We start from the raw sequence: 115,343 nt of genomic DNA, 5'->3' as shown, positions 1-115,343 counted from the left end.
CGGCGCCGGTGGCGTACATGTGGTGCGCCCACACCGCGATCGACAGCGCCGCGATGCCCAGGGTCGCGTAGACCAGGGTGGTGTAACCGAAGATCGGCTTACGCGAGAAGACCGGGAAGATCTCGGACACGATGCCGAAGAACGGCAGCGCGATGATGTACACCTCGGGGTGGCCGAAGAACCAGAACAGGTGCTGGTAGAGCAGGATGCCGCCGGTGGCCGGATCGTAGATGTGGCCGCCGAGGTGGCGGTCATAGGCCAGGCCGAACAGCGCGGCGGTCAGCAGCGGGAAGGCGAGCAGTACAAGAACGCTGGTGACGGCGATGTTCCAGGTGAAGATCGGCATCCGGAACATGGTCATACCCGGTGCGCGCAGGCAGACGACGGTGGTCAGCATGTTGACACCACCGAGGATGGTGCCCAGACCGGAAACCGCGAGGCCCAGGATCCACAGGTCGGTGCCGACGCCCGGCGAGTGCAGGATGTCGGTCAGCGGCACGTACGCCGTCCAGCCGAAGTCCGCGGCGCCACCGGGGGTGATGAAGCCCGCGGTCGCCATGGTCGCGCCGAAGGCGTACAGCCAGTAGCTGAAGGCGTTCAGTCGCGGGAAGGCGACATCGGGGGCGCCGATCTGCAGCGGCAGGATGATGTTGGCGAAGCCGAACACGATCGCGGTCGCGTAGAACAGCAGCATGATCGTGCCGTGCATGGTGAACAGCTGGTTGAACTGCTCGGGCGAGAGGAACTGCAGGCCAGGACGGGCCAGCTCACCACGCATCAGCAGGGCCATCAGACCACCGATGAGGAAGAACGCCATCGAGGTGGTCAGGTACATGACACCGAGGACCTTGGGGTCAGTGGTGGTGACCATCTTGACGATGAACGAGCCCTTCGGCCCGGTCCGAGCCGGATACGGCCGAGTCGCTTCCAACTGAGGGACTGGCTTTGGCTCTACGGCAGTCACTGATCCTCCTGAAAGGTGCCTTTAGGTCGCTCCGCAGGCTCCGCTGCTCGCATCCGTCCCACTACCGGGAGCAGACGAGGAGTTCGCTTGCGCTCCTGAGATCGTAAACCGTGCTGCCGCAGCATTCCGCACGGGTCCTACTCAGCGTCGTATTTCCCCGTCCGGGCACCGTTGCCCGCGGATCCGGCGATCATGAAATCGGCACCGCCCGAGCCGACGCACTCGCGTGACCTGCGCGCAGTCACGACCGATGACTTTCCAGGGCGGCCGACGTCTCTATCGGTGACAGCGTTCCACCTGTGCTACCTCCAAGGAGACCGGTATGAGTACAGCATCGCGCAGCGATTCGATGAGCGGTGGTGGTCGGGCGACGGGCGGGCCCGCACCGAAGATCGGCGACCCCTGCTGGGTCGATATCTATACCTCCGATCCCGATCGGGCCATCGATTTCTACGGCCGATTGTTCGGCTGGACCGCCGAGCGCGCTGGTGAGGAGTTCGGCGGCTATATCACCTTCCACAAGGACGGCAAGGCCGTCGCGGGCGGCATGGGCAAGACGGCCGACAGTGTCGAAGGCCCTGATCAATGGACCGTCTACCTCGCCTCGCCCGACGCCAAGGCCACCGCCGACGCGGCCGTCGCACACGGCGGCACGATCGTCGTACCGCCGATGGATGTCGGCGAACTCGGCGCGATGGCCGTGCTCGGCGATGCCGGCGGCGCTGGCGTCGGGATTTGGCAAGCGGGCGAATTCGCCGGCTTCCAGACCATCGGCATCGTCTCGGGCGGCACGTGGAGCGACCATGCGGGCAGCCCGTCCTGGTTCGAACTGCACACTCGCGACTACGCGGGCGCCCTCGCCTTCTACCGCGAGGTCTTCGGCTGGAGCGACACCTTCACCATCTCCGACACCCCGGAGTTCCGCTACACCACCATTCACGCCACCACCCCGATGCTGGGCGGTGTGATGGACGCCTCCGCCTTCCTGCCCGAGGGCGTACCGGCGGGCTGGACCATCTACTTCGGCGCCGATGATGTCGACGCGGCGGTCGCCGAGGTCGTCGAACTGGGCGGCACCGTGCTGTCCCCGCCGCAGGATTCCCCCTATGGGCGATCGGCTCAGGTCGCCGACCCCACCGGTGCTCGCTTCAGCATCGGCGGCAACAGCAAATGAGCTAGGGCGACGACCGCGCGGAATCACCTCCCCAACAGTGGAATTCCGGATGGTCGCCGCCGCATGCCCGGAGGTAGCGGCCGTGCCGTGGTGGCCTCGCGTCCCGGGACCCGCGGCACCCGGTACCCTCACCCGCATGCCGGTGAGCGCCCTTGTTCGCACCCGAAACCGCACCGCTAGCGACTACTGCGCTGCCTCCCCCCGATACGGCACCGCCTGGAATCGCGCGGTCCGGCACCGGGGCACCGCGGTCGCCCTACTCTGCGCCGCGCTGCTCGTGGCGGGCTGCAGCCAGAAGGACGATGCCAGCTCGATCGTGCGCACCACGACGAATATCGCGGGTGCGGGCGTGGTCGGGCTCGACCGCGACACCTCGCAGGCGTGCCCGCTGCCGAGCGTGCCCGATCCGTCGAACGGCAAGACCCGCACCGTCACCCACGCCGCGGGTACCTCGGAGGTGCCCGCCGATCCGCAGCGGGTTGTGGTGCTGTCCACCTCGGCACTGGACGCCACCTGCGCGGTCGGCCTGTGGGAGCGCGTCGTCGGCGCGGTGCCGATCGACGGACCGCGCCCACAGCCGGTGTATCTCGGTTACGGCGTGCTGAAGATTCCCGCCGTCGGTTCGGCCGCACAACCCGATCTCGGCCAGATCGCCGCCCTACATCCCGATCTGATCATCGGCGATACCTCCGCTGGCGCAAACGGTTTCACCGCGCTGCAGGCCATCGCGCCCACCGTCCTCGCCGATTCCGCCAGCGGCTGGCAGACCGAATTCACCACGCTCGCAGCGGGTCTCGGCCGCCGCGGGGCCGCGGCCACCGCACTGGAGAACTACCGCGCCGAGGCCCGGGAAACGGGTAATGTGCTGGCCGCCAGCCAGAGTCAGGCCTCGGTGGTGCGCTTCACCGCGGACCAGATGCAGGTCCAGGGCAGTAATAGCTTCGCGGGCCAGGTTCTCGCCGATGTCGGCGTGCAGCGCCCGACCGCGCAGCGCGGCACCTCCTTCGACGTGACCGACAAAGACCTGATCAAGGTCGAGGGCGACATCATCTACGTCATCTTCGCTGGCGAGTCCGGCGAGCGGTACGGCAGGACGGTGCTGCGCGGCGATGCCTGGAAGGACCTCGGCGCCGCCGCCGATAAGCGGGTGTTCGCGGTGGATGACACCGTCTGGCACGGTGACGGCCTCACCGCGGCCCGGGCCCTGCTCGCCGATCTGCGCGGCAGCCTGAACGGGTTCGTCACCGACTGACGGTGTTGAATTTGCCGCGCCTGCGGCGCGGCGTGTTCGCGTCCCCCTTTTGTCTCGCGTCCGAGCCGTCGAGACTCGCGCCTACGGCGCACGCACTTCGACAACTCGGACGCCAGACAGGCCACGAACAGCCGCTCGTAAGACTCACTCCGTAGTCGTTGGCTTGATCGGTCCGATCGAGTGCACACACCTTGGGTGGGGATTCGCTCACCCTTGGAGTGCGCTGCTCAGCGCTTGGGTAGCTGTCGCCATCCCCTCCCGACAGCGAGATTAGAGAGGTACCGAGAGCACCTACCTGCGAGGGATACACAATGACAAGCACCCTGGTCGAATCGCCCGCCTACAACGTCATCCAGATGCAGCCGCGCCTGCGGAACGCGGCCGAGCTCGATCAGTCTGCGGTCTCCACCAACTCCGGGGCACTGGCCGACGTCGAGATGGATCGCTGGGCGAACCGGCTGGCCCGAGTGCTGATCGCCCGCGGCGCCGCCGTGAACACCCGGATCGCGCTGGCGATCGACCAGCAGATCGAAGCGGCGGTCGCCACATCCGCCGTGGTGAAGCTCGGCGCGACTCCGGTCGCGGTGGCCGAGGACGCGGTCCCCGGCTCCTACCTCGGTATCACCACCAAGGCCCGCCGTCCCGAGCTCAGCGATGCCATCGACTGGCTGATCCTGGACGACCGCTCGACGCTGCAGCGGTACCTGGTCAGCTCCGATGCGCCGATCACCGACGCCGATCGGCTGAACGTCCGGCAGTCCGCCTGACCTGCTATTCCGCCTGCGCGCCCGAACCGGTGAAGTTCGGGCGCGCTGCGGCGTGAACGACGGGCCGGGGGGCAATTGCGCAACGAAACCACGCTAGGGACCCGGGAACGCCGACGATCGAACACAGTGTGGTGAATACGCCTTCGGTCGGCCGGACACCGGTCCAAAATGAACTTGCTACTACCGCGACGGTCGGGACCAGCGGTGCACAACCGCGCCAGACGTCAGAACGCAGGTGTGCTCATGGAACAGCCATCATCCTCGAACGGAAGAAGAATAGGCACCGCACCGCCCGACAGCGCGTTTCCGCTGTCGGCAGCCCAGCGCGGCATCTGGTTCGCCCAGCACATCGCGGGCGATACGCCTATCTCGATCGCGCAGTACGTCGAACTGATCGGCGAACTCGATCTCGACGCGCTCGCCGCGGCCGCCCAGCAGACCGGGCGCGAATTCGGGACCGGATATGTCCGGCTGCTCGATGTCGAGGGTCAGCCGTACCAGTTCGTCGACACCGCCCTTGTCGACGCACCCACCATTATCGACCTGCGCGATCAGCCCGATCCGGAGGCGGCGGCGCATGCGTGGATGCGCGCCGAGTATTCCGCGCCGCTGGATCTGATGCGGGACCGGCTGGTCGCGGTGGCCATGCTGCGGCTGGCCGAGGACCGCTGGTTCTGGTATTCGCGCATGCACCACATCGTGCTGGACGGCATGGGCGCGCTCGCCCTGGTGCAGCGCACGGGCGAGATCTACAATGCCGCCATCGAGGGCCGCGAGGCGCCGCCCGCCAAGGCCGAACCACTGCAGAAGATCGTCGACGCCGATCTGGCCTACCGCGGCTCGGACCGATTCGACACCGACCGCGAGTACTGGCGCGAGCATCTGGCCGGGATGGCCGACCCGGTCAACCTGGCGGGTCGCGAGGCCGATGTCGACGCGCCGCCGAGCCGGGTCTCGGGCGCACTGCCGACCGCGACGGCCGAATTGCTCGATGCCGTGGCGAAGGCGGCGGGCTCGGGCGCCGCGCCGACCATCGTCGCCGCCTTCGGCGCCTATCTCGCCGCGATGACCGGTGCGCCCGAAGTAGTACTGAGCCTGCCGGTTTCGGGACGCACCACGGCGGCGCTGCGCCGCTCCGGCGGCATGGTCGCCAATGTCGTTCCGATGCGCCTGACGTTGTCACCCACCACCACGGTCGGAGACGTGATCCGGGCCACGCAAGGCGAGCTGACCGGGGCGCTGCGCAGGCAGCGGTACCGGCAGGAGGACATCGTCCGTGATCTCGGCTGGTCGATGGACGAGGCGTCGTCGTTCGGTCCGGCCGTCAATCTGATGATGGTGGACACCAGGATTCAGCTCGGCGCGGTCACCGGACGACTGCACGTGCTGACCTCCGGGTTGATCGATGACATCTTCGTCAACCTGTATCCGGGCGTGGGCGGCGAGAGCACCCACATCGATCTGCAGGGCAACGGAAACCTGTACAGCACAGAGGAACTGGCGGCACACCATGCCCGCTTCCTGATGTTCCTGCACGCGTTCCTGGCCGCCGGACCGGATGCGCAGCTGTCTACCGTCCACGTCGTCTCTCCACAGGAGCGGGATCGGCTGGTGCCCGCGCGCGGACCCGAGGCGGTCGCACCGCGCACCCTCCCCGAAATCATCGCGGCCGGTGCCGCACTCGACCCGGAGGCGGTGGCGCTGCGCAGCGGCGACATCAGCATGACCTACCGCCAGGTCGACGAGTACACCAACCGCCTGGCCCGCGTGCTGATCGCGGCGGGCGCCGGACCCGAACGTACCGTGGCGATTTCGATTCCACGCTCGGCCGAATCCGTCCTCGCCACGCTCGCGGTGGCGAAATCCGGTGCGGCATTCGTCCCCATCGACCCGACCTATCCCGCGGACCGGATCGAGCATATGGTCGGCGACAGCGGGGTCGTCGCGGGCCTGACCGTGCACCCGGCGCGAAAGTCCCTGCCGGACCGCGTGAATTGGCTGCTGCTCGACGATGACGCGACGGTTGAAAGCGTGGCAGCACAGGATTCGGCGGCGATCACCGATGCCGAACGCCGCGGGCCGCTGCACCTGGATCAGATCGCCTACATCATCTACACCTCCGGATCGACGGGACTGCCCAAGGGGGTGCTGGTATCGCATCGCGGCCTGGCGAATTTGGTCACCGGTTCCGGTGCCGGATTCGGTGTCACCGCCGATTCGGTAGTGGCACACGCGGTTTCGCCGAGTTTCGATATTTCCGTCGAGGAGATCCTGGTTACTCTCGCGGCGGGTGCGACGCTCGCCGTCGTGCCGCCGTCGGCGTATGCGGGCGAGGAGATGGCCGAAGTGCTGCGCACGCATCGGGTCACCCATCTCAATGTCACCCCGACGGTGGTGGGATCGCTGGACCCGGCGACGCTGCCGGATCTGCACACGATCGTCGTCGGTGGTGACGCGTGTCCGCCGGAGCTGGTCACCACCTGGTCCGGGCGGACGCTGTTGAACGGCTACGGGCCCACCGAAACCACGGTCACCGTCACCTTGAGCGGGCCATTGCGCCCCGGCGGACCGGTAACCATCGGCAGCATCGTTCAAGGTGTCACCGCCGTCGTGCTCGACCCGTGGCTGCGGCCGGTGGCCCGCGGCGCGGTCGGTGAGCTGTATCTGGCCGGCGCGGGCGTCGCGCGCGGCTATCACCAGCGCAATGGGCTGACCGCCAGCCGTTTCGTCGCCAACCCGTACGCGCCGGGTGAGCGGATGTACCGCACCGGCGATCTGGTGCGGTGGACCGCGGAGGACGAACTGGAGTATCAGGGCCGCAGCGACTTCCAGGTCAAGGTGCGCGGGTTCCGCATCGAACTGGGCGAGATCGATGCCGCGCTGCAACGGCAGCCCGATGTCGACTTCGCGCTCACCATCGGCGCCGAGACCCCCGCCGGAGCGACCGCGCTGGTGGCATACGTGCTCGGCAAGCCCGGCACCGAGCTCCACCCCGAGGCGCTGAAAGCCGCTGCCGGTGAGACGCTTCCGGCCTATATGGTCCCCTCGGTCATCATGGTGCTCGACAGCATTCCGCTGACACCGCTCGGCAAGGTGGACCGCAGGGCCCTACCCGCACCGGATTTCAGTGTCCGAGCCGTGGTGAGCCGGGCGCCGTCGACGCCGCGCGAAGCGGCACTGGCCGACCTGTTCGCCGATGTCCTCGGACTCGATACGGTCGGTGTCGACGATAGTTTCTTCGCACTCGGCGGTGACAGTATCGTCTCCATCCAGCTGGTATCGCGCGCGAAGGCCGCCGGGATCGGCTTCAGCGCACGAGATGTGTTCGAGCGCAAGACCGTTGCCGCGCTGGCCGCGATCGCGACCGACGTCAGCGCGCAGACGGTCACCGAACTGCCCGGCGGCGGGGTCGGCACCGTCGAGCTCACGCCGATCGTGCACGCCATGGTGGAGCAGGGCCCGACCTGGAGCCGCTTCGGTCAGGCCGTCCTGATCGGTCTCCCGGAGGGTTTCGGCCGCGACCAGCTCAGCGCCGCGGTCCAGGCGCTCGTCGACCATCACGATGTGCTTCGCTCCACCCTGCGGCGCACCGAGCACGGCTGGGAATGGGTTGTCGCCGACCGTGATTCGATAGCTGCCGATGACTTGATCGAGGTAGTCGCCGCCGATGCGGACGCCGACGACAGCTACGAGCGCGAATTGCAACAGGCGGCGGATCTGCTCGATCCCGAGGCGGGTGTCGTCGCGCGCTTCGTGCTGATCGAGCGGGCGGGGGCCGATCCACTGTGCTGGCTGGTGCTGCACCATCTGGTGACCGACGGCGTCTCCTGGCGAATCCTGCTGCCGGACCTGGCGATCGCGGCGGCCAGCGGCGCACTCGTGCCCGTCGGCACCTCCTTCCGGCGGTGGGCGCACGGTCAAGCGGAACAGGCGGCCGAGCGGGTGGCCGAACTGCCGCTATGGCAACAGATGCTGGCCACCCCGGATCCGGTCATCGGCTCGGCGGCACTGGATCCCGCGGTCGACGTCGTCGCCACTATGGGCCAGCACCGGACCACGGTCGACCCGGATATCGCCAACACCGTACTGGCCACGCTGCCCGACCAATTCCATTGCGGCGCAGACGATGTGCTGCTCACCGGACTCGCTCTCGCGGTGAGCCGCTGGCGCGATCGCAAAACCGCGCTGCTCACCCTGGAAGGCCACGGCCGCTCCGAGACACTCCTGCCCGGCGCCGATATCGCCCGCACGGTCGGCTGGTTCACCAGTATCTACCCGGTGGCCATCGATGTGACCGGTATCGATCTCGACGACGCGTTCGCCGGTGGCACCGCGGCGGGCACCGCGATCAAGACGATCAAGGAACAGCTGCGCGCGGTGCCGGATAAGGGCATCGGCTACGGCATGCTGCGCTATCAGCACCCGGAGTCCGCCGCCGCCCTCGCGGACACGCCGATCCCGCAGCTCAGCTTCAACTATCTCGGTCGTGCGCTCACCGGCGGGCACGCGGGGCCATGGCTGCCACAGCGTTTCGCGGCGACGCACAACGAGTCGGCGCCGCTGGCCGCGGTAGTCGATATCAATGCCGTGCTCACCGATGTCGGTCTGGAGGTCACCTGGGCCTACGCCTCGCGGCTGCTCGACGAGGCGGATGTCGGTCAACTCGCCGAGCTGTGGTCGCAGGCGCTGCGGGCGCTGGCGGCACACGCCAGCTCGCCGGGCGCGGGCGGACGCACCCCGTCCGACTTCGACCTGGTCCCGGTGCGGCAACAGCAGATCGAGAGCTGGGAGCGCGCCTATCCGAATCTCGCCGACGTCTGGCCGCTTTCGCCGCTGCAGTACGGTCTGCTCTTCCACGCGCTCTACGACACCGATACCGCCGACGGCTACACCGTCCAATCACTGCTCACGCTGGCGGGCACCGTCGATAGCGCCCGCTTGCGCAATGCGGCACAGGTCTTGCTGGAGCGGCACGAGAACCTGCGCGTCGCCTTCGCCGAAACCGACGACGGTCCGCGCCAGCTCGTTGTCGCCGATGCCGAAATCCGCTGGCACGATATCGATCTCACCGATATCGCCGACACCGACGAACGCGACCGCGAAGTCGACCGCCTGATCGCCCTCGATGCCCGCACCCGATTCGAACTCGACCGCCCACCGCTGATCCGATTCACCCTCATCCGGACCGGGGCCGATATCTATCGGCTGGTGATGACCAATCACCATCTGCTGCTGGACGGCTGGTCGACGCCGCTGTTGGTGCGCGAGTTGCTGACGCTCTACGTCACGAGGGGCGACACCTCCGTCCTGCCGCCCGCGCACTCGTACCGGGAATTCCTGAAGTGGCTCGATGAGCAGGACAACGAGGCCTCGCTCGCGGCCTGGACGCAATCGCTGGCCGGCGTGGATACCCCGACGCGCGCGGTCCCGTCGCTGGCCGGGATCGAATCGACCGAGGCCGGAATGATCTCGCGCGACCTGACCCGCGCCACGGTCGAGCGGCTGGAGACCACCGCGCGCGAATCCGGCGCGACGGTCAATACGATGGTGCAGGCCGCATGGGCAATGCTGCTGGCCATGTTGACCGGGCGCACGGATGTGGTGTTCGGCGGCACGGTGTCCGGTAGGCCACCGGAGCTGCCCGGTATCGAAGAGATGGTCGGGCTGTTCATCAATACGCTCCCGGTACGAGTCCAGCTCGATCCCGCGGAGAAGGTCGCCGACCTGCTGACCCGCGTCCAGGCCGAGCAGGCGCGTCTGCTGGACCACCAGCATGTGGGGCTGGCCGCCATCCACCGGGCCGTCGGCCTCGCCGAACTCTTCGACACGCTCACCGTATTCGAGTCGTACCCGATCGACCGGGAGGCGCTGTCGCAGGCGCTCGATATCGCGGGTATGCGGGTGCTCGATATCGAGGGCACCGACGCCACGCCCTACCCGCTGGGCCTCATGGTCATTCCGCTGCGCGGCGAAGACGGGCACGACACGCTGCAGATCAAACTGAAATTCATGGCCGACCAACTCGATATCACGGCGGCACGACCACTGCTGGATCGCTTCATCCGGTTACTGACCCAACTCGCCGACAACCCGAATGCCCTCGTCTCCCAGCTGCGATACTGCGACGACGCCGAACTGGCCACCCTGCTGCCGGTGCGCGGCGCGGAATCGGTTCCGCCGCAGACCCTGGCGGACATTCTGTCGGCGGGCGCGCGCATCGATCCAGATGCCATCGCGATCACCGCGGGCGATCTCAGCATGAGCTATGGCGAACTCGACGCCTGGTCCAACCGCTTCGCCCGGGTACTGCTCGGCCGCGGTGTCGGTCGGGAGATCTTCGTCATACTCGCACTCACCCGATCACTGGAATCCGTAGTGGCCGTCTGGGCGCTCGCCAAGTCCGGTGCGGCCTTCCTACCGCTGGATCCGAGCTATCCGGTGGAGCGGATCGAGCACATGCTCACCGATTCGAAGGCCCCGATCGGGGTGACGGTCACGGCGACCGGCGAGACGCTGCCCGGCACCATCGACTGGCTGCTGCTCGACGACCTGAACACGATCCGACGGGTCATGCTCGTCTCCGACGCACCCATCACCGATGAAGAGCGCGGCGGCCCCATCAATATCGACCAGACCGCCTACCTGATCTACACCTCGGGCTCCACCGGTAAGCCCAAGGCGGTCCTGGTCAGCCATCGTGGCCTCGCGAATATGGCCACCGCACAACAAGATGCCCTCGAACTCGATCCCTCGATAAGTTCGCTACAGGTCGCTTCGCCGAGTTTCGACGCATCGGTCATGGAGCTGCTGATGGCGCATTCGACGGGTGGCCGCCTGGTGGTATCGCCACCGGATGTCTACGGCGGCAGCGATCTCGAACATCTGCTGCGCACCGAGCGGATCACCCACGCCGTGATCACGCCGTCAGCGCTGGCCACCATGGAACCGACCGATCTGGCCGACCTGCGGGTGCTCGGGGTCGGCGGCGAGGCCGCCGCACCCGAACTGATCGACCGGTGGGCAGTCGGGCGGCGGATGGTGAACCTATACGGCCCCACCGAATTCAGCGTATGTGCGACCAGCCCTGCCGAACTGCTGCCGGGGAAACCGATCACCATCGGCGGCCCGATCCGCGGCGCGTCCAATTTGGTGCTCGATACCTGGTTGCGCCCGGTACCGGTGGGCATCGCGGGTGAGCTGTACCTGGCCGGTCCGGCGCTGGCACGTGGTTACTTCAATCGGTTCGAGATGACCGCGGCGCGCTTCATCGCGAATCCGTATGGCGCAGCTGGTGAAAGGATGTATCGCACCGGCGATATGGTCCGATGGGTCATCGGAGCCGACGACGCGCTCGAACTGGAGTACTTGGGCCGCAGCGACTTCCAGGTCAAGATCCGCGGGTTGCGCATCGAACTCGGCGAAATCGACGCCGTGCTCTCCCGTGACGAACAGGTCGAGTACGCGGTGACGATCGGCCAGCCGGGACCGGCCGGCGCGACCGTGCTGGTCTCCTATGTGCTGCCCACCGCGGGCACCGAATTGGACGCCGAGCGGCTGCGGGACCAGGTGGCGGCCGAGTTGCCCGGCTACATGGTGCCCAGCCATCTCGTCGTGCTCGACGAGATCCCGCTCACCCCGGTCGGCAAGCTGGATCGCAAAGCCCTTCCGGTGCCGGACTTCTCGGTCGCGCAACGACCGTACCTCGCCCCGCGTACACCCGTCGAACACGCCGTCGCCGGGGTATTCGGCGATGTACTCGGCAGCGAACAGGTGAGCGTCGATCAGTCGTTCTTCGAACTCGGCGGCAACTCGCTCAGCGCCACCAAGGTTGTCGCACGGATCAATTCGACCCTCGGCTCGACCATCGCGCTGCGCGATCTGTTCGACGCGCCCACCGTGGCGCAGCTGTCCGCGCGGGTGATCCCGGCCACCGACGGCAAACCGGGCCGGTTCACCCTCGCACCACGGATCAGGCCGGACCGAATTCCCCTGTCCCCGGCCCAACAACGCATGTGGGTGCTCAATCGGCTGGATCCGACCTCATCGGCCTACAACATCGCGGTCGCGCTGCGGCTCACCGGGAACCTGGATATCGATGCGATGCGCCGCGCGATGGCCGATGTGATCGGCAGGCACGAGAGCTTGCGCACGCTGTATCCCGTCGACACCGAGGGACCACGCCAGGTCGTCGTCGCCACCGAGGTGGCCGCACCGCCCATGCCGGTGCTCGATACCGAAGACGGCGCACCGCTGCGTGCTCGGATCAATGAGCTGGCCGGCACCGGATTCGATCTCGCCACCGAGCCGCCGGTACGGGTCGGGCTGTTCCGGATCGTCGATCCGAGTTATTCCGCCAGCGACGCGCTGAGGGCGGCGGAGCACTCCTCCGGCATCGCACCGGTCAGCTCGAGCCCGTCCGCTGGCGTCCCACCGGTGCGATCGGGTCCCTCGTCGGGCCTGGCTCCGGTGTCCTCGAGCTCCACCGCGACGGATGCCTTGGTCTCGGATGCCACCGGTGACGTGCCGGCCGATGTGCACGTCGTCGTGCTCGTCGTACACCACATCAGCGCCGATGGCGCCTCGATGGCGCCGCTGGCGGGCGATCTGGTCGCCGCGTACTCCGAGCGGGCCAGCGGGGCCGGGACCGCCCGGGTGCCGCTCGCGGTGCAATACGCCGACTTCGCCCTCTGGCATCGGGAACTGCTCGGCAGCGAATCGGATCCGGAATCGCTGGCGGCACGACAGATCCGCTTCTGGACCGACAGCCTCGCCGGTGCGCCGGATCTGCTGGAGCTGCCCGCCGACCGCCCGCGCCCGGCCGTGCAATCGATGCGCAGCGCCGACGTCGACTTCACCCTCGACGCGCCATTGCACAGCGCCATTGTCGAATTCGCGGCCGCGAACAATGTCAGCGTGTTCATGGTCGTACACGCCGCGCTCGCGGTGCTGCTGGCGCGGCTCGGCGGCACCGACGACGTGGTGATCGGAACGCCGGTCGCCGGTCGCGGCGAGGAAGCACTCGACGACCTCGTCGGCATGTTCGTCAATACGCTGGCGCTGCGCACCCCGGTCGATCCGGGGACCGGGTTCCGGCAGTTCCTCGCCACCGTGCGGGCCGCGGATCTGGATGCATTCGGCAATAGCGATGTGCCCTTCGAGCGACTTGTCCAGGTGCTCAACCCCACCCGATCGACCGCACACCACCCGATATTCCAGGTGTCGCTGTCACTGCAGAACTTCGTCGAACCGGTCCTGGAACTGCCCGGATTGCGGTTCGAGGTAGAGGATTTCGATCGCCGTGCGTCACAGTTCGACCTGACGCTCGATTTGCGTGAGCGTTTCGCCGCCGACGGCCCGGCCGGCGTCGACGGCGTAATGACGTATGCTACAGACCTTTTCGACGCGAGCACGATGGCGACCTTCGCCGCCCGCTGGCGTCGGGTACTCGCCGCGGTCGTCTCGGATATCGATGTGCGTCTGGCCGATATCGATATCCTCGACGAATCCGAACGCGCACAGCTGGTTCCGGTGCGCGGCCCGGAGACCGCGGGCACGACGACGCTGGCCGAGGCACTGGCCGCATCCGCGACGTCGTACCCGGACCGGCCCGCGGTCGTCGCCGACGGTCGAACGACGACCTACCGGGAGCTCGACGCCCGGTCGAACCAGCTGGCCCGACTGCTCCTCGAGGCGGACATCGGCCCGGAAACCGTAGTGGCACTCGGTCTCCCGCGCTCCGCGGAACTGCTCACCGGCCTGTGGGCCGCCGCGAAGGTCGGCGCGGCCTTCCTGCCGGTCGATCCGAAACATCCGGTAGACCGCATCGATCACATGCTCACGGATTCGGGTGCGCGGGTCGGGCTCACCCTCGCCGCCTACCGGCCACTGCTGCCCGACGGCACCGACTGGCTCGTCCTCGACGACAACGAACTCGGCGCACGCCAGCAGGCGGCAAGTGATGCCGCCCTGTCGCCGAATTCGATCCGACCCGACAATCCGGCCTGGATGATCTACACCTCGGGGTCGACCGGAACACCGAAGGGCGTCTCCGTCTCCCATCGCGGTATCGCCGATCTCATTGCCGCACAACGAGAATCACTCGGCGTCGACGCGAACTCCCGGATATTGCAGGTGGCCTCACCGAGTTTCGACGCATCGGTGTTCGAGGCGCTGATGGCCTTCGGGTCCGGTGGCGCGTCGGTGGTCGCACCGCCGGAGGTCTTCGGCGGCAGCGCGCTCGCCGAACTGATCGCCGCCGAACAAGTCACGCATATGGTGATCACGCCGTCGGCCTTGGCCACGATCGATCCGGCCGAGGTGTCGAGTGTGCGGATGCTCGCGGTGGCGGGCGAGGCGGTCGGCGCCGAACTCGTCGAGCGCTGGTGCATCGACCGGACCATGGTGAACCTGTACGGTCCGACCGAGTTCACCATCTGGGCGACGGGTTCCGCACCGTTGGTCGCGGACGCACCGGTCACCATCGGTGCGCCCATTCGCGGTGCCGCCGTACTGGTCCTCGACGACCGGCTGCGCCCGGTGCCCGTCGGCGTCGCGGGCGAGTTGTACCTCGCCGGACCCGCGCTGGCGCGCTGCTATCACGCCCGACCGAGCCTGACCGCGTCGCGGTTCATCGCCAACCCCTTCGGCGAACCCGGCGAACTCATGTACCGCACCGGCGACCTGGTGCGCTGGACGCGCACCACGGGGCAGGCCCTGGAGCTGGAGTACATCGGCCGCACCGACTTCCAGGTCAAGGTGCGCGGCCAGCGCATCGAACTGGGTGAGATCGATGCGGTGCTCGGCCGCGCGGACGGGGTCGACTTCGCCGTGACACTCGGCGTCCCCGGCCCGACCGGATCGACCGCGCTGGCGGCCTATCTCGTGCGCAAGCCCGGTGTCGAACTCGATATCGCGCAGGTGCGCGCGGTCGCCGCCGATGCACTGCCCGCGTATATGGTCCCCGCCGCCTTCGTCGTCCTGGACGCCATCCCGCTCAACGCCGTCGGCAAACTCGACCGAAAGGCCCTGCCGGAACCCGAATTCGTCGTCGAGGAGACCGAATACCGCGCCCCCTCGACCGCGACCGAGGAGATCCTGGCGCAGATCTACGCCGAACTCCTCGACCGCGACAAGGTCGGCGTCGATGATTCGTTCTTCGCGCTCGGCGGCGACAGCATTCTCGCGATCAAGCTGGTCTCCCGTGCGAAGCTGCGCGGCATCCGGTGCACGCCGCTGCAGGTCTTCGAGCATCGCACCGTGGCCGCGCTGGCCGCCGCCGTCGATGCCGCGGGGGCGGTCGTCCCGCTCGAGGAGCTGCCCGGCGGCGGTATCGGCGAACTGCCGCTCACCCCGAATGTGCGCTACTTGGTCGAGCGCGGCGGTAACTTCGACCGCTGTGCGCAGGTCACGGTGCTGGACCTTCCGGTCGGCATCGAGCGCAGCCAACTGGTCGCCACCATCACCGCCGTGGTCGACCGGCACGACATGCTGCGCGCGCGGCTGTGGCAGGCCGAGGACGGCTGGCAGCTACGGGTCGACCAGCCCGGATCGGTCGACGTCGACGCGCTGGTGCACCGCATCGAATTCGATGCCGCCGCCGACTCGCTCGATCTGCGCGAATACGCCGTGACCGAATTGGATGCCGCGGCAGACCGGCTCTCCCCGGCGAACGGCGTTGTGCTGCAATGTGTCTGGCTCGATCCAGTCGGCGACGCCGGAGCCAGGACGAAATCGGGGCGACTGCTCATCGTGGCGCACCGGATAGCCATCGACACCGCGTCGTGGCGAATTCTGGTGCAGGACTTGATCGCCGCATGGGCGCAGGTATCGGTCGGGAACAGCCCGGTGCTGGCCGAGACCGGTACATCGATGCGCCGGTGGTCGTACGCCCTCGTCGAGGACGCGCATACCGACCGCCGCATCGCCGAACTCGACCATTGGCACCGCGTGCTCACCGGTCCCGACCCGCTGGTCGGCGCCCGCGAACTCGATCCGGCGATCGATCGGGCGCACACACTGCGCACTGTCGAACTCGAGGTCTCCGATGTGGTGACGGAGGCGCTGCTCACCACCCTGCCTCGGCTCCTGCACGGCACTGGCACCGATACGCTGCTCGCCACACTGGCCCTGGCGCTGAATCGCTGGCGCGCACACCACAATGTCGACGCACCGACGGCCTTACTGCGCCTGGCGGCCGACGGCCGACCGGTGCGCGCGATTCCGGGCGCCGACCTGGGACGGACGCTGGGCTGGGCCGCCCCTACCTATCCGGTGCGGCTGGATCTGACCGAGATCGATATCGACGACGCCTGCGCCGGTGGTGCGGTCATGGGCGCGACGATGCGCGCGATCAAACATCAGCTGCTCGCGGTGCCGGACAATGGCATCGGATTCGGCGAACTGCGCTACCTCAACGACGCTGTGACAGAACAGTTTCCGTCCCGGACGTCGGCACGGATCGGCTTCGAATACCTGGGTCGGCGCTCGGCTGGCGACATTCCGGCCGGACTCGAAGGGCTCGGCTGGTCGCCCACCGACGAGTTCGGTGAGCTGCGCCCCGATGAGCATGCGGATGTCCCGGTCACGTCCGCGATCGATGTGACCGCCGTCGTCATCGACGATCGGTTGCACGCGAATCTCCGCTTCCCCGAAACACTCCTGGACCGAGCCGAGGTCGCCGAACTGGCGGCCCTGTGGTCCGATGTGCTCACCGCGGCCGCCCATTTCGCGCAGACCCCAGCGGCGCAGCAGGCCGCCGCGGACGAAACGGCCGCCTTGGCGGCACAGGCAGCCGCACGCGAAACCGCCACCGCGCCGGCCGGACTCGGCCTCGACGTACTGCTGCCGATCCGGCTCGGCGGCACCGATCCCGCCCTGTTCTGCATTCACTCCTCCTCCGGAATGTCGTGGAGCTACCTGGGGTTCGCCGAGAGGCTGCGACCGGGCCGCCCGATCTACGGCCTGCAAGCACCGGATCTCGGTGGCGAACCGTCGGCGCGCTCCATCGAGGAGGCCGCCGACCGCTACATTCGCGAAATCCGCGCCGTCCAACCGAGCGGGCCGTACCACCTGCTCGGCTGGTCCTTCGGCGGTCTCATCGCCCATGCGATGGCGGCGAAACTGCAGGCGGCGGGCGAAACCGTCGGCGTCGTGGCGCTATTGGACTCCGACCACGCCGATATCGATAGCGACACTATCGAACGGCTCTCGGCGGGCGCGTTCGTCAATACCTTCGGCTCGATCTTCGGCATCGACGACGTCCCCACCGAGGCGACCGCCCAGGAAGCGGCCGACCTCATCAAGGCTCGGCTGGGCATGGAGGTCATCGATGCCGAGATCATCGAGCGAATGGCCAATTCCTACAACGCATCCGCGCGGACCCGCACCGGATACCGCCGTCCGGTCTACGACGGCGACCTGCTCTATTTCAGCGCCACCGTCGATACCTCCGATATGGTCGGCCCCGACGGCTGGCGTCCCTATGCCACCGGCCGCGTCATCAACCACGATATCGACGTCACCCACAATGAGCTGACCTCACCACATGCGCTCGCGCTCATCGCACGCGTTCTCGACGACCAATTGACAGCCGCCACCACCGATTGAACTCCATATTCGAATCAACCGAACTATCGGCGATCGCCCGGAATTCGGATCAGTGCAGCCGTTTGCTACGACCGCCTGGCATCATTCGACGCCCACCGTGATCTGATGAACTGGAATACCAGGATCACGGGCAGGATGAATGCCTTGAAGACCAGGAAATAGGTGCCGCCCTTGAAGACGAAGGCCAGGTAGAAGCCGTATCCGAAGAAGAGGACGCCGACGATGGCGTCGAATGCGCGCATACCCGCGCTCTGCGTCTTGAAGTAACTCATGGCGATCAACGCGATTCCGCTGACCAGCAATAGAATCACATACCACGAGAACAACGGGTCGACACTGAAATCCAGGTTCACGGATATCCCCAATCATGTACGGAAACAACAGAGTTGGGTGATACCCCCGATGAGAACCCCCCGAACTGCGATGAAGAATGCCACAGCCGACGAATTCACGCAAACGATAGGCGGCTCCCCCGCTCACAGCGCACGCACAGCCAGGACCGATACCACCCCTAGGAGACTGGTGCTTTTCGTGCGGTGACATGCCTGTCTCGAGCAGAATGCTGGGGTGACGTTGGGGCGTGTGCCGAGTCAGGGTGATCTGCTGCGGTCGACGGTGGAGTTCTGCGCCGGCCGGGTGGGTGAAGACTCGATTTATGGTGTGCTGCACCGGGAATGCAGTCGGTTGTTCCCGGATGAGATGTTCGCCGATCTGTTCACCGATGTCGGACGGCGCAGCGTGCCGCCGATGATCGTGGCGGTGGTGATGGTGCTGCAGCGGCTCGAGGACTTGTCGGACCGGGAAGCGGTGGAACGCTTCGCGTTCGACGCCCGCTGGGAATATGCTGCTGGTGGCCTGGATTTCGACTATCCGGGGTTCGTGCACACGGTGCTGGTCGACATGCGGGCCCGGCTGGCCCGCTCGCAGCGGCCGAACAGCGTCTTCGACGTTGTGCTCGAGGTGGCGTATCAGGCGGGGCTGGTCGGCCGGCGGCGGGTGCTGGACTCGACTCTGCTGTATGACTCGGTGGCCACGATGGACACCATCACCCTGGTCCGGTCGGCGATCCGCGGCCTGCTCACCGTTGCCGGCACCGAGCTGACGGCGGCGATGCGGGCGCAGGTCAGCAGCGATGACGACTACGCCAGCGCGGCCAAACCCGGGATCGACTGGGACGACGAGACCGCCCGCGCCCAGCTGATCGATTCCCGCGCCCGCGACGGGATGGCGATGCTCGCGCTGTTGGACGGGCTCGAACTCGATGAGCGGGTCAGCAAGGCCGCGCAGTTGCTGGCCACTGTGCTCGGCCAGGACATCACCGAAGACGATGACGGCGTGTTCGCGATCGTGCGTGGCACCGCGGCCGACCGGGTGATCTCCACCGTCGAGCCCGAGACCCGCCACGGGCACAAGACCTCCGCTCGCGGGTTCGACGGCTACAAGGGCCACATCGCTATCGATCCCGACAGCGAGATCATCACCGCCACCGAGGTCACTCCCGGCAATGCCGGTGACGCCGACACCGCCGAGGCGCTGCTCACCGACATCCTGGCCTGCGAAGCCGAAGCAAGTTCCTGCGGGGCGGCGGTGTTCGGTGATTCCGCCTACGGGGCGGGAGAGTTGCTGAAACAGTTGGACGACAACGGAATTCGCAACCGAATCAAGGTGCAGCCGTCACCGTCGGTGAAAGGGCATTTCTCCAAAGACCGCTTCGCGGTCGACCTCGACCAACGGACGGTGACCTGCCCGGCCGGGGTCGCTGCTCCCATCGCCGCCCGCACCGGTCGCCACACCGGTGCCGCCTACTTCGGCGCCGCGTGCACCGACTGCCCGCTGCGCGCGCAGTGCACCACCGCAGCCGGTGGGCGCACGATCACTATCGGGGCCCACGAGAAATACCTGGCCACCGGCCGTGAGCGTCAACACGATAAGGCTTGGAAGGCCGAATACCGCGCCACCCGACCCAAGGTAGAACGCAAGATCGGGCATCTGATGCGCCGCCGCCACGGCGGACGTCGCGCCCGCGTCCGCGGGCAAGCCAAGATCGGTGCCGACTTCGGCCTGCTCGCCGCCGCGGTCAATCTCGCCCGCCTCGCCGTCCTCGGGATCGGCCACACCACCAGCGGCTGGACCGCCGCACGCGCCTGAGACCCACCCGTCCGTCCAGAATTCGTTCGTAGCCGATACCCGAATAGCAACGCGCACAACAGGACACCGACGATCACTGGCCCCATCGCCACCACCGGACCCACCCCATCGAACCGCACCAACCAGGCCACATCACTGCCGAAACAAGCCTGTTCGACACCAGCCACCTAGCCCCCGTCCATAGCGTCACCGTGAACAGCGCGATCTCGACTACGGAAGGACAATGCAGTGAGCGCACATCCCGCGCACCCCGGTGACGGCGAGGTACACGAACACGATCTCGGCCTCGCCCACGACTTGACGGTGATGTCGCGTCGCCGCGCCCTTTTCTTCGGCGCCGCGGGGACGGCGACGGTCACGGCGGGCTGCGCATCGGCGACGACCACCGGTCGCTGGCCGCATATCCATTTCGAGGTCTACGACTCGCTGACCACCGCCGTTGCCGGGCAGAACGCGCGGCTCACCACACAGATCGCACTGCCCCAGGACATCTGCGATACCGTCTACGCCGCCGACTCCGGATATGCGCAGAGCATCACCAATCTGTCCCAGATCTCGCTGTCCTCGGACAATGTCTTCGGTGACGGCTGGGATGCCGAATTGGCCACCGTCACCGGCACTCGGCCGCGGGCTTGAACGTTTCGATCACCGTCGGCGTCGCCGAGAAGTCACAGAACACCCATTCCGGCACCGGCGGCGGGACGCCACCGGCCCAGCGTGGACCGGTGTGGGCACGGGCGGACCACCTCCGCGAATCAAGTGAGCCGAGGACCAGGCCCCCGACCCGTACTCGAGGGATCGGGGTCGAAGCGAAATCTATTGCACTACTCCGGATCCGAGCTCGCGCGCCAGCGCCCAGATGATCAACACATCGATGGCGATGATCACCAGCGACCAGAACGGATACATCGGCGCGAACAGGAAGTTGTCCATCAGGCTGATCGAGGCCATCACGATACCTGCCCAATAACCCCAGGTCTTTCCGGTCACGATGCCGATGCCCGCGGTAATGATCAGCACAGCGATCACCAGATGGACCCATCCCCACACCGAGACGTTCACCTGGAAGACCTGGTCTTCGGTCAATACGAACAAGTCGCGCTTCGCGATCGCGGCGATGGCGGCCAGCAGATGCAGCACACCGGCGATCAGGATCAGAACGCCCGCGAAGATCGTCATGTCATTGAGCGCGGGTCCGGTCTTGGCCGGGCCGGGACTGGTCATAACACACACTCCTTTCGAAACGCGTGGTAATCAACCGCCACAAACTAACCCGCGACACGCCCGAAACGAGGGATCACCTCGGCGGGTCACTTGCTCAGACTGACCTCCGGTTCGGCAGCCGCGGCAATACGCGGCCGAGCCAGCGCACTCGGCCACCAGATCCGATCACCGATATCCAATGTCAGCGCGGTGACCAGGATCGAACGCACGATCACGGTATCGAGCAGCACGCCGACGGCGATGACAATGCCCATCTCGGCGAAGGTCACCACCGGCATGGTCGCGAACACCGCGAAGGTGCCGGCCAGCACCAGACCGGCCGAGGTGATCACCCCGCCGGTGGCGGCTAGGCCGATCAGTGCGCCCGCCTTGGTGCGATGCTTCGTCGCCTCCTCGTGCACCCGCGACATCAGGAAGATGTTGTAGTCGATGCCGAGCGCCACCAGGAAGACGAAGGTCAGCAGCGGCAGGCCGGCGTCGGCGCCCTTGAATCCGGCCAGATCGAAGATCCAGTGGCTGAGCCCGAGCGCGGCGAAGTAGGACAGCACCACCGTCGCGGTGAGCAGAAGCGGTGCCAGCACCGCGCGCAGCAGCACCATCAGGATCACCATCACGATGGCGAGCACAACCGGCACGATCACCTGATTGTCATGTGCCACAGCATGTCTGATATCGAGCACGACGGCGGTCTGGCCACCGACCCTGGCCTCGGGGTCCACCGCGTGCACGGCCGCGCGCACCCGGTCGATGGTCGCGTCGGCGGCACGACTGTCCGGCGGATCCGAGAGCGTGCCCTCCAGATAGACCAGATCATCCTTGGTGATCGGCCGCGACGGCGTGGTAATGCCCGGCGTCGATCCCAGCGCTGTTGCGACGGCGTCGGCACGCGCGGCGGAGGCGACGACCATTACCGGCTGACCGGTGCCCGCGTCGAAATGTCGTTCCAGCACTTCGGTTCCGGTGACCGCATCGGAGGCGCCGACGAACGCGTCCTTGTTCGCGATCCCGTTCGACTCCAACCCGGTGGCGCCGAACGCGAGGACGCCGAGTGCCAGTGCGGTGCCGATCCAGACCGTGCGCGGCCGCCGGGCGATCGCGAATCCGACACGCGCCCAGATACCGGACTCGGTCACGTTGACGGTGCCGAAATTCGGGTGGCGCGGCCAGAAGATCCACCGGCCGACGATCACCAGGAGCGCGGGCAGCAGCGTCAGCATTGCCAGCAGCGCGACCGCGATGCCGATGGCACACACCGGACCGATGCCCTTGGTCGAATTCATCTCCGCCACCAGCAGAGCCAGCATCGAGACCATTACGGTGCAACCACTCGCCAGTACCGCGGGCCCGGCCCGGTGCAGCGCGACCGCCATGGCCTCGTGCTTATCGGGATGGCGGCGCAGTTCCTCGCGATAGCGGGCCACCAGCAGCAGTGCATAGTCGGTGCCCGCGCCGAATACCAGCACGGTCAGGACGGCCTGGCTCTGCGCATTGACCGTCAATCCCAACTTGGTCGCGCCGAATACCGCGGCCTGCGAAATCGCCAGTGCGAACGCGACAGTGATCAGCGGCAATGCCCACAGCATCGGACCATAGGTGGCCACCAGGATGACGATGACGACCGCGGCGGCCGAGTACAGCAGCAATCCGTCGATGCCCTCGAACACCTTGCCGAATTCGGCGGCGTATCCGGCCGGTCCAGTGGCATAGAACGACAATCCGTCGGGGCGCTCGCCCGCCGCGTCATTGATGGCGGCGACCACGCTGGTCAGACGGCTCCAGCCGTCGGATCCGATCGAGATCGGCAGCAGAATCTCCAGTGCCTGACCGTCCTGCGACGGAATCGGGCCGAGCAGCTTATCGCCCACCACATGCTCGACCTGCCGGAACCGGGTGGCGTCGGCGCCGACCGTGAGCCGGTCGGCCTCGGTGATTCCGCTGGGGCGCTCGTACACCAGCACCACCGGAACCTGGTCGCTATTGCCGAATTTCTCGGCCAGCTTGTATGCCTGCGTGGATTCGGCGCTATCCGGCAGCCAGGTGACATTGTCGTTCTTCTGTGCGCCGGTGAGCTTTCCGGCGAAGGTGCCGAGCGCGAGCAGTGCGATGATCCAGACGCCGAGCACGACCCATTTGCTCCGGCGACCGCTCGGCACACGCGCGAGTCTGCCGAGCAGGTCGGTCATATCGGGATCGGTCGGTGCGGACATCGGGGCCCCCTCGGTCACCACACTGATCTTTGCTAGCCAGCTGCAAGCAGGCGCTAGCGGCTGGCACCGATGCTACTGCCGGGTTCCGACATCCGCGAGCGAAATGTGATGCTGCGCCCACTCCGCGCCACAGCCGACCAGGCCCGGTCCACGACGGGATTCCCCCAGCGGCGACAGCAATCTCGGTGCTGGCATGCCGACCACGCTGTCCCTTGCGGCCCCGGCCCGCGACCGGCCGATCGGCAAACCACGGGCGACCACGATGACGGCACCGGTATCGATGCGCGGATTTCCCGCCGCGTGCCGCACAATAGGTGCCGCACGCGGTGGTCACCGGCCTTTCTGCGCCATGGTGATAACCGTCGCTGCGACACAAGGTGTTGTGCTGCATGGACTTGTCACCCCCAAGGAGTAGTGTTCAGGGGTAGACAATTCCGTGACGGCAGCGTGCTCGGGAAGGGTGTGGAGGCAGGATGAAACTGATCGATCGGGTGTCGGCCATCAACTGGAATCGGGTGCCCGACGAGAAGGATGCCGAGGTCTGGGATCGCCTGACCGGCAATTTCTGGCTGCCCGAGAAGGTGCCGGTCTCCAACGATATTCCGTCGTGGAACACCCTCACCCCCGACGAGAAGCAATTGACCATGCGGGTCTTCACCGGCCTGACACTGCTGGACACCATCCAGGGCACGGTCGGCGCGGTGAGCCTGATCCCGGATGCCGCGACGCCGCACGAGGAGGCGGTGCTCACCAATATCGCGTTCATGGAGTCGGTGCACGCCAAGAGCTACAGCTCGATCTTCTCCACCCTGTGCTCCACCCGCGAGATCGATGACGCGTTCCGCTGGTCGGAGGAGAACCGAAACCTGCAGCGCAAGGCCGAGATCGTCCTCGAGTACTACCGCGGCGACGATCCGCTCAAGCGCAAGGTGGCCTCCACCCTGCTGGAGAGCTTCCTGTTCTACTCCGGCTTCTACCTGCCGATGTACTGGTCCTCGCGGGCCAAGCTCACCAACACCGCAGACCTGATCCGGCTGATCATCCGCGATGAGGCGGTACACGGGTACTACATCGGCTACAAGTACCAGAAGGGTCTGGAACTGCTCGGCCAGGCCGAACGCGACGACCTCAAGAACTACACCTTCGAGCTGCTTTTCGAGCTCTATGACAATGAGGTCGAATACACCCAGGACCTCTACGACGAGGTCGGCCTCACCGAGGACGTCAAGAAGTTCCTGCGCTACAACGCCAACAAGGCCCTGATGAACCTCGGCTACGAGGGCCTGTTCCCCAAGGACGAAACCGACGTCAACCCCGCCATCCTCTCGGCGCTTTCCCCCAACGCCGATGAGAACCACGACTTCTTCTCCGGCTCCGGCTCCAGCTACGTCATCGGCAAGGCCGTCAATACCGAAGACGAAGACTGGGAGTTCTGACCCGGCTGTGCCATGAAATCCGGCTCGATCCCCAGATCGAGCCGGATTTCTCGTATTCGCCTCAGATGCCGAGGACGATCTTGGCGGTGGTGAAGTAGATGATCAGGCCGGTGGCGTCCACCAGGGTGGTCACCATGGGGGCGGACACGACGGCCGGGTCGATGCGGAAGCGCTTGGCCAGCAGGGGCATGGTGCCGCCGATGGTGGCGGCCCAGCCACAGATGATGACCAGGGTGATGCCGACGACCAGGGCGGTGCCCGGGTCGACGAACAGTGCGCCGATCGCGACACCCGCGGTGGCCAGCATGGTGCCGAGCACCAGGCCGACCCGGCATTCGCGCCAGATCACCTTGAACAGGTCCGAGCCGCGCACCTCGCCGACGGCGAGTGCGCGCACGCAGGCGGTCGCCGCCTGGGCACCCGCATTGCCGCCCGCGCCGATGAGCAGCGGGATGAACAGTGCCAGATGCGCCGCCTGCTGCAGGGTGCCCTCGAAGAAATCGGTGACACTGACCGTCAAGGTGGCCGCGAACAGCAATAGCAGCAACCACAGGGCCCGATAGCGTGCCAGCTGGAAGACCTTGGCCGCCATGTAGTGGCCCTCCCACGGCGCGGAACCCGCCTGCTTGGCGACATCCTCGCTATCGGCGGCCTCGATGACCTCGACGGCATCATCGATGGTGAGCAGCCCGACCAGCCGGTCCTCACTGTCGACGACCGGCAGATTGATGACATTGGTCTCGCGCATCAGCCGCGCCGCCTGCTCCGCGGAATCGGTGGCGCGCACGAATGTGGGTTCGGTGACGACGAGATCGGAGACCATCGTGTCCGGACGACTCAGTACCAGTTCGCGCAACTCGACAATGCCGGTGAGGCGGCGACCGGAGTCCACGACGGGCAGCGTGTACACCGTCTCGGCATTGATGCCCTTGATCCGCACCGTCTGCAGTGCGTCGGGGACGCTCAAATTACGCGGCAGCGCAACGACTTCCGGCGTCATATAGAGCCCGACCGAGCCCTCCGGATAGCCGAGCAACGCCGCGGTCATCCGCCGTTCGCGCGCGCTCAGTCCGGCGAGCACCTTTTTGGCGACCTTGGCGGGCGCCTCGCGCAACATCCTGGCCCGGTCGTCGGGGGCCATGCCCTCGACCAGCTCGCGGAAGCTCTGATCGCGCAGACCCTCCAGAATCTGTTGCTGGTCAACGGGTTCGAGCTCCTCGAAGACGGCAAGCGCCAGATCCTTGTCGAGCAGACGGAAGGCAACGCCCGCTTGGACGGCGTCCATGCGTGCGAGTTCGTCCGCGATGACATGCGGCGAATGGTCGTCGAGCCAGTCGAGCGCGGCGTCGACACGATGGGTATCCGCGATGTCCTGCAGCGATGCGGACAGCGTCGGACGTGCTTCGATGAGATCGGTCTGTGACATGGGAGGTCCTCAGCACACGGCGAGTAAGCGAGTGAATCGAAAAATACGAAGTCACACCGCGGGGCACCGTCCCCATGACCGCTAACCCGAGAAGCTACGGTTCCCGGACGCTAACGACTGCACGAAGGGGCGGCGCCGCGCGGCCTTCGACTGGGAGGTTCGCTGCGCATGGCAACCCCACCTCCTAATCACCGCCGCAGCGCCGTCAGCACTGCAGATTCTCGAATGCGCCGCCCGAACGGGCCGGCCGCACAGCTTCCGGTTGAAGGATACATGCGGTGGCGCTGGTGTTCACAGTCGAATCGTGTAAAGACCGACGACATCCGGTCCGGCTATGACCGTTGCCACTGCGGGGAGTCAGGGCACCAATGTCGCACCGACGGCGCTCTCGACATCGGGCCACGTCGGGGTGTGTTCGATCCACTCCGGCACCGGTTCGGCCTGCACACCGAACAGATACAGATGCGGCACCAGATCGCGCAGCGCCAGATGCACCTCGAGGCGGTCGTCGATCATGTGCGTGATCCCCAATTCGGCGCAGTGGATCGCCTTGTCCGCCCGCTTGCGACAGAAACGCACGCTATCGCGCGACACCCCGGTCCGCTGGTAGAACCCCTGATGATCGAGCCATTGCAGGGTGCGTTCCTGAACCCGGGGCCCGCATTTGGAGATCACCCAGACCCGGCCGTCGAACCGCTCGACCAGCCGCCCCAGTACATCGAACGCACCATCGGTCGGCGGCGTGGCCAGTGCCTCCTCGATACCCCCTGAGAGAAAGACGGTATCCGCGCCCCTGTGCGGCAGGGCGGCCCCCTGAATGACTCGACCGAAGTCCACTCCGAGTCGAGGTTGTCCGTAACTATTCATCACTATTCCGGTCCAGCTTGACCCGAATCGACCTCACATGCCAGCGAATTAACAACCGAGTTGGACGCATGCGGCGTAGAACCCTTGTCCAGGTGGCGCCGAGCCGGGAACAGTGAACCGGTTGCGACTAGGTTCGGTGCAAACACATGAAGGAGAGATCTGTGCGCTTCGGCATCTTCATTCCGCAGGGGTGGCGGCTGGATTTGGTCGGTATCGACCCGGCGGCGCAGTGGGGGGTGATGCGCGATCTCGCCCAACGTGTCGATGCGGGCGATACCTGGGACTCGCTGTGGGTCTACGACCACTTCCACACGGTGCCGGTGCCGACCGAAGAAGCGACGCACGAGGCATGGACGCTGATGGCGGCGTTCGCGGCCGCCACATCCCGCATTCGGCTCGGGCAGATGTGTACCGCGATCAGCTACCGCAATCCGGTGTATCTCGCCAAGGTCGCCGCGACGACGGATCTGATCTCGGGCGGCCGGGTCGAGATGGGCATCGGCGGCGGCTGGTACGAACACGAGTGGCGCGCCTACGGTTACGGCTTTCCGTCGGCGGGTGAGCGGCTCGGGCGGCTCGACGAGGGGGTGCAGATCTTCCGCCAGGCCTGGACCGAGGGCAAGGCCACGCTGGACGGTAGGCACTATCAGGTCGACGGTGCCATCGTGCGGCCACTTCCATTGCAGGACGGCGGAATTCCGCTGTGGATCGCCGGTGGCGGTGAGAAGAAGACGCTGCGCATCGCGGCGAAGTACGCCCGGTACACCAATTTCAGTGGAGCACCGGAGGAATTCACGCACAAGTCCGAAATTCTGCGCGCGCACTGCGCCGATGTCGGCACCGATTTCGACGCCATCGTGCGCTCCTCGAACTTCAACGCGGTCATCGGATCCACCGAAGCCGAAGTCGAGGAACGCCTTTCGGCGGTCCAGGCGCGGTTGGCCACCGTAATCGATGACAACCAGGCCAAGTCCTACGTCGACGGCATGTTCCGCACCTCCCCCGCCGTCGGCACCCCGGAACAGATCGTCGAGCGACTGTCCGCGGTCCGCGATCTCGGCCTGTCCTATGCCATCTTCAACTTCCCCGAAGCCGCCTACGACACCTCCGGCATCGAACTCTTCGAACGCGAAGTGGCCCCCGCCCTCCGCTGACCCCCACCACAGCGGCGGGCGCCCCATGGCGCCCGCCGCTTTCGATACGCACCGCCGGCACAACTTCTTCGGATAACCCCCTCCTCGCACACGTTCCGCATACCACGCACACCGACTCGCCGCGCGACACACCGAGCTCGAAATACGAAGGTGTGCGGGGCCCGCACCGAATACGGCGCGTGGTGTTTACTGCGGCGGGATTTCGCAGATTTGGACCAATTCTGGAGGGCGCGAACGGGTCAAGAAGATTCCGCGGCCGGGGGGTAATGGCGATGGGCGGATGTCGCCGATTAGCGCACCCTCTTCCCGGGAGCCGCTCATGATCAATCCCTCGGCGCTCAGGTCGCGCAACCTGCTGATCACCGGATCGTAGATGGCGCGTCCGGCACCGCCGGTGCGCCGGGCCAGGATCAGATGGAAGCCGAGATCTCTTGCCTGCGCGAGATAGTCGACCAGCGGCAGCAGTGGATTGCTCACGCTGGTGGCCACCAGGTCGTAATCATCGACGATGACGAACAGTTCCGGCCCACTCCACCAATTGCGCTCGCGCAGTTGCTCTGCGGTGACTTCCGGTCCGGGGGTTCGGCGCGAAAGGAACTCGACAAGCCCGGCAACCATCGCCGACGCGGTCTGCGAGCTGGTCGAATATCCCGCGAGGTGGGCGTCCCCGACCGTACCGAGCAGCGACCGCCGAAAGTCGATCATCGCGATTCTCGCTTGCTCCGGCGCGGAGTTCTCGGTCAGCCCCGCGACAATATTCCGCAGCAGCGTCGTCTTGCCCGATTCGGAGTCGGCGAAGACGAGAAAGTGCGGCTGGCTGCGGAAGTCCAGGACCACCGGTCGCAGATCGGACTCGCGTAGGCCGATGATCACGCGATCCCAACTCTGCTCGATTGCCAGCACATCCGCGGACGCGAGCACCTCGGCGCGCGTGATTCGCGCGGGCAACAACCGAATTTCGGGGGCACGGCGACCGGGATACTCCGCGGCGATCTGTTGTGCGGCCGCGCGGATGCCGGCAGGCACCGTGCTGAAGTCACTATTCGAGTCCAGTCGCGGCAGCGCCATCATGATGTGCTGGGCACCGGCGGCCCCGAGGATCAAGCCGCGACCGGACAGGTCCGGCACGAGGGCCGCCGCCTTCCTGCTGAGTTCGGACTCATTCGGATCATCGAGCCGCAGTTCGACTCCCATCCGGATCCGCTCCCGCACCGAAGTCCGAATGTCGCGCCACTTGTCGGCGGCGAGAATCACATACATACCGAACCGGAATCCCTGCGCGACAAGAGTATTCAGCTCGTACTCCTGAGATTCGAACTGCCCGATCAGTTCCCGCCAGCCGTCGACGACGAGAAATACATCACCGAGCCGATCGCTCCACGAGTCGTCCATCCGACGCCTGCGGAGTTCGTCGATCGACTCGACCTGTGCCGATGTGCAGATGTCCGCGCGCTCACGCATCCGCGCCGCCAACTCGGCTACCGTGCGGCGGACCAGATCGGGATCCGACCTGTCCGCGATCGAACCTACGTGCGGCAACTCCCCAAGGTTCGTGAGCAATTCACCACCGAAATCGAGGACATAGAACTGGGCCTGCTCGGGGGGACGAGTCGCGGCAATCGCCAGCACCATGGTCGCCAATGCCCTGGACTTACCGGACTTGCGGCCGCCGACCACCGCAACGTTTCCCTGATCCCCGAACGTGGACATGGTCGTGAGCACATCTTGGCGCTGAAAGTAAGGATCATCGATAACGCCGATCGGCGCCGACGACCCCTCCTGGTAGCTCTGGGTCGACAGCAGCAGGCCGATGGTTGTCGGCGAGGTCAACGGCGGCAGCCAGACGGCACGTGCCGGTGGTGCACCCCCCTGCAGTTGTGCGACCAGTGCCTCGAGCAGCGTCCGCTGGACCGTTGCGCCGGTGTCCTTGCCGAATTCGCCACGTTCCGGTCGCGATACGTACGCGGCTCGAATGCGAACCAACTCGGAGTCATATTTCAAGTACGCATGTCCAGGCGTGCTCGGCAGTTGATACGCATCCGGCACGCCCAACACCGTGCGCGATTCGTTGGCCGAAAACGTCCGCAACGCGATCCGATAGGACAGGTTCGCCTCGAGCCCACCGATCCGATATCCGTCGAGCCGTTGCGTTGCCAGCATCAGGTGCAGCCCCAACGAACGACCGACCCGTCCGATCAGGACCAATGCGTCCGCGAATCCTGGTCGCTGTGAGAGGAGTTCGGCGAACTCGTCCACGATGATGAGCAACGGCGGCAGGGGCTCGAGCTCAGTGCCCGCCGACCGCGCAGACGTGTATGCGCCGATGTTTGCGTAATGTCCGGACTGCAACAACTCCCGCCGTCGCGCCACCTCACCCGCGATCGTCTCGCCGAGACGATCGATCAGTGGAAGATCGGCCTCCAGATCGGGGACGATCGCCGAAACATGCGGTAGCCCAGCGAATCCGTCGAACGCATCGCCGCCTTTGGCGGAGATCAGCAGGAAGTTGAGCGCATCGGGCGGGTGGTTGAGGGCGAGACCGGCGACAATATTCTTCAGCAACGTCGACTTGCCGGATCCCGTCGCACCGACCACTAGGCCGTGTGGACCCATACCGCCCTCTGCGGCCTGCTTCAGATCCAGCTCGACGGTTTCGCCGGTAGGCGTCACACCGATCGCGACTCGCAGCCGCTCCCGCTCCGTCCGCGGCTGCCATGCCACGGCGAGATCGACCCGGTCGTTCGCATCCAGCCCGAACAGTTCAGCGAAGTCGACCTCACCCTCGAACGGCGAACGCCGCACCTCCGAACCTTGCGCGTCGGGCCACGCGCCGACGATGCGGTTCACCAATTCGCCTGCACCATCGGTCATCTCGACGATACCCATCGAATCCGGTTGCAATTCACGCAAATCCGGCATGGCGATGCGAAATGGCCGCTGCCCGTAGAGCGCCCAGCCGGGCACCTCCGGCAGACGCGCGGCACGTTCCGGATTGAGCCGCGATTCCGCCGGGCGATGCAGCCGAAGTTCGATGTGCGCGGGCAGCAGATCGGCCAACCAGTCCGGTACCTCGGTCCAGTCGCGCGCCGTCGCGACCACGTGCACGCCGTATTCCGGCCCCGCGCTCGCCACCTGTCTGATCCGGCTGTCGAGTTCGGCGATGTGCTCGCGGAAGTCACCCCACCGGTCGATCAGCAGGAATACGTCGGCGACGGGTCCGTCGGTCAGCAGCGGGCGAGCGGCACGCAAGCTGGCCGGCGAGTCGATGTTGTTGTCGCGGTAGAGCTTCTTGCGAGCGCGGATATCGGCGGCGACCTTCTCCAGCAGCATCAGCACCTGCTCGGGTTCGTCATCGCTGGCCACGTCGGCCAGGTGCGGCAGTGCGCGCATCGAACCCAAGCGGTTACTGGACTCCAGCACATAGATCTGCACTTCATCCGGGGTATGGGTGAGTGCGAGTGATCCGGCGAGCGTGCGCAGCAGTGTGCTCTTTCCGGCCCCGGCTCGGCCGATGACGAGGAGGTTTCCGTCGGTGCCCGCGAGGTCGAGCCAGACCGTCTCCCCCTCCGCACCGTCCGTGCGTCGCTCCTGACCGATCGGCACCTTCAGTCGGCCTGTCCCCCACCAGTTCTCGGCACGCAGACCCGCCACCGGATCACGTTCGATGCGACCGAGCAGTTCGCCGAGTTGAACTCGATCTCCCGCTTCGAGGATGCTGGAGAACTTCCGCCGGACCCGTGCGATATACACCTCGTCCTTGAACACCCCATAGTGATTCGGAGTTTGCCTGCTCGTGCGGGCGCGCACATCGGCGCTGACATAGGTCCACAGATCATGCGCTCCGATGAGTCCGCTGCCGTTATCGGCCAAGCCCGTGCCGATGCCCTTCACCAGCGCGGAGGTGAAGACCGACAGCGGGGCGGACTGATCCGCACCCGCCCGTCCGTCCTCGGCGGTCTCGATCGCGCTGGACGCGGTCAGCACGCAAATGCCGTCTCCCGCAGAGAGTTCACGACCGATATCGTCGATATTCGGCGCGGACTTGACCACATCCGAGCCGAGGAACGCGCCACTGTAGCAGCAGTCGAGCAGAATGATCTTCGCCGCCGCGGCCGAATCCCTGATCAATTCCCGGATGAACGTCGAGGACACCGCCGTACTGCTGATCAACTGCGGGTCGGTATTGCTGGTCGCCAGATACAGATTCTGTCTGGTTCGCAGGCCGTGCCCGGAGAAGTAGAAGAGGATGACATCCTCCGGCTCGGCCCCGCGGAACAACCGCTCGATGCTGCGCTCGATCTCGGCCTTGGACTCGTTGATCAATAGCTCGGTCGGCCGGAACCCGCCGATCTCCGGGTCGCGCAGCAACTCTCGCAACTGATCGGCATCGGTGACCGGCGCGTAGAGCCGAGGCAGGCCCTCGAAGTGGTAGGTGTCGTTGGCGACGAACAGCGCCAAACGGCGTCCGGTCGGACTACTCATCATCGAGCAGGTCGCGCAGCTGATCGACGATCTTGTCGACCTGCCCGTCGCTCGGCCGCGCGATGGTGACCTCCCGATCGCCATTCTTGACGGTGACCGAGGCGGCCCTGGTGCGGTCCAGGAATTTGATCACGATATCCCGTATCGCCCATGCCACGGTGCCGATCGCGCCGCCGGAGGCGACCAGCTGGCCGATCTGCTCGAGCGCCCCGGATTTCATGCCATCGCCCGCGGCCGCCGTCGCACGTCGTACGACGAGGCCCCGGATCTCGCGCAGATCGGTCTGTAGCTCATCGGCCAGTTCGTCGAGCCACTCGGCATCTCGTCGACCGCCGGAATTGATCACCAGCACAACATCGGTCATGGTCCGTCGCCCCTCCAATCGACCCACGCTCACCGTAGTCCGATAACTCTAGCCAGGAGGTAGGCGACCGAAAAGCCGAAAGGGGCGGCCTCCCAACGGAGACCGCCCCTTTCGACGAAACAACTACAGCATGCAGCTCACGCAGCCCTCGACTTCGGTTCCCTCCAGGGCCATCTGGCGCAGCCGGATGTAGTAGAGGGTCTTGATGCCCTTGCGCCAGGCGTAGATCTGGGCGCGGTTGAGGTCGCGGGTGGTGGCGGTGTCCTTGAAGAAGAGGGTCAGCGACAGGCCCTGGTCCACGTGCTGGGTAGCGGCGGCGTAGGTGTCGATGATCTTCTCGTAGCCGATTTCGTAGGCGTCCTCGTAGAACTCGAGATTGTCGTTGGTGAGGTAGGGCGCCGGGTAGTAGACGCGGCCGATCTTGCCTTCCTTGCGGATCTCGATCTTCGACGCCACCGGATGGATGGAGCTGGTCGAGTGGTTGATGTAGGAGATCGAGCCGGTCGGCGGGACGGCCTGCAGGTTCTGGTTGTAGATGCCGTGCTCCATGACCGAGGCCTTCAGCTCGAGCCAGTCGGCCTGGGTCGGAATGTGCACGCCCGCATCGGCGAACAGTTGCGCGACCCTGTCGGTCTTCGGCTCCCACACCTGGTCGGTGTACTTGTCGAAGTACTCACCGGAGGCGTACTTGGATTCGGGGAAGCCGCCGAAGTAGGTGCCACGCTCCTTCGCGATCAGGTTCGAGGCCCGAATCGCGTGGTACACCACGGTATAGAAGTAGATATTGGTGAAGTCGATACCCTCTTCGGACCCGTAGTGCACCCGCTCGCGGGCCAGGTACCCGTGCAGGTTCATCTGGCCGAGGCCGATCGCGTGGGATTCGTTATTGCCCTGTTCGATCGAGGGCACCGAGTAGATGTGGGTCTGATCCGAGACCGCGGTCAGCGCCCGGATCGCGGTGTCGATGGTCCGCGCGAAATCGGGTGAATCCATCGTCTTGGCAATGTTGAGCGATCCGAGATTGCACGAGATGTCCTTGCCCACCTTGGCATAGGTCAGATCGTCGTTGAACAGCGACGGCGTCGACACCTGCAGGATCTCCGAGCACAGATTCGAGTGGGTGATCTTGCCCGCGATCGGGTTGGCCCGGTTCACCGTGTCCTCGAACATGATGTACGGGTAGCCGGATTCGAACTGCAGCTCGGCGATGGTCTGGAAGAACTCGCGCGCCTTGATCTTCGACTTGCGGATGCGCTTGTCGTCGACCATCTCGTAGTACTTCTCGGTGACATTGATATCGGCGAACGGCACGCCGTAGATGCGCTCCACGTCGTACGGCGAGAAGAGGTACATGTCCTCGTTCTTCTTCGCCAGCTCGAAGGTGATGTCCGGGATCACCACACCCAGCGAGAGCGTCTTGATGCGGATCTTCTCGTCCGCGTTCTCCCGCTTGGTATCCAGGAACCGGTAGATATCCGGGTGGTGCGCATGCAGATACACCGCGCCCGCACCCTGCCGCGCACCGAGCTGGTTGGCGTAGGAGAACGAATCCTCGAGCAGCTTCATGATCGGGATGACACCCGAGCTCTGGTTCTCGATCTTCTTGATCGGCGCGCCGTGCTCGCGAATATTGCTGAGCAGCAATGCGACACCGCCACCGCGCTTGGACAGCTGCAGTGCGGAGTTGATGGAGCGCCCGATGGACTCCATATTGTCCTCGATGCGCAACAGGAAGCACGACACCGGTTCGCCGCGCTGCTTCTTGCCCGAGTTGAGGAAGGTCGGGGTGGCGGGTTGGAAACGGCCGTCGATGATTTCATCGACCAGCCGGCCCGCGAGTACCTCGTCACCGGCGGCCAGCGTCAGCGCGACCATGACCACCCGGTCCTCGAAGCGCTCCAGATAGCGCTTCCCGTCGAAGGTCTTCAGCGTGTAGGAGGTGTAGTACTTGAACGCGCCGAGGAAGGTCGGGAACCGGAACTTCTTGGCGTAGGCCTGCTGGAACAGCGTCTTGATGAACGCGCGGCTGTACTGCTCGAGAACCTCTGCCTCGTAATAGTTCTCCTCGACCAGGTAGTCCAGCTTCTCGTCCAGGTTGTGGAAGAAGACGGTGTTCTGGTTGACGTGCTGTAGGAAGTACTGGTGCGCCGCCTCGCGGTCCTTGTCGAACTGGATCTTGCCGTCGGCGCCGTACAGGTTCAGCATCGCGTTGAGGGCGTGGTAGTCCATGACCTCGCCCGCATCGGCGGAACGGACCGGTGGCTGCTCTAAGCGAGCTGTTTTGCCGGTCGGTGCTGTCGTTGCTGTTGCCAAAACAATCCCAATCCCTCGCGGACGCGTTCGACGTCCTCAGCGGTTCCCATGAGTTCGAAGCGATACAGGTAAGGCACTCCGCACTTGCGTGAGATCACCTCGCCCGCATAGCAATAGGTATCGCCGAAGTTCGTGTTTCCCGCCGCCACGACACCGCGCAGCAGTGCGCGGTTGTGCGGATCGTTGAGGAACTTGGCGACCTGTCGCGGCACGAAATCCTTATCGGATCTATTTCCCCCCAGGACGTGCCGACCGCCCCCGTAAGTGGGGACGATCAGCACGTAGGGTTCGTCTACGCGCAGTGTGTCAGCGGTGTGCAGTGGTATGCGAGTCGCCGGGAGCCCCAGCTTCTCGACGAAGCGATGCGTATTCTCCGAGGCGCTGGAGAAGTAGACCAGCGCCGTTCCTTCGGACATGGCCACCTCCCCTTCCCATCGGATGCACCGGAAAGCTGGAAGCGATCAGGCCGCCACGGTTGCGAGCGACTTGATGCGGTCGGGCCGGAAGCCGGACCAGTGATCCTCACCGGCGACGACGACCGGCGCCTGCAGGTAGCCCAACGCCATGACGTAGTCACGCGCATCGTCGTTCTCGGAGATATCGATGACTTCGTAGTCCACCCCGGCCTTGTCGAGCGCCTTGTAGGTGGCATTGCATTGGACGCAAGCGGGCTTGGTGTACACGGTGATGGTCATTGAGTCCCTCTCTCCTATGCCTGATCCACAGCCTGTGATCCGTATGCTGATCGTTTCGAGCGACCTGCAATCAGTCGCTAGCGATGCATGATCCGACCTACACTGCGCAAACTCCTGGATCGGTTCCGAAACCCCTGCTCAGCCACTCGAGGCCAAGGCCGATCTCATTCCGTCTTCCAGTACCGAAGACACTACACCTAGTGGCCGACAGATTCATCCAACACGACATGTTGCGAGTCACAAAGGTGAAATTCCCAAGCGGTAAGTACCTGGACGCTCGATACGCAACCCGCCACAACAGTGGTGCAGATCACAATTTCGCACCATAGCGCCCTCCCAGCAAACTTCTTTCGGCGAACGAAAAAGGGCCGCCCCCGGACTCCGCGAGCGGAGCGGGGGCGGCCCTTGCATCGGGATCCGACGCTCAGGCGGACACCAGTTCGCCGATCGCCTGGACGAGTTCGTGCACGGTCGCGCCGAGCTGGGTCAGCGCCTCGGCGTCATCGCGCGGATGCGCCTGCGCGAACCGGTCACCGAATCCGGCGAAGTGCAGGTGCGCGTCCTCGACCACGTGAGCACCCGCGACACCCAGCGCCTTGACCACATCGCCGTGCGCCCACTTGGCCGCGTTCTGACTGATCGAACCGCTCACCACCGCGACCGGCCGATCCTTCAGCGCACCAACGCCATAGGGCCGCGAGGCCCAGTCGATGGCGTTCTTGAGTACGGCCGGAATGCTGCCGTTGTATTCGGGCGTGACCAGCAGCAGTCCATTGGAGGCGGCGACCGCGTCGCGCAGCGCCTGCGCGGCGGCCGGTACCGAACCGGGCACGTCGAGGTCTTCGTTGTAGAACGGGATATCGGCGAGGCCCTCGTAGATGGTGATCTCGACGCCCTCGGGCGCGGTCTGCACCGCGGCCTCGGCGAGTTGGCGGTTGATCGACGCGGCGCGGAGGCTGCCAACGAGAGTGAGGATCCGGGTCTTACTCATGACGACTCCTGGTGTACTGAATGTGGTGTCCGAACTTTTGCCTACACTAACCGGACCATGGTCCGATTCCATTCCCGGGAGAACCGCGAGAGGCCTGTGAGCTACAGCACATCCATGCCGGACGACATGATGCCCGAACGTCCGCTGCTCGGCGTCGGTGCGCCCCTGCCCGTCAATACCGAACGCGCGGACGCGGCGCGCAACCGCCAGCTACTGCTGGACGCGGCACAACAATTGGTGCGTGAACAAGGCGTGGACAGCCTGACGATGGACGCGCTGGCCAAGCGGGCCGGTGTCGGCAAGGGCACCGTGTTCCGCCGGTTCGGCAGCAGGTCGGGACTGCTGCGCGCGCTGTTGGATCACGCCGAGCGAAAGTTCCAGGAAGAGTTCATGTTCGGACCGCCGCCGCTGGGGCCGGGCGCGGCGCCGGTGGACCGGCTCGTCGCCTTCGGCCGAGCCCGGCTACTCGATATCGAGGTCGCGGGCGAACTGCACCGCGCCGCGGAAATCGGCGAGGCGAACCAGCGCTATACCGCCCCGCCCTATGGCCTGCTCCGCGCACACGTGACGATGCTGCTGCGGGCGGCGCGGGTGGACGGCGATGTGGTGCTGATCGCCGATGGGCTGCTGGCGCTGCTCGGCGCCGCACTGGTGATGCACCAGATGCATGTGCTCGGCTACGACCGCTGTCGGATCGGCGACAACTGGGAGGCCTTCGTTCGACGGGTTGTCATCCCGTCGCGCCCAGTAGAGTGAGGCGCCATGGGGAACCTGCGTGAACAGATCATCGCCGAGTTGGGCGTCCAGTCGAATATCGAACCGAAGGTCGAGGTGCGACGGCGGATCGATTTCCTCAAGGACTATCTGAGCGCAAGTCCCGCCCGGGGTTTCGTCCTCGGCATCAGCGGCGGCCAGGACAGCGCGCTGACCGGCCGACTGTGCCAGCTCGCCGCCGAGGAACTGCGCGCCGACGGTGCCGATGCCACCTTCATCGCGGTGCGACTGCCCTACGGCGTGCAGGCCGACGAGGCCGACGCCCGCATCGCGCTGCGGTTCATCCAGCCCGACCGCTCGGTGGTGGTGAATATCCGCCCCGGCGCCAATGCCGTTGCCGCCGAGGTGGCCTCGGCATTGCAGGTGGACAAGCTGCGCGATTTCGTGCGGGGCAATGTCAAGGCCCGCGAACGCATGGTGACCCAATACGCCATCGCCGGTCAGGAGAATATGCTCGTCGTCGGCACCGACCATGCCGCCGAGGCGGTCACCGGCTTCTTCACCAAATTCGGTGACGGCGGTGTCGACATCACCCCGCTGACCGGACTCACCAAGCGCCAGGGCGCGGCCCTGCTGCAGGAGCTCGGCGCACCGTCGAGCATCTGGTCGAAGGTCCCCACCGCCGACCTCGAGGACGACCGCCCGGCACTGCCCGACGAGGAGGCGCTCGGCCTGCGCTACACCGAAATCGATGACTACCTCGAGGGCAAGGACGTCACGCCCGAGGTCGCCACGAAGCTCGAGACGATCTTCCGCAACACCCGGCACAAGCGCACTGTCCCGGTTACCCCGCTCGATACCTGGTGGCGCTGAAACCCTGTAGCGGCTGAGCCTATTTCTGATCCGCTTCCTCGATCAGCCTGCGGTGCAGTTCCGTGGTCATCTGGTGGATGGCCTTCGTCAGCTCCAGATCGCTCTTGAGCTGCAACTCCTGTTCGGTGAAGTCGTGATCGGCCTTGATCTGCTGGTACTGCGCCTGCCGGTTCTGGCCGATCATCACGAAGGTCGACAGGAAGATCGCTTCCAGCGAGACGACCAGCGTCAGGGTCGGCCAGGGACTGCGCTCCAACCACAGCATCCAGACCGCGAACAGCACCGCATGGATGTAGACGAACTGCATCGAGCCGGCGAATCTGGTGATCTGATCGGCGAGCCGCAGCTGGAAGCTGGCCGCCCGTATCTCCTGCTGTTTCAGGAGCGCGGGATGCAGCGACAACTTCGGCGGCTTGATCATGGGGTCGGCCTTCCTCCGGGTGGAGCAACGAAATGCGTTGGCGCGCCGATGCTAACGCGCCGACGTTGATCGGATGGTGGTTGCGGGCTGTCAGCGCGCTGCCGAATGACCAGGTCGGCGGCGCGGCACCTAGGAGCGGAGGATCAGCCGCCGGCGAAGGGCGGAAGGACGTCGACGCGCGGGGTCAAGGCAACCGACGGGTCGCGGGTGAGTTCGTCGCCGACCAGGTAGGCGCAGACCCGCAGCATCTTGTCGAGGTCGGGGCCGTAGGAGGCGGCCAGTGTGGTGCGCAGATCGGCGACCGTGGCATCGGCCGGGAATTCCAGGATTTCCCGATCCTTGCCGACGGCGTCGGCGATCGCGGCGAAGTAGCGGATCTCAACCACCGATGGCTCCCATAGTGCGTTCCGGGGGGACGAAACCCTCGGCGTCGATACCGTGACCGGCCCACTTGTTCCACATGGCGCCGCGCCAGATGGTGGCGATCTCATCGTCGTCGGCGCCCGTGCGCAGTGCTCGGCGCAGATCGAATTCCTCATCGCTGAACAGACAGGAACGCAGCATGCCATCGGCGGTGAGCCGGGTCCGGTCACAGGTATCGCAGAACTTGCGGGTCACCGTCGCGATGATGCCGACCGTCGCCGGACCGCCGTCGACGAGCCATTTCTCCGCCGGGGCCGACGGATCGGACCGGCCCGCCTCGGTGAGGGTGAAACGGGTGCCGAGGACATCGAGCAATTCGGCCGCGGTCACCATATTGGTGCGCGCCCATTCGTGATCGGCGTCCAGCGGCATCTCCTCGATGAACCGCAGTTCGCAGTCCTCGTCCAGACACCAGCGCAGTAGATCCGGTGCATCGGCGAGGGTGTCGCGCATCAGCACCGCGTTGATCTTCATCGGCGCCAGCCCGGCATCCCGGGCCGCGCGGATGCCCGCGAGCACCGAATCGAGTCGATCGCGGCGGGTCAGGCGGGCGAAGCCGAGCCGATCCACGGTATCCAGTGAGACATTCACCCGGCTGAGCCCGGCGGCCGCGAGTGCGCGGGCCCGATGGGCGAGTCCGACGCCATTGGTCGTCATGGCCAGTGGGATCTCGGGCACCCGCTGGTGGCAACCGGCGATGATCTGCTCGAGATCGCGGCGCATCAGCGGCTCGCCGCCGGTGAACCTGACCTCGCGCACCCCCAACTCCCGCACCGCCAACGCGACCAGTCGCACGATTTCCTCGACGGTCAGCAGTTCGTGCTGTGGGATTGCGGGCAGGCCCTCTTCGGGCATGCAGTAGGTGCAACGCAGTGAGCATTTCTCGGTGATCGATATGCGCAGATCGCGTGCGGTCCGTCCGAACCGATCCACCAGATACGGCGTGTCGGGGCGTCCGTCGAGCGAGGGCACCCTGGACCGTACGGCGGGAATCCCCATCTCGACCAGCGTCACACGTCCATTATGACCGGTCCGTCCGCCATGCCCATGGGCGGACCGCACCATCCTGGCCTCACAAACTCCGAGTTCAGCAGGTGAGCGTTCGTGCGAAACGACGAGAGAACTCGCTACCGATCGGCGATTAGGCTGGCCGCATGACCTCGCGCCCCGCCACCTCCGGTGGCCACCGACCGAGCCGCGCCGCGGCCCGGTCCGCCGACGCGTACCGCGACACCATCGAAGCGCTGCTGCGACCACTGGCGACTCGGCCGGTCGAATCCGTCGCGGTGCCCGTGGCGCTGGGCCGACAGCTGGCCGAGGACATCCATGCGCCGGTGGACCTGCCGGTGTTCCGCAACTCCGCGATGGACGGCTATGCGGTGCGTGCCGAATCGGTGGTGCTGACGCCCGTGACGCTGCCGCTGGCCGGTGTGGTCGCGGCGGGCGCCGCCGGGCAGACACCACTACCGCTCGGCACCGCGATGAAGGTGATGACCGGTGCGCCGATTCCGCCCGGCGCCGACTGTGTGGTGCCGGTCGAGGATGTGCACAGCGATGGCGCGACGGTGACCGTCGAGCTGGGCCGCACCGCAGGCGAATTCGTGCGCGAACCGGGCACCGATGTGCGCACCGGCGAATTGCTGGTGCGGGCGGGCACGACCCTCGCGCCGCGCCATATCGCCGCGCTCGCCGCGGTCGGGCTCGCGACGGTGCCGGTATGCCAGCCGATTCGCGCGGCGGTGATCACCACCGGTGACGAACTCGTATCCGCCGGAACACCATTGCGCCCCGGCCAGATCTACAACTCCAACGGCATCGCCCTCGCGGCCGCGCTCAGCGCGAACGGCGTTACCGTCGTCTCGGTCGAGCACAGCACCGACGATCCCGCGAGATTCCGCGCATTGCTTTCCGCAGCAACGGCATCCGCCGATATCGTCGTCACCTCCGGCGGGGTCTCCAAGGGCGACTTCGAGGTGGTCAAGGATGTGCTCGGGCCGATGGGCGGGGAGTTCGGCTCGGTCGCGGTGCAACCCGGTGGGCCGCAGGGTCTGACCGTCGTCGACGGTGTGCCGGTGCTGAGCTTTCCCGGAAATCCGGTGAGCACCATGGTGTCCTTCGAGGTGTTCGCTCGGCCGATATTGCGCCGCCTGGCCGGTCTGCCCGAGGTGGAGATCTACGAGGTGCCGTTGCGCAATGCGGTGCGCTCGCCCGAGGGGCGACGTCAATTCCTGCGCGGCCGGCTCGTCCGCGACGACAATGCCGCCCCCGGATTGCACCGGAATCCGGAAGCCGTCGAGGTCGTCTCCGGGCCCGGTTCCCATCTCATCGCGGGCATGGCCTGGGCGGATGTGTTGATCGATGTGCCGGCGGCGGTCACCGCGCTGCCGGTCGGCGCGCCTGTGCGAGTGTGGTTGTTATGAGTGAGTTGTCCCATGTCGACCGGGAAGGTCGCGCCCGCATGGTCGATGTGAGCGCGAAGTCCGACACCACCCGGATCGCGGTCGCGGCCGGTGAGCTGCGAACCACCGCCGAGGTGATCGCACTGGTGCGGGCCGACGATATGCCGAAGGCCGATGTGCTCTCCACCGCCCGGATCGCCGGTATCGCGGGCGCGAAGAAGACCTCCGAACTCATTCCGCTGTGCCATCAGCTGGCGCTGTCGTCGGTGAAGGTCGAATTCGGCTTCACCGACACCGCCATCACGATCCAGGCGAGCGCGAAGACCAAGGGCCCCACCGGCGTCGAGATGGAAGCGCTCACCGCGGTCGCGGTGGCGGGGCTCACGCTGCACGATATGGTCAAGGCGGTCGACCCGGCCGCGACCCTCGACGGCGTCCGGCTGCTCACCAAAGAGGGGGGCAAACACGGACATTGGGAACGTCCCGAGGAACCCGCCCCCGAGACCCCCGTTCGGATGCTCGACGATGAACCCGCGGACACCGAAGCCGTGGAAGACGCTGCGGCGGTGGATATCTCGGATTCCGAAGAACGCTCGGCGGTAGTGCTGGTCGCCTCGACCGGCGCCGCGGTCGGCACCCGCGTCGATACCACCGGCCCGGTGCTCGCCGAATGGCTCGGCGGACTCGGCTTCTCGGTGCGGGGGCCGCTGGTATATGCGGATGCGGAGATCGATATCGGCCTCGCCGACGCGCTGCGCTTCGCACCGTCGCTGGTGATCAGCACCGGCGGCACCGGCGCATCCCCCACCGATGCCACCCCCGAGGCGACGCTGGCGGTGCTCGATCGCGAATTGCCCGGTGTCGCCGAGGCGATTCGGCAGCGCGGCACCGCGAAATTCCCACTGGCCGCGCTCAGTCGCGGCGTGGCCGGGCTGGCGGGCCGATCGGTGATCGTGAATCTGCCCGGCTCCCCCGGTGGGGTCAAAGACGGTATGGCGGTGCTGGAGCCGCTACTGGATCATCTGCTCGCGCAAGTAGCCGGAGGCGGCAACCATGACCACAAGTGAATTCGCGGCCGTACGCCTGGCGGGCATCAGCGATCAGCCGCTGGACCCGGCGGTGGTGGAGGCCGCGGTGACCGGGCCGGAGTACGGCGCGGTCGTGGTGTTCACCGGCAAGGTGCGCGATCACGATGGCGGACAGGCGGTTTCCGCGCTGGAGTATTCCGCGCATCCGGATGCCGAACGATTTCTGCGCAATTGCTGCGCCGCACTTGCCGAACGCTCGGGTCTGCCGGTCGCGGCCGTCCACCGAGTCGGTCAGCTGACCGTCGGCGATCTCGCGATCGTCGTCGCGGTCGCCGCACCGCATCGCGCCGAAGCCTTCACCACCTGTGCGGAATTGGTGGATCGGATCAAACACGAAGTGCCGATCTGGAAGCGCCAATTGTTCGCAGACGGTCTCTCCGAATGGGTCAACGCCTGCGGGTAAAGGGTCATTGCCAATGGTTAACCTCGTCATGAGCGCCGGTTGGGTTGCCCGAAACAACGTTGTGATGTGAATTCACTGACGATTCAATACCCGCGGGATAGCGTTCTCCCCGCAGAGGATTCGTCGATCCGCGGCAGGAGGGGCGCATTGGGAACCGACCAGGTATTGCTGCACAGATTCGTCATCTCACAGCTCACGGCGGCCGGCGCGGACCGGGATCGGCTGATCCGCGAGACCGGACTACCCGAATGGACCCTGGCTGGCGAGGTTGTGCACCTGCCGAGTCACACGTTCTCGCGGCTCTGGGAACTCGGTGAACAGGCACTCGGCGACCCGAATGTCGCGCTGCATGTGGCCAGCCGCTACGAACTCACCAGCCTCGGCCTCTACGACTATCTGTTCTCCACCGCACCGACGCTCGGCGCGGGTCTGGCAACCTGCGGCCCTTATGTCGCCGCGGTCACCACCAATCACCGCTTCAACCTGGTCACCGAGAATGAGCACGAGGTCACGCTCTATCTCGACATGATCAATGGCGAGGGCCGCGGCCGCGATCTCACCCAGCTGTGGGGGCTGGCGGCGGTGCTCAGCCGGGCGCGGCGGGTGGTCCGCGAACCGCTCATCCCGCTGCGGGTGGCGCTGCGACAACAGGCACCCGCGAAAACCGACACCTTCGTCGAGGTCTTCGGTACTCCCGCCATCGAATTCAACGCACCGGTCGATGCCATGACCTTCCGTGCCAGCGCTATGGAACTGCCGCTGACCACCAGCGATCCGGTGCTGGCCGCCGTGCTGCAGCCGCTGGCCGATGCGCTCCCGCCACCGCCGCCCTTGGCAACCGCATGGCCGGATCGGGTCGCCGCCGCGGTCACCGACGCGCTGGCCGAGGGTGCGGTATCACTGGATCGGGTGGCCCGACAACTCGCCACCAGCCCGCGCACGCTGCAACGCAGGCTGATGGAGGCGGGTACCACCTGGCGATCGGAAGTGGACCGAGCGCGCAATACCCGCCTGGCACAGGCGAATGCGAATGGGCTGTTGAGCCGAACGCGCCAGGCCGAACTACTGGGATATTCGGATGTGGGGTCGATGCGGCGGGCGGCCCGCCGACGGTCCATGAACCAGCCCATGCACCGATCGGACCTCCCGGCCTGATCCGCCGCATCTTCCGCGCCGCCCCGTGCCCGCACCGGACGCGGTCACACCTTGAGGAAGGTTGCCGCGATACGCCAGAATGTCGAATCCTCGATGGCACGAAAATCCCAGCTATCGACCATATCTCGGGACGCGGCGACAATGGCGGCCACATCGAAATCATCGCGCGTGGCGGTGCCCTTGGCCTCTAACGCGGCGACCACGTATGCCGTCGCGCTCTCCCAAGTCTCTGACACGGAACTCTCCCATCGGTCGTAGAGACAAATACGGTCGATCACGGTTCGGGCGCCGAACCGCACCGCGCGCAGCAGGTTCGCTCCGTTGCGCAGATGCCGCGCGCGGCGGGGCAATGTGTCAGTTTTATGTGTGCGCGGTCGCCGCGCCAAGTACCGAATGTGCCAGCTTCGAGCAGAACGCGCCAATTCAGCGACGCGCCAACGCTGCCGAAGTGTCGGTGTTCGCCGCGGCGTCAGTGCGGGGCGTAGCGCCAGATGCCGAGCATGGCTCCGGGATCCAGCGGTTCGGCGTCGGTGTGCACGGTGTCGTGCAGTCGCCGCAGCGCCGCGTCGGCGGGTAGACCCGCACCGATCAATACCAACTCGGTCGTGCGTGATTCACCGCGCGACCAGGAGTCCGGTTCGAAGACAATGTGGCGGCCGACCATATGCAGCACGAACTTCCGGCGTTCGGCCGCGACACCGAAGGCGGCGAAACCCTTGGCGCGGAACAGGCCGGGCGGCGGATCTTCGAGGAATTCGACCAGGCGCCGCGGATCCAATTCCCGTTCGCTGGTGAAGGACACGCTGGTGTAGTCGTCGTGCAGATGCCGGCGCCCGGCGTGGTCGTGGTGGTCGTCGTGCTCGTGCTGGTCGAGCAGTTCGTCGAAGCTCAATTGTTCGGCGACCCGCGGCATTTCGCGCAGCGGTTCGTCGAACAGCAGGCCCGGGTCGATGCGTCCGCGAGTCGTCGCGTACACCGGAACCGGCCCGATCAGCTCGGTGATCTCCTGCCGCAATAGCTCCAGCCGATCCCGTGGTACCCGATCGGCCTTGTTCAGCACCACCAGATCCGCGAGTCGCAGATGCGTCGCGAGTTCGGGGTGGCGGACCCGCGTGTCCGGGAACTGTTCGGCATCGACCACCTCGACCAATCCGCCGTAGCGGATGCGCGGATTCTCGCTGCCGAGCACCATCCGGATCAGATTGCGCGGTTCGGCCAGACCACTGGCTTCCACCACGATCACATCGATTTTGGCGCGCGGCTGCGCCAGCTTGGTGAACAGCTCGTCGAGTTCGCCGACATCGACCGCACAGCAGACACATCCGTTGCCCAGCGACACCATGGCGTCGACCTGCCCGGCCACCAGCATGGCGTCGATATTGATGGCCCCGAAGTCATTGACCACCACGCCGATCCGGGTACCACGGTTATTGCGCAGCAGATGGTTGAGCAGCGTCGTCTTCCCGGATCCCAGGAATCCGGCGACGATCAGAACAGGAATCCGCTCGGCCACCCGGACGAGTCTATTGGCGGCGCTTTCGGCCGCGCGGGCGCGGCCGGTTCTCCGAGAGTCGTCCGGCTGCGGATCGTGTCCGCAGCCGGACGACCGCGTTACTTCGTCGGGCCGAGCAGGGTGCTGGCCAAGGTGTAGGCGAGGTTGATCAGCTCCGAGGTGACCACGGTGTTGTCCATGCCGAGTGACATCGCCAACGGCATCAGCATCTGGATGATGGTGTTGACGAGGGTGGACAGCAGCCCGCTCGTCGCATTCGGCGTGGTCTGATTCGGCGACAGTTGCGAACCGGGGGTGTTGGGTGAGAGCAGCGAACCAGCCTGCGGAGCACCGGGGGACTGCGGCGAGCCGGGCGTATCCGGGGAACCGGGCAGTGGCGTGTAGCCCGGCGCCGGAGCGTAACCCGGTGGCGGATTCAGCGATGCGGGCGCGGTCGGCGGTTGCGGGACAGCGTCGGCCGCTGGCACGAGTTGCGGCGTCGCCGCGGGCTCGGGGGCGGCAGCGGGCCGCGGCGCCACCCCGGCGGGGGGCACCGGCTGCGCCGAGGGCACCGCATTGGCCTGCGGCACACTGGATGTCGGAGCCGAGGCGGGCTGGTCGCCCGTCGAACCGGTATGCACGGGCACCCCACCCGAGACCCCGGGCGTCGACGACTGCTGCGGGGCGCCGAGCAGGAACCCGACCAGACCCGTCGCGATGGCCAGGGCATGTTTGACCTGACCCTCCGGACTCTCCAGCAGCGCGGCGTCCTCGGGATTGGCCCCATTGCCCATCTCGACGAACACATCGGGCACGGCGGTCAGTGCCGGACCGGCGATATCCGCGCGGGTCTGCAGACCGTCCTGTGCGCCCGCGTAGTTGGCCGACTGGAAACCGGCCTGCAGATAGGCGTCGCGCACCGCCTTCGTCGCCGCCAGACCGGGGCCCGACTGGACCTGATCGATCTTCGGATCCGGAATCGGCAGCTGCGGCACGATCAGGTGGAATCCGCGGTCCTGCGGCGGAGCGCTGTCGGCGTGGATGCTCACCGCGACGTCGGCGCCGGAGGCATTGGCGGCGTGTGCCCGGTCATCGACGCAGCCGCCCCACCCGGAGTCGTCCGGACGGCTGAGCACCACCTTCGCGCCCAGATCTTCCAGGGTGGCCCGAACCAGTTCGGCCACCTTCCAGTTGATCGTGTGTTCCTGCACGCCGTTCACCGTGATCATGCCGGTGGTCTGGCAGTCCTTGGTGCCGCCGCGTCCGTTGCTCACCTGCCGCGCCAGATTTTCGGCGTGGTTGGGCCCCTGATGACCCGGGTCGACGAATATTGTCTTGCCTGCGAGTTTCGTGGCCATTTCCGGCGATGCCGGATCGGCGAGCGCGGCCGGGGCCAGCCCGCCCAGCGCCACCACCACGGCGGCCGTGACGGCGCCGCAGATACCGGTCCTGATGATGCTTGGCTTCATGTGCGGTGTCGGTGCCCCGGGACGGGGCACCCCTCCCTTCCCACTAGTAACACCAAACCCAGTGGTTTACTCTGGCAACGTCAGCATCCGCAAAGCAAGCTACGTTATCAAAATGTTATCGAGGTGACGAAGGGGATTACCGCTGATCAGGCGACCAAAATGCGATCGAATCACCGGAAGGGTGAGGATTGCCAGACGGATGCGGTCAATTTCGTGGCCGTCGGTATCCGTTCGAATGCCGCGGGGCAGAACTACGGTTGCCCGACCGTCGGCCGACTCAGGCCCCTATCGGCAAGCGACGCAGCGAACGCAAGGCGTAGTGGACCCGGGTTTTCACGGTGCCGACCGGAATGCCGAAATCATCGGCGACCTCCTGATAGGCCCGATCCCGCAGGATCACCTCCACCACCGCCGTGCGCTGGGATTCGGGCAGGCGGGCCAGCAGGTCCGCGACGAGCAGACAGTCGACGAGGCGGTCGGCGAAGTCCGGGTGCGCGTATCTGACATCGCTGAGTTGCCCGACCTCGTCCCATTCGGTATCGGCGGGACGGATGGCGCGGGCGCGCGCGATATCGATCATGACGTTGCGCTGGATGGCGAGCAGCCAGGTGCGGACCGTGCCCTTGCGTGCGTCGAACATCGCGCAGGAGCGCCAAGCCCGCAGCAGCGTTTCCTGCACCGCCTGTTCGGCCAGTCCCGAATCGCCGAGGCCGCGCATCGCACGCCAGTGCAGTAGTGCCCGGTCGGCGGCCAGCACGGCGGCAATCCCATCGTCGGTACACAGACCGGCACACGCCGTCCCACAGGTCGACCGCGTGTCCACGACATCGACCACCGGACAAATACCACTCATATAAGAGGTATCGCGGGAACTCGCGCGAGTGGAATCACCGCCGACACAGTGAAATTGGATCGCAGTAATGCACAACCGACCGGATATGTGACAGGAATCTCCGATTCCGCCGAAATCGACCGCTGAGTCTGGTAGACCTTTGCCCCGGAGATACGGGGATCTCCGCAGGTCAGCCGCCAGTGGCGGCGCGAGTACGACTCTAGGAGCAAGCAGTATGCGTGCAAGCACGCTCGTGATCGCGGGGGCAATGGCGTCCACCGTGACACTGCTGGGCGCGGGCACCGCGGCCGCCCAGCCCGCGAACACCATCACCGAGGACGGCGTCTACCTGGTGGGTGTCGATATCCTCCCCGGTACCTGGGAGGCCCCCGGCACTCCCGATCCGGCGGTCGGCTGCGACTGGCGACGGCTGCGCAAGGTCGAGGGCGATAACACCGATCAGCACTACATCATCAATAACGACTTCACCAGGAATCGTCCGGTCCGTGCCGAGATCGCGCCGACCGATGTGGCCTTCAAGACGGTGAATTGTGGTGCCTGGCATATGGTGCCGCCGGTGAGCACCGGTTCGTTCGGCGGCTGAGCCCAGCGCTATCGTCGCGACCATGACGCGGACCAAGATCCTGATCACCGGTGCGAGCGCCGGACTCGGCGCTGCGATGGCGCGGGATTTCGCCGCCAAGGGCCGGGACCTGGCCCTGTGCGCCCGCCGGCTCGACGCGCTCGAAACGTTGCGCGACGAACTCACCGCCGCACATCCGGGGATCCAGGTCGCGGTCCGCGCGCTCGATGTCGACGATCACGCGGCCGTACCACCGGTATTCGCGCAATTGCGCGATGAATTGGGCGGACTGGACCGCGTGATCGTCAATGCCGGTATCGGCAAGGGCGCGCCGATCGGCACCGGTCGGGCGGATGCCAATCTCGCCACGGCCACCACCAATTTCGTCAGCGCGCTCGCCCAGACCGAGGCGGCGTTGGCGATCTTCCGCGCCCAGCGGGGCGGCCACCTGGTGCTGGTGTCCTCGATGAGCGCGGTGCGCGGATTGCCGGGCACGAAGGCGGCCTACTCCGCGAGCAAGGCCGGACTGGCCGCCTTGGGCGAAGCGCTGACCGTCGAATTCGCGCAGTCACCGATCGCCGTCACCACCCTGCTGCCGGGATTCATCGCCACCGATATGGCGGCGAAGGCCGGTGACGCGCGGATGGTCGCACCGCTGGAGAAGGGCGTCGCGGCGATGGTCCGCGCGATCGAGCGGGAGCGCATTCGCGCATGCGTTCCGACTTGGCCGTGGCGGCTCATCGATGTGGTCCTGCCACATCTGCCGCGCGCAGTGGTTGCCCGGCTCGGCTGATATTGGGCATTCGGGGCATTCGCGGCGGAAACCCGCCGGAACTCGGCGATGCGGATTGCTGAACTGGAGCGCATGTCCATCGCTCTCGCGCCCGCACCCACCGCGGTCACCCGACCACCGCTGATCCGCTGGCTCGCCGTCGTCGCGGTCATGCTCGGCATCTTCTCGATCGTGACGACCGAGATTCTGCCGATCGGCCTGCTGACCTCGATCGGATCCGAGTTCACGATCTCCGACGGCATGGCCGGACTCATGATGACCATGCCGGGGCTGCTCGCCGCGATCGCCGCTCCCCTGGTGACCGTCGCGGCCGCCCGAGTCGATCGCCGACTGTTGCTGTGCGGCTGCACGCTGCTGCTGGTGATCGCCAATGCGGTCGCCGCGACCGCGCCGCAGTTCTGGGTGGTGCTGACCTCGCGTGTGCTGATCGGGATCACCATCGGCGGCTACTGGTCGATCGCGGCCGGACTGGCCGGTCGGCTGGTGCCACCGGAGTCGGTACACCGGGCTACCTCGGTGATCTTCTCCTCGGTCCCACTCGGTTCGGTGCTCGGTGTGCCCGCGGGCACCTTCGTCGGCCATCTGGCGGGCTGGCGAGCCGCATTCGTCGTCCTGGGCATGGTGTCGGCCGTGGTGCTGGCGCTACTGGCATTCGCGCTGCCGTCGCTGCCCGCCGAACAGGCCGTGAACGTCACCGCGCTGCGCAGCGGAATGCGCGGTTCGGCCGTCCGGATCGCACTGCTGGCAACCCTTTTCGTGGTGCTCGCACAGTTCGGCACCTATACCTACGTGACGCCGTTCCTGGAGCAGGTCACCCAGGTCAGCGCGGAGGGCATCACGGTCCTGCTGCTGATCTACGGCGTGGCCGGTATTGCCGGAAACTTCCTGGGCGGCACCTTGCTCGGCCGTCCCCGGACCGCGCTCGGCTGTGCGGTGGCCGCCATGGCGGCCGCGATGCTGGTGCTGCCGCTGCTCGGCCGATGGGAGTTCGGCGCCGTCGCACTGCTGATCGTCTGGGGTATCGGGTACGGCGGTATCCCGGTCGTCCTGCAGACCTGGTTCGCCAACGCGCTGCCCGACGCTCCCGAGGTGGCGTCGGTGCTGTTCACGGCGTCGTTCCAGGCGACGTTCTGTGCCGGCGCACTGGTCGGCGGCGTGATCGTGGACCGGACCTCACCCTCGACCGTGTTGCTGTGCGGCGGCGCGACCGCACTGCTCGTAATGCTGATTACCTCCGGGGTAATCGACACGCGTCGGGTCCGTCGGGCAGGCTGAGTTCATGATCGATGAGGTGGGCACCAAGCTCTTTCACCAGTCCATGCCGTTCACCGAGCGCCTTGGGGTCGAGGTGCTCGAACACGGCACCGCACTGGTGCGCAGCCGGATCGCGTGGGACGAATCGCTGTGCACGCTGGGCGGAGTGCTGCACGGCGGTGTGCTGATGTCACTCGCGGACGCGACCGCCGCGGTCTGCGCGTTCCTGAATCTGCCCGAGGGCAAACAGGGCACGACGACGGTCGAATCCAAATCGAACTTCCTGCGTGCCGTGCGGTCCGGTCATGCGACCGCCTCGGCGCGGCCGCTGCATGCCGGGCGATCGTTCATCGTGGTGGAAACCGAAATCCACGATGACTCGGACAAACTCGTCGCCAAGGTGACCCAGACCCAAGCCGTGCTCTGACCCGATGCCCGGCCTCGTGCGGCCGGGCTCACTTCACCAACGTGAACTGCATGACATCGAGGTGCCCGCTGCGGAAGTGGTCGGCACATCCGGTGAGGTACTTCAGATATCTGGCGTAGACCTCTTCGGAGGCGATCCGAACCGCCTCGTCGTGCTGGTCCACCAGGGCCTGGGCCCATTGATCCAGGGTGCGTGCGTAATGCAGGCGCAGCGGCTGGATCTGCTCGGTGCCGAATCCGGCCTGCCCGGCCAGCCGGGTGACCTCCGCGGGCTGCGGCAGCTGACCGCCGGGGAAGATCTCCCGCTTGACGAAAATGTGGAACAGCGCGTTCTCCCGGGTCACCGGAATATTCATGCGCCGTAGGTCGTTGAGCGTATGGCCGATGATCGTATGCAGCAGCATCCGCCCATTGGCGGGCAGTATGCGATGGCAGCGATCGAAGAAGGTCGCGTAGCGCTCCCGCCGAAAGTGTTCGAAGGCACCGATGCTGACGATCCGGTCCGCAGTGCCGTCGAATTCCTCCCAGCCCTGCAGCCGGATCTCGACGCCCTCGACCGCGCGCCGACCGATCTCGGCACGGACGTGCTCATATTGGTTGCGGCTCAAGGTAAGTCCGACGACCTTGACGCCATAGCGCTGGACCGCGCGGAACATTGTTGCGCCCCAGCCACATCCGATATCGAGCAGGGTCATCCCGGGCTGCAGATCCAACTTGCCGAGCGCGAGGTCGATCTTGGCCAGCTGGGCCTGTTCGAGGGTCATGTCATCGCGCTCGAAGTAGGCACAGCTGTAGGTCATCGAGGGGTCGAGAAACAGCCGGTAGAACTCGTCGGAGACATCGTAGTGCGACTGGACTTGCTGGTAGAACGGGGCGAGATCGGCCATGCGTATCTCCTTGCCTACGCCAAATATCCGGATATGAACCGATACGAGACACGCCGTCGGGGAGTTTACCGCAGGCGACGATCGATACCAAAGCGTGCCCTGTCACCGCCGTGTCGCCCAGCTGTGACCCGAGCCATTGCGCACAATCGTTCGAAGCTGTAATCTCGCCCCTGTCCTTGTGGATGGTCCTCCGGCCGATCAGAGCCGGGCTTCCCACGAGATCTCTCCTCTTCCCACCACGGTTCCACACTCCCGTGAATCCGCTGCCCAGAGCGCACAGGGACATTCACCGCAGCGAGCGCATCGCCGCTGCCTTTCACGGCCGTTCGCCGTACCCAAGAAAAAGGAAACACCATGAAAGACAACACTTTTCCCACACCACCCGATGGGGACGCCGCGGCCGACCCCGCACGATCCGTCGGCGGCATCCTCGAGATCCCCGATAACCGCGCCGCGACGCTGCGTGTCGACGGCTATCTCCCCGGCCCCCGTGACGTGCACGTGCCACCCCGGCTGATCCGCGAATTCGGTTTGCGCCGTGGCGATTTCATCACCGGCACGGCCGAACCGGCACGCGGCGACAAGCTCGACCCGCTGGTCGGTATCGAATCCGTCAATGGCCAGGATCCCCGCCGCGGCGCGACTCGCCCGAGGTTCGACGACCTGGTCCCCATCTACCCCAACCAGCGGCTGCGCCTGGAGACCGAACCCCATGCCATGACCACCCGGGTCACCGACCTGGTCATGCCCATCGGCAAGGGGCAGCGCGCACTCATCGTCGCACCACCCAAGGCAGGCAAAACCTCTGTGCTGCAAGCGATATCGCACGGTATCGCGAAGAACCACCCGGAGTGCGAGCTGATGCTCGTACTGGTCGGCGAGCGGCCCGAGGAGGTGACGGATCTGGCCAGATCGGTACCCGCCGATGTCGCCGCCGCCACCTTCGACCAGCCGCCTCGCGAACATATCGCGGTGGCCGAACTCGCCATCGAACACGCCAAACGCCTGGTCGAAATGGGCCGGGACGTGGTCGTGCTGCTCGATTCGCTGACCCGCCTGGCCCGCGCCTACAACAATGCCGCCCCGGCCTCCGGGCGCGTGCTCTCCGGCGGCGTGGACGCCACCGCGCTCGCGCCACCCAAGAAATTCCTGGGCGCCGCACGTAATATCGAGCACGGTGGCTCGCTCACCGTCATCGCCACCGCCCTGGTCGAGACCGGATCGCTGGCCGATACCGTGATCTTCGAGGAGTACAAGGGCACCGGCAATGCCGAGCTGAAACTCGATCGCGCGACCGCGAATCGCCGCGTCTTCCCGGCCATCGATATCGCGCAGTCCAGCACCCGCAAGGACGAATTACTGCTCGCCCCGGACGAATTGGCGGCCAACCACCTGCTGCGTCGCACCCTCGCCGCGGTGGACGGTCAGCAGGCCATCGACCTGCTGCTGGAGGGTTTGCGCAAAGCCCCGACCAACGCCGAATTCCTGGCCCAGCTGGGCGGCAAGCGGACCTGATCCGTTTGACGCGTCTCCTTTAAGCCCCCTTTAAGGCCCTGTCAAGTGTTCCGAGGCATCTTTATTACAGCCCGATCGGGCCTGTCTTCGGAGGGGGAGACAGGGCCGGTCGGGCTTTCCGCATTTCCGGCTCGGAATCAGCCCAGTTCGGCGGCGAACAGCTCGGACGCCCGCCGCCACGAGTCCTCGGCGGCTGCCGCGTCGTAGGGCTCTCGATCCGGGAAGAAGAAGGCGTGCTTCGCACCGGGATAGACCACCAGCTCATGGCGCACACCGGCCTCGTTCAGCGCCGCGCCGATCTGCTCGCGCTGTTCGGCATCGATGACGTGATCGAGTTCGGCGAAGAACATCAGCAGCCGCACATCGCCCTTGGCGATCCCCTCGGTCGCGGCCAGCAGCGGCTCCGGCCGACTCAGCGCGGTGCCCGATGTGGTCAGCCAGCCGGGGTAGAAGATCGCCGCCGCGTCGAGGTCGAGCCGGGTGGCGGCGAAGTAGGCCAGATGGCCGCCGAGGCTGAAGCCGAGCACACCGGTCTTATCGGAGGCCTGTCCGTGCTCGCGGGCGTAGGCAATGGCGGCTCGGAAGTCGGCCTCGACGCCCTCGCGGGTCAGCTCGCCGAGCAGGCCGAACGCACGTGTCCGATTTTCGTCGGTCTCGGCCAGGCCGGCCGCGGTCTCCGGACCGGAACGGTGATAAACGTTCACCACGAAGGCCACATAGCCCAGCGCCGCGACCCGATCCACGATATGCCGGACGTCATCGGTCAAACCCCACAGTTCGGCCCCGACGAGCACGGCGGGAAATTCCGCCGTGCCCTCCGGCCGAGCGAGGTAGCCGGTCATCGGTGAGCCGTCGACGTCGAGTTCGAATTGTTGGGAAATGGTCTGGTACGTCATGGGGTACAGCCTAGGGCGCGACGTGATCGCCTGCGCGCGTTGTGAATCGGCTCATCCGGCTGCCGTCCTGGCCTGCGGCCAGACGCGGGCCAGACCGAGTAGCTGCCGGAGCTCGGCCTCGAAGTCGTGCGCGACCAGCGGTGGTCGCGGTGCTGCCCCGGCGCCGATCGGCACGCCGCCATCCTTTCGAGCGCGGGCCGCATGGGCGAGCCGGTGGGCGTAATCGGTTAACTCCCAGTCTGATTCGGTCGCCGGGTACGGTTCGGCCGGGAGATAGGAGCCGAGGTGGAGCAGGGCGTCACGGATCTCGACGGTCATCCGGAACAGGCGGGTGGCCGGATCCGCCCCGCGGCGGGCGTCGACATGCAGCACGATCTCCGGGACCGCCGCGGTGAGGTCGCGCCACAGCGGCCGCAATCGGCGACAGATTCGGCCGTCCCGATCCCATCCCGCGAGCGCGAGCAGCGCGCTGACCAGCGGGATGGCGAGCAGGGTCACGTCGAATACCAGGCAGAGTACGAAATCGAGCTCCCCGCGCGGCAAGTGCGGGCCGAGGTCGGGCCAACCGGTCAGCCCTTGCGCCAGGGACAACGCCTGACTGATCAAGACGAAGCCGCCGCTGATACCGAGCAGCCAGCAGACCAACCGCGTCTTGGCGCTGAGGTCGCCGATGCGCAGCTCGCGGATGCCCGCGAAGAGGAATACGACCATATTGATCGCCAGCGGTGCGGCATAGGCGAACCCGAAGATCGCCGCGGACCCGTGTACGCCCAGATCGACCGGTCGACCGTTGTCCTCGGCCGCCATCCCGGAGAGCACCATGACGAGGGTCGCCACCACGGCGACGAGACCGCATCGACGGTGCCGACGCCAGACCACGGCGGGCTCGGTCTCGGCCACGATGTATCGCGCCATGACATAGAGGTACATCGTCGTCATGACCACGCAGCCCAGCGAAAGCGCGATGGGCAGACTGGTGATGCTCGGCGTCGGCGTGCAGCGGTAGAGCAGCATGGCGACGATGCTCCACAGCAGCATCCGATTGATGAGCTGATCGATGATCGTGTCCCGCAACAGCAGCAGCCGCCCGGCCGCGATGACACCGACGTAGCCGAGCACCAGCCAGGCGACGGCTTCGGGAATCAGTGACGACATCGATACCCTCTCGGCCGCGGAACTCGTGCCGGTCGGAGGATACCGCCCCGAACCACGACGGAGATTACGCACCGGGCGCTCGGCGAGGACACACGCAACTGCCGGCACACCGGAATTCGGTGTGCCGGCACCGGATTTCGCCGATCAGCCGAGCAGCACGAGTGCGCCTGCCCCGAGGAAGATGAGTTGCACGACGGTGCGCAGCGGCAGCGGCATGGTCTTGATACCGATATCACCCCGCGCCGCACGGATGTTCGCCGGGAACATCACGATCAGCAGCAGAATCAGGCCCGCGGCGGCCAATTTGGCGATGGGCGGGATCAGCAGACCGATCGCACCGCCGATTTCGAGCAGACCGGTGAGGGTGACCCAGCCCGCCGGGTTCGGCAGCCGCGGCGGCACCATCGCGACCAGTGCGCCACGCTTCGGCTCCAGGAAATGCGCGCTGGAGGTGAGCGCGAACATCGCGGCCAGGCCGAGCGCGGCGGCGTGCGCCCAGGAGTCGAGCCAGCCGAGGTTGCCGACCCAGCCGATGAACCGAGCCAGTCCGGCGATAACGATGAGAACAACCAGCGGTGCCATCAGAGTCTCCTGTGGGTCGAGCACCAATCTTGACAGTGACTAGATTAGGTTCGAGCCGGAAACTTGTCAATGACTAGATTTTGGGCCACCATCGAGACATGGCGAAGAGCGGTTACCACCACGGCGATCTGCGGGCCACCATCCTGGCCGCAGCCGCCGCCCAGATCGCGACCGACGGCGTCGACGCGGTATCACTGCGCGGGCTGGCCCGCCGGGCCGATGTCTCGCACGCGGCCCCCGCGCACCATTTCGGTGATCGCGCAGGGCTATTGACCGCGCTGGCCATCGAAGGCTTCGGTCTGCTCGCCGAGCAACTGGCCGCGGCCGGACCCGACTTCCGCGAGGTGGCGGTCGCCTACATTCGCTTCGCCCGCGAACATCCCGGGCACTTCGATGTCATGTTCCGGCGCGAACTCCTGCACGCCGATGACGAGCGCCTGATCGCCGCCCGCACCGAAGCGGGCGCGACCCTGCGCTCCGGTGTCGCGCTCATGCAGCCCGAGAACACCGTGGAACAGCAACAAGCCACCCGTCTCGCCGCCTGGTCGCTGGTACACGGTTTCGCGGCGCTCTGGCGCGAAGGGGCACTGCAGGATTCGCCGCTGGCCGTCGGCTCGGACCCGGAAACCCTGGCCCGCCGCATGGTCGCCACCGTCCACTTCGAATGACCACGGCCCGTTGATGTTCGACCGTAAGTTCTTGGTCATGGACATCCATGCCTACCCGACCGAGGCCACCCTCCCGGTGGATCTCGCCGAGGCACAACGCATCGCCGACCACTACCTGTCCAGCGCTGACGACGTCGACCGCGGTATCACCAATCTGCTCACCGAATTCGATTCGTGCTTCACGGTTGTGGCCATCTTCGCGCCGCACCCGGGCATCGATCCACACAAACCCCCACTCCCCCCGGCCATCGGTGGTTCGGTCTGCGTCATCGACAAACCAACCGGCGCCGTCTCCTACTGGCCCACCTACCCCACCGATCTGGTCGCCGAACAGTACACGCGGGCAATGCAATCCGGCCGCCTGATCATCGAGGACGGCTGGCCGGAAGACGACGACGCCGAAGACCACTGAGCGCGGGATTCGGCGGGCGCGGGCTAGGCGAGGTGGGCGGTGATGGTGGCGCAGGCGTCTGCGATCAACGCTATCGCCTATGCACGGACATCGAGTTCTGCCACCGGGGCCGGTTCGCCGCCCGGCCGGTCGACGGCTTGCAACCACCGGTCGATGCACTCCAGCAGTTCGTCGGGGTCGACGGGCTTGGTGATGTAGTCACTGGCGCCGGATGCCAAGCTCTTCTCCCGATCGCCTGCCATGGCCTTCGCGGTGACCATGATGATCGGGAGTCGGTCGAAGCGGGGCATTCTCCGTATCGCCGCAGTCGTTGCGTATCCGTCCATCTCCGGCATCATCACGTCCATCACGATGACATCGACACCCGGGTTGGCCTGCAGTGTTTCGATGCCTTTGCGCCCGTTGGGCGCATGGTCCACCGACATCCCGTTCAGTTCCAGCACGCCCGCGATCGCCAGGACATTGCGGGCATCGTCATCGATGATCAGGACCTTGCGTCCGGCCAGCCTGGGCTGCCCTGCCCGCCGCGCCGGTGTTTCGAGCTCGGCCCGGTGCGGATGGGTCAGCAACAGGATGAACCGCTCGCAGAACTCATCGGGCGAAGCCACCAGTTCGACCCGATGGTCCCTGGCGTACGCCGCGATAAGCCGCTCCTGGTCAGGATCGAGCTCACGGACCGGATGTGCAAGCAGCGGAATACTTCTCGACTCCGCGCCCTCGCGTAGGCCACGCAGGAATTCCGCCGTGCCGACGCCCGGCAGGCTCGCATCCAGCAGGACACACCGATATGGGTGGGCCGGCAAGGCCGCGAGTGCTTTGTCGGCGCTACCGACGGACTCGATGCGAACCGTCCCCGCGGTGTCCGCAAGTGCCCCGACGACCCCACGGACCAGCCGGGTCAGCGGCCTGTTCTCCTGGTCTTCTATGACGAGTACAGAACGATCGATCGGCTTCGACCGCGTCCTCGACTCGGACACGACCTCCAGTTGCGGTGTCACCGGGATATAGAGCGTGAACGTACTCCCGACGCCGAGTCGGCTTTCGGCACGAAGCTCGCCACCGAGCAAGTTCGCCACCTGCCTGCTGATCGACAGGCCGAGACCGGTACCGCCGTATCGCCGGCTGGTGGTGCCGTCGGCTTGCTGAAACGCGGTGAAGATGGCCTCCAGATTTTGCTCTGCGATGCCGATTCCGGTGTCGCTGACGGAGAATGCGATGCGGTCGTCCCGCCGCCACACCCTGAGCCGGATCATGCCTTTCTCGGTGAACTTGACCGCATTGGACAGCAGGTTGCGCAGCACCTGCCGCAGCCGCTGCTCATCGGTGTTGAGGTGGGCGGGAACGCCCGGTTCGACATCGACGTCGAACTCGAGGCCCTTCTGGCTGATGAGTGGCCGGAACGTGGTCTGCACGTATTCCAGCAGCTGCCGCAGCGGCACGAACTCCCGTTGAATATCCATCTTCCCGGCCTCGACCTTGGACAGGTCGAGAATATCGTCGATCAGCTGCTGTAGATCCTTGCCGGCGGACTGGATCACGTTGGCGAATTCGACCTGCTTCGCGGTCAGATTCCGGGTTGTGTTCTGCGACAATATGCCGGCCAAGATCAGCAGGCTGGTCAACGGTGTGCGCAGCTCATGCGACATGTTCGCGAGGAACTCCGACTTGTACTTCGACGTCAGCGCGAGCTGTTGGGCACGTTCCTCGATCTCCCGCCGGGCCTGTTCGATTTCGAAGTTCTTGATTTCGATATCGCGGTTCTGGCGGACCAGCAGCTCTGCTTTTTCTTCGAGCGCCGCATTGGACTGCTGCAGCTCGCCGGCAAGTCGCTGCGATTCCTCGAGTAGGGCATCGGTGCGCGCGTTGGCCATGATCGTGTTTGCGTTCACGCCGATGCTCTCCATCAGCTGTTCGAGAAAATCTTGCTGTACCAGCGTGAACCGGCTGAAGGAGGCCAGTTCGATCACACCGAGCACCTGGTCCTCGAACACTATCGGCAGCACGATCAAGTTGACCGGTTGCGCGGCACCGAGACCGGAGCTGATCCGGACGTAGTCCGGCGGTGTCCGGTCGACCACAATCGCCTTCTTGGTCAGCGCCACCTGCCCGACCAGCGACTGGCCGAGTTCGAATACGACGTTGTCGGCATTGCGCCCGTAGCCCGCGATCAGCCGCAGCTGGACACGGTTGGCTTCGGCTTCCATGAAGAAGAACGCGCCGTACTGAGCGCCGACGAGCGGGGTGAGCTGGTTCATGATCAGCTGGGCGACGGCGCTGAGATCCCGGTGTCCCTGTAGACGTCCGGACATTCGCGCCAGGTTGGTGTTGAGCCAGGCCTGCTCTTCGTTGGTGCGGGTGGTTTCGCGCAGGGACTGCACCATCGAGTTGATGTTGTTCTTGAGTTCGGCGACCTCACCTTGCGCCTCGACAGAAATCGATCGGGTGAGATCTCCGGTCGCCACCGCGCTCGCGACCTCGGCGATGGCACGCACCTGACGGGTCAGGTTGCCGGCGAGCTCATTGACGTTCTCCGTCAGCCGCTTCCAGGTTCCGGATACGCCCTCGACCTCGGCTTGTCCGCCGAGCCGGCCATCCTTGCCCACCTCGCGTGCCACCCTGGTGACCTCGGCGGCGAACGCCGACAACGTGTCGACCATGGTATTGATCGTGGTCTTGAGCTCCAGGATCTCGCCGCGCGCATCGACGTCGATCTTCTGCGACAGGTTGCCGCGCGCCACGGCCGTGGTGACCTGGGCGATGGATCGAACCTGACTGGTCAGGTTGCCCGCCATCGAGTTCACATTATCGGTGAGGCTCTTCCAGGTGCCGGCGACATTGGGCACCCGCGCCTGCCCGCCGAGGATGCCTTCGGTGCCCACCTCGCGCGCGACGCGGGTGACCTCGTCGGCGAACGAAGACAAGGTGTCGACCATCGTATTGATGGTCTGCGCCAGCGCGGCGACCTCGCCCTTGGCTTCGACGGTGACCTTCTGCGACAGGTCGCCGCGGGCGACCGCGGTGGCGACCTGGGCGATAGACCGCACCTGAACGGTCAGATTGTCCGCCATCACATTCACGGACTCGGTCAAGCCTTTCCAGGTGCCGGATACACCTTTCACGTCGGCCTGACCGCCGAGCCGCCCCTCCGTACCAACCTCGCGCGCAACACGAGTGACCTCGTCGGCGAACGAAGACAGAGTGTCGACCATCGTATTGATGGTGTCCTTCAGCTCGAGGATCTCACCCCGGGCATCCACCCGGATCTTCTGCGACAAATCCCCGCGCGCAACCGCAGTCGTGACCTGGGCGATAGACCGCACCTGGTCGGTCAGATTGTCCGCCATCACATTCACGGACTCGGTCAAGCCTTTCCAGGTGCCGGATACACCTTTCACGTCGGCCTGACCGCCGAGCCGCCCCTCCGTACCAACCTCGCGCGCAACACGAGTGACCTCGTCGGCGAACGAAGACAGAGTGTCGACCATCGTATTGATGGTGTCCTTCAGCTCGAGGATCTCACCCCGGGCATCCACCCGGATCTTCTGCGACAAATCCCCGCGCGCAACCGCAGTGGCGACCTGGGCGATAGACCGCACCTGGTCGGTCAGATTGTCCGCCATGAAGTTCACCGACTCCGTCAGGCCCTTCCAGGTGCCCGAGACCCCCAGCACCTGGGCTTGGCCACCGAGTTGACCTTCGGTTCCGACCTCGCGGGCGACGCGGGTGACCTCGTCGGCGAACGAAGACAAGGTGTCGACCATCGTATTGATGGTCGACTTCAGCTCCAGGATTTCGCCACGCGCATCCACGGTGATCTTCTGCGACAGGTCGCCCTTCGCCACCGCGGTCGTCACCTCCGCGATCGACCGAACCTGAGCGGTGAGATTGCCCGCCATGATGTTCACCGATTCGGTGAGGTCCCGCCATGTTCCCGAGACGCCGGGCACCTGCGCCTGACCGCCCAACCGTCCTTCATTGCCCACCTCTCGGGCAACACGGGTCACCTCGTCGGCAAACGCCGAGAGCTGATCCACCATCGTATTGATGGTGTTCTTCAGCTCCAGCAGCTCTCCTTTGACATCCACAGTGATCTTCTGCGACAGGTCGCCCCGCGCCACCGCTGTGGCTACACCGGCGATGTCGCGGACTTGAGCGGTGAGGTTGTCCGCCATGGCATTCACCGACTCGGTCAAATCCTTCCAAGTGCCCGAGACCCCGGGCACCGACGCCTGGCCACCGAGCTTGCCCTCGGTGCCGACCTCCCGGGCGACGCGGGTGACCTCGGTGGTGAATAGTGAGAGCTGGTCCACCATGCCGTTGAACACGGTGGCGATCTCGTCCAGCAGCGGATCACCGACCTTGGGCAGGGACCGCCGGAAGTCACCATCGCGTACCGCTTTGAGCCCATCCAACAGGGGCTGCAGGCGCTCGTCGTTGCTGCTTGCTCGATCCATGCTGGCGGTTTCTTGGACCATCAGCTGTACCTACCTAACTTCGCCTCTGCAGCCGGTCAGTGTCCGAGGTCGACCTCGAAGTAGTCCTGGCCGGCGGCGACCTGCCGAATGGCGTCCAGTAGGTCGTCGAACACTCCGGTCTTGAGCACCAGGCCAGCACCACCCGCCGCGATCACCCGATCGACCATGGATTGGTTCGCATCCCCGGTATAGACCAGGACCCTGGTCTCCGGGGATACGGTGCGCAGCCGCTCGATCGCATCGATTCCATCGCCATCGGGCAGCCGACGGTCGAGCAGGATGACGTGCGGATGGTGCCGGCTTGCCGCACCGATGGTGTCCTCGACCGAACTCGCAATTTCGACGACGTCGATGTCGTCGACGAACTCGAAGGCGGAATCCAACGCCATCACCACCATAGGGTGATCTTCCGCCACCAGTAGCCGAGTATGCCCAGCGTCGACATCAGCCGACATGGCTGTCAGTCTACATCGATGCCTGTTCGTTGCTGCGGAATTATGCGAGTCGCACTTTCTGATAGAAAATTTCATGAACTTAATCGAATATACACAATATTCATCCAGGACTGCGATCGCGACTAAATTATCGCGGACCCGCAGATGATCGCGATCAGGTGTCGGTTCGCTGACTTCCGGCGCACTCCGCGGTGGTCGCGCAACCCGACATCCTGCGGACGTAGGCGGGCTCCGCGATTTGGGCCCGCCATTGCTGCGCCCGAAATGTTGCGCAGGATATGGACCGACCGCTCAAGTACCAAGATGTTCGCGAAGGTATGCGATCCGACCACATGAGGCGGTGAGAAACGCATGGTGACACAGCGCGACGAACACCGATACCGGTACCTGTCTTATCTCGAACGCTGTAATGATCACGATTTCGATGGAATGGCGACATTTTATACACCAACCATCAAAGTGAATGACATCCCTATGGATCCAGTCGCCGTTACGACGCAATTCTCACACCTCTTCGCCGCATTTCCCGACTGGCACTGGGAGATGCGAAACCTCCTTGTAGACGGCGACTATATAGCGGCGCATTTCACTGTAACCGGCACCCACCGGGGCGCTTTCCGCGGAATTGACGCAACCGGTCGTCGGGTGATCATTTCCGAGCTCACTCTTTATCACCTGGAAGACGGCAAGTTCGCCGAAGTCTGGGATCACGCCGATATGGACGAGTTGATGAGGCAAATCGAGCCGGGCGAACACCGTTGACGAGCTACCTCAACGAGCGGCCCGACGAGCCGCTGGATCTCGCGGCTCTGCGTGCGGACCATCCGAAGCCGATGGATCTGCGGACCTGGCCGCACCAGACGAACCGGAAGCCGTGAAATCGGCTGTGCGCGTGGCGATATCGAGGACACCACGCAACCACGGGGTGAAGGTGTCGGGCGCCGCCGAGATGTGTCCGAGCAACTCGACGGGGTCGGCCCATGCGCATTCGGAGACCTCGGCCGGGTCGGGGCGGGGAGCGCCGTCGGATATGACACCGACCAGCACGTGGTCCCATTCGTGCTCCACCTGATCACCGCACGGGTCGGCGGCCCGATAGCGGTAGATGCCCGCCTCGGTCAGCTGTGCGGCGGTCAGGCTCAGCTCCTCCGCCAGCCGGATCACCGCGGCATCGGCGGGGTCCTGGCCCGGGGCGGGATGACCACAGCAGGTGTTCGACCATCGTTGCGGGAAGCGGGTTTTGACGGCCGCCCGCCGCTGCAGCAGGACCCGTCCCGACAGGTCGTACAGCAGCACCGAAAAGGCGCGGTGCAATTGCCCGGGCGGGCGGTGTGCCTCGGCCACGGAACGTGCTCCGGTCGCGAGGCCGTGCTCATCGACCAGTTCGACGAGCAGAGCCTCGCGATCGGCGCGAATGTCGGCGGTCATGATCGTGGCTCCATGGTCTCAGGGGATGCGCTCACCGTTGGCAGAACACCGCGGCCGCGGGCACAACGGCCGCCCAGGCGACGAGCGCGACCATGTACACGAACAGTTTCGCCTGTGACCGGACCAGCGGCATGGCGTCGTCCAGCGGCTTGCCCCAGGTGCCGAGTTGGGTCCGGCCCAGATAGCCGATAACGATCAGCACCAGGACGGCGTACACGATCAGCGTCCAGGTGAATCCCACCATGGCGATGACGGAACCGGCCACGAGTGCGGCGCCGACGGTCACCCGCGTCATCGACTCGAACAGCGAGACGCGCAGGCCGAGTGCCACCACCGAGGTCCGGAATCCGTGCTCGGTGTCCTCCGGAATGTCTTCGGCGGTGTTCGCGACGAAAACGCCGGTGGTCGTCAGCCCCAGGCCGAGAATGGCGATGAGCGCTGGCATTTCGATCGGTCGGTCGTACAGCCGCAGCACGACCACACCGGGGAAGACCATCGTCATGAGGTAGGTCCAAGGGATCTGCCAGAATCCGGCGGCCTTGAAATGCCATGGCGGCAGCGAATATTCGAGCAGCAGCACAGTGCCGACGGGAATGATCAACAGCAGGTCGAGATGCCCGGTCGCCACCGCGAGGTAGACCGCCGCGACGCCGATACCCGCGGTGGTGAGATAGATCTGCCAGGCCACGAATCGCACGCCGAGATCTCGAACCATGCGGGAGAACTTGGATTTGTATTCGACATCCACCCAGCGATCGGCGAGGCAGTTGGCAACGTGCAGCAGTTGAATCGCGGCGGCCAGCATGACCGCGGCCACGATCATCGGCGCCGACCAGATCTCGGCTCCGGTATGCGCGCTGAACAGGACATCGGCCACCATGACCGCACCGGACATCGGCGCGATCTCCGGCCGGGTCAGCCACAGCGCGTAGTTGATCTTCGTGCGCAGCGGCAGCGGGCGCCCCTGTTCGCCGGGACCCGCGGTGAAGATGCGGCGCAACCGCGCACGCAGCGAGGCCGCCCCGTCGCTGACCGTGGTGGACATCAGGTCTGCTCCTAGAGTGCACGCCGACGTGCCCGGGAAATGCTGCGCCGGAAGAACGGCCGCGACAAATCCTCCGGGAGATTCGCCCACCGCAGGAAGAAGGTAGTGAGCGGATCCATCGTGATGTGGTGGCGGCCCCGCTCCAGCCCGCGCACCGCCGCTTCGCCCACCTTGTCGACGGGCATCGGCTTGATCGAACCGGTGATGGCCTTGGTCTCGACCGGCTTGCGCCGGTTCTCCCTAGCCAGTCCCGGAGTGTCGGTATCGGCCGGATACAGCACCGATACGGTCACCCCGGCGGGCTCGACCTCGTAGCGCAGACAGAGGCCGAGCTGACGGACGCCGGCCTTGGTCGGGCCGTAGCTCGAATACCCGGGAATGCCGAGGAAGGCCGCCGTCGAACTGAGCAGCAGGATATGCCCGCTGCCGCGTTCCACCATGCCGGGCAGGACACACCGGACGGCGTGCACCGAACCCAGATAGTTCGCATCGCTCTGGATACCGAACTCGTCGCCGTCGACATCGAGGAACAGACCGGGCAGCGTGAGGCCCGCGCAGCAGGCGATCACCGCGCAGGCGCCGTTGCGCTGCTCGAGTTCCTTGATGGCGCTCGCCAGACCCTGCCGGTCGGTGACATCGGCGGCACACCAGTCGGCGCCGATCCGCTCGGCGGTCGCGCGCAGGGGCGCCTCCCGCCGCGCGATGATCGAGGCCCGCGCGCCACGCTGGGCGAAGGCGTTGGCGACGGCCGCCCCGATGCCTTCCGAGCCGCCGGTGACGATTACGTGCTTATCCGTCCAGTTCATGACTCAGCTCTCGGTTGCGGCGGCGAGTTCACCGAGACGGTCCCGCCAGGCGTGATAGCTGGCCGCGGTGCCGTCCTCCGGTATTCCGACGAACGCCTTGTCGATCAGGGCGGCGGCCTCGTCGATCGAGCGGCCGGTGTAGGTCCGCACGGCGACCCCAGTGTGTGGGGTGGCGCTATCGGCCTGCTGGCGGATCTTCGCGACCATGGTCGAACCCGCCGCCAACTGCTGGCGGAACTGCGGCACCAGGGCCACGATCGCTTCCAGGTCAGCGACTTCCACGCCGCCGGCGAAGGTGGTCGCGATGCCTATGCCGTTCCACAGGTCGGCGTGCCGACTCGGGTCGAACTCGGCGATCCTGGCGGCGACACCGTCGACCGAACCGCCGCTGATGAACCAGAGCGCGCGGCCGATCCCCTGGTCTGCCGCGCGTTTCAACGGTGCGGTATCCCCCATCCAGGACGGGTACCGGTTGTCGACATGGTGCCGGGCGATGTACTTCTCGGTGCGGAAGAAGGCGTTGTAGAAGCCGTACCCATCGATGGCGAGCCAGCGGTACACCGGATGCTTCGGAAATACCTTCTTCCACACGGGTTTCGGTATCTTGCCCATCGCCAGGCCGACACCGACGTACATGGTCAGATCGTGTTCGGCGGCCGGACCGGTGAACAGATCCGCGGCGCGGTGGCTGAACGGGGTGATCGAGTCGACGGCGGCCAGACCCGTCGCGGCGCCTTCGAATGCGAATCCCCGGTACTGCTCGGGCAGCTGCTGGATGTGCTCGATCAACTCGTCATTGTTCTTGGTGCACACGGCGAAATGGATGCTGCTGGACAGGTGGGTGGCGACCCGCCGGAGTTCGGCGGCGGTCGCCGGGCTCGGCATCGCGAAGCCGGGGCGGTCCAACGGGTTCTCCTCGATCCGGGTACCGAGCAGGGTGGAGCGTAACGGTCCGATCAGTGACGGCATATTTCCTCGATTCTGTTGCGGTGCTGCGGGTTCCGGCGATCAGGATCGAACGACTTCCTTTTCCGGCTCGGGCAGCGCCGGTTCCTCCGCCGCGGGCTGCGGCGCGACCGTCGCGACGGTCGCGCGATTGTCCAGCCACTCGCGAATGTTGCGGTACCACCAGAACAGTCCGCGGCTCGCGCAGACGATCACCAGCGCGAAGAACAATCCGAACGAAACGTGCAGGGCCATCAGCACGCCGTACATCACCCCCACCGAGGCGCCGAAGATGATCTGATCGCGCTTCTTGAACGGAGTAGTCGCCGGGTCGGTGATCATGTAGTTGGTGTAGAGCACGAAGGCGATGCCGGTCATCGGCAGCAGGGCCGCGATGATCGAGATCTGGTCGTCGAGCAGCCCGCGCACCACCGCCTGCAGCACGTAGGCACCCAGCCAGGCCATGATCAGCGGTGTCTTCTTGGTCAGCTTGGCGTTCAACATGGTGCCGGCGGCCAGCAGGGCGAGCACGATCAACGCGTCGGCCGGACCCGAGACGTTCTCCACGAAGTGATACGGACCGACGACGGCGATCGCTGGGAAGGCCAGCAGCGCGACCACGATGCCGAAGTTCGACGGGTTCATGAAGTGCTTCACTTTCCCGTTGATCTTCGCGCGCAGTACCCATTTGGTGCCGACCGCGACCGTGATCCCGAACATGATCGGCATGAACTGATCTGCCGCGTACATCAGGAAGTTGAAGGCCACACCGGTGATGTGCGCGGGCAGCAGGAACACGATCAGGCCGCGGAGTCCGTTGCCGCGGTAGCCCGCCGGTCGGCGATAGGCCCACGCCGCCAGCGTTTCCAGGATCAGCTCCACGGTGTACGCGGTGGCCGCGCCGAGAAATGGCCACAGCCACGGCTGCTCGAACCCCAACCACAGGAATCCCAGAATATTGAAGAAGGTCAGCGAGGCCGCGAAGTTGCGCAGCGCGAGATAGCGCGGATCCCGTCCTTCCTTGTTGACGCCCAGCCACTTTCGCCGCAACGCCTGCGCCGGTGTCGGCGGTGCGGCGGTCTCCTCGGCGGGGGCCGATCCGTTGCCGTTCGTACTCGCGACGACGTCGGCTTTTCCATTGGCCTGATGACCGTTTTCCTGAACACTCACTGGTGCACCTCCCGGGCATCGGAGTCGAGAACGAGGGTGTGCTGCCCGGTCGGCAGTTGCAGCTGTTGGGTGTGCGTGGCGCCCTTGTTGTCGCGCCATGCGATCTGCACCGCCAGCGGCGCCGTGGGATCGATATCGCCGAGCCCGATATGGATATCGGTGGAGCGCTTTCCGGCGTGCCCGCTGCCACCGTCGACCTGCGTCACATGCGGTGTGCCGTCCGGCGTCGTCACCGTCACCTCGGCGCCGAGCGCCGGAGATCCGAGCACGGGTTTGCCCGCCACCGTCGTTTCGCCGGGGGCGGCGTTGGTCGGCGGAGTCAACAGCCGCAGACCGAGATACTGCCCGCGGTGCGGTGCGTCGTTGCGGTAGTAGACCGGTGCCGCCCACTGCCGGGCCACCGCGAAGCTCAACGCGCCCGTCCCGGTCGCGTCACCGACCGCGATGCCCCGGGTCGGCGTCGGCGCGAAGACATCGAGCGCCGGGGAGATATTGGTGAAGTTGCCGCTGTCGTCCTGGGCGAAGAAGCCGATCCGGTTGCTGCCCGCCAGGTCGGATTGCTCGGTGAACTTCGGCCAGGCCCAAGGGTATTTGGTGAAGTCGTCGTTCATCGTGGCCATTTCCTGCACCTGTGGCCAGCGCGTGCTCTCGCCCTTGAACATGCCGTTCGACTGCACGATCTGCGGCCTGCCGCTGTTGTCGAAGTCGGCGAGCTTGGTGTCCCAGCACCAGCCGTCCCAGGCGACGCCCTTCTGCACCGCGCGGTTCTCGAACGGTGCTACACCCGAATCGAGCTGGGCCGCGGCTTGTTTCGGATCGGCCGCGGTGTTGTAGAACGCGAAGTTGGATTCGACGATGCCCCAGCGCTGAGCGATATTGCTGACGAACAGGTCTGGCATGCCGTCGCCATTGAGATCGGCGAAATCTGCCCCCATCCCTTTGAACGAATCATGGCCGAGCACAAAGGATTTCGGATCGGTCGGCCCGCGTTGGCCTTCGGCGAGGCCGAACTCGATATGCCCCGGCTTCGACTTGTTGACGAACAGGCGATCGGGCCCCATGTCGTTGGCGACGTAGAGCTCGGGCAATTGGTCGCCGGTGAGGTCCTGGGTGGCCGTGGCCAACGCCCAGCCGTTGTACTTGCCCTCCGGAAGTGCGTTGGAGACCTCGCGGTATACGGCGGTCGGCTCGGCGCCGCCCGAACTCTGCTGGTAGGTGAGGATGCGGTCGGTCGCGCCATTGGTCGCGGTGGAGAACGATTCGTTGAGCGTCAGGCTGTGCTCACCGTCGGGACCGATGAAATCGCTGTCCGGAAAGTAGTTTCCGAGGTAGACGTCCGGATTGCCGTCACCGTCGAAATCGGCGACGGAGGCGGCCAGGGTGAACCAGCGCGCGCCCTGATAGCTGCCGTCCGTGCTGGCCGGTGGCTCGACCATTTCGACCGGCCGAAACGCCTTGTTGTCCAGCTGCTTGGCGCCCGCGCGCGGCAGGAACAGGATCGGGGTGCGGCCGCCGTAGTAGACCAGCAGGCCGATCCGCCCGGAATGGTCGAAATCGCCGGGGATACAGCCGGTCGGCGCCATCCGGTCATCGGTCGGCAGCGGCGCGGGGTCGAGCACGAACGGTGCGTAGCGGCTGGTGTCGCTGTCCGGACTCGGCGTCACGATCACCGTATCGGATCGGGAATCGACCAGGCACAGATCATCGGCGCGGCCGTTGCCGTCGATATCGTTGATGGCCGCCGCGGAATTGACCGAGGACATCCACGCCACGACATGTTCGTAGCGCGGCTCGATATGGCGAATCTTGTGCTCCGGCAGACCCGGCGGCAGCGCGATCGGCATCTCGGTGAAATGGAACCGGCTCGCCAGCGGACTGTTCGGGTCGGTCTCGACCGGGGCGATCATGGCCGAGCGGGCCGGGACGAACAGGACCGCCATGAGGGTGACCGATGCCAACGGCACCAACGCTTTTCGCAGTAGCGAGGAACTGATCGGCGACTTCACGAGTGCTGACTCTCTTCCGTGGTAAGACGGTCGAACACCTGACGCAGGGTGTCCAACGCATGATCGAGCTGCGCCTCGGTGTGTCGGCAGTTGATGAAGAACCGCAGTCGCGCCTCCCCCTCGGGGACCACCGGATGCCCGATGGCATTGGCCATCACATTGCGCTCCAGCAGTTCCAGCGAGGCGCGCACCGCGGGTTCGCTCGCGCCGGTCATGATCGGGGTGATGGGGGTGCCCTGTCCGTTGCCGGTGTCGAAACCGAGCTCACGGGCCCGGCGATAGAAGTACTGCGCGTTGTGCCGCAGTGCCGCAACACGTTCCGGCTCGTCGTGGAGCACCGCCAGCCCCTCGAGCGCGGCCGCCGCCGCGGACGGTGCGGGAGATGCGGTGTACATGCTCAGGCCCGCGGCGGAGTATTTGAACCCCTCGACGAGCTCGCGGTTGGCCGCGAGGTATCCGCCGACGCTGCCGAGCGCCTTGGACAGCGTGCCCATCCAGACATCGACCGCGTCACCGGGCAGATCGAACAGCTCACGCACGCCGAGCCCACGTTCGCCGAGGACACCGAACGAATGCGCTTCGTCGATCATGATCGAGCAATCGTATTTCCGTGCCACCTCGATGATTTCGGGCAGCCGGACCACATCGCCGTCCATGCTGTAGACGCCCTCGATCAGTACCAGCGCCCGTTCGAAGCTGCGCCGGGACATCGACAGGATCGCCTCCAGCGATTCGGGATCGTTGTGCCGGAAGGTGACCCGTTTGCAGCCCGCCCACTCGGTGCCGGAGACGATGCTGTTGTGGATCAGCGAATCGCAGATCGCGATATCGCGCTTGCCGAGCAGGAAGGCGACCGCCGCGGCGTTGGTGAGGAAGCCGCTGGACGTCACGATGGCGGCGTCGGTGTCGTAGATCCGGGCGATCTCGCGTTCCAGCTCACCGTAGAGCGGTAACTCCCCCGCCACCATCCGGACCGCCGCCGCGGAGGTACCGTAGCGGCCGATCGCGGCGGTGGCGGCGGCGTGCACGCGCGGTTCGGCGGCCAGGTCGAGGTAGCCGAAACTGCTGAAGTTCACCATATCTCGGTCCGCGAACCTGGTCACTGGTCCACTGATGCCCTCGTGCGGCAGGTAATAGGGGTTGAGCACCCCGGTCTCGCGGGTCCAGCTGTCGAAGGCGGTCCACTTCTCGTTGGCCGCCAGCACGCCCGGGTGGTCGCGAAAGCTCGTCTGCCGGGTCGAACTGGGGGTTATCCGCCCATTCGACGCACCGCGGGCGGATGTGGTCGGCGCCGTCGTGGTGCCCGAGGCCGCACTCGCGCCGTTGCCGGGACCGTGCTCGGCCATCAGTGCCCGTGCCAGCGCACGGGGATCGATGCTCTCAGTGGTCATCCACACTTCCTCACGCTGCTATCCGGTTCGGTATTTGCTTCTTCGTGCGCGATCTGCGCGGCGATCTTGGCGCCGAGACCGGCCAGCGAGAGTCCGGCCCCGATCGAGAGGACCGACATCTTGACGCCGAGGCTTTTCACCACGCGCGCACCGAATTCCATGGCCATCAGCGAATCCAGCCCGAGCTCCATGGTCGGAGTCGCCAGATCCACGGTGTCCGCGTCGACGGCGAGCACGATCGCGAGCTGTTCGGCCAGCAGGCAGGCGACCACTTCGCCGCGGTATTCGGGATCCAGCGCCAGGATCGCGGCACGCAGGGCACCGGCACCGGATGCCCCGCCACCCGCGGCGGTGACCAGCTCGACGAATCGCGGTGCCCGCGCGGAGGATCGGTGTGCGAGCGCCCACTGTGCCCAGTCGATATCGAGCAGAGCGACCTGCGGTAGGTCGAAACGCAGACATTCGCGCAACAGCCGGGCGGCGAAATCCATATCCAGTGAGCCGTATCCGGTCATCTCGGCATACCGCGATACCGCACGGGAGTCGGCCATGCCGCCGTCGCCGCGCATGAATCCCCAGTCGACCGACAGCGCGGGCCGGCCCTGCGCGCGCCGCGTCCAGGCGAGCGCGTCGAGCGCGGAATTTGCTGCGGCATAACCCAACTGAGGTGAGAGTCCGGCAATACCGCTGGCGGAGGAATACAGCACGAACATGTCCAGATCGACACCGGCGGCCGTGGTGGCCCGATCGAGGTTGATCGCCCCGCTCACCTTCGGCTCGAAGATCTCACCCAGCGATTCGGCGGTGATCTCGGGTATCTCGGTATTGTTCACCACCCCGGCGGCGTGGATGACCCCGCGCAGCGGCGCCGCGCTGGCCTGGATGCGTGTGATGAGGTCGGCGACCGCGTCGTAGTCGGAGACGTCGAGGCGTTCGGCACGCACCTCGACACCGTCGCGGGCGAATTGTGCCAGCTGTTCGCGGGCCGCCTCGCTGGCGGCACCACTGCGCCCGACGAGCACCAGGTGGCGCACTCCGGCGCGGACCAGCTGACGCGCGGTGGCCAGGCCGAACGCGCCGAACCCACCGGTCACCAAATAGCTCGCCTGCGAATCGAATTCGACCTCGCGCGGAATATGGCGCACCGCCGGGTGCTCCTCGCGCAGGTCGAGCACCACCCGGCCGATCTGCGCCGAGCGCGCGACCGTTTCGAACGCACCGGTGAGGCTGTCCAGTAGGAACGCGCTATTCGGCAGGGCGGAGTACTCGCCGCGGTACATCGCGTCGACCACCCGGCGGGCGGCCCGGCGGACCTGCTCGGGACGTCGCGCCAGGATGCGGTCGATATCGACGGCGAAGAACGCCAGGTTCCGATCGAACGGACGCAGGTCGATGGTGCCCGAACCATAGATGTCTTCCTTGCCGATGTCGACGATGCGGCCGAATTCGCCTGCGACACGGAAGTTCTGCTGCAGGATCTCCCCCGGCGCTGAGCTGTAGACGACGTCGACGCCCGCACCGTCGGTCAGGCGCAGCACCTCGTCGACGAAGTTGATCGACCGCGAACCCAGTACCTCGTGCGCGCCGAGCGCGCGCACTCGGGCGCGGCGTTCCTCGGTGCCAGCGGTGGCGATCACCCGAGCCCCGATCCGCAGTGCGACCTGGACCGCGGCCATGCCCATACCGCCCGCCGCACCGTGGATCAGCACGGTGTCACCCGGCTGCACCCTGGCCAGCTCGACCAGTCCGATTTCGGCGGTGAACAGTGGCATCACCGAGGTGCAGTGCAGCGGATCGAAGGCGCCGGGCGGGAAGATATCCATCGGGGTGGTCGCGCCCGCGTCCGGCCGGATCGTGACATACCGTCGCACGATTCCCGGCGCGACGACCGAAATCTCGTCTCCCGGTGCGATATCGGTGATGTCGGCGCCGACCCGCGCCACGACGCCGTAGCCGTCCATGCCGATCTCGGTGCCGTAAAAGGTTCCGTCCAGCTCCTTTTCGGTGAGCACACCGAGCACCTTCAGTGTGTCCTTGTAGTTCAGGCCGACCGCCTGCATCCGGATCTCGATCTCGTCGGGCCCCGGTGCGATCCGATCGGTGGTGCGCAGTGCGAGTTCCGCAAGCAGCCGGGAGCGCGGGATATCCAGTTCGAAGGACTGTTCGGGATCGGTCAGCGGCTGCGCGACATCCCAGTGGGCCAGATGCGTCGCCAGGGTGTGCCGCCAGCGGATCGTCCAGCACGCACCGGCCCGCAGCGCCACCTCGTCGATGGCGGTGTCGGCGTAGACCTGCTCGAGGATGTCGGCCGCGGCGGAGTCGGGCTCGGTGTCCACCAGCCGCCACTGGCCGGCGGGCAGTTCGTTGAGCAGTTCGCGGCGCGCGCCGGTCAGCGCCGAGTGCTCCAACCGGGCGAAACGATCGATCGGCAGGCACAGTGCGTGTTCGGTGACCACGACCGCGTGGATCACGAACGGCGCCTCGGTGACACCGGGCTCGCGTGGTGCGGAATCATCGGACAGCAGTCCCTTGATCGCGCGAGCGACCTGGGCCAAGCCGTACACGTTGCGCATGCCGTCGAGTTCCGCCCCGGCAACGACCACGACCCGGAGCCGCTCGACCTCGGGCCGACCGCATGCGGCCCGGAGCAGCCCGACCAACTGCGGGCTGTCGGCCGCCGAGGCGTGCTCTCCCACCGTCACCAATTCGGCGTGGATAGCCACGTTGGCTATTTCCTTGGCCCGCTGCGAGATCTCCGCACCGAGGTTGACGACGAGCAAGAATTCCTGGACGTCGGGCGTGGCGGGCGGGGTCGATTCGCCTGTGTCGGCCACGATTTCCCACACCGGTTCGTAGAACAGCCGGTCGAGTTGATCGGAGAGCGCGGGCCGTGGCGTGAGCGCGCGAAATTGCACGCCCGACATCGTCAGCGCGACAACACCGTTCGCGGATGCGATGCGGATATCGGCGCGCAGCGGATCGCCGGGATCGCGCGTGACGACCACGACCGGGTCGGCCGGAATGGGTCCGTTCCAGCGGATCCCGGCGATCGCGGCAGGCACCACCACCTCGCCGTCTTCGCCGGAGTTCGGCTGTGTGGCAACCGATCTCGCGTACAGCGCAGCGAAGCACTGCAGGGCCGAATCGACGACCGCGGGGTGCGCGAGATGCCGCCTCGTCGTCGGCTCGGATACCGGTGCATGCAGATGCGCGACAACGCTGTCCGAGCCGACCCGGACCGCACGCAGCAACCGGAACTGCGGACCATAGGCGAGTCCGTGCTCGACCATGCTCTCGTAAAGTTCGTCCACCGCGACCTCGACCGCATCCGCCTGCGGCGCGATATCGACGGTAGTGGCGTCGGTGTCGGCTTCGATGAGTCGTCCGTACGCGTTGACGGTCCATGCCCCGCCGGTAGCGGGCCGGGAGCGGATGACGAACCGGTGTGTGTTCTCTTCCACGCTGATTCGGACGAGCGGCACATCGTGCTCGTCGACGACGAGCGGGGTGACGAACTCGACGGATTCCAGTCCGAAGGTGTCGCGCCCGGTGCGCTGCGCGGCGGCACTGAGGGCGGCGTCGAGGTAGGCCGCCCCGGGCAGCACCACCGCACCGGCCACGACGTGATCGCGCAGCCACGGCAGATTCGATACCGACAGTTGCAGTTCCCACTCCGGCGCTACCGATGCGGTGCGATCGCCCAACATCGCGAAGCCGTCGGGGGTGCCGATCCGATCGAGCTCCGTTTCCGGTTCCTGAGTCCAGGCGAACCGACGCTGCCACGGATACCGGGGGAGCTCGACGTGCTCGATGGCTGGATCGATGGCGCGTGGCAGGCGGTCACCGTCCAATGAACCCGCGCGGTACAGCTCGCCGACCGCGGTGAGGATGTTCTCGCGATCATCACCGCCGCGGACCAGCGTGCTGATCGCCGCACCGGAAATGCCCTGCTGCACAAGGATTTCCCGAATACTGCCGCCCAGCACCGGGTGCGGCCCCAGTTCGAGAAAGACCCGGTGTCCGGCCGCCAGCAACGCACCGACGGCGTCCGCGAACCGGACCTGGTCACGGACATTGCGGCACCAGTACTGCGCGTCCCAATCCTGTGGTGCGGTTTGCCCGCCGGTCACCGTCGAGTAGGCGGTGACGGTGCCGACGCCCGGTGCGAGCGACGCCAGTGCGGTGCGGAGGTCGTCGAGGATCGGGTCCATCAGATGGCTGTGATAGGGCACCTCGACGCGCAGCGCCTTGGCGAAAACGCCGTCGGCAGCAAGGCGTTCGGTGATAGCCGCGAGCACCGGTTGCTCGCCCGCGAGGGTCACCGCCGAGGGGCTGTTGACCGCGGCGATGCATACGCCATCGACACCGGCGATCAGTTCGCGGGCGTCGGCCTCGGCCAGCCCCACCGCGAGCATGCCGCCGGTCCCCGCGGTGCTGGCCTGCAGGCGGGATCGGTGATAGCTGACCGACACCGCCTCCGTGAGCGACAACGATCCGGACACATAGGCCGCGGTCACCTCGCCGACGCTGTGCCCCACCACGACGGCGGGCCGGATACCGAGTTCGGCGAGCTCCGCGGTGAGCACGGCCTGCAGCAGAAAGTTGGCGGGTTGCGCGATCTCGGTGCGCGAGATTCGGGAGTCCGACTCGTCGCGGCCCATCTCCTCGAGGATCGACCAGCCCGCGAGTTTCGTGAATTCGCGGTCGATTTCGCGCGCCAGCTCGGCTGCCGGACCCGCCGCGGCCAGCACGCCGCGGCCCATGGCCCACCACTGCGGACCCATTCCGCTGTAGACGAAGACCGGATCGGTCTGTCCCTCGGCGATGGCACGGACCGGAACCGGACCGCCGCCCGCGGCGAATTCCGCAAGCTGGGCACGCAATTCGACGTTGTCGTCGGTACGGAAGGCGCTGCGCAGCGGATGATGCGCACGCCGGACCCAGGCCGCCTCGACCACCCGCTCGATCGGCTCGGTATCGACCGCCGCTATCAGCTCCGCGGCCAGCGTGCGCAGTGCCTGCTCACTGCGCGCCGACAGCGGCAGGATCGGCAGTGTCGCCGCACGAGCACCGTGCTCGTTTCGTGCGCCGGAACGGGTTTCGCCGATCGCTGCCGGATCGGGCGCGGGACCGATGAGTGCGTGCGCGTTGGTTCCGCCGTAGCCGAAGCTGTTGACCGCGACCACGGGACGGACCAGTGGTTCGGCTTCCATCGGCACGCGCAGTCGCAACTCGTCGAACGGGATCTCGGGATTGAGCCGGTCCAGCCAGGCTTGCGGCGCGATCGTCCGATGGTGGACGGTCAGCGCGGCCTTGATGACCCCGGCCACACCGGCTGCCGCCTCGGTATGACCGATATTGGCCTTGACCGAGCCGACCGGCAGCGGCTCGTCTCGGCCCTCGACCGCGCCGTATACCGCGCCGAGGGCCGTCATTTCGGCGGGATCGCCGACCGGCGTCCCGGTGCCGTGCGCCTCGACGTAGCCGATCTCATGCGGTGCGATGCCCGCCTTGGTGCGTACCCGCCTGGCGAGTTCTTCCTGCGCAACGGGATTGGGGACGGGCACGGCCAAGGTGCGGCCGTCCTGGTTCACTCCGCTACCGCGGACCACCGCGTAGATGCGGTCACCGTCGCGCACCGCCGCGTCGAGCGGTTTGAGGATCACCGCGCCCGCACCCTCGCCACGGCCGTAGCCGTCGGCGGATGCGTCGAACGACTTGCAGCGCCCGTCGACAGACAGGAAACGGCCCTTGCACATGGAGATGAAGGTCTCCGGCTGGAGCATGGCGTTGGCCCCGCCGACGATGGCGCAGCTGCATTCGCCGAGCGCCAGAGATTGGACCGCCTGGTGCAGTGCCACCAGCGAGGATGAGCAGGCGGTGTCGATGGTCATGGTCGGACCGTGCAGGTCCAGCAGGAAGGCGATGCGCGCCGAGAGCAGCGTGTGTGACGAGCTGGTCGGCGTATGACTGTTGATCGCGGACCGAACCACGTTGCGGCCCACCGCATTGTCGTTCATGAAGCCACCGACGAAGACACCGACGTCGCGGCCCGACACCCGCCCGGCCATCCCGCTGTCGTCGAGCGCCTCCCACGCGACCTCCAGCAGCAGCCGTTGCTGCGGGTCCATGATCGACGCCTCACGCTGGGAGATGCCGAAGAAGTCGGCGTCGAACTCCCACAGTGATCGGGTCAGAAACCCGCCGCGGCGGGTGTACATCCGGCCGGGCGCTTCCGGATCCGGGTCATAGAACTTGTCCAGGCTCCAGCGATCCGACGGCACCTCCACGATGCCGTCGCCCTTGCGGACCAGGAAATCCCAAAAGGTACCCGGGCTATCGATTCCACCCGGAAATCGACACCCGATACCGACGATTGCCGCATCGGACATTGCGATGGCCCTCGTTTTCTACCCGAGCGATGAAGCTGTCTGCACTGCGCGACGAACGATTATCCATGAACGATAGGCAGCATACTTTCAATGCTCAACCGCAATCTCGAAACATCAGAAACTGTTGCAGCACTTGACAATTGGGTGCAATATGGAGCAATTACAGTGTTATACAAGGCACCCCGAAGATCTTTTCCTGTGCGGCTGACATTGTTATGCGAACCCTAACAGTGTTATTTCACAGTCGACCGACTCCGAATAACAATGTCATCGGTCCCGATGACATTGTTATTCGAACCGATGACATTGTTATCCGGGTACCGTGACGCCATGAACTCTGGTGAATTCGCCCTCGATCCGGCCGCCGAACCCATCGCGGACGCCGATTGGCTGCGCGCCTTCGTGGACCGCTACATCGCCGGATGGAACACCGGCGACGGCGCCGCGGTGGCGGCCTGCGTCACCGAGGACACCCGCTGGCTCGACCCGTCAGAGGCCGAGCTGATCACCGGCCGTACCGGCGTGGCCAAGTTTGTCCACGACACCAAGCGCGCATTCCCAGATGTCCACTACACCACCGTCTTCGAGCCGGTCATCACGCCGGACGCACGCGCCGCGATCGTGCCGTGGCGGATGACCGGCACCCATCTGGGTCCGATCGACCCGCCCGGATTCGCTGGCACCGGCAAGAAATTCGACCTGTTCGTGGTCGACATCTGGCAGTTCCGCGCCGGACTCATCTGGCGCAGCAAGGCCACCTGGGATCTGAACGAACTGCTGCTGCAACTCGAATTGCTGCCCAAACGCAACGGTTTCGCCGAGCGCGCCATGGCCCGCGCGCAGCGCATCGCCGTCAAGCTCCGCCCATGATCACGCGCAGACGCCGGTCGGCGACATGACCAGGTCGAGGGCGCTGGCCACCGATCGCTCGACCATCGCGCGTTCGGCGCCCATCCCGATCAGAATGTTGACGATCGAGGGCAACAGCACCTCGGACAGGCCGTCATCGCCATACAGGCCCGCCATATCGAGTTGGATGAACCCGTACAGCCCGGTCCAGAACTGGGCGGCGGCCGCGCGGGCATTGGTGCCGCGCAGCAGTTCCGCGTCCAGCGCCCGCTGCGTCGCGCGCACCACGTAATCGAAGCTCTCGGCGAAGTTCTCGAAGTCGGAATCACTGCCGCCGGAGAGCACGTTGCCCCGGTGCACCTTCACCTCCGCCTTCGGCGACTCGGTGGCGAACATCAGCCGGAACAGCTCGGGCTTGCGCAGTGCCTCGTCCCGAAAGATGAAGCCGAGCACCAAGATTTCGGCGATCGGGTCGTCGGCGACCCGGCATTGCGCCAGCCGCGCGACCAACTGGGTGAAGCCCTCCGAGCCGACCGCCTGGATCAGGCCGGGCATACCACTGAAGTTGGAATAGATGGCCATGGTGGAAACCCCGCAGATCCGTGCCACGCGTCGCACGGTCAGCGAGGTCAGTCCTTCCGTCGAAATGAGCTGAACTGTTGCCTCGATCAGGCGATCACGCATCGAACCGACCAGCGCCGGCTCCGCTGCCGCTACAGGGTTCGTCATCACGCCGCCTGCAGCCCCAACTCATCGGCGGTGATCTGCTCGAGCGGCTTGCGCCGGGTCTCGACGATGAACCCGACGGCCACCACCGCCGCGAGTGCGATCGGCACCGCGCTGATCAACGCGGTCACGGCGATCGATGGCGTGGTGACGGCGAGCACCACCAGCGCGATGACCAGGACGCCGCCCGCCTTGGTCATGCCCGCCGCCACACCGCTGCCGCGCGAACGGATCCGAGTCGGGTAGACCTCCGCGCCGTAGGCGACGATGACCGCGACCACCGAGCTCGAACCCCAGATCGGCACCACGAGAAGGGCATACAGCAGCACGGTGTTGTCGGCGACATGGTCACCGAGGATCACGAAGCCACCGAGCGCGACGGCGAGCAGCGTGCTGAGCGTGATCAGCGTCCATTTGGTGGAGCGGTGGTAGCAGTAGGCGACCAGGAAATTCAGCGGGAAGCCGATCAGCGCCGAATCACGCAGGATCTTGTCCGCGGTGACGCCGGTGAATCCGAGGCTGCGCAGGTTCGTCGGCAGCCAGAGCTGGAAACCGTAAGTGACCAGTCCGACCCCGAGTCCCAACAGGGCCAGCACGATGGTCATTCCGGCGAACGGCCGGCGCAGCAGCTGACCGAATCCGCCGCGCAGCTCATCTCCGGCCTCGGCGTGCGACTTTTCGACCGTGGTGATCTCGGCATGGTATGTGCGCAGCACCTTTTCGGCCTCGTGGTGGCGGCCGATCGCCGTCAGGAATCGCGGCGACTCCGGAATCCAGCGGACCAGCAGCACCAGCAGCAGGCCGGTGGGCAAGCCGATCAGCCACATGCTGCGCCAGCCGAAGGTCTGTCCGATCGTCGTGGACAGCCAGCTGGTGATGACATAGGCCCCCGCGATATCGCCGCCGATCAGCACCAGCAGCCAACCCCGGTGGCGGGCCGGAATGGTCTCCGATAGCAGCGTGAAGGCGATCGGCAGCATCCCGCCCGCGCTCAGGCCCATGATGAAGCACATCGCGACGTTCAACTCGAAGCTGGGCATCGCGCCGCAGATGGCAGTGCCGACGAAGAAGATCCCGGCCAGCAGGATCGCTGCCTTGCGGCCGATGCGGTCGCCGAGCCAGCCCCACAGGAACGACCCGAGCACCGTGCCGGTGATACCGGATAGTGGCAGCAGCGCCACCGGTAGTGCGTCCAGGTGCGGATTCGCTGGCGTGCGCAGGTGATACTCGGCGCCCACGCCCGGAACGACGAAGGCGAGCGTGGTCGGCTTCATCACGTCGATGGTGATCGCGGCGGCCATGATCAGCAGCAGCAGCACGTGCACCCGGTTGATCGGCGCGTCGTCGAGTGCCCGGACCCGCAGCCCGGACACCGTGTCGTGCACCGCGCGCTGCGGGAACAGTCCGTATGTGGTGACGGCCAAGCCGATCACGATCAGGATCATCCCGGCGATCATGGCGCCGTCCATGGGCATGCCCGCCATCCGATAGCCCATATCCCGGGCCATGAGATACATCGGAAGGTGCAGGACAGTCCCCAGCACCGTCGCTCCCAACCCGAACCAGAAAGCTCCCGTACGCCGACGGTTGATCGGAGCGTCCGATCGATGTGCGATATCGACGGCATTCACAAACATCACCGGACCCTCATCAGCCCCCCGGCTCACCAGTTACCGATCGGTATTACACACCAGTTCTGTTCCGGTGTGGCCTTTTTAATCTGTTCGGCATCAATAAGTCTGGGGGCGTGGCCGATTCGCCAATGAAAGGGTTACGACCAGGGTCGGTTGGGTATTCTGCTGCACTTTGTTGTGACCATATTCCCACTGGTGAGAATATGGTCGACACTGTCTATGATTCGGCGCGCAGATACCGGATGGATTCGCCGCCCTTGGTGTGATGCAGGCGGCCGAAGCGGCTGTCGAGCAGATTGGCCATGGCGTCGGCGGCACCGGTGTAGGCATCGGCGACCGTGGCCGCGCGATGGGTGACGGCAACCGGCGGCTGACCGGATATCCGGGCCTCCAACACACACTGCTTATCGTCCGGTCCACCCTTATCGGCGTTCAGATCGGTCAGGTGGACTTCCAGCCGGGTGACCTGATCGGAAAAGCGATCGAGTGTCGCGGAGATCGTCGACTCCACGCGCTCGGCCAGCGATGCGCCGCCGTGGATATTGCTGCCGGTGTTGACCTGAATCTGCACGAGCGTCTCCAATCCGATAGGTGCGGACAGCACTGTCTGCGTACCGTCGCCAACGGTCGCCGACCCGGCTCGTTGCGCCGAATCAGCAATCCATCGGCAATAGCGACACTACCCGCGCGGGTGCGCACTCAGCAGATTCCCAGGTTCACACGGCGGCCTGTGCGGCAATCGGCGACGGCAGGCGGCCCGCCTCCGGAACAGCGGTGCCGCGCAATGAGGTTCCCGCGGTCTCGCGCAGGAACGACCAGGCGACGAGCCCGATCAGACTGGCGCCGACCATATACGCGGCGGGAAACAGCGACCAGCCGGTCGATTCGATCGCGGCCTCGTTGACCAGCGGGGCGGTGCCGCCGAATGCGGCCGTAGAGACGTTGTAGCCGAGGGCGAACCCCGCGTAGCGCACATGCGTCGGGAAGATCGCGGGAAAAGTCGAGCTGATGGTCGCCAACTGGGGGATGTAGAGCAGGCCGAGCACGATGAATCCCGTAATGGCCCAACCGGTTCCCCGACCCATCAGCCAGTACATGGGCAGTGCGAGCACCGCGAGACCGACCAGTGAGACCAGCCACAGCGGGCGGCGGCCGACCCGGTCGGAAAGCCTGCCGAAGAACGGCAGCACGACCATCATCACCAACTGCCCGATCAGCATCATCGCGGTGGTGGTCGACTCGCCGACACCGATGGTGTTCTGCAGATAGGTCGGCTGATAGGTGAGCAGGGTGTAGTTCACCACATTGAGGGCGACCACCAGCCCGACCAGCGTCAGCGTCTCGCGGCGATAGGTGGTCACCACCGCGCGCAGGCCGCCCGGCGGATGCGGCTGATCGGCCACCTCGGTGAATACCGGCGACTCGTCCAGATGCGCGCGCAGGTACCAGCCGATCAGGCCGAGCGGCACCGCGAACAGGAACGGGACCCGCCAGCCCCAGTCGTGCATCGCCGCCGATCCGAAGACGAGCTGGCACAACAGCACCACCGCCGAACCGCCGACGAATCCACCGAGGGTGCCGAACTCCAGGAAACTGCCGAGGAATCCGCGCTTGCGGTCATTGGCACATTCGGCCAGGTACGTTGCGGCGCCGCCGTATTCGCCGCCAGTGGAGAAACCCTGGACAATCCGCAATGCGATGAGCAGCACCGGCGCGAGCCAACCGGCCTGGGCATGGGTCGGCAGCAGGCCGATACAGCCGGTCGCGGCGGCCATCAGCAGAATCGTGGTGGCCAGCACGACCTTTCGGCCGAGCCGGTCGCCGAGCGGTCCCCAGACCATGCCGCCGAGCGGACGCAGGACGAAGGAGACGGCGAAGCCGAGCATGGTGCCGAGGGTGCCGAGATCGCCGGGGAAGAACGCGTCGGTGAGGTAGGTGGCGGTGGCGGCGTAGACGCCGTAGTCGAACCATTCCGTGGCATTGCCCATCGCGGACGCGGCGACCGATCGGCGCAGGGGTATGACCTCCGGTTTGCTGTCCGTCATGCGCGCCTCCTCACCGGCCCCGGTCCGGGGCCTCGATTCGTTCGTCCGGCCCGGTCCGGTTTTCGGGGCACAGGGCACGAAAGCAACCGTTACCCAGGTTCCGAACTGGGCAAACAAGCGCCCCACCCGTGCGCACACGGACGAGCCGGCCACCACCTGCGGCATCGACGATATTTGTGACTGTCGTCACAGTGACGCTCGAGGGCGTCGAACACCGTTCACCCAAGGGATGCGTAGCGATCGACCGGCTACCGTCGCGGACGGGTGCCTACTGCGAGTAACTGGCGGCCGGGGCTCGGGTGCGTCCGGTCGCTGATCGCCGCCCGATCGAGCCGAGGGCCGTCATGGCGAACAGCGCAATGGACAGCCAGCCGAACCAGTCACCGAACCGGGCATAGAAGGTCGTGCCCGACGACAGCGGGATCGACGCGAGCACCGAACGGGTCACCGTGATGTCGGTCCGCGCCGACGCAAGGACATGGCCACGGGAGTCGCTGGCCACGAGTTCGCCCAGTTGCGGTGCGCGTGCGATGCCGACGCCGGATTCGATGCCGCGCATGACGGCCATCCGGCTGTGCAGCCAGTGGTCGCTGGTGAAGTCCAGTGCCGGGACCAGCAACAGGGTCGCGCCGCGCCGCCGGTTTTCGCGTACCAGGTCCGGACCGTCCAGATCGAAACACACTGCCAAGGACCAAGGTTCGCCGGGAACGCGCTGCCAGCCGGTCCCCGACTCGAGGTCGTCTTCCAGACCGGGAATCAGCCGATGTTTGGCGTACTCGACACCCGATGGGTAGTCGATGGCGGCATTCACGCTGGTTGCGCCTCTGGTGAGGACGAGTCCGGCGACGACGTGAACATTGCGCCGGGTGGCGACCTCGGTCAGCGGGCCCGACATCATCGGTAATGTCGATTCATTTGCGGTCCAAGCCTTTTCGGGCAGCACCACCACTTGCGCGCCCTGGTCGGCGAGCCGGTCGATCTCCATCACCGCACGCGCGACCATATCGCGACCATCCGGCGAGTCCACCGGAACGTATTCCGGCGGTTGGGAAAGCGCGAGCAGACCGACCCGCACGATATCCCGCTCCGGCGCGACAGCAAGCCGCCACCAGCCGAACGCCCCCACCGCGACGAGCAGCATGGCGGTCGCACTCGCGACTCGAAGACGTTGGGCGGCAGTCACTTCGGGTGTCGCCAGCATGGCGATAGCCGCTGGCACCAGCAGGATGAGGAAGGTGATTCCCCACGGACCGGTCAGCGACGCGATCTGAATCATCGGCAGCACGGCGAATTGGGTGTACGCGACACTCCACCACGCCCCGAACGGCCCGACGAGCGATACCGAGAACTCGAACGTCACCCAACCAGCTGGCAGCGCGAGCACCGCGAACCCGGGTCGCCCCCGCAGCACCAAAGCACGCGTCATGGCTACCAATCCGCCGAAAACCGTGGCGGTTCCACCCAGGAGCAGCACCGTAACGGGTACAGGTTGCTCGATGGTGTCGATGAAATACGACCAAAACCGCAGCCCGCTCCCACACCACGCGAGGAATCCGGCGAAGAACGCCGTCGCAGCCGCGACTCGCGGCGCAATCAACAGCACCGGCAGCGGCGCCAGAAATACCAAGCCGGGCAACGGATGCAGACCGGTACCGAAATACCACAGCACCGCGGACACCAGAATGGCGGACGGTATCAGAAAACGCTTCATCGAAAGCTCCACTCGATCGGATGCTCTCCGATGCTTCCCGCGCGCACCGCTGCCCCACATCGCCCTTACGAGCGAACCCCACCTCACTCCCGCGGAGCGGCGATCGTCGCACCGCCGCGTTTTCGCCACCGGCGAATCGGCACCCGCCGAGCGGTCAGCGAACGCCGGCGTGAGCTATTCGAGTCCAACGGGGGTGCACAATCGCACTGCTCGAACCGCGGCGGCGACCGCCACGAGCGGGGGTATGCGATGGCCTTGTACGCCGCCCGCCGACCATGCGAGGCCGGGTCCCGAAACATGTGGCAGGTGCCATACGGCGCGGCCGACATGGAGCACCGCCCCGCAGTGCTGGAGGTACTCGATGGCCCGATCGGCTTTGCTGATGCCGGTAACGAGCCGGATATGGCGCCCGACGGGACCACCGATGGCGATGGTGGGGCCCGACAGGCCGTTGTCCTGGAAGAACAACTCCACCCCGATTCGCAGCGAAGCGGGTAACTCGATTCCGGCGCGTTCCGCGCCGAACGTCACCACGATCGTGTCGTCGGCGTGGCCGATCGACCAATCGAACCGGTCGGCCGTGGTGGCGGGCTCGGCCGGGGATGCCGTGGGTGTCATCGGATTCAGCGGTGTCGTAATCAGTGTGTTCTCCCTTTTCGAGCATCGACCGGGTTCGCGGAACGCACATCTGCCCAGACGTCGGCGGTGGGACGACGCACCGTTACGCTGGTCGATCGATTGGGGGACCACATCGGGCATTCGCCTTGCCCGGGGTCTGGTATCTGGGGTCCAGGTTTGTTCGAGTGGGATGTCGTGGACCGGAAGGACCTTTTCGGTTGAGGTTTTCCGAAATCGAGCAAAAGATAGCTACGAACCGACTGGTTGGCATAAGCAAATGGATAGCTATTTCGTATTCGTCTGAAAAAAGATTTGCTTGAGATCGATCCGGTAAATCCGTGACCTGGGCACCTTTCCTAGCTAGAGTCCGTGACTATGACCGATGGACACGTAAACAGCTGCGGGTATGCCTTTGCACGCGATCTGTGGGCAACCGAGAGGTTGTGGCTGTCACGGTCCGTGCGGACTATCTTGGTCGGCCTCGCCGGCCAGCTGAGCGGGCTCGGACCACAGGCATGGACCCGCTATGAGGATGGTGAGCTGGAGTTCGCGGAGGTGCGTGAGTTCCAACTAGCCCTGCTGCGGGTGCACAGTGTGCTCGCCTGCGAGATCGATGCCGGGATGTCGGAGGCTGCCGCCGCCGCCCTGGACAATACGGCCGAGATGGGCGACGTCGCCTCCGCCACCGGCTTGGACCGGGCGCATGCCTATGAACGCTGGGGCGCCCTCACCTCGGTCGGCGAGCGTATGGCGCTCATCATCTCGCAGCCCTGGCCGGATGCCGGGCCGTCGGTCCTGCGGACTCCCGAAGCGCTCTACGAGCGAGATCGGCGATGGTGGCGGGTGAGCAGCGCCGCGAGACGAAATGCTCAGCACGCCATCGTTGTTGTCGATCGACAGGTCCAGCGGATATACGCGATCGACCCGGATGGTTGGCAGTCGGATGTCACGGGAACGCGGTGGGAGTTCCGCGCACTCGGGTCGGCACCGCTATCGCAGATTCACGTGGACCGTGCATTCGAAAAGGGCCGCCTGCCGGTCCGATTGGGCGACCCGTATCCCGCCCGGCTGGATCGCGGGTGCGTCCCCTGTTACTTCTCGGATGTGCACGATGGCATCTGAACGCGACACCTGGACCGAGATATCGGCGGGGCATTCGGCAGCCGCGGGCGATGGCGAATTCGCGGATCGCTTGGACAGACTCATCACCGAATGGGAGACCGGGCACGGCCGACCACTGCAATACCGCACGCTCGCCGAAGCTCTCGCTCGCAGCGGTCAGACGACATCCGGGTCCTACGTATCCATGCTGCGGCACGGGCATCGATGCCATCCCCGTTTCGAGTTGATCGAGGCCCTCGCGGACTTCTTCGGTGCCGACCCCTACTGGCTCGGCACCGGACTGCCTCGCGGTGAACGACGAACCGATATCAGCGTCATCGCAACCGTTTCCGACGACCGACTACGGCGGCTGCTGCGGACGGCCGTCGACCTGTCGGCACCATCGCTGTCCATACTCGCGGATCTCGCCGAGCGGATTCGGCCGGGTGACACCGACCTGCCGAAGCTGAGATACACGGCACGCCTGACCGACTTGTCGTAATTCGATGCTCGAATCGGGCGGGGCCGAAAGGGTGGCACGCAGGCGATCGCGAGGAATCAAACTTTCGGTATGCGAGTTGCCCGATTCTCCGACATTTGCTCGCACCTATCACCTATTTCTGGTGGCGAAGCTGGTCAGGGCCTTGCGGCTGTGGTTGTCTGTTGGCTCGCTGCGGCCGGGCCGCGGCCGCATGGTTCAGCGCGTCCGTCTCATATTCCTGACCCACAAAATAGAAAAGGACAATTCGTGATCGAAACCTCGCGCATCGCGGCGATCGGTATCGCATGCGTTGCGGCAATCGCGCCGGTAACCGCCCATGCGGAACCCTCCGCCGAACATGACATCGAGTACAAGGTCACCTCGGTGGAACGCGCGGTAACAACCACACTATCGGGAGGGACCTTCGTTCTCGACCACGACCACAGCTCGTTCACGATTCTCGACAAGAGCGGCGCGCCCGTGATGGTCATGCCGACGCGATTCACCGTGGGCGACAAAGTGCTGACGGTCGACTCCTCGCTCAGCAAAGACGCGAAGGAGCTGCGGTTGACACCCGGTGAGCTGCGCCCCGCTGCCGCACCGGCCGTGACGCCGGTCGCGTCGCCCGTCGAGAATCAGGCGGCGCTGGCGGAGTTCTCGACCCGATTCGGGCTCGCCGCCACGATCGGCACATTCGTCGGCACCATGATCGGTCTGGTCGCCGGAGGCGTTACCGGATGCATTATGGGTTTGCCACTGTTCGCGGTGGGCTGCCTACCCGCCGCGATGGCCGGTGCGGGGATCGGCGGCATTCTGGGGACGATTGCTGCCGGGGGACCAGTTCTGGTGCTGTCGGCGGTGGATCTGATCAACACACTCAATGCACCCGACGGTACGAGTAAATGGGCGGAGAGCTCATCGCCGAAATCTGCGAATTAGGCGATCAGCTACGTGATGTGATCAGGCGTGACACGGCACCGCTATTGTGTAGCGCCAGAAATTCTGGGATTCAGACTTTCAGACTGTTCGATCGATCCATTTCGTCGGATGGAGTGGCTACTGACGAATTCGCCGCGCCCTCGAAATGCTGCGCAATTCAGTCGGGGGCGAGGATACGCGTCGCGAGAGTGGTTCAGTCCCGCCCCGGGACTACCAGGCCTGCTTCGTAGGCGAAGACGACTGCTTGTGCGCGGTCGCGAAGGCCGAGTTTGGTGAAGACCGAGCTGATATGGGATTTCACCGTGTGCTCGCTGACGACGAGGGCGGCGGCGAGTTCGGCGTTGGACAGGCCGCGGGCGAGATTGCGGAGGATGTCACGTTCGCGTTCGGTCAGCTCGTCGAGTTGCCGCCTGAGGTCGGGGCGGGGCTGGCCGCGGTGGGCCAGGTCGGCGATGAGGCGCCGGGTCACCGCCGGTGCGAGCAGTGCCTCGCCCGCGGCGACCACGCGTACGGCCTCGACCAGTTGTTCGCGGCGCACATCCTTCAACAGAAAGCCGCTGGCTCCGGCGCGCAGCGCGTCGTAGACGTACTCGTCCAGGTGGAACATGGTCAGCACCAACACCTTTGCGCTGGTCTGCGCGCAAATCCGAGCGGTCGCGGCGACACCGTTCATGCGTGGCATCCGCACGTCCATGACCACGACATCGGGCGTCAATTCCAGCGCCCGCTCAACCGCCTCGAGCCCATCGGCGGCCTCACCGACCACGGTGATATCGGGCTGGGTTTCCAGGATCAGCCGGAATCCGGCGCGGAACAGATCCTGGTCATCGACCACAAGCACGCGCAAGCTCAAATCCCTTGCGCGATGGGCAGTTCGGCGGTGATCTCGAAGCCATTGGTCGACGGGCTTTCGACCGACCGACCGCGCGCCGAGGGCCCGTAACGAAGCCACCCGCCGGCGGTGGTGACGCGCTCCCGCATGCCGATCAGCCCATGCCCGGTCGAACGGCCGACCGCGAACCCACTGTCAAGCGCGCCCTCGCCGATGCACGAAGCGCCTGCGCCGATCGATCCGTGCCCCACCGACCGCAGCCCGCGACCATCGTCGGTCACTCGCACGATCAGTCGGTCCTCGTCCCACCGCAAGGACACTCGGGCGGTCGTCGCCCCGGCATGCTTCATCGTATTGGTCAACGCCTCCTGCACCACCCGATACGCGGTCACCCCGACATCACCGGAAACCGCACGGCGCGTGCCGAATTCGTCGAACGAGGCGGTCAGCCCACCGCGCCGCGACAGTTCGACCAGATCGGGTATCGCCTCGACGCCCGGTTGGTGCGGCGGATCGTCGGAGCCGCGCAATGCCCCGAGACTGCGCCGAAGCTGTTGCACCGCTGCACGACCCGTATCCGCGATGCCCGCGAATGCCGCATCGGCGCGATCCGGATCGGTGCGGGTCAGCAGCGGTCCGGTCTCGGCCTGCACGATCATCAGACCGACCGAATGGGTGACGATATCGTGCATATCCCGCGCGATGCGCAGCCGTTCCCGGTCGACGGCCGCGACCCGCTCCTCATCGAGTCGGCGCGCCCGCTCCTCCAACATCTCGATCTGCAGCCGCCGCGCCCGCACACCGGTGCCGAGCGCCCAGGCGGTGACGAAGGACATGGCCGCATAGCCGTAGGAGTCCGGACTCTCGTTCGGGATGATCAGGGACAACAGGATTCCGATGCTCACGGTGATCAGCGCGAACCGCCGCGGCCGCGGCGGACTGTAGGCGGCGATCGTGTAGACGCAGATGATGGTGCCGTAGGGCAATGCGGGCATCGCGTGCAAGCAGGCCAGTGCGGTGATCGCGGGCCCGACCACGAGCAGTACCAGAATCGGCGCGCGCCGCCGCCACAGTACGGGGGCAGATGCCAGCACACAGTAGGCAACCACCCACCACGACTCCCGCGTCACGATCGCGGGTCCCACGCTGGCCACCGTGACCGCGACCGCGAGCACGATATCGACCGCACTCGACGGCAACGCGCGCAGCCGTTCCGACGCCCGGGAAACCACGCCGGTGGTCCGATCGAGCACACTGCGAGAACTCATAGTGCACCAGTGTCTCCCGCGTGCGGGCCCGCTCGCCTCCCGCGTCCGGATGACCCGACCATCATCCTCGCGAGCGAGATGGTGTCACAGCGAGCGTGCGTCGATCATCCAGATCTGGATTCCGGACGGTCCGACGTTCTCACCGATCCGGTCGATCAGCCGGATCAGATCGGCGACATCCTCATTCCTGGCCAGCAATTCGATGCGCAGACCTGCCTCGACATCGCTGACGAACTGCTGGCCCCGATAGCGTTCGACCCGGCTGCCCCGGTCGTCCACCCGATAGACCTGGCAGACCACCATCCGTCGCACGCCGAACATGGCCAGCGCCTGTTTGATCTGATCGAAGACGGCCGCGGGCAGCACCAGGGTGATGAGCTTCGCGTCGACGCCGTCACCTGGACTCATCGGGTCATCGATGCCGTACCCGACACTGCCCTGTAGGTGGATGGTGGCATTCACGTGGTCGCCTGATTCCCGGGCGCCTCACCCGATGGTTTGTCCGGCGCGCGCTTGGGCAGGGCGGGCGCTGCGGGGAGCGTCCCCACATGGGCGGAGACCAGGGTCTCGTCCGGATAGGCCTCTTCCTCATGGGCCGCGACATCACCGGTCTCCAATACATGGTCCGGCATGCGCAGACTCATGAACAACCCCAAGAATTTCAGGATCACGACGGTGACGAAGGCGTCCCACACGATCACCGTCGCGGCCGCACCCGCCTGCCAGAGCAGCTGTTTCGGGTGGTGCCCGTACAGCCAGCCCGAAACCGCCACGTCCGCAACATCATTGCCATTGCCCAGATACACGATGATGTGCGGATCGGCGAGCACACCGACCAACAGACCACCGGCCAAACCCGCGACACCGTGGGTGTGGAACACCCCGAGCGTGTCATCGACCTTCCGGAACAATCTGGTACGCCCCAACTTGTTCCAGGAAAACCACACCAGTGTCGAGGCGACAACGCCGATGATCATGGCGCCGAAGCTGTTGACATACCCGGCGGCCGGGGTGATGGCGACCAGTCCGGCGATCATGCCATTGATCGCGCCGAGGAAATTGGGCTTGCGCTGCGGGCCAGCGGCCATATCCCAGAACACCCACACCAGTACGGCCACCGCGGTGCACAGGTTGGTGTTGAGAACGGCGAGCGAGGCGTTCGCACCGCCGAAATACATATCGCCACCATTGAAACCGTTCCAGCCGAGCCACAGAATGCCCGCACCCGCCGCGGCCATCGGCAGATTGTTCGGCACGGCCCGTTCCCGGTCCCTGGCCAGGCGCGGGCCGATGACCGCCGCGGCCACGAAACCTGTTGTGCCAGCGGCCAAGTGAATGACGTAGCCACCGCTGTAGTCCAGCGCGCCCATCGAGGCCCACCAGCCGCCGCCCCACAGCAGGAAGGCGTTCACCGTATAGGCGAAGGTCGTCCACAGCGGGACGAACAGCAGCCACACCTTGAAGTTGATCCGGCCGATAACGCTGCCGAGGAACAGCAGCGGGGTAATGGCGGCGAACGCGAAGTGGAAGTAGGCCAGGGTGGTCTCGGAGAAACGGAGCTTCGGCATCAAGCCGTCGAGCAGCGGAATGACCGCCTGTTTCTGGTTATCGCTGCCGAGGATCGTATGCGGAACGCCGACCGCGGCCCGCAGAATGCCCGGCCCGAGCTTCAGCGGTTCACCGAAGCCCATCTTGAAGCCCCACAGCACCCAGACCACCAGGACCGCGGAGAAGGCGGTGAAGGCCATCAGGATGGTATTGACGGCCCATTTCCGCTGCACGATTCCGCCGTAGAGGATGGCTATACCCGGGATGCTCATCAGAGCGACGAGTGTTGCGGCGACCAACTGCCAGGTGTTGTCCCCGGAGTTGAGCCAATCAGGGTACGGTGACATGATTCTGCGCTACCTCATCTGCACGCAGGCAGGCGCGCACCGCTCCCGCCCAAGCGCTGAAGTGTCTGTGGCGTAAGGTGTCTCGCGTCACACTAGCTTCACCTAGTGTCATCACACGAGGTTTCGCTCCGGTTACGCTCCGTTAAATCTGGATCTCGCGAGGGGCGCGGCCCGGCGTGTCCGGCGCGAGCATGGTGGCGATGCCGGTCGTGACATCCTTCGCAAGTGCGGCGTTCACCGGCGCGTGATGACCGAGCAGTCGGTACCACATCGCGCCGAAGGCGAAATCCACCACGAGATCCAGCGGGACCGCCTCGGTCAGCGTTCCCGCGTCGACACCCCGCTGGAGCAGTGCGCGCAGGGCCGCTCGGCGCGGGCCGATCACGGCCTCCTGAAGTCGATCCGACAGGTTTCCATCGCGCTGCGCGTCCGCCATCAGGCCGACCAGCGCCTGGCCCGTCACCTTGCGCGCGAGTTCGAAAGTGGCCGTCAGCAGCCGTTCGAGCGCGCCGAGCACATCGGCGGTCTCGTCCGGAACCCGCAACTCCGCATGCTCATCGGCCAAGCCGATCAGCGCCTCGATCAGAATCGACGCCTTGTCCGGCCACCAGCGGTAGACCGTCTGCCTGCCCACCCCGGCCCCGTCCGCGATGGCCTTGATGGTCAGGTCCTGGTAGCCGTCCCGCTCGCAGAGTTCCAGCGCCGTGCGCAGGATGGCGCGCCTGGCGTCCTCGCTGCGGGGTCGCCCCCGGGTTCCTGTCATGCACGTCACTTTACAAGACACGGTGCCTCGAATATATTAACGAGGCACCGTGGTTCGAAAATCATCGTGGTCAGAACTTTCAGGAGGATGTTGTGAGCAACAAAGTCGTCATCGTGGGCGGAACCTCTGGAATCGGCCTGGCGACCGCTCGCCGACTGGCCAAGAACGGCGCGCAAGTCGTCATCGCCGGACGCAACGAAGAACGACTCACCGCCGCACTGGCGGAACTGGGCCCCGAAGTCACCGGCAAGGTGGTGGACGCACGGAGCGAAGGTGAACTGGCCCAATTGTTTTCGGAGGTCGGCCCGGTCGACCATGTCGTGGTGACGGTCACCGGACCGTCGGGCACCACCCCGTTCCGCGAACTCCGCTTGGACCACCTGCAGACCCATGTCTCCGGCAAACTGCTGCCGCACGTCGCCACGATTCAGGCGGCACTGCCGCATCTGGCGCCCGGCGGCTCCATCACATTGGTCTCCGCGGCATCCGCGGGCGGCTCGATGCCGACAACCGCGGCGCTGGCCGCCGTCAATGCTGGTGTCGAGGCGATCGTCCCGGTGCTCGCGGTCGAATTGGCGCCGGTACGGGTGAACGCCGTGTCACCGGGTGTCATCGATACCGAATGGTGGAACTTCCTGCCCGATGACGCCCGCGCCGAGGTGTTCGCCGGAATCGCCGCGCAGACCCCGGTCGGCCGGATCGGCAGCGCCGACGATATCGCCCAGGCCATTGAATTCCTGGTCACCAATGGCTTCACCACCGGCATCGTGGTCCGCGTCGACGGCGGCGCGCGCCTGGGCTCGCCCCAGTAATCGCTGGGCGCGTGAAGTGTGAGAGGTATTCCGATTCGTCGGAACTGATCTACCCCACACGGCTTTTCGTCACAACACCTGCCCGATCACACAGTGTGGCACGCAGGTGTGCGGCGACGAAAAGCCGTGTGTGGTGACTCAATAGGCGATGAACAAGATCTGGTCGCGGGAGTATTCATGTCCCGGATGCTTCTCGGCCAGATGCGCTTGCGTCTTCGCGACCAGGTCGTCCTCGTCCGTCCCGACGATGTGTTCGCCACAGGGGCAGTTCAGATTTCGCTTCATCAGCGGTCCTTCCTTCTCGCCCGCCAGTCTAGGCACGCCTCCGTTTGTGCCACCGGACGGGCAGGTGACTCGACTACCCTCGGCCACGTTGCACAGTGCCAGGTTCTTCTTCCGTCCCATTCCACGAGAAGCGGCTCAGCGTGTGCTGCCGGTGGATCCGTACGCCTTGCGGGCGGCGTTGGAGATTCGGCGGAACCTCCCGCAGGACAAGAGCTTGGACGCATGCGCTCAGCGACGGAGCCAGCGCTCCCCATCCTGCCCAGCTGCGCGACCGGTGCCATGCGAAAAGCCTTGTGACTCAGAGGCCTCATTAGTCACCAGCGACGGAGGTCGACACGTTTCGTGGACGACTCTCGGGCTCAGTGCGGACGAGTCGTCCGGCTAGTTCACCCGTTGAATCAGTAGTGCGGGTACGGCGGGTAACCGCCCGCGTGCTGCGGATACTGTGGCCGCTTTCCGGCAGCGATCCATCGACCAGTGGACGGAAGAGCCGCAAGCACGAGAGTCGCGATGCAGAGCACCAGCGCAGCGATCCCACTCACGTTCGGAACCTGTCCGAAGCCAAGGAAAGTCGCCGGCAACCCTGCTATCGACGCGATGATGACGAGGACCCGACCGGTGGTCTTGCGCGCGAAAAGCAAGACCGCGCCGAGAAGATACAGCAGGCCCACCGTCCCCGCCAGGGCAGCGAGCAGGACGAACACAACAATGATCAACCCGCCGATATCGGGGAGATCGCTGGGCACGTGTTCGTCGTTGCTGACATCGGCGACAATCAATATCGAAACAACGGTGCCGACAGCTGCCAATACACCGGTAACGACCGCCAAAACCCCTGCAGTAATGGCGGTGGCCGCACTGGATGGCACATACCTCGTCGGGTTCCCCTCAGCGGGATATGCGGAATGCGGACCACTGGGCTGTCGGTCGCCCGGCGCGCCACCGTTGTAGTCGTATCGACCATTCACCTGAACATCCCCCTTGGTACGCAGATACCTTACCGAGGCTCTACCGACAAGGCCGAGCCGGATAGCTACATGAGCTCATCCCAGAGATCGCTGAAGAGATGCACCCGAAACTCCGTTCACCATCAGCGCAGCCCATCGGCCATGAAGGGCCACCGCCGGTGCGGACTCGATGAGTGCCCACGCAAGCTCGCCGCGTGGCGCACCCTGGTGGAAGCCGGACTTGTCAGGCCCGCCGCTCCCGTTGATCGGTATGTCCGATGACGGGGACGGCCAAGAGGAACCGGGCCTGCACACGGGCTGGCTCCAATACAGCGACGGGACGTGGGCAGACGTCGACAAGTGCGGGAATCCGGGAGAGCCGATCACGCTTGATGATGCCATCGCGTTGGAGAACGACTTCATCGTCGCGATCGTCGCAGTCACCCAGGCACACTCACCAGGGCATGGTCGGGCTGGCCGCATGCCCGACCATTGAGACGGTTCCGCAGACACCACAGTCGCCCTTGTCACTCATGGTCAAATCAGCGCGATGTCATGCGTCGACGGAGAGCACACCGTCGGAGGTCGCCGGTTCGGGTTGTTTCGGGGCGGCTGGGACCCATCCGCGCAGTGGCTGCACCACCGATCCGTAGAACGCGTCGGTCGCCGTGGTCACACTGGCGATGAAGCTTGCCGCGGTACCGGACCGACGATTGCCCATCGGGAACGCACGTTCCAGGGAGAAGGACACGATCGCGCCGGTGCGGCCCGCCGTCAGCACTTTTGGATCTGCGCGCACGCGGTCGAGGTGTTCGCATGCTTCGTTGCCGCGCTCCGAGAACACCGCCTCGACCTGGACGTCGCCCGGTGCGTCCGCGAGTTGTCTGAGCAACCAGGACAGCCGACGACCCGCTGTTCCCTCGTTCGGCGCGTCGAGGGTAGTGCGGCAGCGAATTCTGTTGGTGCGCAGGTCAGCGACCACGACCAGATCGCCCGCGGTATCGGGAATCCGCAACACGGCCTCGAACGTTCCGTCGGCCGCAAGCCGCTCGACGAATGCGGCGCTGCGGGCGGCGGGATCGGAATGGTGCCGACGAGGCAGGATGTGCTTGACCGTCACGCCGAGTTCGGCCGTCAGACGCAGCGCGAGGTGCCGGGACAACGACGCCCATTTATCGGCGACGGTCAGGGCCTTCTGGTCGCCTGCGCGCAAGATACCGGCAGTCACCGCATCACGAATGGCAACCCAATGTCGCCCCATATCGACGAACTCCGTGACACCGGACCTGGGGTGGTCGAGGTAGCGCACGAACTCACTCAGGATCCAGGCCTGCAGATCGTTGTCGATACCACCGTGCGAGAGCAACATTCGCGCCTCGTGCGCTACCTCGGCCCAGGACAGATGCCGCAGGGCAACCTTGGTGAGCTTGCGACGGTCGACCTCGACGGGAAGTTCGCCTGGACCAGCAGGGATGTCGTTCGACAGGCTGACAACCACGTCGTACTTCTTCTTGCGCGCCACATCGAGATAGTTTTCGAGCTGATCACGCCGGAGCTTGCCGGTGCCGGTCTTGACCTCGAGCAGACCGGTCCAGACCCTGCTGCCCCGCGACATCTTGAGGACCGCGTCCGGAACGACTTTCGATTCACCCAGTTCGTACTGCACCTCGACATATCCCTCGAAAGTGCCTGCCGGAGCTCCCATCCGCGCACACACTGCCCGCGCGAAGGGCCGCACAGCCTGCATCGTCGCGATGAGGGCCGAGGTCGCGCGCCGTTCCTGCTCCTCCCCTGCGCCAACTACCACCGAAAACAGCCGTGCCGGTTGCCAGCCGTCGAGTTCGGCGAGTTTGAACTCGATCGGCTTGGCTTTCTTCAAGGTTCGCTTGGCCGTGCGCACGCCCCGGTTCCGCACGGGCTTTGGCACATCCGATCCACTAGGCTGCTCCGACGTTTGATCCGGTGCGGCGACGGAACCCGGTTCGGCCGGTGCTTCACTCGCCGGTTCGGCATCAACCGGCGAATCGGACGCTTCGGGGTCGGCACCGTCGTCGACGTCGACACCGAAATCCGTTGCCAGACCCGCCAGACCGGAATCCCAGCCCTGCCCGATCGCACGAACCTTCCAGACATCGCCGCGGCGATACACCTCACCGAAGACGAACGCCGATTCCGTAGTCGCATCGGCCGTGGTGTACTCCGCCAGCGAATGCCCCGCCGCATCGACAACTCGCAGCGCCAATTTGCCGAGGTCCCCGAAGGTCCCGATACCAACGCTGCCGACGAGTGCCACCGTGTGGACGTGCTCAGGTACCGCCGACAAGTCGATCGCGATCCTGGCCTGTGCGCCCTCTTCGGTTGCGCTCGTACCCAGGAACCGCACCGAACCGTCCGGTGACTCAGGCTGGTTGTAGAAGACGAAATCGCCATCCGAGCCGACCTTTCCATCGGCCCGCAACAACAGCGCGGATGCGTCGACCTCGATCTCCGACTCGGACCACCCGAGCACTACGTCGATACGGATCACATCATCCGGAAGCGGCACATTCTGGCCCTTGGCCAGGATCGGAGACGTCACAACACTCATCCTTCGGGTGGTTCGGCACACACAGTCACAGAAAGATCCGGGCCCAGCCGATCCCCATGCTGACCCCCAACGCATCGAAGCCGCCCTCCGAGCGGCGACGCAGTGGTAGTCGGCCGCGTCCAGCCCGGTGTTACACGCGTCACAATCGTGTGCCGTTCGTACCCAACACCTTCGACCGCTAGGCCCCGAGTTTCGGACGGTTACGCATTCGTGCTGGTGTCTCGTTCGCGGCCCTGGCCGGAAATCCAGGAGGCCCCCGATATACAGCGAGCCTCTGCACGCGGCCCTTAGATCCCTGGTGAAATCGCACAGCGACATGACGACGCTCGACTTCGTGCCCGTCCGAGGCGACTGCATACCGCGGGCAGAGGTCGGCACGACTCCAGTGCAATTAGTCGGTTCAGCTGTCAGACCGGAACAGCCTTCGGCGTTGCAAGCCTCGACACTGCAGAGGCCTACCAGTCACCGGCGCCGCGATCACCCAGACCGTCACCGTCCTCGGCCTCAACCGGCACGGACATCGGCCACGCTGAGCAGCGCCAGGAACTGCCATCCCATTCCACGAGAAACGGCTCGGCATGTGGCAGCGGCCTTCCCCAGACTCGTGAGCCGAGACCGCACAGGTGCGCCAATGCAACGGTCAGGCTGGCCACATGGCCGACGACGGCGACGGTCTCGCCGGGGTGAGCAGCGGCGAGCTGCCGGAAGACAGCTGACATACGGGCGACCACCTCTCGCCCCGACTCACCATCCGCGACCCGCTGCTCGAGGTCGCCCGCGACAACCCATGCGCGCAAGACGTCCGCGGTCCGCTCTCGCACCGCCGGATCCGTGGCCCCCTCATCCGCGCCGATACCGACCTCAGCCAGGTCATCTACCGAAACGACGCCGCACCCACGCGATGCGAGAGCAGCGGCGGTCTGCCGCGCACGAAGTGCCGTACTGGAATAGATCCGCACGATCGGCTCACCGTCCAAACCACGGGCCGCTTCAGCCGCTTGGCAATGACCACGCTCGGTCAGCGGTGCCCGGGGCACAACTCCGGCGATACCGGCGGTGACGTTCTCCGATTCCGCGTGCCGCAGACACCACACCCGGACATCAGTGACCATCGCCGACCAGCCGATCAGCCGTCCTGCACATCATAATCGGCTCTTTGCCAACGGATTCCGTCGAAGCACGCTCCTACCGATGTGTTCATTCGGAGGCCCCCTCGTGCAGGGGCACGGAATCCTTCATATTCGTGGTCGATGCGCATCTACGAACCTAATCGGAATCGTCGGCCGACTGCTTCGACCAGCCCTGGCTGGTGATGGCGTAGAAAATTGCCACGAGCAGGTAGAGGATCAGCGCCACTACGGGCCAGAAAAGACCGATCGCTATGCAGACGGCGTAGATGAGGATGCCCGGGTAGGCGCGGGTGGCTTCGCGGCGGGCGAAGGCGGCGTCGAAGCCGGGTTCGAAGAGTTCGGGGCGGTGGACCAGGCGCCACCACATGGGCGCCCAGGGGACGGTCATGATGACACCGGCGATGCCGTAGACGGCGGCGGCCGCGGCGGCGTCGCGTTGTTCGCCGTGCACCACGTATTCGGCGAGAAGACCGGTGGGGAACGGTAATACAGAGACGCCGAGCAGCAGCATCAGATTCCACCAGCGGATTATGTGGTCGAGGTGGCGCAGGCGGCCGAAGAACGAGTGATGGTTCAACCAGATGATGCCGATGGTCAGGAATGAAGCCAGGTAGGCCACGTAGGACGGCCAGATGTGGCCGAGTGCTTCGAGCAGATGGCCCGGCTCGTGCTCGGGTACCCGAATTTCCAGGATCAGCAGGGTGATTGCGATGGCCATTACGCCGTCGCTGAAAGCTTCCACCCGGGCGGTACCCGATAGTTGTGCGTTCGGGATCTGCCCGTCGTCGACCATGAGTGCAGGGTAGCGCCCCGGGCGCTACCCATGCTCCGACTATCGCTGTGAGCGTAGCGCCGTCATGGATCGGGCGCTACGCGTCCTCAGTTCCCTTGCTCCGGCTGCGGATACGCCCCGGGCGCACTGCCGTCGGAGCGGCTGAACACGGGACGGAAATCCGCGCCGACGGTCTCGGCTTGTACCGAAGGCTCCGTCGACAGGGCGTCGTGACTGAACAGCCCGGGCGATCGCCCATCTTCCGTACTCATCTCACGAGCCTCCTTCTGATCGGCGACCAATGGCGAATCCTGGCTTACTGCTCAGGAGTCCGCCCGAGTCAACCGTACCTTCACAATGGCGTGACATACGCGCCGGAGATGCCGCCGTCCACCAGGAACTGCGATGCGGTGATGAACGAGGAGTCGTCGCTGGCCAGAAATGCCACGGCTGCGGCGATTTCCTCCGGCTCGGCGAAGCGGCCGACGGGGATGTGCACCAGGCGGCGCGCGGCGCGTTCGGGATCCTTGGCGAACAACTCCTGCAGCAGCGGGGTATTCACCGGTCCGGGGCACAGCGCGTTGACCCGAATTCCGTTGCGGGCGAACTGCACTCCGAGTTCCCGGCTCATCGAGAGCACGCCACCCTTGGACGCGGTGTAGGAGATCTGCGAGGTCGCGGCTCCCATGACGGCGACGAAGGACGCGGTATTGATCACCGAGCCCTTCCCACGCTCGAGCATGTGCTCGATGGCGTACTTGCTGCACAGATACACCGAGGTCAGATTGACCTCCTGCACCCGACGCCAGGCCTCGATACCGGTGGTGAGGATCGAATCGTCTTCCGGCGGTGAGATTCCCGCATTATTGAAGGCGATATCGAGTCCGCCATAGGTGTCGACGGCGGTCTGGAACAGGTCCCGCACCTGGGCCTCGTCGGTGACGTCGACCTTCACGAACAAGCCGCCTACCTCGGTGGCCGCGGCATGTCCCGCGGCGGTGTCGATATCGGCGACAACCACCTTGGCACCTTCGGCGGCGAACCGGCGCACCGTGGCGAGGCCGATACCGCTCCCGCCACCGGTGACCACCGCGACTCGATCCTGTAAGCGCTGCAACACATCTCCTTAATTAGGTGGCGATGAAGACGTTCTTGGTCTCAGTGAAGGCAAGTGCCGCATCGGGTCCGAGTTCGCGCCCGAGGCCGGACTGTTTGAATCCGCCGAACGGCGTCCAATACCGCACCGAGGAATGCGAATTCACCGACAGGTTCCCGGCCTCCACGCCGCGGGACACCCGCAGTGCCCGGCCCACGTCATTGGTCCAGATGGATCCGGACAGGCCGTATTCGGTGCCATTGGCGATACGGATCGCATCGGCCTCGTCCTCGAACGCGACAACCGCGACAACCGGACCGAACACCTCCTCGGTGAGCAGGCGATCCGAGGGCGCATCGGGCAGCACAACCGTTGGCGGATACCAGAATCCGGGCCCATCAGGTTGGCTACCGGTGAACGCGACCTTGGTCGACGGTTCGATGAACGAGGCGACCCTGGCACGGTGCGACGCCGAGATCAATGGGCCCATTTCGGTGGCCTCGTCTGCCGGATCGCCGACCCGCACTCCGCGCACCGCCGGTTCCAGCAATTCCAGGAATCGGTCGAAGACGCTGCGCTGCACCAGGATTCGTGATCGTGCACAGCAATCCTGTCCGGCATTGTCGAACACACCATAGGGCGCGGTCGCCGCCGCACGCTCCAGATCGGCATCGGCGAATACGATATTCGCGCTCTTACCGCCCAGTTCGAGGGTGACGCGCTTCACCTGGCGCGCGCATCCGGCCATGATCTCCTTGCCCACCTCGGTGGACCCGGTGAACACCACCTTGCGCACGGCGGGATGGGTCACGAACCGCTGCCCGACCACCGACCCCTTGCCCGGCAGAACTTGGAAAACGCCTTCCGGCAGACCGGCTTGTAGCGCGAGCTCGCCCAGTCGGACAGCGGTGAGCGGAGTCAGTTCGGCGGGCTTGAGCACGACGGTATTTCCGGCGGCAAGAGCGGGTCCGAAGCCCCATGCCGCGATCGGCATCGGGAAGTTCCACGGCACGATCACCCCGACCACGCCGAGTGGTTCGTGGAAGGTGATATCGACCCCGCCCGCGACCGGAATCTGGTTGCCCAGCAGCCGTTCCGGGATTCCGGCGGCGAAATGCAGCACATCGCGGACATTGCCCGCCTCCCAGCGCGCATTCCCGATGGTGTGCCCGGCGTTGACGACCTCCAACTGGGCCAGCTGCTCGAGATTCGCGTCGACGGCCTCGGCGAATCGGCGCAGCAACCGGGCCCGATCACCCGGCGCGATCTCGCGCCAGCCGACCGCGGCCCGCTGCGCGCGCTCGATGGCCGCATCGGTCTCGTCCGCGCCGACGAGTTCGAGCGTCGTGACGACCTGCTCGGTCGCCGGATTGACCACCTGCGTTGTCGTCATGAATTCCGCTCCCTTCGATAGCTTGCCGCCGCCTCGACCAGCGCCCGCATCAGGCGGGTATCGGTGCCGTCCGCCTCCGGATGCCACTGCACGCCCACCAGGAACGAACCGTCCGTCGTCTCCGCCGCCTCGATGGTGCCGTCCGGCGCGTGCGCGGCTGCGACCAGGCCCTCGGCCAGGATGGCGACGGCCTGGTGATGGTGACAGCTCGCCTGCACATCCGGTCCGGCAATGGCGGCGACCCGGCTGCCCGGCACGGTCGACACCTTGGTGGTGTGGAAACCGCCGGGCGTACCGGAATGGTCGTCGTTGCCGAGCAGATCCGGCAGGTGCTGGACCAAGGTGCCGCCGAATGCGACATTGACCAATTGCAGACCGCGGCAGATCGCGAGGATCGGCAGACCGGCCGCACGCGCCAGCGCGAGCAGCCGGAATTCGGATTCGTCACGGTCGGCTTTGAGCGGGCCGAGCGCGGCATCCGGTGGCGCGCCATAGCGCGCAGGATCGACGTCGGCACCGCCGGTCAGCACCAATCCGTCGAGCCGTTCTACCAGCTCGGGGCGTGCCACTCCGGCGGGTGGCAGCAGCACCGGAATACCGCCCGCGTGCTCCACCATCCGCACATAACTGTGCGCGAGCACCGCGCTCTCCACATCCCAGGTGCCGAACCGAGCCTGTTCCACGTAGGTCGGCAGCCCGATGACCGGACGGATCTTCTCAGAGCCGTTCGAAACCACGGATTCGCTCCCAATCGGTGACCGCGGCGTCGAAGGCGTCCAGCTCGACCTGTGCCGCATTCCGATAATGGTCCACCACATCGTCGCCGAACGCTGTTCGTGCCACCTTGCTCTCGCCGAACAATTGCGCCGCTTCCCGCAGGGTACGCGGCACCCGCGGACGCTGGGACAGGTAGGCGTTGCCATGGAACTCCGGTTCCAGCGCAAGCCTGTGCTCGATCCCGTGCAAACCGGCCGCAATGGTGGCGGCGACCGCCAGATACGGATTCACATCACCGCCCGGAATCCGGTTCTCCATCCGCAGCGACTGTCCCTCACCGACCACCCGCAGCGCACAGGTTCGGTTATCGCGTCCCCAGGCCAACGCGGTGGGCGCGAAACTGCCTGATACGAAGCGCTTATAGGAGTTGATATTCGGCGCGAGCAGGTAGGTGAACTCACGCAGGCAATCCAGCTGTCCCGCGAGGAAATGGCGCATGAGCGAAGAGGTTCCGTGCGGACCGTCACCCGCGAAGACCGCCGCCCCCGAATCCGCACGCAGACTCAAATGGATATGACACGAATTGCCTTCGCGCTCATTGTATTTCGCCATGAAGCTGAGACTGCGCCCGCCCTGGGCGGCGATCTCCTTGGCACCGTTCTTATAGATGCTGTGGTTGTCACAGGTCACCAGCGCCTCGTCATAGCGGAACGCGATCTCGTGCTGCCCGGGATTGCATTCGCCCTTGGCCGACTCGACATACATGCCCGCACCCGCCATTTCATTGCGAATGCGACGCAGCAAAGGCTCTACGCGCGCGGTCCCCAACATCGAATAGTCGACGTTGTACTGGTTCGCGGGCCGCAGGTCACGATAGCCGGAGTTCCACGCGTCCTCGTAGCTGTCCTCGAAGACCAGGAACTCGAGTTCGGTGCCGACATAGGCCCGCAGCCCGTGCTCGGCCAGTCGGTCCAACTGCGCCCGCAATATCTGCCGCGGCGATACCGTGACCGGCTTGTTCGCCGGTTCCACCTGCTCGACATCGCAGAGCACGAGCGCGGTACCCGGCTGCCACGGCACCAGCCGCAGGGTACTCAGATCCGGGCGCAAGACGAAGTCGCCGTATCCGGTGCCCCATGACGAGATCGCATAGCCGTCGACCGTTGTCATATCGACATCGACGGCGAGCAGATAGTTGCATGCCTCCGTCGCGTGGCCGACCACCTCGTCCAGGAAAAACCTTGCCGCACAACGCTTTCCCTGCAATCGCCCCTGCATATCGGTCATCGCGACCAGCACCGTGTCGATCTCCCCCGCCTCGACGAGCCCGCGCAACTGCCCCAGCTCCAGCATCCCCGTACGCATCATGGACCCCTCTCGGCAGCAATCGTGCCAACGCTAGAGCAAAACGGACGACCGCGTGCTGTGACACACAAAACCCGATGGTCGGTTGGTGGTGAATCGCCTGGTGGAGGACGTGCCCGCGATGAGCCGGTATGGACGCGGCGGCGGTGGTCCGGGCCGCGGAGATCGGGCGGATCGGCCATGACCTGCTCGCACAAATGCTGGATGACGCCCGCGCCCCGGTTGCTCACCATCTCGACGGCTGTGCCCGCCAGATCGACCGTCAGTCATGAGTCCAGTTCATTCGAACTGGCTCACGACAGCGGCGGGCCACCGTCTCTAGGGTCGGTGAATGGATCCGATACTCGCCGATGACCTCGCCGACCTGCCCGCACTGCTGGATGAGACGCGTCATGCGGCGGCACAGGTGTTGACGGGGCTGAACGACCGGCCAGTGGCACGGCCCAGCACTGCGAACGGTGCGGGCAGCGCGGCTCCGGAGGTCGGAGTCGGCCTGCGGGGCGCACTGCGGGAGTTCCAGCAGCGGTGGGAGTCGCGGCTCTCGGGCAGCGCGGGGCCGCGGTATCTCGGATTCGTCACCGGCGGAACGACTCCCGCGTCGATCGCCGGTGACTGGCTGACCAGCGTGTTCGACCAGAACAGCTTCACCACCGTCGATTCGGGAGCGTCGGCACTCGAACGGGAGACCGTGGGTTGGCTGGGTCAGCTGTTCGGGCTGACCGAGCACACGGGCGCCTTCGTCTCCGGTGCCACCATGTCGAATTTCGTCGGATTGGCGACGGCCCGTGAGTGGTTGGGCGAACGCATGGGCATTTCGGTCGCGCAGGCCGGTGTCGGCGCGCTCGGGCCGATACACGTTCTATCCGGTGCGCCACATGCGAGCATCTACAAGGGACTCGCCATGCTCGGCATCGGCCGCGACCAATTGCAACTGATACCAACGCAATCGGGCCGCGAGGCCATTGATATCGAGCGGCTCACTGCCGCACTGGACGCACTCGACGGCCACGCATCGATCGTGGTGGCCAATGCGGGCACCGTGAATACGGTGGATTTCGACGATCTGCGGGCGATCGCAGAACTGAAGCAGCGCTACCCCTTCTGGCTGCACGTCGATGGCGCCTTCGGCGCCTACGCCGCACTCGCGCCCGAATACGCGCATTTGGTCGACGGGCTGACGGCAGCCGATTCGGTCTGCGTCGACCTGCACAAATGGTTGAATGTCCCCTACGACGCGGCAATCCAATTCACCCGACGCCGTGACCTACAGGTCCAGGTCTTCCAGAACACCGCCGCCTACCTCGGAACACCCACCGGCACTCCAGATTTCGTACATCTGGTCCCGGAGAGTTCACGCCGCCTGCGAGCACTGACAGCCTGGTTCACCCTGACCGCCTACGGCAGAGCAGGCCATCGAGACATCGTCCAACGCAACATCGCCGCCGCCCGACAACTCGGCGAACGCCTCACCACCAGCGGCCTCCTACAACTCCTCGCACCCGTCCGCCTCAACGTCGTCTGCTTCACCCTCACCGACCGCCCCACCACCGAGCGCGTGCAAGCGCTTACGCAGGCAATCACGGAAAGCGGCGAAACCTTCCTCACACCAACCATTTACAACGGAATACCCGCTTTGCGCGCCGCCTTCAGCAACTGGCGGACAACGGACGCCGACCTGGACCGAATCTACGACGCGATCATCACCGCCTGCACCAGCCTCGACAAAGCAGACGATTAGATCACCTGCCGAGCCTGAGGGCGCAATACTTCCGCCCAATACTCATGTCGAATTGCGTCCCAAAGCCGCGACAGCTCAGGGAACCGCTCGCGCATCTGCGCCAGGTCGGGAGCGGTAGCCGGACTGAACGAGACCGAAGGTTTCGAGTCGGACCCGTTGCATACCAGCATCATTCGAATACCGAGGTGTTCGATCCGCCACTCGGCGAGCCAACCGTCCACCTCGGTGCGATATTCGTCCATCCGGCCGCCCTGTCCCCTAGCAGGTATGCGCATCGTCGTGGTTGTGCGCCCGTGACACCAACTCAGCCAGCTTGTCCAATACCTCACGTAGCGTCCCAATCGTGGGGCCGCCGGGTGGCGGTGCGCCGATCTGTGCCGATGCCGGGTACTCGATACCTCTCGCGGCGGCGCGTTCGCGGGGGCTCAGAGTAGGTGGCGCGAGTCGGCCAGCATCGACCAGCGTGTAGTACGCCGCCGCTTTCCATACACAGCGATTCACCCGGCAGTCACGGTGCTCGCGCATCTGCTCGTGCGCCAATTCGATATCGGCACAACCGCACACCTCTGGCGGTGTCACGATGATGTTCTCGCGCATTACGCCGCCCCAGCCTCGGCCGATACCGACTTCGCGGCCCGCGCCCACGTGGTCGCCGGACACACCGTTTCGAGATCGAAGTCGTCACATATCCGCGCCGGTTGGTTGTCGACATGGGCAAGGTCGTAAGCCACGATCGTCACCACATCGAGCCCGGCCGCGATATCGAGGGCGTACCCAATGGGGTCGGGAATGTCCTGCGGGGGCCGCACGGTGTAGACATGCTGGTAGCCCAGCGCGCGGGCGTGCCGAACGACCGCGAGGGCGTGGCGTGGTGCATGTGACCCCGACACATCGCTGCGTACGAAGCCGACAGCTTTCGGCCGACCATCTCCGCCGCGACCAGATGGTGCTGTATTTGGTTCTGGTACTTCTACATCCGTCATCGTTGTGCACCTTGGGTCGATGTCGTGGCTGATTCGAAAGCGTTGATGCCCGGTCTGGTCACTGGTCCTCAACGCCTGGTCGGATGTCGCGTCGCCTAGTTTTTCGGTGACGAAGTCGAGGGCGAGGGCAAGTGCCGTCTCGTGTCCATCGGCAGCCAGTGGCAGCGACGGCAGCGCCAGTTCACGCAAGACCGCCTCGACGTGATGTTCTGTGAGAGTCCGGAACTGGTGGTCGCAGTACCCGCATTCCAGCGGACACCCAACTATCCAGTTCAAGCTCAGCCCGGACTTCCGGTACTTGATCACCTCCAGCAGTTCCGGTCGCATTTTCGCTCGTTGCGCCGCGTCCAACAGCCGAACGCCGCGACGCGTGGTCGTTGACATAGCCTCGGTCTCCCCTCGCTTCGGGGCAGGTTTCGCGTTTGCCCACTTCGAGGGAACCGCCGCAGCCCTGGATCCCGGAAGATGGCAAGTCGTAGGAAAGTCCGGTTGCCATACCTCTGCGATAGGTAAGAATGAGCGCATGTGCAGGGGGCGTCGCAGATGAACGACTCGGGCATCGAACCCGATCGGCAACCAACGACTGTTGCCGATCGGTTGGCGCGCGAAATCAAACGGCTCAGGCTCGACGCGGGTCTCAGTCAGCGCGTGTTGGCCAACAAGATCGGCTACTCGCGACAGTACGTCTCGATGGCCGAGTGGGAGGACGCTAACCTCCCGTCGCAGGAACTGGTAGCCGCCATCGACGCCGCACTCGATGCAAGAGGCACACTCACCGCCCTTCGTGCCCAAGCAAAGACAGACCAACAGACCGCACGGAACGCGGCGAATCCAGATCACCCCCTGCGCGGAACGATCGCAGCCACCGCCGACGGCACCGCACCGGCGGAAGTTCGCTCACCGGCGCACTACGCCCAAGGAACCACTGAAGAACTGATCGATGTACTGGGGCGTATCCAAAAATTGAACAGGTCGATCGACCCCGCAATTGTCGAGCACCTTACGAACAGTACGCACCTCACCATCGAGCAATATGAGACAATCGACAGCTCCAGCATTGTTGGCGGACTCGTAAAGCAACGAGCATGGATAGACGAACTTATTGACGAATGCAGTCATCCATCGCAACGTCGACAGTTGTTCGAAATAGCAGGTCAAACCTCAGGGTTGCTCGGATTCATCACTGCCGGTCTCGGAAACTTCCCCTTGTCCCGCGCCTACTGTCTCGAGGCATTCCAGCTCGGAGGGTTCGCGGAGGACATGAATATCCAGGCGTGGGCGCGTGGTCTACAAAGCTTTTGCGAGTACTATGCCGGGCGATACCATGAGGCGCTGCGCTACGCACAAGACGGTCTCAACTACGCGAAATCCGGACCGCAAAGCGTACGCCTCACAATAAATGGCGCAGCAAGGGCTTTCGGAAAGCTTGGAGATACGGACGGAGTCCGGCGCGCCATAGACGAATCCTGTGCACTGATGGAGCAAAATAACGCACCAGCCGGGGCTCCCTCCAGCATTTCGCTTGGATGCTACAGTGCGGCACAGGTTGCGGGGAACGCAGCTACCGCGTATGTATCGCTGGCAATGCCGATAAGAGTCGAGGAATACGTAAATCGGGCTCTTCCCGAGATGAGTAAATCCAACTCTCCATGGGGTCGTTCCCTGGTGATCATCGATCTCGCGCGCTCGCAGATTCTCTCCGAACAAGCCGACCTGGACTACGCCACCGCACTCATGCTCGATGCACTCGACATCTCGGAGGGCAAACCGATGATCCCGGTTCGACGTCGAGCCGCAGAGTTCGCCCAGGATGTTGCAGCCCGATGGGGAAGTTCGCCACAACTGAGTGTCGTTCGTGACGCGCTTGCGAGTCTGAGGGATACCGATGAGCGCTGCTGACAGATCGACATCGAACAGGCACCTCTCTGATAGACACCTAGTCCTACGGAATCACTGGAGACGACCCCTTGGTCCGCTGGGCTACTACTGGTTCCTGACATTCGAGGAGTTACCGGAGCTGCACTCACTCGTAAATAAATGTCAGACATTGATCGACTTTCCATACTATGACGTGACACCGTCGGAAAGTTTGCATCTCACACTCGATCGAATTGCTTACCACGATAAAATTCCTCAGCACCAACTGAGCTCCATCTCATCCGCCGCAACACATGCGTGCAGAGATATAGAACCGTTTGATATTACTGTTGACCGCTTGAGCTGCTTCCGAAGCGCAATTGCATTCAATATTTCGCCAGCCCAGCCGGTACACGATCTTCGTGGCACACTTCGTTCGGCGACATTATCCGTCGCATCAAATGCACAGATACAAGTTTCCGAATCAAATCCACACATCACTATCGCCTACTCCAACTCCAATGGAATCGACGCAACCGAGGCAGATACGGCGGTTACCGAGATGAACACAAGTATCCGCGAGGTGAACCTGACAGTCGCGGAAGCAGCGATGGTCTTGTTGGAACGGCGTCAGCACTCGTATTCATGGGAGGTTATTTCACGGATTCCCCTCGCCGGGATGAGCCGTGCATCCCGCTCCGGTACGTACCCCCCGATCGCCCGGACATCCGCAAGCGGAGAAGAATCGAGGAACTAGCCGCCCTGAGAAGACCAGTCGAGGTCCAGTGATCGAAGCCGAATACAAGGCCCGTCTCACGGACGCTGGTGCTGTTCGGGAGAAGTTGGCGGCGCGCGCGAAGGCCGACGTCGTCTCATATCACGACATGTATTTCGATGACCCCAGTGAGTCCTTCACCGCGACCGGCCGTGAGTTCCGGTTGCGGACGATCCGTAACGAGGAGGGCGCCCTGCGCCATCTCCTGACGTTTAAAGACGCGGCAGTCGATGAAGAATCGGCGTCCAAACCCGAGTACGAGACAGACGTGGTTCAGCGGGACGCTATGGAACAGATCATCCGGCGACTGGGCTATCGGCCGAAGATCTCCTTCACCAAGCAGTGCGAGAACCACCGGTTCACCGCTGCGGGACGCGAGATGCTGGCGACGGTAGTCACGGTTCCCGAAATCCAAGGAACGTTCCTGGAACTGGAGACCCTCGTCGAAACCGAGGGCGACCTCGGCAACGCACTCGCCGATCTCCGCACGGTGCTCACCGCGCTCGGAGTCTCGTCCGATCAGCTCACTACCGAGCTCTACACCGATGCCGTGAACGCCAGCCGCCGCACGGAATGACCGGCATGGACAGTGCGGGCTCGGGCGGCTCGACCTCGGCGGGACCGCGGTCCGCGGTGGTTGCCCGCCGCACCGACTTGTGCCAGCACCTGTCGTGCGATTCCGCTCCGCTTCGGCGGCAATTCGGGTAGCGGGTTCAGCCGATCGATCCGACTGGAACGACCGACCCCTATCGCCCCCTATCGGCGGTCATGTGCAACGGCTACAACTCGCGCACAGCATCATTGGCCGGAATTCGGCATGCGCGTGCTGATCTGCATGATCAGTCAACGGCCTACGGCGGCAGGGACTTTCGCATACATTGGGCAACCCGGCAGCGGCGGTTGACGGCCGGAATTCGGCCGTTCGAACGGTGGCAGGGTGATCGGACATGAAGACGATCCTGATTACGGGGGCCACCTCGGGCATCGGTCTCGAGGCCGCGCAACAGCTTGCCGCAGGAGGCGATCGGCTGGTGTTGGTCGGCCGGAATCCGCAGAAGCTCTCCGACAGTGCGGAATTGGTGCGGGCCGCGGGAGCGGGGGCGGTCGACACATTGGAATGCGATATCGCATCGCAGTCGTCGGTGCGCCAGCTCGCCAAGGCCATTGCGGCCGCCTACGACCGCATCGATGTGCTGGCCAATAACGCGGGCGGCTATCACCAGACCCGCACCGAAACCGAGGACGGTATCGAGGCGACCTTCGCAACCAACCATCTCGGCGGCTTTCTGCTCACCGAACTGCTCACCGATCTGCTGGTCCGCAGCGCTCCGGCGCGCATTCTGTTCACCTCCTCGGTAATGCACTTCGGCGCGACACTCGACTTCGACGATCTCGGATTCCGCACCGGCTATTCGGGCGAAAAGGCCTACAGCCGATCCAAACTGGCCAATGTCCTCTACGCCCGTGCGCTGGCGCGCCGTTTCGACGGCACCGGGGTGACGGTCAACGCCTTCCATCCCGGCGCGGTATCGACCGGTATCTGGAATTCGCTGCCGTGGTTCGGACAACCGGTGGTCTCGCTGGCCAAACGCATGTTCTTCATCTCCGCGGCCGAGGGCGCCGCCGCGCTCACCTACCTGGCGACGGATCCGAGCGTCGCCGAGGTCACCGGAGCCTATTTCCGCAAGACCCGCGAGCGCGAACCTTCGCGCTTGGCCCGCGACGACCGGATCGGCCAGCGATTGTGCGAGGTGAGCGCGTCTTTGGTCGGGTTGCCCGGGTAGCAACCACGCAATCTCCGACAGTGCCGTCGAAACTCCTGGCAACACAAGGAAATACACGCGACACAGAAAGCAGGGGAAATGCTACGCACCCGTTTCGAGTCCATCGGCTCGTACACACCATCCACCGTCCGTTCCACCGAGGAGATCATCGCCGGACTGACCGTCCCCAGATCCCTGGACCTGGAGCGGATCACCGGCATCAGGAATCGGCGGGTCTACGATTCCAGCGACGAGGGCTATGAATCCTCCTTCGATCTGGCCCTGCGCGCCATCGAAGACTGCCTGGCACATTCCGATTACGCGGCCGACGATATCGATGTCGTCATCTCGGCCTCCATTACCCGTACCCGAGGCAGGGAAATCTTCTGCTACGCACCGTCATTCGCGGTCATGCTCGGCAAGGCGATCGGTACGACCAATGCCCGCCATTTCGATGTCTCGAATGCCTGCGCGGGCATGATGACCGGCGTGCTGGTGCTGGATCGGATGATCAAGGCCGGTGTGGTGCGCAATGGTCTGGTGGTCAGCGGCGAACAGATCACCCCGATCGCCGAGACCGCGGCCCGCGAGATCAGCAAGCCGTACGATCCGCAGTTCGCGGCGCTGACCGTCGGCGATGCGGCGGTCGCGGTGGTGCTCGACGATCGCGGCGACGATGACGACGAGATCCACTACGTCGAGCTGATGACCTCCGCCGAGGGCGCCGAACACTGCATCGGCATGCCGAGCGACCGATCCTCGGGAATCGCGCTCTACACCGATAACCGCGCCATGCAGAACGAGGGCCGCTACCTCCAGGGCATCAGCCGACTCGCCACCTTCCTGGAGGAGACCGGGCGCAACTGGGCGGGCGAGAAATACGACTACTGGATCCACCACCAATTCAGCGCGCCCGCCATCGAATACATCGCACACCTGACCGAACGGCACTTCGGCACCGCCATGCCGCAATCGCTCAATGTGCTACACGAATTCGGCAATACCGCGTCGACCTCGCATTTCGTCGTCCTACACGAATATCTCGCGCAGCAGCAGATTCCCAAGGGGTCCAAGGTGCTGATGATTCCGGAGGCCTCCGGAATCGTCTCCGGACACCTCGCCGCGACCATCTCCCGTCTGGAGGCCTGAACCATGCCGACCACCATTCTCGCGGCCGCCATCAATGCCGATCTCGATACCGGCAGCTACTTCGAACTCGCGGCCCGGGCGGCCACCGCCTGCCTGGCACAGGCCGGCGTCGCCGCCGACGAGGTCGGAATGCTCGTCAACGCCGGGGTTTTCCGTGATCAGAACATCTCCGAACCCGCGGTATCGGCGCTCATCCAGAAGCGCGTCGGCATCGGCCTCGAATATGCCCCGGGCCGGGTGCCCGCCTTCTCCTTCGATCTGATGAACGGCGCGAGCGGACTGCTGCACGCGATCTCCGCCGCCGACTGCTTCCTGACCACCGGCGAAGTCGAGTACGCGCTGCTCGTGGCCGGGGACACGCACCCGTCGACCGAACGTCATGTCGACGGATTCCCCCACAGCACAAGCGGTGCCGCGATCCTGCTCGGAAGCTCGGGCCCCGCACGCGGATTCGGCCCGCTGCACAGCACCGACACCGCGGGCCCCGCAGACCCGACCGCCTGGGTGGCGATGGGCGAGGCGGGCGCGAACGGTCGGCGGGCCATGAGCACCCGTCGCGGTAATGACGACCCGGTCGAGTTGGCCGCCGTTGTGGTGCGCGACTGCCTCACCGCCGAGGGGCTCGATGCCGCCGATATCGCCGAGGGACGCACCATCCTGCTCGCACCCACCTGGACCCTCGCCTTCCGTACCCGGCTGGCCGACGCACTCGGCTTCACACCGGAGTCGATCGTCGGCGTCGATCCCTCCGTGGACAACCCCTATTCCGCGGCTCCGGTGCACGCGTACCTGTGCGCGCGCAATAGGGGCGCACTCGCCGGGGCACGCACGGTGCTGTTCCTGGCTGCCGACGACACCTCGGCCGCCTGCCTCGCCTACCGCCAGCACGCACTGGCGCTCATCGGGAGTTGATGACACGAAAAGCATTGAAACAACTCATATTACGAAGTAGGCACCCGTCGTCGTGACAGGATCGGGCCGGCGAATTAGGCTGAGTTCACCGGCTGGATCTGCGGGCGCGTCGCCGCGCCCTTCCCGCTGCGACGATGCCGCATCCTCAGTGCACCCGAGCTGCTCGTTTTCGATGGTGCGCTCCCACAGTCGGGCACACCACCTCGACGAAGGGGCTCCGAGTATGCGTCAGCCTGTCCTACCGCACCGCGCACCCCTGGCGCAGCACGAGCCCCTATCCCATCGCGGGCACTGGGCCGACTTCGCCAAATCCCGGGTCGGTCAGGCCATGGCCGTACTCGGGGCAGCGAGCACGGTCGGCTTGGTCGCCGAACTGCTCGATGCCGATGCGGACGCGATAGCGGCGGTGGTCCAGCAGCTCACCGAAACCGCCGGGGCACGCTTCGAGCATCCGGAGGTCGGCGAGCGGATCCTGCGCGGCACTCCCGAGGAGGTCCGGCAGCAGTTGCACAGCCGGGCCGCGCAACTGCTGCACCACCACGGTTTTCCGGCGTGCACCATTGCCGACCACCTGGTCGAGGCCGGTGCCGCCGGATACCCGTGGGCGGTCGAGGTACTGCTGGGCGCCGCCGAGGACGCGACGACCAATGACCAGATCGATCTCGCCGTCGATCGGCTGGAGTTGGCCTACCGCGCCACCCGCGACGCGGGCGAACGTGCCGCGATCGCGATTCGGCTCGTCTGTCTCGAATGGCGGATCAATCCGTCGACCCGCTCGCGCCAGTTCACGCGGTTGAAGGCGGCGCTGCGCGCGGGCCGGGTGCCGCACCGCGAATTGCCCGCCGCCATCATGTACCTGCTCTGGCACGGACAGGTGCAGCAGGCCGATCACGCACTCGGCCAGCTGAACAGCGGCGATCCCGATGTGGCGGCCCCCGAGATCGACTTCCTGCGCGCCTGGCTGCGGTACTCCTATCCCCCGCATGTGCCACGCCATCCGCGACTGTTCGCGGCTACCGCGCGGCCGCCGCGGGTGCGCACCGATCAGCATTCGCCGCATCGGCACGGCGCCGATCTGCTGTCCGGCCTGTTCACCCACCCGCTCGATGAAATCGCCACGCTCGCACAGCGTCTGCTCACCAGCCACCGCCTCACCTCGACCACCATCGAAACCCTGGTCGCGGCGGTGCACTGCCTCATCTACAGCAATCGGCTCGATACCGCGGCGGCCTGGTGCGGATCACTGCTGGCCGAGGCCGAGGCCCGCCGCGCGCCGACCTGGCAGTCGATCTTCGCTGGTCTTCGCGCGGAAACCATGTTGCGCAAGGGCAATATTCGCGACGCGACCACCGATGCGGCGCTCGCCCTCAATTACGTACCGGCCGAACACCTCGGCCTGTGGAGCGGCACGCCGATCGCCGCGACGGTGCATGCGCTGACCTTATCCGGTCGCCACGCCGAGGCCGCGGCACACCTGGAAAGACCGTTGCCACGAACGATTTTCGACTCACGCTTCGGCCTGCCGTATCTACACGCGCAAGGCCACCACCACCTCGCCGTCGGGCGGGCCGACGAGGCGCTGCGCAGCTTCCGCCGCTGCGGCTATCTCATGGACCGGTGGAATATGGACTTCCCCTGGCTGGTGCCGTGGCGCAATGACATTGCCGCCGCCCATCTCGCACTCGGCGAGCAGCGGCAGGCGCGCGAGTTCGCGACCAGACATCTGGAACTGCTCGGCGCCGCCGATCGGCACCGCTCCGGTGGCGTCTCGCTGCGGCTGCTCGCCGCCACCAGCGATCGCTATCAGGGCTTCCGATTACTTCGCGAGTCCGCCGCCATCGCCCGTACCGGCGGTGACGACGTCGAATTGGCCACGGTCCTCGGCGAACTCGGCAAGGCGCATCGCGCCGTCGGTGATCACGACCGCTCCCGCGCGCTGCTGCGTGATGCCGTGCGCATCGCCGAGGCCTGCGGCGCCGAGGTGCTGCTGCGCGATCTGCTCGACGGCAGACACCGAACGGCAGCGCAACCAACCCAACCCGTGCCCGCACTCACCCCGATCCCGGGTGGGCTCGCGACACTGAGCCCCGCCGAGCGCCGCGTCGCGCAGCTGGCCGCCCGCGGCAAGGCCAATCGCGAGATCGCCGACAAACTCGCCATCACCACCAGCACCGTCGAACAGCACCTCACCCGCGTCTACCGCAAACTCGGTGTCGCCCGCCGCGGCGAGCTGTCCTTCGTCCTCCCGACCGGCCGTACCGGATCAACCGATACCGCCGTTTCAGCCACTGGCTAGCATTCCCATTTTCAGAACCAAGGCCAGCGCATATAGAGATCTTGGCCCGGTTAACTCATTGATCAGCGATCTGCGAGCTACATTCGTTTCGCTCATCCGAGTTCTGGACATACGCTGGACGAAGGGAGTGAGTGGGTCGCCATGGTAATCAACCAGGGATCGCCGACCAGTGGCGAAGCATTGGTCGAATTGGATGTCTTCCCGCCCGAACGACACCGCCGCTGGACGGTACTGCTGCGGCTGCTGCTGGCCGTCCCGCAGCTGATCGTGTTGTGGGCGCTG

The 115,343-nt window shown here is 65.6% G+C and carries 93 protein-coding genes and 2 pseudogenes (2 of these 95 only partly in view); 38 read left to right on the top strand and 57 right to left on the bottom strand.

All coding sequences use genetic code 11. The annotated features are described in order from the left end of the window. On the bottom strand, window positions 1-964 hold the 5' portion of the coding sequence (ctaD, locus tag ACQP2D_RS10290) for an aa3-type cytochrome oxidase subunit I (RefSeq protein WP_433683489.1). It extends 779 nt beyond the left edge of the window; 964 of the gene's 1,743 nt are visible here — the first part of the coding sequence; its start codon is at window positions 962-964; the stop codon falls past the left edge of the window. Window positions 965-1,313: 349 nt separating this feature from the next. Here ctaD and ACQP2D_RS10285 point away from each other — a divergent pair, with 349 nt between their 5' ends. From ACQP2D_RS10285 to ACQP2D_RS10270, 4 genes are all read left to right on the top strand, one after another. Next, complete coding sequence (locus tag ACQP2D_RS10285) at window positions 1,314-2,138, top strand: VOC family protein (protein ID WP_433685598.1); 825 nt, start codon at window positions 1,314-1,316, stop codon at window positions 2,136-2,138. Between the two features lie 136 nt (window positions 2,139-2,274). Beyond that, entirely contained in the window at window positions 2,275-3,390 is a 1,116-nt protein-coding gene (locus tag ACQP2D_RS10280; protein ID WP_433683488.1) for an ABC transporter substrate-binding protein, read from the top strand. Between the two features lie 311 nt (window positions 3,391-3,701). Further along, on the top strand, window positions 3,702-4,157 hold the full coding sequence (locus ACQP2D_RS10275; RefSeq protein ID WP_433683487.1) for an AMP-binding protein: 456 nt from the start codon (window positions 3,702-3,704) through the stop codon (window positions 4,155-4,157). 243 nt (window positions 4,158-4,400) lie between these two features. Further along, window positions 4,401-17,762 carry an amino acid adenylation domain-containing protein gene (locus ACQP2D_RS10270; protein WP_433683486.1) on the top strand — a complete coding sequence of 4,454 codons (13,362 nt, stop codon included), beginning with the start codon at window positions 4,401-4,403 and terminating at the stop codon, window positions 17,760-17,762. 65 nt (window positions 17,763-17,827) lie between these two features. Here the strand turns inward: ACQP2D_RS10270 and ACQP2D_RS10265 are convergent, their stop codons facing one another. Continuing rightward, window positions 17,828-18,115 carry a hypothetical protein gene (locus ACQP2D_RS10265; protein ID WP_433683485.1) on the bottom strand — a complete coding sequence of 96 codons (288 nt, stop codon included), beginning with the start codon at window positions 18,113-18,115 and terminating at the stop codon, window positions 17,828-17,830. A gap of 214 nt (window positions 18,116-18,329) precedes the next feature. Here ACQP2D_RS10265 and ACQP2D_RS10260 point away from each other — a divergent pair, with 214 nt between their 5' ends. Then, window positions 18,330-19,910, top strand: coding sequence for an IS1182 family transposase (locus ACQP2D_RS10260; RefSeq protein ID WP_433683484.1), 1,581 nt, complete (start codon window positions 18,330-18,332; stop codon window positions 19,908-19,910). A gap of 336 nt (window positions 19,911-20,246) precedes the next feature. Then, a pseudogene (locus ACQP2D_RS10255) lies at window positions 20,247-20,620 on the top strand (dioxygenase); the annotation flags it as partial. A gap of 106 nt (window positions 20,621-20,726) precedes the next feature. On the opposite strand, the gene ACQP2D_RS10250 reads toward ACQP2D_RS10255, so the two are convergent. The 3 genes from ACQP2D_RS10250 to ACQP2D_RS10240 form a co-directional block, all read right to left on the bottom strand. Next, complete coding sequence (locus ACQP2D_RS10250) at window positions 20,727-21,134, bottom strand: DUF7144 family membrane protein (protein ID WP_433683483.1); 408 nt, start codon at window positions 21,132-21,134, stop codon at window positions 20,727-20,729. A gap of 86 nt (window positions 21,135-21,220) precedes the next feature. Further along, window positions 21,221-23,341: an MMPL family transporter gene (locus tag ACQP2D_RS10245; RefSeq protein ID WP_433683482.1), complete on the bottom strand. Its 2,121-nt coding sequence runs from the start codon at window positions 23,339-23,341 to the stop codon at window positions 21,221-21,223. Between the two features lie 72 nt (window positions 23,342-23,413). Beyond that, window positions 23,414-23,650 carry a hypothetical protein gene (locus tag ACQP2D_RS10240; protein ID WP_433683481.1) on the bottom strand — a complete coding sequence of 79 codons (237 nt, stop codon included), beginning with the start codon at window positions 23,648-23,650 and terminating at the stop codon, window positions 23,414-23,416. A 164-nt stretch (window positions 23,651-23,814) separates the two neighbouring features. Here ACQP2D_RS10240 and nrdF point away from each other — a divergent pair, with 164 nt between their 5' ends. Continuing rightward, window positions 23,815-24,777, top strand: a complete 963-nt coding sequence (gene nrdF / locus ACQP2D_RS10235; RefSeq protein WP_433683480.1) for a class 1b ribonucleoside-diphosphate reductase subunit beta — start codon at window positions 23,815-23,817, stop codon at window positions 24,775-24,777. Window positions 24,778-24,838: 61 nt separating this feature from the next. On the opposite strand, the gene mgtE is transcribed toward nrdF, so the two are convergent. Both mgtE and ACQP2D_RS10225 read right to left on the bottom strand, forming a co-directional pair. Beyond that, on the bottom strand, window positions 24,839-26,203 hold the full coding sequence (mgtE, locus tag ACQP2D_RS10230; RefSeq protein WP_433683479.1) for a magnesium transporter: 1,365 nt from the start codon (window positions 26,201-26,203) through the stop codon (window positions 24,839-24,841). 357 nt (window positions 26,204-26,560) lie between these two features. Then, window positions 26,561-27,070, bottom strand: coding sequence for a hypothetical protein (locus ACQP2D_RS10225; RefSeq protein ID WP_433683478.1), 510 nt, complete (start codon window positions 27,068-27,070; stop codon window positions 26,561-26,563). 161 nt (window positions 27,071-27,231) lie between these two features. Here ACQP2D_RS10225 and ACQP2D_RS10220 point away from each other — a divergent pair, with 161 nt between their 5' ends. Next, entirely contained in the window at window positions 27,232-28,224 is a 993-nt protein-coding gene (locus tag ACQP2D_RS10220; protein ID WP_433685597.1) for an LLM class F420-dependent oxidoreductase, read from the top strand. Window positions 28,225-28,410: 186 nt separating this feature from the next. Here ACQP2D_RS10220 and eccCb read toward each other — a convergent pair whose 3' ends face one another. From eccCb to ACQP2D_RS10190, 6 genes are all read right to left on the bottom strand, one after another. Beyond that, window positions 28,411-32,706 (bottom strand): type VII secretion protein EccCb, encoded by a 4,296-nt coding sequence (gene eccCb / locus ACQP2D_RS10215; protein ID WP_433683477.1) that lies wholly within the window; start codon window positions 32,704-32,706, stop codon window positions 28,411-28,413. Continuing rightward, complete coding sequence (locus ACQP2D_RS10210; RefSeq protein WP_433683476.1) at window positions 32,699-33,070, bottom strand: effector-associated constant component EACC1; 372 nt, start codon at window positions 33,068-33,070, stop codon at window positions 32,699-32,701. The genes eccCb and ACQP2D_RS10210 overlap by 8 nt, the downstream gene beginning before the upstream one ends. 123 nt (window positions 33,071-33,193) lie before the next feature. Then, window positions 33,194-35,299, bottom strand: coding sequence for a class 1b ribonucleoside-diphosphate reductase subunit alpha (gene nrdE / locus ACQP2D_RS10205; RefSeq protein WP_433683475.1), 2,106 nt, complete (start codon window positions 35,297-35,299; stop codon window positions 33,194-33,196). 38 nt (window positions 35,300-35,337) lie between these two features. Beyond that, window positions 35,338-35,799 carry a class Ib ribonucleoside-diphosphate reductase assembly flavoprotein NrdI gene (gene nrdI, locus ACQP2D_RS10200; RefSeq protein ID WP_433683474.1) on the bottom strand — a complete coding sequence of 154 codons (462 nt, stop codon included), beginning with the start codon at window positions 35,797-35,799 and terminating at the stop codon, window positions 35,338-35,340. Between the two features lie 45 nt (window positions 35,800-35,844). Continuing rightward, window positions 35,845-36,078, bottom strand: a complete 234-nt coding sequence (gene nrdH / locus ACQP2D_RS10195; protein WP_062985026.1) for a glutaredoxin-like protein NrdH — start codon at window positions 36,076-36,078, stop codon at window positions 35,845-35,847. A gap of 424 nt (window positions 36,079-36,502) precedes the next feature. After that, window positions 36,503-37,069 carry an NAD(P)H-dependent oxidoreductase gene (locus ACQP2D_RS10190; protein WP_433683473.1) on the bottom strand — a complete coding sequence of 189 codons (567 nt, stop codon included), beginning with the start codon at window positions 37,067-37,069 and terminating at the stop codon, window positions 36,503-36,505. A gap of 129 nt (window positions 37,070-37,198) precedes the next feature. Here ACQP2D_RS10190 and ACQP2D_RS10185 point away from each other — a divergent pair, with 129 nt between their 5' ends. Together ACQP2D_RS10185 and nadE are read left to right on the top strand one after the other, a co-directional pair. After that, window positions 37,199-37,825 carry a TetR/AcrR family transcriptional regulator gene (locus tag ACQP2D_RS10185; protein ID WP_433685596.1) on the top strand — a complete coding sequence of 209 codons (627 nt, stop codon included), beginning with the start codon at window positions 37,199-37,201 and terminating at the stop codon, window positions 37,823-37,825. Window positions 37,826-37,831: 6 nt separating this feature from the next. Further along, entirely contained in the window at window positions 37,832-38,656 is an 825-nt protein-coding gene (gene nadE, locus ACQP2D_RS10180) for an ammonia-dependent NAD(+) synthetase (protein ID WP_433683472.1), read from the top strand. Between the two features lie 19 nt (window positions 38,657-38,675). Here nadE and ACQP2D_RS10175 read toward each other — a convergent pair whose 3' ends face one another. The 3 genes from ACQP2D_RS10175 to moaA form a co-directional block, all read right to left on the bottom strand. After that, complete coding sequence (locus ACQP2D_RS10175; protein ID WP_433683471.1) at window positions 38,676-39,077, bottom strand: DUF1003 domain-containing protein; 402 nt, start codon at window positions 39,075-39,077, stop codon at window positions 38,676-38,678. Window positions 39,078-39,220: 143 nt separating this feature from the next. Continuing rightward, a complete protein-coding gene (locus ACQP2D_RS10170) occupies window positions 39,221-39,463 on the bottom strand; it encodes a MoaD/ThiS family protein (RefSeq protein ID WP_433683470.1) in 243 nt (80 codons plus the stop codon). Continuing rightward, window positions 39,456-40,514 (bottom strand): GTP 3',8-cyclase MoaA, encoded by a 1,059-nt coding sequence (gene moaA / locus ACQP2D_RS10165; protein ID WP_433683469.1) that lies wholly within the window; start codon window positions 40,512-40,514, stop codon window positions 39,456-39,458. The genes ACQP2D_RS10170 and moaA overlap by 8 nt, the downstream gene beginning before the upstream one ends. Before the next feature lie 140 nt (window positions 40,515-40,654). Between moaA and ACQP2D_RS10160 the strand changes: the two genes are divergently transcribed. From ACQP2D_RS10160 to ACQP2D_RS10145, 4 genes are all read left to right on the top strand, one after another. Beyond that, the gene (locus ACQP2D_RS10160) at window positions 40,655-41,920 is read left to right on the top strand and encodes a molybdopterin molybdotransferase MoeA (RefSeq protein WP_433683468.1); all 1,266 of its coding nucleotides are present in this window, start codon (window positions 40,655-40,657) and stop codon (window positions 41,918-41,920) included. Next, the gene (gene moaCB / locus ACQP2D_RS10155) at window positions 41,917-42,966 is read left to right on the top strand and encodes a bifunctional molybdenum cofactor biosynthesis protein MoaC/MoaB (RefSeq protein WP_433683467.1); all 1,050 of its coding nucleotides are present in this window, start codon (window positions 41,917-41,919) and stop codon (window positions 42,964-42,966) included. The genes ACQP2D_RS10160 and moaCB overlap by 4 nt, the downstream gene beginning before the upstream one ends. Beyond that, entirely contained in the window at window positions 42,953-43,390 is a 438-nt protein-coding gene (locus ACQP2D_RS10150; protein WP_355189659.1) for a molybdenum cofactor biosynthesis protein MoaE, read from the top strand. The genes moaCB and ACQP2D_RS10150 overlap by 14 nt, the downstream gene beginning before the upstream one ends. A gap of 147 nt (window positions 43,391-43,537) precedes the next feature. Then, entirely contained in the window at window positions 43,538-44,545 is a 1,008-nt protein-coding gene (locus ACQP2D_RS10145) for an AraC family transcriptional regulator ligand-binding domain-containing protein (RefSeq protein WP_433683466.1), read from the top strand. 44 nt (window positions 44,546-44,589) lie between these two features. Here ACQP2D_RS10145 and ACQP2D_RS10140 read toward each other — a convergent pair whose 3' ends face one another. The 4 genes from ACQP2D_RS10140 to ACQP2D_RS10125 all read right to left on the bottom strand — a co-directional run bounded on the left by ACQP2D_RS10140 (window position 44,590) and on the right by ACQP2D_RS10125 (window position 48,359). Continuing rightward, window positions 44,590-44,781: a hypothetical protein gene (locus ACQP2D_RS10140; RefSeq protein WP_433683465.1), complete on the bottom strand. Its 192-nt coding sequence runs from the start codon at window positions 44,779-44,781 to the stop codon at window positions 44,590-44,592. Window positions 44,782-45,014: 233 nt separating this feature from the next. Continuing rightward, window positions 45,015-46,058: a CobW family GTP-binding protein gene (locus ACQP2D_RS10135; protein ID WP_433683464.1), complete on the bottom strand. Its 1,044-nt coding sequence runs from the start codon at window positions 46,056-46,058 to the stop codon at window positions 45,015-45,017. A gap of 98 nt (window positions 46,059-46,156) precedes the next feature. Continuing rightward, window positions 46,157-47,506 (bottom strand): N-acetylmuramoyl-L-alanine amidase, encoded by a 1,350-nt coding sequence (locus tag ACQP2D_RS10130; RefSeq protein ID WP_433683463.1) that lies wholly within the window; start codon window positions 47,504-47,506, stop codon window positions 46,157-46,159. Between the two features lie 277 nt (window positions 47,507-47,783). Then, window positions 47,784-48,359 carry a sigma-70 family RNA polymerase sigma factor gene (locus ACQP2D_RS10125; RefSeq protein ID WP_433683462.1) on the bottom strand — a complete coding sequence of 192 codons (576 nt, stop codon included), beginning with the start codon at window positions 48,357-48,359 and terminating at the stop codon, window positions 47,784-47,786. A 214-nt stretch (window positions 48,360-48,573) separates the two neighbouring features. On the opposite strand from ACQP2D_RS10125, the gene ACQP2D_RS10120 reads away from it, so the two are divergent. From ACQP2D_RS10120 to ACQP2D_RS10105, 4 genes are read left to right on the top strand one after another with little or no spacing between them, the layout of a single operon-like run. Next, a complete protein-coding gene (locus tag ACQP2D_RS10120; protein ID WP_433683461.1) occupies window positions 48,574-48,942 on the top strand; it encodes a hypothetical protein in 369 nt (122 codons plus the stop codon). Window positions 48,943-48,964: 22 nt separating this feature from the next. Next, complete coding sequence (locus tag ACQP2D_RS10115; RefSeq protein WP_433683460.1) at window positions 48,965-49,714, top strand: SDR family oxidoreductase; 750 nt, start codon at window positions 48,965-48,967, stop codon at window positions 49,712-49,714. 48 nt (window positions 49,715-49,762) lie between these two features. Further along, on the top strand, window positions 49,763-50,989 hold the full coding sequence (locus ACQP2D_RS10110; protein WP_433683459.1) for an MFS transporter: 1,227 nt from the start codon (window positions 49,763-49,765) through the stop codon (window positions 50,987-50,989). 4 nt (window positions 50,990-50,993) lie between these two features. Then, complete coding sequence (locus tag ACQP2D_RS10105; protein WP_433683458.1) at window positions 50,994-51,395, top strand: PaaI family thioesterase; 402 nt, start codon at window positions 50,994-50,996, stop codon at window positions 51,393-51,395. Between the two features lie 28 nt (window positions 51,396-51,423). On the opposite strand, the gene ACQP2D_RS10100 is transcribed toward ACQP2D_RS10105, so the two are convergent. Continuing rightward, window positions 51,424-52,281: a cyclopropane mycolic acid synthase family methyltransferase gene (locus ACQP2D_RS10100; protein ID WP_433683457.1), complete on the bottom strand. Its 858-nt coding sequence runs from the start codon at window positions 52,279-52,281 to the stop codon at window positions 51,424-51,426. 330 nt (window positions 52,282-52,611) lie between these two features. Between ACQP2D_RS10100 and ACQP2D_RS10095 the strand changes: the two are divergent. Beyond that, window positions 52,612-53,796: pseudogene (locus tag ACQP2D_RS10095) on the top strand (transcription termination factor Rho, short form); the annotation flags it as partial. A gap of 137 nt (window positions 53,797-53,933) precedes the next feature. Here ACQP2D_RS10095 and ACQP2D_RS10090 read toward each other — a convergent pair. The 3 genes from ACQP2D_RS10090 to ACQP2D_RS10080 all read right to left on the bottom strand — a co-directional run bounded on the left by ACQP2D_RS10090 (window position 53,934) and on the right by ACQP2D_RS10080 (window position 56,429). Further along, entirely contained in the window at window positions 53,934-54,692 is a 759-nt protein-coding gene (locus tag ACQP2D_RS10090) for a dienelactone hydrolase family protein (RefSeq protein ID WP_433683456.1), read from the bottom strand. A gap of 51 nt (window positions 54,693-54,743) precedes the next feature. Further along, complete coding sequence (locus ACQP2D_RS10085; protein ID WP_433683455.1) at window positions 54,744-55,847, bottom strand: MAB_1171c family putative transporter; 1,104 nt, start codon at window positions 55,845-55,847, stop codon at window positions 54,744-54,746. A gap of 144 nt (window positions 55,848-55,991) precedes the next feature. Further along, a complete protein-coding gene (locus tag ACQP2D_RS10080) occupies window positions 55,992-56,429 on the bottom strand; it encodes a DoxX family protein (RefSeq protein ID WP_433683454.1) in 438 nt (145 codons plus the stop codon). Window positions 56,430-56,527: 98 nt separating this feature from the next. Here ACQP2D_RS10080 and ACQP2D_RS10075 point away from each other — a divergent pair, with 98 nt between their 5' ends. Both ACQP2D_RS10075 and ACQP2D_RS10070 read left to right on the top strand, forming a co-directional pair. Beyond that, window positions 56,528-57,097, top strand: coding sequence for a TetR/AcrR family transcriptional regulator (locus tag ACQP2D_RS10075; RefSeq protein WP_433683453.1), 570 nt, complete (start codon window positions 56,528-56,530; stop codon window positions 57,095-57,097). Between the two features lie 37 nt (window positions 57,098-57,134). Next, window positions 57,135-57,509, top strand: a complete 375-nt coding sequence (locus ACQP2D_RS10070) for a hypothetical protein (RefSeq protein WP_433683452.1) — start codon at window positions 57,135-57,137, stop codon at window positions 57,507-57,509. Window positions 57,510-57,586: 77 nt separating this feature from the next. On the opposite strand, the gene ACQP2D_RS10065 is transcribed toward ACQP2D_RS10070, so the two are convergent. Further along, window positions 57,587-61,963, bottom strand: a complete 4,377-nt coding sequence (locus ACQP2D_RS10065; protein WP_433683451.1) for a HAMP domain-containing protein — start codon at window positions 61,961-61,963, stop codon at window positions 57,587-57,589. Window positions 61,964-62,019: 56 nt separating this feature from the next. Beyond that, complete coding sequence (locus ACQP2D_RS10060; protein WP_433683450.1) at window positions 62,020-62,439, bottom strand: response regulator; 420 nt, start codon at window positions 62,437-62,439, stop codon at window positions 62,020-62,022. A gap of 351 nt (window positions 62,440-62,790) precedes the next feature. Between ACQP2D_RS10060 and ACQP2D_RS10055 the strand changes: the two genes are divergently transcribed. Continuing rightward, window positions 62,791-63,201 (top strand): ester cyclase, encoded by a 411-nt coding sequence (locus ACQP2D_RS10055; protein ID WP_433683449.1) that lies wholly within the window; start codon window positions 62,791-62,793, stop codon window positions 63,199-63,201. Window positions 63,202-63,210: 9 nt separating this feature from the next. Here ACQP2D_RS10055 and idi read toward each other — a convergent pair whose 3' ends face one another. From idi to ACQP2D_RS10015, 8 genes are read right to left on the bottom strand one after another with little or no spacing between them, the layout of a single operon-like run. Then, entirely contained in the window at window positions 63,211-63,867 is a 657-nt protein-coding gene (gene idi / locus ACQP2D_RS10050; protein ID WP_433683448.1) for an isopentenyl-diphosphate Delta-isomerase, read from the bottom strand. Between the two features lie 31 nt (window positions 63,868-63,898). Continuing rightward, window positions 63,899-64,912: a UbiA family prenyltransferase gene (locus ACQP2D_RS10045; RefSeq protein WP_433683447.1), complete on the bottom strand. Its 1,014-nt coding sequence runs from the start codon at window positions 64,910-64,912 to the stop codon at window positions 63,899-63,901. Between the two features lie 11 nt (window positions 64,913-64,923). After that, window positions 64,924-65,718, bottom strand: a complete 795-nt coding sequence (locus tag ACQP2D_RS10040) for an SDR family oxidoreductase (RefSeq protein WP_433683446.1) — start codon at window positions 65,716-65,718, stop codon at window positions 64,924-64,926. Window positions 65,719-65,721: 3 nt separating this feature from the next. Then, window positions 65,722-66,687: a DUF1702 family protein gene (locus tag ACQP2D_RS10035; RefSeq protein ID WP_433683445.1), complete on the bottom strand. Its 966-nt coding sequence runs from the start codon at window positions 66,685-66,687 to the stop codon at window positions 65,722-65,724. 39 nt (window positions 66,688-66,726) lie between these two features. Next, window positions 66,727-67,833, bottom strand: coding sequence for an enediyne biosynthesis protein (locus ACQP2D_RS10030; protein ID WP_433683444.1), 1,107 nt, complete (start codon window positions 67,831-67,833; stop codon window positions 66,727-66,729). Next, on the bottom strand, window positions 67,830-69,839 hold the full coding sequence (locus ACQP2D_RS10025) for a CRTAC1 family protein (RefSeq protein ID WP_433683443.1): 2,010 nt from the start codon (window positions 69,837-69,839) through the stop codon (window positions 67,830-67,832). Before ACQP2D_RS10025 ends, ACQP2D_RS10030 begins: the two co-directional genes overlap by 4 nt. Then, window positions 69,836-71,230 (bottom strand): aminotransferase class I/II-fold pyridoxal phosphate-dependent enzyme, encoded by a 1,395-nt coding sequence (locus ACQP2D_RS10020; protein ID WP_433683442.1) that lies wholly within the window; start codon window positions 71,228-71,230, stop codon window positions 69,836-69,838. Before ACQP2D_RS10020 ends, ACQP2D_RS10025 begins: the two co-directional genes overlap by 4 nt. Then, entirely contained in the window at window positions 71,227-77,622 is a 6,396-nt protein-coding gene (locus ACQP2D_RS10015; protein WP_433683441.1) for a type I polyketide synthase, read from the bottom strand. Before ACQP2D_RS10015 ends, ACQP2D_RS10020 begins: the two co-directional genes overlap by 4 nt. 330 nt (window positions 77,623-77,952) lie before the next feature. Between ACQP2D_RS10015 and ACQP2D_RS10010 the strand changes: the two genes are divergently transcribed. Then, the gene (locus ACQP2D_RS10010) at window positions 77,953-78,492 is read left to right on the top strand and encodes an ester cyclase (RefSeq protein ID WP_433683440.1); all 540 of its coding nucleotides are present in this window, start codon (window positions 77,953-77,955) and stop codon (window positions 78,490-78,492) included. Here ACQP2D_RS10010 and ACQP2D_RS10005 read toward each other — a convergent pair whose 3' ends face one another. The 6 genes from ACQP2D_RS10005 to ACQP2D_RS09980 all read right to left on the bottom strand — a co-directional run bounded on the left by ACQP2D_RS10005 (window position 78,493) and on the right by ACQP2D_RS09980 (window position 85,205). After that, entirely contained in the window at window positions 78,493-79,200 is a 708-nt protein-coding gene (locus tag ACQP2D_RS10005) for a TetR/AcrR family transcriptional regulator (protein WP_433683439.1), read from the bottom strand. Further along, a complete protein-coding gene (locus tag ACQP2D_RS10000) occupies window positions 79,200-80,741 on the bottom strand; it encodes an MFS transporter (RefSeq protein ID WP_433683438.1) in 1,542 nt (513 codons plus the stop codon). Before ACQP2D_RS10000 ends, ACQP2D_RS10005 begins: the two co-directional genes overlap by 1 nt. A gap of 307 nt (window positions 80,742-81,048) precedes the next feature. Beyond that, window positions 81,049-81,402: an HPF/RaiA family ribosome-associated protein gene (locus tag ACQP2D_RS09995; protein ID WP_433683437.1), complete on the bottom strand. Its 354-nt coding sequence runs from the start codon at window positions 81,400-81,402 to the stop codon at window positions 81,049-81,051. A 145-nt stretch (window positions 81,403-81,547) separates the two neighbouring features. Continuing rightward, on the bottom strand, window positions 81,548-82,876 hold the full coding sequence (locus ACQP2D_RS09990; RefSeq protein WP_433683436.1) for an MFS transporter: 1,329 nt from the start codon (window positions 82,874-82,876) through the stop codon (window positions 81,548-81,550). Window positions 82,877-83,144: 268 nt separating this feature from the next. Continuing rightward, window positions 83,145-84,587, bottom strand: a complete 1,443-nt coding sequence (locus tag ACQP2D_RS09985) for a nitrilase-related carbon-nitrogen hydrolase (RefSeq protein ID WP_433683435.1) — start codon at window positions 84,585-84,587, stop codon at window positions 83,145-83,147. Window positions 84,588-84,761: 174 nt separating this feature from the next. Then, the gene (locus ACQP2D_RS09980) at window positions 84,762-85,205 is read right to left on the bottom strand and encodes a hypothetical protein (protein WP_433683434.1); all 444 of its coding nucleotides are present in this window, start codon (window positions 85,203-85,205) and stop codon (window positions 84,762-84,764) included. A 459-nt stretch (window positions 85,206-85,664) separates the two neighbouring features. Between ACQP2D_RS09980 and ACQP2D_RS09975 the strand changes: the two genes are divergently transcribed. The 3 genes from ACQP2D_RS09975 (at window position 85,665) to ACQP2D_RS09965 (ending at window position 87,726) form a co-directional block, all read left to right on the top strand. Continuing rightward, on the top strand, window positions 85,665-86,327 hold the full coding sequence (locus ACQP2D_RS09975) for a hypothetical protein (protein WP_433683433.1): 663 nt from the start codon (window positions 85,665-85,667) through the stop codon (window positions 86,325-86,327). Next, on the top strand, window positions 86,317-86,808 hold the full coding sequence (locus tag ACQP2D_RS09970) for a hypothetical protein (RefSeq protein ID WP_433683432.1): 492 nt from the start codon (window positions 86,317-86,319) through the stop codon (window positions 86,806-86,808). Before ACQP2D_RS09975 ends, ACQP2D_RS09970 begins: the two co-directional genes overlap by 11 nt. Window positions 86,809-87,054: 246 nt before the next feature. Continuing rightward, window positions 87,055-87,726, top strand: a complete 672-nt coding sequence (locus ACQP2D_RS09965; protein WP_433683431.1) for an ammonium transporter — start codon at window positions 87,055-87,057, stop codon at window positions 87,724-87,726. Between the two features lie 193 nt (window positions 87,727-87,919). Here the strand turns inward: ACQP2D_RS09965 and ACQP2D_RS09960 are convergent, their stop codons facing one another. The 5 genes from ACQP2D_RS09960 to ACQP2D_RS09940 form a co-directional block, all read right to left on the bottom strand. Beyond that, window positions 87,920-88,579: a response regulator gene (locus ACQP2D_RS09960; protein ID WP_433683430.1), complete on the bottom strand. Its 660-nt coding sequence runs from the start codon at window positions 88,577-88,579 to the stop codon at window positions 87,920-87,922. Next, entirely contained in the window at window positions 88,576-89,826 is a 1,251-nt protein-coding gene (locus tag ACQP2D_RS09955) for a sensor histidine kinase (protein WP_433683429.1), read from the bottom strand. Before ACQP2D_RS09955 ends, ACQP2D_RS09960 begins: the two co-directional genes overlap by 4 nt. Window positions 89,827-89,910: 84 nt before the next feature. Beyond that, window positions 89,911-90,288 carry a hypothetical protein gene (locus tag ACQP2D_RS09950; protein ID WP_433683428.1) on the bottom strand — a complete coding sequence of 126 codons (378 nt, stop codon included), beginning with the start codon at window positions 90,286-90,288 and terminating at the stop codon, window positions 89,911-89,913. After that, window positions 90,285-91,721, bottom strand: coding sequence for an ammonium transporter (locus ACQP2D_RS09945; protein WP_433683427.1), 1,437 nt, complete (start codon window positions 91,719-91,721; stop codon window positions 90,285-90,287). Before ACQP2D_RS09945 ends, ACQP2D_RS09950 begins: the two co-directional genes overlap by 4 nt. A 142-nt stretch (window positions 91,722-91,863) precedes the next feature. Beyond that, entirely contained in the window at window positions 91,864-92,484 is a 621-nt protein-coding gene (locus tag ACQP2D_RS09940; RefSeq protein ID WP_433683426.1) for a TetR/AcrR family transcriptional regulator, read from the bottom strand. A 92-nt stretch (window positions 92,485-92,576) separates the two neighbouring features. On the opposite strand from ACQP2D_RS09940, the gene ACQP2D_RS09935 reads away from it, so the two are divergent. Next, complete coding sequence (locus ACQP2D_RS09935; RefSeq protein ID WP_433683425.1) at window positions 92,577-93,296, top strand: SDR family oxidoreductase; 720 nt, start codon at window positions 92,577-92,579, stop codon at window positions 93,294-93,296. A 138-nt stretch (window positions 93,297-93,434) separates the two neighbouring features. On the opposite strand, the gene ACQP2D_RS09930 is transcribed toward ACQP2D_RS09935, so the two are convergent. Continuing rightward, a complete protein-coding gene (locus ACQP2D_RS09930) occupies window positions 93,435-93,581 on the bottom strand; it encodes a DUF1059 domain-containing protein (protein ID WP_433683424.1) in 147 nt (48 codons plus the stop codon). Between the two features lie 398 nt (window positions 93,582-93,979). Then, window positions 93,980-94,450 (bottom strand): hypothetical protein, encoded by a 471-nt coding sequence (locus tag ACQP2D_RS09925; RefSeq protein ID WP_433683423.1) that lies wholly within the window; start codon window positions 94,448-94,450, stop codon window positions 93,980-93,982. A 349-nt stretch (window positions 94,451-94,799) separates the two neighbouring features. Between ACQP2D_RS09925 and ACQP2D_RS09920 the strand changes: the two genes are divergently transcribed. After that, window positions 94,800-95,024 carry a hypothetical protein gene (locus ACQP2D_RS09920; protein WP_433683422.1) on the top strand — a complete coding sequence of 75 codons (225 nt, stop codon included), beginning with the start codon at window positions 94,800-94,802 and terminating at the stop codon, window positions 95,022-95,024. 57 nt (window positions 95,025-95,081) lie between these two features. Here the strand turns inward: ACQP2D_RS09920 and ACQP2D_RS09915 are convergent, their stop codons facing one another. The 8 genes from ACQP2D_RS09915 to ACQP2D_RS09880 form a co-directional block, all read right to left on the bottom strand. Continuing rightward, entirely contained in the window at window positions 95,082-97,106 is a 2,025-nt protein-coding gene (locus tag ACQP2D_RS09915) for a TerD family protein (protein ID WP_433683421.1), read from the bottom strand. 464 nt (window positions 97,107-97,570) lie between these two features. After that, window positions 97,571-98,227, bottom strand: a complete 657-nt coding sequence (locus tag ACQP2D_RS09910; RefSeq protein WP_433683420.1) for a histidine phosphatase family protein — start codon at window positions 98,225-98,227, stop codon at window positions 97,571-97,573. Between the two features lie 154 nt (window positions 98,228-98,381). Further along, window positions 98,382-99,038: a TMEM175 family protein gene (locus ACQP2D_RS09905; protein WP_433683419.1), complete on the bottom strand. Its 657-nt coding sequence runs from the start codon at window positions 99,036-99,038 to the stop codon at window positions 98,382-98,384. Between the two features lie 86 nt (window positions 99,039-99,124). Next, window positions 99,125-99,289, bottom strand: a complete 165-nt coding sequence (locus tag ACQP2D_RS09900) for a hypothetical protein (protein WP_433683418.1) — start codon at window positions 99,287-99,289, stop codon at window positions 99,125-99,127. Window positions 99,290-99,369: 80 nt separating this feature from the next. Further along, window positions 99,370-100,137: a 3-oxoacyl-ACP reductase gene (locus ACQP2D_RS09895; RefSeq protein ID WP_433683417.1), complete on the bottom strand. Its 768-nt coding sequence runs from the start codon at window positions 100,135-100,137 to the stop codon at window positions 99,370-99,372. 10 nt (window positions 100,138-100,147) lie between these two features. Beyond that, on the bottom strand, window positions 100,148-101,506 hold the full coding sequence (locus tag ACQP2D_RS09890) for an aldehyde dehydrogenase family protein (protein ID WP_433683416.1): 1,359 nt from the start codon (window positions 101,504-101,506) through the stop codon (window positions 100,148-100,150). Then, window positions 101,503-102,243: a gamma-glutamyl-gamma-aminobutyrate hydrolase family protein gene (locus ACQP2D_RS09885; protein WP_433683415.1), complete on the bottom strand. Its 741-nt coding sequence runs from the start codon at window positions 102,241-102,243 to the stop codon at window positions 101,503-101,505. Before ACQP2D_RS09885 ends, ACQP2D_RS09890 begins: the two co-directional genes overlap by 4 nt. Further along, window positions 102,224-103,588 carry a glutamine synthetase family protein gene (locus ACQP2D_RS09880; protein ID WP_433683414.1) on the bottom strand — a complete coding sequence of 455 codons (1,365 nt, stop codon included), beginning with the start codon at window positions 103,586-103,588 and terminating at the stop codon, window positions 102,224-102,226. The genes ACQP2D_RS09885 and ACQP2D_RS09880 overlap by 20 nt, the downstream gene beginning before the upstream one ends. A 131-nt stretch (window positions 103,589-103,719) precedes the next feature. Between ACQP2D_RS09880 and ACQP2D_RS09875 the strand changes: the two genes are divergently transcribed. Next, window positions 103,720-103,860 (top strand): hypothetical protein, encoded by a 141-nt coding sequence (locus tag ACQP2D_RS09875; protein ID WP_433683413.1) that lies wholly within the window; start codon window positions 103,720-103,722, stop codon window positions 103,858-103,860. Between the two features lie 59 nt (window positions 103,861-103,919). After that, a complete protein-coding gene (locus ACQP2D_RS09870; RefSeq protein ID WP_433683412.1) occupies window positions 103,920-105,326 on the top strand; it encodes a pyridoxal phosphate-dependent decarboxylase family protein in 1,407 nt (468 codons plus the stop codon). A gap of 258 nt (window positions 105,327-105,584) precedes the next feature. Here ACQP2D_RS09870 and ACQP2D_RS09865 read toward each other — a convergent pair whose 3' ends face one another. Beyond that, window positions 105,585-105,923 carry a hypothetical protein gene (locus tag ACQP2D_RS09865; protein ID WP_433683411.1) on the bottom strand — a complete coding sequence of 113 codons (339 nt, stop codon included), beginning with the start codon at window positions 105,921-105,923 and terminating at the stop codon, window positions 105,585-105,587. Then, the gene (locus ACQP2D_RS09860; RefSeq protein WP_433683410.1) at window positions 105,923-106,216 is read right to left on the bottom strand and encodes a hypothetical protein; all 294 of its coding nucleotides are present in this window, start codon (window positions 106,214-106,216) and stop codon (window positions 105,923-105,925) included. Before ACQP2D_RS09860 ends, ACQP2D_RS09865 begins: the two co-directional genes overlap by 1 nt. A gap of 636 nt (window positions 106,217-106,852) precedes the next feature. Here ACQP2D_RS09860 and ACQP2D_RS09855 point away from each other — a divergent pair. From ACQP2D_RS09855 to ACQP2D_RS09820, 8 genes are all read left to right on the top strand, one after another. Then, window positions 106,853-108,208, top strand: coding sequence for a helix-turn-helix transcriptional regulator (locus ACQP2D_RS09855; protein WP_433683409.1), 1,356 nt, complete (start codon window positions 106,853-106,855; stop codon window positions 108,206-108,208). Further along, window positions 108,195-108,923: a 2'-5' RNA ligase family protein gene (locus tag ACQP2D_RS09850; protein WP_433683408.1), complete on the top strand. Its 729-nt coding sequence runs from the start codon at window positions 108,195-108,197 to the stop codon at window positions 108,921-108,923. Before ACQP2D_RS09855 ends, ACQP2D_RS09850 begins: the two co-directional genes overlap by 14 nt. A 28-nt stretch (window positions 108,924-108,951) precedes the next feature. After that, window positions 108,952-109,518 carry a class IV adenylate cyclase gene (gene cyaB, locus ACQP2D_RS09845; protein WP_433683407.1) on the top strand — a complete coding sequence of 189 codons (567 nt, stop codon included), beginning with the start codon at window positions 108,952-108,954 and terminating at the stop codon, window positions 109,516-109,518. Between the two features lie 370 nt (window positions 109,519-109,888). After that, on the top strand, window positions 109,889-110,725 hold the full coding sequence (locus ACQP2D_RS09840) for an SDR family oxidoreductase (protein ID WP_433683406.1): 837 nt from the start codon (window positions 109,889-109,891) through the stop codon (window positions 110,723-110,725). A 78-nt stretch (window positions 110,726-110,803) separates the two neighbouring features. Continuing rightward, window positions 110,804-111,853: a 3-oxoacyl-ACP synthase III family protein gene (locus ACQP2D_RS09835; protein WP_433683405.1), complete on the top strand. Its 1,050-nt coding sequence runs from the start codon at window positions 110,804-110,806 to the stop codon at window positions 111,851-111,853. Between the two features lie 3 nt (window positions 111,854-111,856). Beyond that, window positions 111,857-112,765, top strand: a complete 909-nt coding sequence (locus ACQP2D_RS09830) for a hypothetical protein (protein ID WP_433683404.1) — start codon at window positions 111,857-111,859, stop codon at window positions 112,763-112,765. A gap of 223 nt (window positions 112,766-112,988) precedes the next feature. Continuing rightward, window positions 112,989-115,061, top strand: a complete 2,073-nt coding sequence (locus ACQP2D_RS09825) for a LuxR C-terminal-related transcriptional regulator (RefSeq protein ID WP_433683403.1) — start codon at window positions 112,989-112,991, stop codon at window positions 115,059-115,061. Between the two features lie 141 nt (window positions 115,062-115,202). After that, on the top strand, window positions 115,203-115,343 hold the 5' portion of the coding sequence (locus ACQP2D_RS09820) for a DUF4389 domain-containing protein (protein ID WP_433683402.1). Its footprint extends 891 nt past the window's final position; 141 of the gene's 1,032 nt are visible here — the first part of the coding sequence; its start codon is at window positions 115,203-115,205; its stop codon lies beyond the right edge, outside the window.

It is taken from the genome of Nocardia sp. CA-119907, from assembly GCF_050955995.1.
Lineage (GTDB): Bacteria > Actinomycetota > Actinomycetes > Mycobacteriales > Mycobacteriaceae > Nocardia.
This window is presented reverse-complemented; position numbering and strand designations above follow the sequence as displayed.

Bases quoted from the DNA above. Each gene is read 5' to 3' on its own strand.
- ACQP2D_RS10285 (WP_433685598.1), top strand. From the start codon at position 1,314: ATGAGCGGTGGTGGTCGGGCGACGGGCGGGCCCGCACCGAAGATCGGC.
- ACQP2D_RS10280 (WP_433683488.1), top strand. From the start codon at position 2,275: ATGCCGGTGAGCGCCCTTGTTCGCACCCGAAACCGCACCGCTAGCGAC.
- ACQP2D_RS10275 (WP_433683487.1), top strand. From the start codon at position 3,702: ATGACAAGCACCCTGGTCGAATCGCCCGCCTACAACGTCATCCAGATG.
- ACQP2D_RS10270 (WP_433683486.1), top strand. From the start codon at position 4,401: ATGGAACAGCCATCATCCTCGAACGGAAGAAGAATAGGCACCGCACCG.
- ACQP2D_RS10250 (WP_433683483.1), bottom strand. From the start codon at position 21,134: ATGACCAGTCCCGGCCCGGCCAAGACCGGACCCGCGCTCAATGACATG.
- ACQP2D_RS10245 (WP_433683482.1), bottom strand. From the start codon at position 23,341: ATGTCCGCACCGACCGATCCCGATATGACCGACCTGCTCGGCAGACTC.
- nrdF (WP_433683480.1), top strand. From the start codon at position 23,815: ATGAAACTGATCGATCGGGTGTCGGCCATCAACTGGAATCGGGTGCCC.
- mgtE (WP_433683479.1), bottom strand. From the start codon at position 26,203: ATGTCACAGACCGATCTCATCGAAGCACGTCCGACGCTGTCCGCATCG.
- ACQP2D_RS10225 (WP_433683478.1), bottom strand. From the start codon at position 27,070: ATGAATAGTTACGGACAACCTCGACTCGGAGTGGACTTCGGTCGAGTC.
- eccCb (WP_433683477.1), bottom strand. From the start codon at position 32,706: ATGAGTAGTCCGACCGGACGCCGTTTGGCGCTGTTCGTCGCCAACGAC.
- ACQP2D_RS10210 (WP_433683476.1), bottom strand. From the start codon at position 33,070: ATGACCGATGTTGTGCTGGTGATCAATTCCGGCGGTCGACGAGATGCC.
- nrdE (WP_433683475.1), bottom strand. From the start codon at position 35,299: ATGGACTACCACGCCCTCAACGCGATGCTGAACCTGTACGGCGCCGAC.
- nrdI (WP_433683474.1), bottom strand. From the start codon at position 35,799: ATGTCCGAAGGAACGGCGCTGGTCTACTTCTCCAGCGCCTCGGAGAAT.
- nrdH (WP_062985026.1), bottom strand. From the start codon at position 36,078: ATGACCATCACCGTGTACACCAAGCCCGCTTGCGTCCAATGCAATGCC.
- ACQP2D_RS10190 (WP_433683473.1), bottom strand. From the start codon at position 37,069: ATGAGTAAGACCCGGATCCTCACTCTCGTTGGCAGCCTCCGCGCCGCG.
- ACQP2D_RS10185 (WP_433685596.1), top strand. From the start codon at position 37,199: ATGCCCGAACGTCCGCTGCTCGGCGTCGGTGCGCCCCTGCCCGTCAAT.
- nadE (WP_433683472.1), top strand. From the start codon at position 37,832: ATGGGGAACCTGCGTGAACAGATCATCGCCGAGTTGGGCGTCCAGTCG.
- ACQP2D_RS10175 (WP_433683471.1), bottom strand. From the start codon at position 39,077: ATGATCAAGCCGCCGAAGTTGTCGCTGCATCCCGCGCTCCTGAAACAG.
- ACQP2D_RS10160 (WP_433683468.1), top strand. From the start codon at position 40,655: ATGACCTCGCGCCCCGCCACCTCCGGTGGCCACCGACCGAGCCGCGCC.
- moaCB (WP_433683467.1), top strand. From the start codon at position 41,917: ATGAGTGAGTTGTCCCATGTCGACCGGGAAGGTCGCGCCCGCATGGTC.
- ACQP2D_RS10150 (WP_355189659.1), top strand. From the start codon at position 42,953: ATGACCACAAGTGAATTCGCGGCCGTACGCCTGGCGGGCATCAGCGAT.
- ACQP2D_RS10130 (WP_433683463.1), bottom strand. From the start codon at position 47,506: ATGAAGCCAAGCATCATCAGGACCGGTATCTGCGGCGCCGTCACGGCC.
- ACQP2D_RS10125 (WP_433683462.1), bottom strand. From the start codon at position 48,359: ATGAGTGGTATTTGTCCGGTGGTCGATGTCGTGGACACGCGGTCGACC.
- ACQP2D_RS10120 (WP_433683461.1), top strand. From the start codon at position 48,574: ATGCGTGCAAGCACGCTCGTGATCGCGGGGGCAATGGCGTCCACCGTG.
- ACQP2D_RS10115 (WP_433683460.1), top strand. From the start codon at position 48,965: ATGACGCGGACCAAGATCCTGATCACCGGTGCGAGCGCCGGACTCGGC.
- ACQP2D_RS10110 (WP_433683459.1), top strand. From the start codon at position 49,763: ATGCGGATTGCTGAACTGGAGCGCATGTCCATCGCTCTCGCGCCCGCA.
- ACQP2D_RS10105 (WP_433683458.1), top strand. From the start codon at position 50,994: ATGATCGATGAGGTGGGCACCAAGCTCTTTCACCAGTCCATGCCGTTC.
- ACQP2D_RS10100 (WP_433683457.1), bottom strand. From the start codon at position 52,281: ATGGCCGATCTCGCCCCGTTCTACCAGCAAGTCCAGTCGCACTACGAT.
- ACQP2D_RS10090 (WP_433683456.1), bottom strand. From the start codon at position 54,692: ATGACGTACCAGACCATTTCCCAACAATTCGAACTCGACGTCGACGGC.
- ACQP2D_RS10085 (WP_433683455.1), bottom strand. From the start codon at position 55,847: ATGTCGTCACTGATTCCCGAAGCCGTCGCCTGGCTGGTGCTCGGCTAC.
- ACQP2D_RS10080 (WP_433683454.1), bottom strand. From the start codon at position 56,429: ATGGCACCGCTGGTTGTTCTCATCGTTATCGCCGGACTGGCTCGGTTC.
- ACQP2D_RS10075 (WP_433683453.1), top strand. From the start codon at position 56,528: ATGGCGAAGAGCGGTTACCACCACGGCGATCTGCGGGCCACCATCCTG.
- ACQP2D_RS10070 (WP_433683452.1), top strand. From the start codon at position 57,135: ATGGACATCCATGCCTACCCGACCGAGGCCACCCTCCCGGTGGATCTC.
- ACQP2D_RS10065 (WP_433683451.1), bottom strand. From the start codon at position 61,963: ATGGATCGAGCAAGCAGCAACGACGAGCGCCTGCAGCCCCTGTTGGAT.
- ACQP2D_RS10060 (WP_433683450.1), bottom strand. From the start codon at position 62,439: ATGTCGGCTGATGTCGACGCTGGGCATACTCGGCTACTGGTGGCGGAA.
- ACQP2D_RS10055 (WP_433683449.1), top strand. From the start codon at position 62,791: ATGGTGACACAGCGCGACGAACACCGATACCGGTACCTGTCTTATCTC.
- idi (WP_433683448.1), bottom strand. From the start codon at position 63,867: ATGACCGCCGACATTCGCGCCGATCGCGAGGCTCTGCTCGTCGAACTG.
- ACQP2D_RS10045 (WP_433683447.1), bottom strand. From the start codon at position 64,912: ATGTCCACCACGGTCAGCGACGGGGCGGCCTCGCTGCGTGCGCGGTTG.
- ACQP2D_RS10040 (WP_433683446.1), bottom strand. From the start codon at position 65,718: ATGAACTGGACGGATAAGCACGTAATCGTCACCGGCGGCTCGGAAGGC.
- ACQP2D_RS10035 (WP_433683445.1), bottom strand. From the start codon at position 66,687: ATGCCGTCACTGATCGGACCGTTACGCTCCACCCTGCTCGGTACCCGG.
- ACQP2D_RS10020 (WP_433683442.1), bottom strand. From the start codon at position 71,230: ATGACCACTGAGAGCATCGATCCCCGTGCGCTGGCACGGGCACTGATG.
- ACQP2D_RS10015 (WP_433683441.1), bottom strand. From the start codon at position 77,622: ATGTCCGATGCGGCAATCGTCGGTATCGGGTGTCGATTTCCGGGTGGA.
- ACQP2D_RS10010 (WP_433683440.1), top strand. From the start codon at position 77,953: ATGAACTCTGGTGAATTCGCCCTCGATCCGGCCGCCGAACCCATCGCG.
- ACQP2D_RS10005 (WP_433683439.1), bottom strand. From the start codon at position 79,200: ATGACGAACCCTGTAGCGGCAGCGGAGCCGGCGCTGGTCGGTTCGATG.
- ACQP2D_RS09990 (WP_433683436.1), bottom strand. From the start codon at position 82,876: ATGACGGACAGCAAACCGGAGGTCATACCCCTGCGCCGATCGGTCGCC.
- ACQP2D_RS09985 (WP_433683435.1), bottom strand. From the start codon at position 84,587: ATGAAGCGTTTTCTGATACCGTCCGCCATTCTGGTGTCCGCGGTGCTG.
- ACQP2D_RS09980 (WP_433683434.1), bottom strand. From the start codon at position 85,205: ATGACACCCACGGCATCCCCGGCCGAGCCCGCCACCACGGCCGACCGG.
- ACQP2D_RS09970 (WP_433683432.1), top strand. From the start codon at position 86,317: ATGGCATCTGAACGCGACACCTGGACCGAGATATCGGCGGGGCATTCG.
- ACQP2D_RS09955 (WP_433683429.1), bottom strand. From the start codon at position 89,826: ATGAGTTCTCGCAGTGTGCTCGATCGGACCACCGGCGTGGTTTCCCGG.
- ACQP2D_RS09945 (WP_433683427.1), bottom strand. From the start codon at position 91,721: ATGTCACCGTACCCTGATTGGCTCAACTCCGGGGACAACACCTGGCAG.
- ACQP2D_RS09940 (WP_433683426.1), bottom strand. From the start codon at position 92,484: ATGACAGGAACCCGGGGGCGACCCCGCAGCGAGGACGCCAGGCGCGCC.
- ACQP2D_RS09930 (WP_433683424.1), bottom strand. From the start codon at position 93,581: ATGAAGCGAAATCTGAACTGCCCCTGTGGCGAACACATCGTCGGGACG.
- ACQP2D_RS09920 (WP_433683422.1), top strand. From the start codon at position 94,800: ATGTCCGATGACGGGGACGGCCAAGAGGAACCGGGCCTGCACACGGGC.
- ACQP2D_RS09910 (WP_433683420.1), bottom strand. From the start codon at position 98,227: ATGGTCACTGATGTCCGGGTGTGGTGTCTGCGGCACGCGGAATCGGAG.
- ACQP2D_RS09905 (WP_433683419.1), bottom strand. From the start codon at position 99,038: ATGGTCGACGACGGGCAGATCCCGAACGCACAACTATCGGGTACCGCC.
- ACQP2D_RS09900 (WP_433683418.1), bottom strand. From the start codon at position 99,289: ATGAGTACGGAAGATGGGCGATCGCCCGGGCTGTTCAGTCACGACGCC.
- ACQP2D_RS09890 (WP_433683416.1), bottom strand. From the start codon at position 101,506: ATGACGACAACGCAGGTGGTCAATCCGGCGACCGAGCAGGTCGTCACG.
- ACQP2D_RS09880 (WP_433683414.1), bottom strand. From the start codon at position 103,588: ATGCGTACGGGGATGCTGGAGCTGGGGCAGTTGCGCGGGCTCGTCGAG.
- ACQP2D_RS09875 (WP_433683413.1), top strand. From the start codon at position 103,720: ATGGACGCGGCGGCGGTGGTCCGGGCCGCGGAGATCGGGCGGATCGGC.
- ACQP2D_RS09870 (WP_433683412.1), top strand. From the start codon at position 103,920: ATGGATCCGATACTCGCCGATGACCTCGCCGACCTGCCCGCACTGCTG.
- ACQP2D_RS09865 (WP_433683411.1), bottom strand. From the start codon at position 105,923: ATGCGCGAGAACATCATCGTGACACCGCCAGAGGTGTGCGGTTGTGCC.
- ACQP2D_RS09855 (WP_433683409.1), top strand. From the start codon at position 106,853: ATGAACGACTCGGGCATCGAACCCGATCGGCAACCAACGACTGTTGCC.
- ACQP2D_RS09850 (WP_433683408.1), top strand. From the start codon at position 108,195: ATGAGCGCTGCTGACAGATCGACATCGAACAGGCACCTCTCTGATAGA.
- ACQP2D_RS09840 (WP_433683406.1), top strand. From the start codon at position 109,889: ATGAAGACGATCCTGATTACGGGGGCCACCTCGGGCATCGGTCTCGAG.
- ACQP2D_RS09835 (WP_433683405.1), top strand. From the start codon at position 110,804: ATGCTACGCACCCGTTTCGAGTCCATCGGCTCGTACACACCATCCACC.
- ACQP2D_RS09830 (WP_433683404.1), top strand. From the start codon at position 111,857: ATGCCGACCACCATTCTCGCGGCCGCCATCAATGCCGATCTCGATACC.
- ACQP2D_RS09825 (WP_433683403.1), top strand. From the start codon at position 112,989: ATGCGTCAGCCTGTCCTACCGCACCGCGCACCCCTGGCGCAGCACGAG.